At 73.9% G+C, this 113,728-nt stretch carries 98 protein-coding genes and 1 riboswitch (2 of these 99 cut by a window edge); of the genes, 58 read left to right on the top strand and 40 right to left on the bottom strand.

The window, feature by feature from the left end:
* Positions 1-466, top strand: the 3' end of a protein-coding gene (gene mmsB / locus ASD33_RS23485) for a multiple monosaccharide ABC transporter permease (RefSeq protein ID WP_056563923.1). 779 nt of this gene lie to the left of the window's left edge; only the last 466 of its 1,245 coding nucleotides appear in the window; its start codon lies beyond the left edge, outside the window; its stop codon occupies positions 464-466.
* A gap of 91 nt (positions 467-557) precedes the next feature.
* Here the strand turns inward: mmsB and ASD33_RS23480 are convergent, their stop codons facing one another.
* From ASD33_RS23480 to ASD33_RS23445, 8 genes are all read right to left on the bottom strand, one after another.
* The gene (locus ASD33_RS23480) at positions 558-1,625 is read right to left on the bottom strand and encodes an aldose epimerase family protein (RefSeq protein WP_079044965.1); all 1,068 of its coding nucleotides are present in this window, start codon (positions 1,623-1,625) and stop codon (positions 558-560) included.
* Between the two features lie 117 nt (positions 1,626-1,742).
* The gene (gene yjfF / locus ASD33_RS23475; RefSeq protein WP_079044964.1) at positions 1,743-2,750 is read right to left on the bottom strand and encodes a galactofuranose ABC transporter, permease protein YjfF; all 1,008 of its coding nucleotides are present in this window, start codon (positions 2,748-2,750) and stop codon (positions 1,743-1,745) included.
* Positions 2,747-3,880 carry an ABC transporter permease gene (locus ASD33_RS23470; protein ID WP_056563920.1) on the bottom strand — a complete coding sequence of 378 codons (1,134 nt, stop codon included), beginning with the start codon at positions 3,878-3,880 and terminating at the stop codon, positions 2,747-2,749. Before ASD33_RS23470 ends, yjfF begins: the two co-directional genes overlap by 4 nt.
* Positions 3,877-5,436, bottom strand: a complete 1,560-nt coding sequence (locus tag ASD33_RS23465; protein ID WP_056563915.1) for a sugar ABC transporter ATP-binding protein — start codon at positions 5,434-5,436, stop codon at positions 3,877-3,879. The genes ASD33_RS23470 and ASD33_RS23465 overlap by 4 nt, the downstream gene beginning before the upstream one ends.
* A 67-nt stretch (positions 5,437-5,503) precedes the next feature.
* Entirely contained in the window at positions 5,504-6,499 is a 996-nt protein-coding gene (locus ASD33_RS23460) for an ABC transporter substrate-binding protein (protein WP_056563911.1), read from the bottom strand.
* 389 nt (positions 6,500-6,888) lie between these two features.
* Positions 6,889-8,067: an acyl-CoA dehydrogenase family protein gene (locus ASD33_RS23455; protein WP_056563907.1), complete on the bottom strand. Its 1,179-nt coding sequence runs from the start codon at positions 8,065-8,067 to the stop codon at positions 6,889-6,891.
* Positions 8,068-8,649: 582 nt separating this feature from the next.
* Positions 8,650-8,850 (bottom strand): hypothetical protein, encoded by a 201-nt coding sequence (locus tag ASD33_RS23450; RefSeq protein WP_056563904.1) that lies wholly within the window; start codon positions 8,848-8,850, stop codon positions 8,650-8,652.
* A gap of 8 nt (positions 8,851-8,858) precedes the next feature.
* Complete coding sequence (locus ASD33_RS23445) at positions 8,859-12,449, bottom strand: BTAD domain-containing putative transcriptional regulator (protein WP_079044963.1); 3,591 nt, start codon at positions 12,447-12,449, stop codon at positions 8,859-8,861.
* A 150-nt stretch (positions 12,450-12,599) separates the two neighbouring features.
* Between ASD33_RS23445 and ASD33_RS23440 the strand changes: the two genes are divergently transcribed.
* Together ASD33_RS23440 and ASD33_RS23435 are read left to right on the top strand one after the other, a co-directional pair.
* Positions 12,600-14,684, top strand: coding sequence for a SpoIIE family protein phosphatase (locus tag ASD33_RS23440; protein ID WP_056563901.1), 2,085 nt, complete (start codon positions 12,600-12,602; stop codon positions 14,682-14,684).
* A 94-nt stretch (positions 14,685-14,778) separates the two neighbouring features.
* Positions 14,779-15,816: a PHP domain-containing protein gene (locus tag ASD33_RS23435; protein WP_056563898.1), complete on the top strand. Its 1,038-nt coding sequence runs from the start codon at positions 14,779-14,781 to the stop codon at positions 15,814-15,816.
* Positions 15,817-15,896: 80 nt separating this feature from the next.
* Here the strand turns inward: ASD33_RS23435 and ASD33_RS23430 are convergent, their stop codons facing one another.
* The gene (locus tag ASD33_RS23430; RefSeq protein WP_056563895.1) at positions 15,897-17,294 is read right to left on the bottom strand and encodes an NADP-dependent succinic semialdehyde dehydrogenase; all 1,398 of its coding nucleotides are present in this window, start codon (positions 17,292-17,294) and stop codon (positions 15,897-15,899) included.
* Between the two features lie 218 nt (positions 17,295-17,512).
* On the opposite strand from ASD33_RS23430, the gene ASD33_RS23425 reads away from it, so the two are divergent.
* The 3 genes from ASD33_RS23425 to ASD33_RS23415 all read left to right on the top strand — a co-directional run bounded on the left by ASD33_RS23425 (position 17,513) and on the right by ASD33_RS23415 (position 19,210).
* The gene (locus tag ASD33_RS23425; protein WP_056564553.1) at positions 17,513-17,896 is read left to right on the top strand and encodes a VOC family protein; all 384 of its coding nucleotides are present in this window, start codon (positions 17,513-17,515) and stop codon (positions 17,894-17,896) included.
* Between the two features lie 433 nt (positions 17,897-18,329).
* Entirely contained in the window at positions 18,330-18,749 is a 420-nt protein-coding gene (locus ASD33_RS35150; RefSeq protein ID WP_242427234.1) for a hypothetical protein, read from the top strand.
* Between the two features lie 20 nt (positions 18,750-18,769).
* Positions 18,770-19,210 carry a DUF6086 family protein gene (locus tag ASD33_RS23415; RefSeq protein WP_056563892.1) on the top strand — a complete coding sequence of 147 codons (441 nt, stop codon included), beginning with the start codon at positions 18,770-18,772 and terminating at the stop codon, positions 19,208-19,210.
* 87 nt (positions 19,211-19,297) lie between these two features.
* On the opposite strand, the gene ASD33_RS23410 is transcribed toward ASD33_RS23415, so the two are convergent.
* Positions 19,298-20,077 (bottom strand): class I SAM-dependent methyltransferase, encoded by a 780-nt coding sequence (locus tag ASD33_RS23410; protein ID WP_056563888.1) that lies wholly within the window; start codon positions 20,075-20,077, stop codon positions 19,298-19,300.
* A 126-nt stretch (positions 20,078-20,203) separates the two neighbouring features.
* On the opposite strand from ASD33_RS23410, the gene ASD33_RS23405 reads away from it, so the two are divergent.
* Complete coding sequence (locus tag ASD33_RS23405; RefSeq protein ID WP_056563885.1) at positions 20,204-20,953, top strand: DUF4839 domain-containing protein; 750 nt, start codon at positions 20,204-20,206, stop codon at positions 20,951-20,953.
* A 216-nt stretch (positions 20,954-21,169) separates the two neighbouring features.
* A complete protein-coding gene (locus ASD33_RS23400) occupies positions 21,170-21,943 on the top strand; it encodes a hypothetical protein (protein ID WP_056563882.1) in 774 nt (257 codons plus the stop codon).
* An 82-nt stretch (positions 21,944-22,025) separates the two neighbouring features.
* Here ASD33_RS23400 and ASD33_RS36505 read toward each other — a convergent pair whose 3' ends face one another.
* The 3 genes from ASD33_RS36505 to ASD33_RS23385 form a co-directional block, all read right to left on the bottom strand.
* Complete coding sequence (locus ASD33_RS36505; protein WP_242427232.1) at positions 22,026-22,421, bottom strand: hypothetical protein; 396 nt, start codon at positions 22,419-22,421, stop codon at positions 22,026-22,028.
* A gap of 119 nt (positions 22,422-22,540) precedes the next feature.
* Entirely contained in the window at positions 22,541-22,975 is a 435-nt protein-coding gene (locus tag ASD33_RS23390) for a hypothetical protein (protein WP_056563879.1), read from the bottom strand.
* Between the two features lie 275 nt (positions 22,976-23,250).
* Complete coding sequence (locus ASD33_RS23385) at positions 23,251-23,922, bottom strand: ThuA domain-containing protein (protein ID WP_056563876.1); 672 nt, start codon at positions 23,920-23,922, stop codon at positions 23,251-23,253.
* A gap of 132 nt (positions 23,923-24,054) precedes the next feature.
* Between ASD33_RS23385 and ASD33_RS23380 the strand changes: the two genes are divergently transcribed.
* Together ASD33_RS23380 and ASD33_RS23375 are read left to right on the top strand one after the other, a co-directional pair.
* Positions 24,055-24,906 carry a DUF3626 domain-containing protein gene (locus tag ASD33_RS23380; protein ID WP_056563874.1) on the top strand — a complete coding sequence of 284 codons (852 nt, stop codon included), beginning with the start codon at positions 24,055-24,057 and terminating at the stop codon, positions 24,904-24,906.
* A gap of 140 nt (positions 24,907-25,046) precedes the next feature.
* Entirely contained in the window at positions 25,047-25,853 is an 807-nt protein-coding gene (locus ASD33_RS23375) for a class II aldolase/adducin family protein (RefSeq protein ID WP_056563870.1), read from the top strand.
* Here the strand turns inward: ASD33_RS23375 and ASD33_RS23370 are convergent.
* Positions 25,817-26,551, bottom strand: a complete 735-nt coding sequence (locus ASD33_RS23370) for a TetR/AcrR family transcriptional regulator (protein WP_277922098.1) — start codon at positions 26,549-26,551, stop codon at positions 25,817-25,819. The genes ASD33_RS23375 and ASD33_RS23370 overlap by 37 nt on opposite strands.
* Positions 26,552-26,653: 102 nt before the next feature.
* On the opposite strand from ASD33_RS23370, the gene ASD33_RS23365 reads away from it, so the two are divergent.
* Genes ASD33_RS23365 through ASD33_RS23355 form a run of 3 tightly spaced genes read left to right on the top strand, consistent with a single transcriptional unit; the run spans position 26,654 to position 31,184 of the window.
* Positions 26,654-29,386: an FHA domain-containing protein gene (locus ASD33_RS23365; RefSeq protein ID WP_056563866.1), complete on the top strand. Its 2,733-nt coding sequence runs from the start codon at positions 26,654-26,656 to the stop codon at positions 29,384-29,386.
* 5 nt (positions 29,387-29,391) lie between these two features.
* The gene (locus ASD33_RS23360) at positions 29,392-30,198 is read left to right on the top strand and encodes a hypothetical protein (protein WP_056563863.1); all 807 of its coding nucleotides are present in this window, start codon (positions 29,392-29,394) and stop codon (positions 30,196-30,198) included.
* A complete protein-coding gene (locus ASD33_RS23355) occupies positions 30,198-31,184 on the top strand; it encodes a serine/threonine-protein kinase (RefSeq protein WP_056563860.1) in 987 nt (328 codons plus the stop codon). The genes ASD33_RS23360 and ASD33_RS23355 overlap by 1 nt, the downstream gene beginning before the upstream one ends.
* Before the next feature lie 70 nt (positions 31,185-31,254).
* Here ASD33_RS23355 and ASD33_RS23350 read toward each other — a convergent pair whose 3' ends face one another.
* On the bottom strand, positions 31,255-32,607 hold the full coding sequence (locus ASD33_RS23350) for a streptophobe family protein (protein WP_199863580.1): 1,353 nt from the start codon (positions 32,605-32,607) through the stop codon (positions 31,255-31,257).
* A gap of 184 nt (positions 32,608-32,791) precedes the next feature.
* Between ASD33_RS23350 and ASD33_RS34460 the strand changes: the two genes are divergently transcribed.
* On the top strand, positions 32,792-34,291 hold the full coding sequence (locus ASD33_RS34460; protein ID WP_347232305.1) for a DUF6777 domain-containing protein: 1,500 nt from the start codon (positions 32,792-32,794) through the stop codon (positions 34,289-34,291).
* A gap of 14 nt (positions 34,292-34,305) precedes the next feature.
* Here ASD33_RS34460 and ASD33_RS34455 read toward each other — a convergent pair whose 3' ends face one another.
* A complete protein-coding gene (locus ASD33_RS34455; protein ID WP_056563853.1) occupies positions 34,306-34,866 on the bottom strand; it encodes a universal stress protein in 561 nt (186 codons plus the stop codon).
* 29 nt (positions 34,867-34,895) lie between these two features.
* A complete protein-coding gene (locus ASD33_RS35550) occupies positions 34,896-35,078 on the bottom strand; it encodes a hypothetical protein (RefSeq protein WP_056563850.1) in 183 nt (60 codons plus the stop codon).
* A gap of 93 nt (positions 35,079-35,171) precedes the next feature.
* On the opposite strand from ASD33_RS35550, the gene ASD33_RS23330 reads away from it, so the two are divergent.
* Entirely contained in the window at positions 35,172-36,641 is a 1,470-nt protein-coding gene (locus ASD33_RS23330; protein ID WP_056563847.1) for a PLP-dependent aminotransferase family protein, read from the top strand.
* Between the two features lie 159 nt (positions 36,642-36,800).
* On the top strand, positions 36,801-37,304 hold the full coding sequence (locus tag ASD33_RS23325; protein WP_056563844.1) for an FBP domain-containing protein: 504 nt from the start codon (positions 36,801-36,803) through the stop codon (positions 37,302-37,304).
* A 45-nt stretch (positions 37,305-37,349) separates the two neighbouring features.
* On the opposite strand, the gene ASD33_RS23320 is transcribed toward ASD33_RS23325, so the two are convergent.
* Positions 37,350-38,549: an acyl-CoA dehydrogenase family protein gene (locus ASD33_RS23320; protein ID WP_056563840.1), complete on the bottom strand. Its 1,200-nt coding sequence runs from the start codon at positions 38,547-38,549 to the stop codon at positions 37,350-37,352.
* Between the two features lie 136 nt (positions 38,550-38,685).
* On the opposite strand from ASD33_RS23320, the gene ASD33_RS23315 reads away from it, so the two are divergent.
* From ASD33_RS23315 to ASD33_RS23295, 5 genes are all read left to right on the top strand, one after another.
* On the top strand, positions 38,686-39,879 hold the full coding sequence (locus ASD33_RS23315) for a CoA transferase (RefSeq protein ID WP_056563837.1): 1,194 nt from the start codon (positions 38,686-38,688) through the stop codon (positions 39,877-39,879).
* Positions 39,880-39,963: 84 nt separating this feature from the next.
* Positions 39,964-40,665 carry a GntR family transcriptional regulator gene (locus ASD33_RS36835; protein ID WP_056563833.1) on the top strand — a complete coding sequence of 234 codons (702 nt, stop codon included), beginning with the start codon at positions 39,964-39,966 and terminating at the stop codon, positions 40,663-40,665.
* A 42-nt stretch (positions 40,666-40,707) separates the two neighbouring features.
* Positions 40,708-41,286 (top strand): 3'-5' exonuclease, encoded by a 579-nt coding sequence (locus ASD33_RS23305; RefSeq protein ID WP_056563830.1) that lies wholly within the window; start codon positions 40,708-40,710, stop codon positions 41,284-41,286.
* A gap of 115 nt (positions 41,287-41,401) precedes the next feature.
* The gene (locus ASD33_RS23300; protein ID WP_056563828.1) at positions 41,402-41,995 is read left to right on the top strand and encodes a TetR/AcrR family transcriptional regulator; all 594 of its coding nucleotides are present in this window, start codon (positions 41,402-41,404) and stop codon (positions 41,993-41,995) included.
* A gap of 156 nt (positions 41,996-42,151) precedes the next feature.
* On the top strand, positions 42,152-44,221 hold the full coding sequence (locus ASD33_RS23295; protein WP_056563823.1) for a discoidin domain-containing protein: 2,070 nt from the start codon (positions 42,152-42,154) through the stop codon (positions 44,219-44,221).
* 59 nt (positions 44,222-44,280) lie between these two features.
* Here the strand turns inward: ASD33_RS23295 and ASD33_RS23290 are convergent, their stop codons facing one another.
* A complete protein-coding gene (locus ASD33_RS23290) occupies positions 44,281-45,567 on the bottom strand; it encodes a YncE family protein (protein WP_056563820.1) in 1,287 nt (428 codons plus the stop codon).
* Between the two features lie 244 nt (positions 45,568-45,811).
* On the opposite strand from ASD33_RS23290, the gene ASD33_RS23285 reads away from it, so the two are divergent.
* On the top strand, positions 45,812-46,414 hold the full coding sequence (locus ASD33_RS23285) for a CBS domain-containing protein (RefSeq protein WP_056563817.1): 603 nt from the start codon (positions 45,812-45,814) through the stop codon (positions 46,412-46,414).
* A gap of 114 nt (positions 46,415-46,528) precedes the next feature.
* Here ASD33_RS23285 and ASD33_RS23280 read toward each other — a convergent pair whose 3' ends face one another.
* The 3 genes from ASD33_RS23280 to ASD33_RS23270 form a co-directional block, all read right to left on the bottom strand.
* Positions 46,529-46,828 carry a DUF1876 domain-containing protein gene (locus tag ASD33_RS23280; protein WP_056563813.1) on the bottom strand — a complete coding sequence of 100 codons (300 nt, stop codon included), beginning with the start codon at positions 46,826-46,828 and terminating at the stop codon, positions 46,529-46,531.
* Between the two features lie 123 nt (positions 46,829-46,951).
* Positions 46,952-47,854 carry a maleylpyruvate isomerase family mycothiol-dependent enzyme gene (locus ASD33_RS23275; RefSeq protein WP_056563810.1) on the bottom strand — a complete coding sequence of 301 codons (903 nt, stop codon included), beginning with the start codon at positions 47,852-47,854 and terminating at the stop codon, positions 46,952-46,954.
* Positions 47,855-48,073: 219 nt separating this feature from the next.
* Positions 48,074-49,036 carry an NADP-dependent oxidoreductase gene (locus ASD33_RS23270; RefSeq protein WP_242427231.1) on the bottom strand — a complete coding sequence of 321 codons (963 nt, stop codon included), beginning with the start codon at positions 49,034-49,036 and terminating at the stop codon, positions 48,074-48,076.
* Positions 49,037-49,105: 69 nt separating this feature from the next.
* Between ASD33_RS23270 and ASD33_RS23265 the strand changes: the two genes are divergently transcribed.
* Positions 49,106-50,080 (top strand): helix-turn-helix domain-containing protein, encoded by a 975-nt coding sequence (locus ASD33_RS23265; protein WP_056563808.1) that lies wholly within the window; start codon positions 49,106-49,108, stop codon positions 50,078-50,080.
* A 195-nt stretch (positions 50,081-50,275) separates the two neighbouring features.
* Positions 50,276-50,974, top strand: coding sequence for a type 1 glutamine amidotransferase domain-containing protein (locus ASD33_RS23260; protein ID WP_056563804.1), 699 nt, complete (start codon positions 50,276-50,278; stop codon positions 50,972-50,974).
* Positions 50,975-51,080: 106 nt separating this feature from the next.
* Here ASD33_RS23260 and ASD33_RS23255 read toward each other — a convergent pair whose 3' ends face one another.
* The gene (locus ASD33_RS23255) at positions 51,081-53,048 is read right to left on the bottom strand and encodes a heavy metal translocating P-type ATPase (RefSeq protein ID WP_056563801.1); all 1,968 of its coding nucleotides are present in this window, start codon (positions 53,046-53,048) and stop codon (positions 51,081-51,083) included.
* A gap of 119 nt (positions 53,049-53,167) precedes the next feature.
* Between ASD33_RS23255 and ASD33_RS23250 the strand changes: the two genes are divergently transcribed.
* Complete coding sequence (locus ASD33_RS23250) at positions 53,168-53,545, top strand: metalloregulator ArsR/SmtB family transcription factor (protein ID WP_056563798.1); 378 nt, start codon at positions 53,168-53,170, stop codon at positions 53,543-53,545.
* A gap of 43 nt (positions 53,546-53,588) precedes the next feature.
* Here the strand turns inward: ASD33_RS23250 and ASD33_RS23245 are convergent, their stop codons facing one another.
* Both ASD33_RS23245 and ASD33_RS23240 read right to left on the bottom strand, forming a co-directional pair.
* Positions 53,589-54,155, bottom strand: coding sequence for an SRPBCC family protein (locus tag ASD33_RS23245; RefSeq protein ID WP_063992014.1), 567 nt, complete (start codon positions 54,153-54,155; stop codon positions 53,589-53,591).
* 124 nt (positions 54,156-54,279) lie between these two features.
* Entirely contained in the window at positions 54,280-54,951 is a 672-nt protein-coding gene (locus ASD33_RS23240; RefSeq protein ID WP_056563795.1) for an HAD family hydrolase, read from the bottom strand.
* A 252-nt stretch (positions 54,952-55,203) separates the two neighbouring features.
* Between ASD33_RS23240 and dhaK the strand changes: the two genes are divergently transcribed.
* The 10 genes from dhaK to ASD33_RS23190 all read left to right on the top strand — a co-directional run bounded on the left by dhaK (position 55,204) and on the right by ASD33_RS23190 (position 64,737).
* Positions 55,204-56,196: a dihydroxyacetone kinase subunit DhaK gene (gene dhaK, locus ASD33_RS23235; RefSeq protein ID WP_056563792.1), complete on the top strand. Its 993-nt coding sequence runs from the start codon at positions 55,204-55,206 to the stop codon at positions 56,194-56,196.
* Between the two features lie 53 nt (positions 56,197-56,249).
* A complete protein-coding gene (gene dhaL / locus ASD33_RS23230; RefSeq protein WP_079044994.1) occupies positions 56,250-56,978 on the top strand; it encodes a dihydroxyacetone kinase subunit DhaL in 729 nt (242 codons plus the stop codon).
* Complete coding sequence (locus ASD33_RS23225; protein ID WP_056563789.1) at positions 56,975-57,394, top strand: PTS fructose transporter subunit IIA; 420 nt, start codon at positions 56,975-56,977, stop codon at positions 57,392-57,394. Before dhaL ends, ASD33_RS23225 begins: the two co-directional genes overlap by 4 nt.
* Positions 57,395-57,459: 65 nt before the next feature.
* Positions 57,460-57,668, top strand: a riboswitch (cobalamin riboswitch).
* A gap of 28 nt (positions 57,669-57,696) precedes the next feature.
* On the top strand, positions 57,697-58,395 hold the full coding sequence (locus tag ASD33_RS23220) for an energy-coupling factor ABC transporter permease (RefSeq protein ID WP_056563785.1): 699 nt from the start codon (positions 57,697-57,699) through the stop codon (positions 58,393-58,395).
* Positions 58,392-58,826, top strand: a complete 435-nt coding sequence (locus ASD33_RS23215; RefSeq protein WP_107103813.1) for an energy-coupling factor ABC transporter substrate-binding protein — start codon at positions 58,392-58,394, stop codon at positions 58,824-58,826. Before ASD33_RS23220 ends, ASD33_RS23215 begins: the two co-directional genes overlap by 4 nt.
* Positions 58,827-58,832: 6 nt before the next feature.
* On the top strand, positions 58,833-59,582 hold the full coding sequence (cbiQ, locus tag ASD33_RS23210; protein ID WP_056563782.1) for a cobalt ECF transporter T component CbiQ: 750 nt from the start codon (positions 58,833-58,835) through the stop codon (positions 59,580-59,582).
* On the top strand, positions 59,579-60,445 hold the full coding sequence (locus ASD33_RS23205) for an ATP-binding cassette domain-containing protein (RefSeq protein WP_056563779.1): 867 nt from the start codon (positions 59,579-59,581) through the stop codon (positions 60,443-60,445). The genes cbiQ and ASD33_RS23205 overlap by 4 nt, the downstream gene beginning before the upstream one ends.
* Positions 60,446-60,540: 95 nt before the next feature.
* Positions 60,541-62,556: an NADPH-dependent 2,4-dienoyl-CoA reductase gene (locus tag ASD33_RS23200; RefSeq protein WP_056563777.1), complete on the top strand. Its 2,016-nt coding sequence runs from the start codon at positions 60,541-60,543 to the stop codon at positions 62,554-62,556.
* A 131-nt stretch (positions 62,557-62,687) separates the two neighbouring features.
* Positions 62,688-63,224, top strand: a complete 537-nt coding sequence (locus ASD33_RS23195) for a PadR family transcriptional regulator (RefSeq protein ID WP_056563774.1) — start codon at positions 62,688-62,690, stop codon at positions 63,222-63,224.
* A 124-nt stretch (positions 63,225-63,348) separates the two neighbouring features.
* Positions 63,349-64,737, top strand: coding sequence for an FAD-dependent monooxygenase (locus ASD33_RS23190; protein ID WP_056563771.1), 1,389 nt, complete (start codon positions 63,349-63,351; stop codon positions 64,735-64,737).
* Positions 64,738-64,800: 63 nt separating this feature from the next.
* On the opposite strand, the gene ASD33_RS23185 is transcribed toward ASD33_RS23190, so the two are convergent.
* Entirely contained in the window at positions 64,801-66,141 is a 1,341-nt protein-coding gene (locus tag ASD33_RS23185) for a DUF2252 domain-containing protein (protein ID WP_056563768.1), read from the bottom strand.
* Between the two features lie 184 nt (positions 66,142-66,325).
* On the opposite strand from ASD33_RS23185, the gene ASD33_RS23180 reads away from it, so the two are divergent.
* The gene (locus ASD33_RS23180) at positions 66,326-67,093 is read left to right on the top strand and encodes a winged helix-turn-helix domain-containing protein (protein ID WP_056563765.1); all 768 of its coding nucleotides are present in this window, start codon (positions 66,326-66,328) and stop codon (positions 67,091-67,093) included.
* 48 nt (positions 67,094-67,141) lie between these two features.
* On the opposite strand, the gene ASD33_RS23175 is transcribed toward ASD33_RS23180, so the two are convergent.
* Entirely contained in the window at positions 67,142-68,674 is a 1,533-nt protein-coding gene (locus ASD33_RS23175) for an amino acid permease (protein WP_056563760.1), read from the bottom strand.
* Between the two features lie 92 nt (positions 68,675-68,766).
* The gene (locus tag ASD33_RS23170) at positions 68,767-69,741 is read right to left on the bottom strand and encodes a hypothetical protein (RefSeq protein WP_056563758.1); all 975 of its coding nucleotides are present in this window, start codon (positions 69,739-69,741) and stop codon (positions 68,767-68,769) included.
* A 304-nt stretch (positions 69,742-70,045) separates the two neighbouring features.
* Here ASD33_RS23170 and ASD33_RS23165 point away from each other — a divergent pair, with 304 nt between their 5' ends.
* The 5 genes from ASD33_RS23165 to ASD33_RS23145 all read left to right on the top strand — a co-directional run bounded on the left by ASD33_RS23165 (position 70,046) and on the right by ASD33_RS23145 (position 75,125).
* Positions 70,046-71,542: an FGGY family carbohydrate kinase gene (locus ASD33_RS23165; protein ID WP_056563755.1), complete on the top strand. Its 1,497-nt coding sequence runs from the start codon at positions 70,046-70,048 to the stop codon at positions 71,540-71,542.
* Complete coding sequence (locus tag ASD33_RS23160) at positions 71,539-72,957, top strand: FAD-dependent oxidoreductase (RefSeq protein ID WP_056563752.1); 1,419 nt, start codon at positions 71,539-71,541, stop codon at positions 72,955-72,957. Before ASD33_RS23165 ends, ASD33_RS23160 begins: the two co-directional genes overlap by 4 nt.
* 40 nt (positions 72,958-72,997) lie before the next feature.
* Positions 72,998-74,203, top strand: coding sequence for an FAD-dependent oxidoreductase (locus ASD33_RS23155; protein ID WP_056563749.1), 1,206 nt, complete (start codon positions 72,998-73,000; stop codon positions 74,201-74,203).
* Positions 74,204-74,340: 137 nt separating this feature from the next.
* Positions 74,341-74,817, top strand: coding sequence for an NUDIX domain-containing protein (locus ASD33_RS23150; RefSeq protein ID WP_056564544.1), 477 nt, complete (start codon positions 74,341-74,343; stop codon positions 74,815-74,817).
* Positions 74,818-74,879: 62 nt separating this feature from the next.
* Positions 74,880-75,125: a hypothetical protein gene (locus tag ASD33_RS23145; protein ID WP_056563745.1), complete on the top strand. Its 246-nt coding sequence runs from the start codon at positions 74,880-74,882 to the stop codon at positions 75,123-75,125.
* Positions 75,126-75,148: 23 nt separating this feature from the next.
* Here ASD33_RS23145 and ASD33_RS23140 read toward each other — a convergent pair whose 3' ends face one another.
* Together ASD33_RS23140 and ASD33_RS23135 are read right to left on the bottom strand one after the other, a co-directional pair.
* On the bottom strand, positions 75,149-76,399 hold the full coding sequence (locus ASD33_RS23140; RefSeq protein WP_056563742.1) for a cytochrome P450: 1,251 nt from the start codon (positions 76,397-76,399) through the stop codon (positions 75,149-75,151).
* A 91-nt stretch (positions 76,400-76,490) separates the two neighbouring features.
* Positions 76,491-78,536, bottom strand: a complete 2,046-nt coding sequence (locus ASD33_RS23135; protein WP_056563739.1) for an NAD-binding protein — start codon at positions 78,534-78,536, stop codon at positions 76,491-76,493.
* Between the two features lie 462 nt (positions 78,537-78,998).
* Between ASD33_RS23135 and ASD33_RS23130 the strand changes: the two genes are divergently transcribed.
* Both ASD33_RS23130 and ASD33_RS23125 read left to right on the top strand, forming a co-directional pair.
* The gene (locus ASD33_RS23130) at positions 78,999-80,243 is read left to right on the top strand and encodes a serine hydrolase (RefSeq protein ID WP_056563736.1); all 1,245 of its coding nucleotides are present in this window, start codon (positions 78,999-79,001) and stop codon (positions 80,241-80,243) included.
* A 169-nt stretch (positions 80,244-80,412) separates the two neighbouring features.
* Positions 80,413-81,027, top strand: coding sequence for a DUF6058 family natural product biosynthesis protein (locus ASD33_RS23125; RefSeq protein ID WP_056563732.1), 615 nt, complete (start codon positions 80,413-80,415; stop codon positions 81,025-81,027).
* Between the two features lie 34 nt (positions 81,028-81,061).
* On the opposite strand, the gene ASD33_RS23120 is transcribed toward ASD33_RS23125, so the two are convergent.
* A complete protein-coding gene (locus ASD33_RS23120) occupies positions 81,062-83,443 on the bottom strand; it encodes an excinuclease ABC subunit UvrA (RefSeq protein WP_056563729.1) in 2,382 nt (793 codons plus the stop codon).
* Positions 83,444-83,627: 184 nt separating this feature from the next.
* Entirely contained in the window at positions 83,628-83,870 is a 243-nt protein-coding gene (locus ASD33_RS23115; RefSeq protein ID WP_056563726.1) for a DUF5133 domain-containing protein, read from the bottom strand.
* A gap of 143 nt (positions 83,871-84,013) precedes the next feature.
* On the opposite strand from ASD33_RS23115, the gene ASD33_RS23110 reads away from it, so the two are divergent.
* Entirely contained in the window at positions 84,014-85,051 is a 1,038-nt protein-coding gene (locus ASD33_RS23110; RefSeq protein ID WP_056563724.1) for an NAD-dependent epimerase/dehydratase family protein, read from the top strand.
* Between the two features lie 48 nt (positions 85,052-85,099).
* Here ASD33_RS23110 and ASD33_RS23105 read toward each other — a convergent pair whose 3' ends face one another.
* Positions 85,100-85,960, bottom strand: coding sequence for a glutathione S-transferase C-terminal domain-containing protein (locus ASD33_RS23105; protein ID WP_056563722.1), 861 nt, complete (start codon positions 85,958-85,960; stop codon positions 85,100-85,102).
* A gap of 732 nt (positions 85,961-86,692) precedes the next feature.
* On the opposite strand from ASD33_RS23105, the gene ASD33_RS23095 reads away from it, so the two are divergent.
* The 4 genes from ASD33_RS23095 to ASD33_RS23080 all read left to right on the top strand — a co-directional run bounded on the left by ASD33_RS23095 (position 86,693) and on the right by ASD33_RS23080 (position 90,786).
* A complete protein-coding gene (locus tag ASD33_RS23095) occupies positions 86,693-87,148 on the top strand; it encodes an Rrf2 family transcriptional regulator (protein ID WP_056563715.1) in 456 nt (151 codons plus the stop codon).
* 157 nt (positions 87,149-87,305) lie between these two features.
* Positions 87,306-88,619: an acyl-CoA dehydrogenase gene (locus ASD33_RS23090; RefSeq protein ID WP_056563712.1), complete on the top strand. Its 1,314-nt coding sequence runs from the start codon at positions 87,306-87,308 to the stop codon at positions 88,617-88,619.
* Between the two features lie 161 nt (positions 88,620-88,780).
* Complete coding sequence (locus ASD33_RS23085) at positions 88,781-89,653, top strand: universal stress protein (protein WP_056563709.1); 873 nt, start codon at positions 88,781-88,783, stop codon at positions 89,651-89,653.
* Between the two features lie 152 nt (positions 89,654-89,805).
* Entirely contained in the window at positions 89,806-90,786 is a 981-nt protein-coding gene (locus ASD33_RS23080; RefSeq protein ID WP_056563706.1) for a CAP domain-containing protein, read from the top strand.
* A gap of 31 nt (positions 90,787-90,817) precedes the next feature.
* Here ASD33_RS23080 and ASD33_RS23075 read toward each other — a convergent pair whose 3' ends face one another.
* The 4 genes from ASD33_RS23075 to ASD33_RS23060 all read right to left on the bottom strand — a co-directional run bounded on the left by ASD33_RS23075 (position 90,818) and on the right by ASD33_RS23060 (position 96,218).
* Positions 90,818-92,389, bottom strand: coding sequence for a sigma-70 family RNA polymerase sigma factor (locus tag ASD33_RS23075; protein WP_056563703.1), 1,572 nt, complete (start codon positions 92,387-92,389; stop codon positions 90,818-90,820).
* A 98-nt stretch (positions 92,390-92,487) separates the two neighbouring features.
* Positions 92,488-92,778, bottom strand: coding sequence for a hypothetical protein (locus tag ASD33_RS23070; RefSeq protein ID WP_056563701.1), 291 nt, complete (start codon positions 92,776-92,778; stop codon positions 92,488-92,490).
* Between the two features lie 95 nt (positions 92,779-92,873).
* Complete coding sequence (locus ASD33_RS23065; protein ID WP_056563698.1) at positions 92,874-95,099, bottom strand: NADP-dependent isocitrate dehydrogenase; 2,226 nt, start codon at positions 95,097-95,099, stop codon at positions 92,874-92,876.
* Positions 95,100-95,144: 45 nt separating this feature from the next.
* Positions 95,145-96,218 carry a phosphatase PAP2 family protein gene (locus ASD33_RS23060; protein WP_056563695.1) on the bottom strand — a complete coding sequence of 358 codons (1,074 nt, stop codon included), beginning with the start codon at positions 96,216-96,218 and terminating at the stop codon, positions 95,145-95,147.
* Positions 96,219-96,353: 135 nt separating this feature from the next.
* Here ASD33_RS23060 and ASD33_RS23055 point away from each other — a divergent pair, with 135 nt between their 5' ends.
* On the top strand, positions 96,354-96,602 hold the full coding sequence (locus ASD33_RS23055; RefSeq protein WP_056563693.1) for a hypothetical protein: 249 nt from the start codon (positions 96,354-96,356) through the stop codon (positions 96,600-96,602).
* A 79-nt stretch (positions 96,603-96,681) separates the two neighbouring features.
* Here the strand turns inward: ASD33_RS23055 and ASD33_RS23050 are convergent, their stop codons facing one another.
* Positions 96,682-98,523: a glycoside hydrolase family 15 protein gene (locus tag ASD33_RS23050; RefSeq protein WP_056563690.1), complete on the bottom strand. Its 1,842-nt coding sequence runs from the start codon at positions 98,521-98,523 to the stop codon at positions 96,682-96,684.
* A gap of 154 nt (positions 98,524-98,677) precedes the next feature.
* Here ASD33_RS23050 and ASD33_RS23045 point away from each other — a divergent pair, with 154 nt between their 5' ends.
* From ASD33_RS23045 to ASD33_RS23005, 9 genes are all read left to right on the top strand, one after another.
* Positions 98,678-99,484: a glycosyltransferase family 2 protein gene (locus tag ASD33_RS23045; protein WP_056563687.1), complete on the top strand. Its 807-nt coding sequence runs from the start codon at positions 98,678-98,680 to the stop codon at positions 99,482-99,484.
* A gap of 561 nt (positions 99,485-100,045) precedes the next feature.
* The gene (locus ASD33_RS23040) at positions 100,046-100,795 is read left to right on the top strand and encodes a glycosyltransferase (protein ID WP_056563684.1); all 750 of its coding nucleotides are present in this window, start codon (positions 100,046-100,048) and stop codon (positions 100,793-100,795) included.
* Between the two features lie 5 nt (positions 100,796-100,800).
* The gene (locus tag ASD33_RS23035; protein WP_056563681.1) at positions 100,801-102,267 is read left to right on the top strand and encodes a glycosyltransferase family 4 protein; all 1,467 of its coding nucleotides are present in this window, start codon (positions 100,801-100,803) and stop codon (positions 102,265-102,267) included.
* Complete coding sequence (locus ASD33_RS23030; RefSeq protein ID WP_056563678.1) at positions 102,264-104,744, top strand: hypothetical protein; 2,481 nt, start codon at positions 102,264-102,266, stop codon at positions 104,742-104,744. The genes ASD33_RS23035 and ASD33_RS23030 overlap by 4 nt, the downstream gene beginning before the upstream one ends.
* Positions 104,741-106,621, top strand: a complete 1,881-nt coding sequence (locus tag ASD33_RS23025; protein WP_056563675.1) for a glycosyltransferase family 4 protein — start codon at positions 104,741-104,743, stop codon at positions 106,619-106,621. Before ASD33_RS23030 ends, ASD33_RS23025 begins: the two co-directional genes overlap by 4 nt.
* The gene (locus ASD33_RS23020) at positions 106,603-107,475 is read left to right on the top strand and encodes a PIG-L family deacetylase (protein WP_056563673.1); all 873 of its coding nucleotides are present in this window, start codon (positions 106,603-106,605) and stop codon (positions 107,473-107,475) included. The genes ASD33_RS23025 and ASD33_RS23020 overlap by 19 nt, the downstream gene beginning before the upstream one ends.
* Positions 107,472-109,157, top strand: coding sequence for a phospholipid carrier-dependent glycosyltransferase (locus tag ASD33_RS23015; RefSeq protein WP_056563668.1), 1,686 nt, complete (start codon positions 107,472-107,474; stop codon positions 109,155-109,157). The genes ASD33_RS23020 and ASD33_RS23015 overlap by 4 nt, the downstream gene beginning before the upstream one ends.
* Positions 109,144-110,235, top strand: a complete 1,092-nt coding sequence (locus ASD33_RS23010) for a glycosyltransferase family 4 protein (protein WP_056563664.1) — start codon at positions 109,144-109,146, stop codon at positions 110,233-110,235. Before ASD33_RS23015 ends, ASD33_RS23010 begins: the two co-directional genes overlap by 14 nt.
* Positions 110,232-111,524 (top strand): beta-galactosidase, encoded by a 1,293-nt coding sequence (locus ASD33_RS23005; RefSeq protein ID WP_056563661.1) that lies wholly within the window; start codon positions 110,232-110,234, stop codon positions 111,522-111,524. The genes ASD33_RS23010 and ASD33_RS23005 overlap by 4 nt, the downstream gene beginning before the upstream one ends.
* A gap of 18 nt (positions 111,525-111,542) precedes the next feature.
* Here ASD33_RS23005 and ASD33_RS23000 read toward each other — a convergent pair whose 3' ends face one another.
* Positions 111,543-112,271: a hypothetical protein gene (locus tag ASD33_RS23000; protein WP_056564542.1), complete on the bottom strand. Its 729-nt coding sequence runs from the start codon at positions 112,269-112,271 to the stop codon at positions 111,543-111,545.
* A gap of 83 nt (positions 112,272-112,354) precedes the next feature.
* Positions 112,355-113,728, bottom strand: the 3' portion of a protein-coding gene (locus tag ASD33_RS22995; RefSeq protein ID WP_242427230.1) for an aminotransferase class I/II-fold pyridoxal phosphate-dependent enzyme. Its footprint extends 3,252 nt past the window's final position; the window shows 1,374 of its 4,626 coding nt (coding positions 3,253-4,626); the start codon falls outside the window, past its right edge; it ends in the stop codon at positions 112,355-112,357.

Genomic DNA, 113,728 nt, shown 5'->3' with positions numbered 1-113,728 from the left:
CCCGGTGGTCCTCCTGGTCCTGGCCGCTCTGCTCGTGGCCTTCGGATACGTGATGCGCAACGCGGTGATCGGCCGCCACGTGTACGCGATCGGGGGCAACCTGCCGGCGGCGAAGCTCTCCGGCGTCAAGGACAAGAAGGTGACCTTCGCCGTCTTCCTGAACATGGGAATGCTCGCGGCGCTCGCCGGACTCGTCTTCGCCGCCCGCTTCAACGCGGCCTCACCGAAGGCCGGCGTGAACTTCGAACTCGAGGCCATCGCCGCCGCGTTCATCGGCGGGGCGTCGATGAGCGGGGGCGTGGGGACCGTTCTGGGAGCCATCATCGGCGGCCTGGTCCTCGGCGTGCTCAACAACGGCATGAACCTCGTCGGGGTCGGCACCGACTGGCAGCAGGTCATCAAGGGGCTCGTGCTCCTCGCCGCGGTCGGCTTCGACGTGTGGAACAAGCGCAGGGCGGGCGCCTGACACCGCTCCGGACACGGCTGTGCCCGCCGGTACCTCCCCACCGGCGGGCACAGCCGTGTCGTCGTGTCCGTGTCCACGTGTCCGTAGGGGGTCAGGCGTGGGTACGGAACCGCAGGACCGTCCTCGACCGGTACGCGTCACCGGGGAACAGCACCGGGGACGGGTCGGCGGGGCGGTTCGGGGAGTCGGGGAAGTGCTGGGTCTCCAGGGCGATGCCCGCGCCCGCGCGGTACGGCGTCCCGCTCTTGCCGAGGACGGATCCGTCGAACTGCCCCGCGCTGTAGACCTGGAGGCCGGGCTCCGTGGTCAGCACCTCCATGCTGCGGCCGGTGGCGGGCGCGTACAGGACAGCGGCCCGGCGCGGTGTGCCGTCGCGGTGCGCGCTCAGGACGAAGTTGTGGTCGTAGCCGCCGTCCACGCCGGGGCGGGAGAGGGCCTCGGCGAGCCTGTACGGCCTGCGGAGGTCGAAGGCGGTGCCGGAGACGGGGCGGTGGTCGCCGGACGGGATGAGATCCGCGTCGACCGGTGTGTAGTGGGAGGCGCCGACGGTCAGTTCGTGGCCGAGGATGTCGCCGGCCCCCTCGCCCTCCAGGTTGAAGTAGGCGTGGTTGGTCAGGTTGACCGGGGTGGGGGCGTCGGTGACCGCCGCGTACGAGAAGGCGAGTTCGTCGTCTCGGCCGACGAGACAGCTGACGGTGACGTCCAGGTTTCCCGGGAAGCCCTGGTCGCCGTCGGGGCTGCGCAGGTGCAGGAGCACGCCGGTCCACTCGGGCGTGTGCACGCTCTCGGCTTTCCAGAGCCGGGTGTCGAAGCCGTCGGTCCCGCCGTGCAGGCAGTGTCCGTCCTCCTGTGTGGTCAGCTGGTACGCATCCGGGCCGAGCGAGAACCGGCCGCGGGCGATGCGGTTGGCGTACCGGCCGACAGTGGAACCGAAGTACCGGGCGGTGGTGGCCGTCAGCGCCGGGTCCCGGGGAGCGAGGACGACGTCGGCCGGGGTGCCGTGCCGGTCCGGCACCCACAGTGCGTGGAGGCGGGCGCCGCGGGTGTGCACCTCCGCCGTCGGTCCGCCGGGGAAGCCGAAGATCCAGCGTTCCCCCGCGTCCGGGCAGGGGTGACGGGCCGGCGGTCCTCCGGTGAAGGCGGACGGTGACGGGTTCATGGGAGTTCCTTGTCCGGAGCGGGGTGTCGCCCGGAACGGGGGCAGGGAGCCCCTGCCCCCGTTCCGGGCGCGGTCGTGGCTTGTTCGTGGGCGTTCAGCGACCGGTTCGCCGTGAGGTCATTGCGCCGGGCGGGCGCCGCCGAAGAGCCGCTGGAGGAGGATGAAGACGAACAGCAGGCCGCCGATGACGATGCGCGTCCACCAGGAGCTGAGCGTGCCCTGGAAGCTGATGACGGTCTGGATCAGGCCGAGGACCGTCACGCCCAGCGCGGTTCCGAGGACGAAGCCGGAGCCGCCGGTCAGCAGCGTCCCGCCGATCACGGCGGCCGCGATGGCGTCGAGTTCCATGCCGACGGCGTGCAGGGCGTAGCCGGACAGCATGTAGAACGTCAGCAGCAGGCCGCCGAGGGCGGAACAGAGACCGCTCACGGCGTACACCGCGACCTTGGTGCGTCCCACGGGCAGGCCCATGAGGCGGGCCGAGGACTCGCTGCCGCCGAGGGCGTAGACCGTACGGCCGAAGCGGGTGTGGTGCAGGACGACGAAGGCGAGCGCGAGGACGACCAGGGCGATGACGACGGCGGGCGAGACGAACAGGCCGCCGGGCAGGAGCACCCGGGTCTGGGCGATCCGCGTGGCCGTCGGGTCCGTGAGGGAGATGGACTCGGTGCTGATCATGTAGCAGAGGCCGCGGGCGAGGAACATGCCCGCGAGGGTGACGATGAAGGGCTGGATCTCGAAGGCGTGGATCACCCAGCCCATCAGGGCGCCGCCGCCGGCGCCCACGAGCAGCACCACGGGCACCGAGAGGGCGAGCGGCAGGCCGTTCTGTTCGACGAGCCAGGCCGTCAGCATGGTGGAGAGGGCCACCATCGAGCCGACGGACAGGTCTATCCCGCCGGTGAGGACGACGAAGGTCATGCCGACGGCCACGACGAGCAGGAAGCCGTTGTCGATGAGGACGTTGAGGAGCACCTGCGCGGAGAAGAAGCCCTCGTAGTTCAGGGAGCCGACCGTGAACATCGCGACGAGCAGCGTGGCCGTCACCATGAGCGGCAGCCGGGTGGCATGCCGTACGGAGAACCGGTGGAGGGGCTTGGCGAGGGAGCTGAGGGTGGTGCTCACGGGTGGACCTCCTGGCGGCGGGCCTGTACGTCCCCGGCGGCGGGGGCCGGATCCGGGGCGGCGGGCCCGCGGCCACGGCCGGGGCTGCCGCGGCGGGAGAGCCGGGCGCGGAACGCGGGCGACTGGACGAGACACACGACGATGACGACCAGTGCCTTGAAGACGAGGGTGGTCTCCGGCGGGACGCCGAGCGTGTAGATCGTGGTCGAGAGGGTCTGGATGACGAGTGCGCCCAGGACCGTACCGCCGAGGGAGAAGCGGCCGCCGGTGAGGGCGGTGCCGCCGATGACCACGGCGAGGATGGCGTCCAGTTCGATCCAGAGGCCCGCGTTGTTGCCGTCGGCGCTGGACACGTTGGAGCTGATCATCAGGCCGGCCACGGCAGCGCACACGGCGCTGACGACGTAGACGGTGACGAGCAGTCCGGCCGCCCGGATGCCGACGAGGCGGCTGGCCACCGGGTTGCCGCCGACCGATTCGATGAGCAGGCCGAGCGCGGTGCGCCGGGTGACGAGGGAGGTCACGGCGACGAGGGCGGCGGCGATCAGCACGGCGAAGGGGAGGGTGAGCCAGTAGCCGCCGCCGATCATCTTGTAGGCGGCGCTGGAGACGCTGATGATCTGGCCGTCGGTGATGAGCTGGGCCACGCCGCGCCCGGCGACCATGAGGACCAGTGTGGCGACGATGGGCTGGACGCCGAGCCGGGCGACGAGGAAGCCGTTGAGGAGTCCGATCGCGGCGGCCACGCCGAGCGCGGTCGCGATGGCCGTGAGAACGGTGGCCGGGCTCCCGGGGTCCTGTGCCGTGGCGATGTGCTCGCACGCCAGGGCGCCGGCGATGGCGACCGTGGAGCCGACCGAGAGGTCGATGCCCCGGGTCGCGATGACCAGCGTCATGCCGAGGGACACGAGGATCAGCGGGGCGCCGAACTGGAGGATGTCGACGAGGCTGCCGTACAGGTGCCCGTTCTGGACGCGGACGGCGAGGAAGTCGTGGGTGAGCGCGACGTTTCCGAGGAGCAGGGCGGCGAGGACGGCGGCGGGCCAGAACAGGGGGTGTCCGGCGAGCCGCCGGGGGCCGGGCACCCGGGGCGGGCGCGCCCCGGCACCGGTGTCGTCAGGTGGTGTCATGAGGTGGCTCCGGTGGCGATGGCGCCCAGGATCCGGTCGGGCGTCAGGGTCGTGTCGTTGGGGAGGGTGGCGACGAGGCGGCGGTCGCGCAGGACGCCGACCCGGTGGCTCAGCCGCAGGACTTCGTCGAGTTCGGCGGAGATGTAGAGGACCGCCGTGCCCTCGGCGGCGAGGCGGGTCACCAGTCGCTGGATCTCCGTCTTCGCGCCGATGTCGATGCCCCGGGTGGGTTCGTCGAGGATCAGCAGGTCCGGGTCGGTGAGCAGCCACCGGGCGAGGAGCACCTTCTGCTGGTTGCCGCCGCTGAGGTTGCGCACCTGCGCCTCGGGGGCGGCCGGGCGGATGTCGAGGACCTCGATCCAGCGGGCCGCGATCTCGTCCTGCCGGGCGCGGGAGAGGGGTCTCGTCCAGCCGCGTGCGGCTTGCAGGGCGAGCACGATGTTCTCGCGGACGGTGAGTTCGCCGATCAGCCCCTCCGCCTTGCGGTTCTCCGAGCAGAAGGCGATCTTGTGGGCGATCGCCGTGCGCGGCGAGCGCAGGACGGTGTGCTCGCCGTCGATCCGCAGTTCGCCCTCGTCGGCGTGGTCGGCGCCGAAGAGCAGCCGGACCGCTTCCGTACGTCCGGATCCGAGGAGCCCGGCGAGGCCGATGACCTCCCCGCGGTGGATGTCGAGGTCGTACGGCTCGACGGAACCGGTCCTGCCGAGTCCGCGGGCGCTCAGGAAGGGGACGTCCGCGGGGTGGTCGGTGGCGGTGCCTGACTGCGAGGTCTCGGCGAGTGCGTCGAGGCTGCGCAGTTCGCCGCCGACCATGCGGTGGACGAGGGTGACGGGCGTCAGCTCGTCGATCCTGTACTCGCCTTCGAGGCGGCCGTTGCGCAGCACGGTCACCCGGTCGCACAGGTCGAAGACCTGGTCGAGGAAGTGGGTCACGAAGAGGATCGCGACGCCCCGGTCGCGGAGCCGGCGTACCAGGGTGAAGAGCTGGGCGACCTCGTCCCGGTCGAGGCTCGAGGTGGGCTCGTCGAGGACGAGGACCTTCGCCCGGACGTCCACGGCACGGACGATCGCGACGAGCTGCTGGACGGCGATGGAGTGCGCGCTCAGCGGTGCGCGGACGTCGAGGTCGAGTTCCAGCTCGGTGATGAGCCGTTCCGCGCGCCGGTGGAGGGCCGACCAGTGGACGAGTCCCAGGCGCCGGGGTTCACGGCCGATGAGGATGTTCTCGGCGACGGAGAGGTTGGGGCAGAGGTTCACCTCCTGGTAGACCGTGCTGATCCCGGCGTGCTGGGCCTCCAGGGGTTCGGAGAACCGCCGGTCGGCTCCGTCGACGGTGACCGTTCCCGCGTCGGGCGGATGGACCCCGGTGAGCACTTTGATGAGGGTGGACTTGCCGGCGCCGTTCTCGCCCATCAACGCGTGGACCTCGCCGGGGAAGAGGCGCAGGTCCACGCCGTCGAGGGCGAGGACTCCCGGGAAGGCCCTGCGGATGCCACGGGCCTCCAGGACGGGCCGGTCGGTGCGGGTGGGTGTGCGGGGGGTGGGTGGGGCTGCCATCCGCCCTCCTCTCCTGAGGGGGCCGGGGGCGGTGCGAGGGCCGCCCCCGGTGCGTGCGGGCGGTGGGTCAGTACTGGCGGCCGGGCAGGGCGGCCGCGGCCCGGTCCTGCGTGAAGACGCCTTCCTCGGTCTCGACCCGGCGGGGGACGTCCTCGCCGGCCGCGACCTTCTTCGCGAGGTCCATCAGCTGGTCGCCGAGGAGCGGGTTGCACTCGACGACCACGTTGATCTTCTTGTCCTTCATGGCGACGAAGGCGTCCTTGATGCCGTCGATGGAGATCACCTTGATGTCGGTGCCCGGCTTCTTGCCCGCCTCCTCGATGGCCTGGATGGCGCCCAGGGCCATGTCGTCGTTGTGGGCGTAGAGCACGTCGATGTCCTCGTGGGCCTTGAGGAAGGCCTGCATGACCTCCTTGCCCTTGGCGCGGGTGAAGTCGCCGGTCTGGGAGGCGACGACCTCGAACTTGGGGTCGCCCTTGATCGCCTCGGCGAAGCCCGCCTTGCGGTCGTTGGCGGGGGCGGAGCCGGTGGTGCCCTGGAGCTCGACGATGTTGACCGGCTCGGAGGTTCCCTCGTACTCCTTCACGAGCCACTTGCCGGCCTCCTGCCCCTCCTTGACGAAGTCGGAGCCGAGGAAGGTCCGGTAGAGGGAGGTGTCCTGGGAGTCGACCGCCCGGTCGGTGAGGATCACGGGGATGCCGGCGTTCTTGGCCTCCTTCAGGACGGTGTCCCAGCCGGATTCCACGACGGGCGAGAAGGCGATGACGTCCACCTTCTGCTGGATGAAGGTGCGGATCGCCTTGATCTGGTTCTCCTGCTTCTGCTGCGCGTCGGAGAACTTCAGCGTGATGCCCGCCTTCTCGGCCGCGTCGCGCACGGACTTGGTGTTGGCGGTGCGCCAGCCGCTCTCCGCTCCCACCTGTGCGAACCCGAGCACGAGCTTGCCGTCGGAGGAACCCTTGCCGCCGGTCGTGGTGGCGGTCGACGCGGGCTCGGTGGTGCAGGCGGTCAGCACACTGCCGGCCAGGGCGGCGGCGAGGATGCGGAGGGTTCTGTGGGCCATGTCGTGGTTCCTCTCGGGGACGTGCGTCGTACCAGGCGGAGCCCTGAAGGTGACGGGCCCGGCGAAGGGATGGCCGCGCAGCGGTGGTTGAGCCGGGTGGAGACAGACGAGGCGTCGGCCCCGACGACCGGTCAGCTGGCGGACGCGACACATTGTGAGCGCTAACAGAGTCGTAACTCAAGGGCTCGTACGGCTGTTACTTGTTCTTGACACGTCAATCCTGGTCAGCCAGGAGTACGATCCCTGGGAATTGTGAGCGTTAACACTGTTGGCCGGAGTGGCATCACGGACGAAGACCCCGCAGAGCGAGGACCATTGACACTCCCCGCGCCCGCTCCGCACTCCCGCCGCCGCCCGAAGGACGGACGGCGGGAGTGCGACGACAGAACCTAGCGGCGGACCCTCGGCATGCCCAGGCCGATCCAGGAGATGATCTCGCGCTGGATCTCGTTGTTGCCGCCGCCGAAGGTGAAGATGACGGCCGAGCGGTAGCCGCGTTCGAGTTCGCCGTGGAGGACCGCGCCCGCCGAGCCCTCCTTGAGCGCGCCCGCGGCGGCCACCACCTCCATCAGGGCCGCGTACGCGTCGCGGCGGGCCTCGGAGCCGTAGACCTTGACGGCCGAGGCGTCCTGGGGGGTGAGGGTGCCGTTCTGGACGGCGTTCACCATCTGCCAGTTGAGGAGCTTCATCGCGTCGAGCCGGACGTGGGTGCGGGCCAGGGTGCGGCGGACCCAGGGGAGGTCGATCACGCGTCGGCCGTCGGCGAGCGGGGTCGCGGCGGCCCACCGCTGCACGTCGTGGAACGCGCGGATCGCCATCGTGCCGTGCGCCGCGAGGGTGACGCGCTCGTGGTTGAGCTGGTTGGTGATGAGCCGCCAGCCCTTGTTCTCCTCGCCCACCCGGTGGGACTCGGGGACCCGGACGTCGTCGTAGTAGCTCGCGGTGGTGTCGTGCGAGGCGAGCGTGTTGATGATGGTGCAGGAGTACCCGGGGTCGCTCGTGGGGACCAGGAGCATGGTGATTCCCTTGTGGGGTGCCGCGTCGGGGTCCGTACGGACGGCGAGCCAGACCCAGTCGGCGGTGTCGCCGTTCGTCGTCCAGATCTTCTGGCCGTTGACGACGTACGTGTCCCCGTGCCGCACCGCGCGGGTCTTCAGGGCGGCCAGGTCGGTGCCCGCGTCGGGCTCGCTGTACCCGATCGCGAAGTCGATCTCGCCGGAGAGGATGCGCGGCAGGAAGAACGACTTCTGCTCGTCGGTGCCGAACCGCATGATCGTCGGGCCGACCGTGTTCAGCGCCATGAGGGGCAGCGGTACGCCGGCCTGCGCCGCCTCGTCGAAGAAGATGAACTGCTCCATCGGGGTCAGCCCGCGCCCCCCGTACTCCGTGGGCCAGCCCACCCCCAGCCAGCCGTCCGAACCGAGCCGTCGCACGGTCTCGCGGTAGAAGCGCTTCTGCGCGGCCGGGTCCGCGTACCGGCTGTGGACGTCGTCCGGGACCAGCTCGGCGAAGTACGCCCGCAGCTCGGCGCGCAGGCTGTTCTGGGCGGGCGTGTACTCGAGGTGCATGGGGGCCTCCCGTGGCGGCGGTCCTACGGCGTCCTCGGTGCGGTGCGACGCGCGACGGCGGCCACGGTAGAACGTGTTCCACAAATGCGGAAGCCTCGGGGCAGGGCGGGACGGCGGATGCCGCCGCGGGGACGTGCCCGCGGGAGACCGCGGCGGGGACGTGCCGAAGCCCCTCCGGACACGCCGAAGCCCCGGTCCTGGCGTGCCGGACCGGGGCCCACGGCGCACCCGCCGGGCCGGCAGGCAGCGCCGAGCCGGTCCCGGCCCGTCCCGGGCAGGCGGGACGGGCAGGACCGGCGGGACGGGCCTAGGTCGTGTCCGGAAAGTAGCGCCGTCTGCCCGCAGGGCAGGGCCCGCGGCGTCTGGTGCGTGCGATCGCAAGGCGCCGGAAGGCCCTCGTAGCGGNCTAGGTCGTGTCCGGAAAGTAGCGCCGTCTGCCCGCAGGGCAGGGCCCGCGGCGTCTGGTGCGTGCGATCGCAAGGCGCCGGAAGGCCCTCGTAGCGGAGCTACTAGGGCCTTCCGGCAACGCGGCGAGCGTGCGTGCCAGGCGTCGCGGGCCAGACGGGACTTTCCGGACACGACCTAAGGCAGCAGCTCGTCCATGGAGGCGCGACCCTTCTCGGCCATACGGCGTTCCGCCCAGGCCAGATTCTTCGGATTCACGTCACGGCCGGAGGCGAGGACCAGGTCCTCCGCCGTGAACTCGCCCTCCGATCCGGCGTGCAGCAGCCGGTCGGGCGTCGGGAAGTCCCCCGGGGACGTCTTGTCGGGCTCAGCGTTCATGCCGCCTCCTACGTGTTCTTCCGGCACTCGCCATTCTCGTGTCCGGTCCCCGGCACCGCATCCGGTGGCGTGCCGGGGCCCTCGGACGGCGGGTACGGGCCCCCGGCCGCCGCCACGTCACGGAGGAGCGTCGCGGCGGACCTGAGGGTGAGCGCCGCCCCCTCGGCGTACCGGTGCGTGTACTCCCGCGGGGAGAGGGCCGCGCGCAGGCTCCGCTCGGCCCGGCCCCGGATCAGGGCCTCCGTCTGCGGGGCGAAGGGGCGGAACCCGCCGCCGGTGTCGTCCCCGGCGTGGGTGTCGTACGCCCCGAGGAGCCCGGCGCCCGTACCGGCGTCGCCCGGCCGGCCGTGCCCGCCGAGGGCCCACGCGGCCGTCGCGAACTGGACGACGACGAGGTGCGGGGCGACCAGGTGGGCGAGGGTCTCCACGTCGTCGACGGCCCGCCCGAGCCGCGCCACGGCCCGGTCGTACGCGCCGTCCAGACAGTCCAGCCAGGCCCACGCCCCGCCGACGAGACCCCAGAACAGTGCGGGAGTGACGTCCCCGAACTCACCCTCCAGGAGAGTGAGTTGCTTCCTCGCGAGGTCGGTCCGACCGGTGTGGCCGTAGTGCTGGGCGAGCAGCAGCCGGGCGGAGCCCGCCGACTCGGCGCCCCACTGCCCCGCTGCGTCGGCCGCCTCGACGAGGAGCCGTTCGGCGGCCTCGTCGCCGTCCGGGCGGAGCCGGAGCCGTACGGCGGCCAGGCGCGCCGTGAAGACGGGGACCTGGGAGCGCGCGCCGACCCGGGCGGCGGCGTCCGCGGCCCGCTCGAAGTCGGCGGCGGCCTCGGCGAGCCGGCCCGCGCGCTCGTAGGCCTCGCCCCGGGCGGCCAGGGCTTCGGCGATCCCCCACGAGTCGCCCGCGGCCTCGAAGAGGGCGAGCGCCTCGGCGGCGTCGGGGCCCCGACCGGCGAGTTTGGCCCGCATGAGGAGGGCGAAGGCCAGGTCCCAGCCGGGGGCGTGGTCGCGGCAGGCCCGGACGATCGCCGTGAGGGCCGCGTCGAGGGTGTCGAGTTCCCCCGTCATGAGGCGGGCGAAGTGCCACATGCTGCCCGGCTGGCGGCAGGTCTGCGGAAGTCCCGGACGGTACGCCGAGACGAGCGCGGCGAGCCGGGCGCGGGTCTCCGGGCGTTCGAGCGCGGTGGCACCGTCGCCGCCCTCGGTGGCGAGCGCGAACATGCGTCCGCCGCGGCGCGCCTCCCGGAGCCGTTCGCCGGTCCACGGCAGGGGCACGTCCGTGCACCGCCCGTCCAGGGGCCCGGCGGGACGGACGGGCTCCGCGAACGGGTCGGGGCCCAGCCGGCCCGCCTCGACCGCCCAGGTCCGGGCGTCGACCTGGTGGTTGCGCAGCTGCCAGAACCAGCTGAGCGAGTGGACGAGGCAGAGCACCTCCTGCTCGTCGCGGAGGGCGACGGCCGTCCGCAGGGCGCCGCGCAGATTGCCGTGCTCGCGCTCGAAGCGGGCGAGGGCGGCGATCTGTCCCCGGCCCCGCATCTCCGGCTCGGTCCGGCGCGCCAGCTCCCGGTAGTACGTGAGATGGCGCCGCTCCACCGCCGCGCGCTCCCCGGACTCCGCCAGCCGCTCCGCCGCGTACTCCGCGACGGTCTCCAGGAGACGGAAACGCGTGTCGCCCCCGTCCCGGCCGGGATCGGCCACCACCAACGACTTGTCGACAAGGGCACCGAGGAGGTCCAGCACGTCCAGCTCGCTCAGGACGTCCGGCGCCTCCGCGGACTCCAGGGGCCCGGGGAGGCACGCCCCGTCGACCGCACCCTCCGGTTCTGCCTCTCGCGCACCCCCCGCGCCCTCGCCCGCGCAGACGGCCTCCGCCCCCGCCAGGTCCGTACCCCCCGTGAACACCGCGAGCCGTCGCAGCACCGCCCGTTCCGACGCGTCAAGCAGCTCCCACGACCAGTCCACCACCGCCCGCAGGGTCTGCTGGCGCGGCAGCACGGTCCGCGCCCCCGTCGTCAGCAGCCGGAACCGGTCGTCGAGCCGGTCCGCGATCTGCCGCACCGACAGCACCCGCAGCCGCGCCGCAGCCAGCTCGATCGCCAGGGGCAAACCGTCCAGGCGGCGGCACACCTCCTCGGCCGCGCCCTCGTCCTCGCCCATGGCGAAGCCCGGCCGTGCCGCCGCACCCCGCTCCCCCAGCAGGCGCAAGGCCATCTCCATGGGCAAGGGGCCCAGGGGCCGCACCACCTCCCCCGGCACCCCCAGCGCCTCCCGGCTCGTCGCGAGCACGGTCACGCCCGGGCAGCGCGTCAGCAGCGCCTGGACGAGGGAGGCGGCCGCGTCGACCACGTGCTCGCAGTTGTCGAGGACGAGCAGCAGGCGCCGCCCCGCGCAGTGCTCCACCAGTTCGGCGAACGGGTCCCCGGATGCGCTGTCGGGGACGGGCGGGCTGCGCCAGAGCCGGGTGCCGCGCCCGCCGAGGGCGGTGAGGACGGCGGCGGCGACGGTGGACTCCTCGCGCACGGAGGCGAGTTCGGCGAGATGGACCCGCCCCTCGTACGTCTCCGCCGCCTCCAGGGCCAGCCGTGTCTTGCCCACGCCGCCGGGCCCGGTGAGGGTGACGAGCCGCCGCTCGCCCCACCCGGCGGCGAGCGCGTCCAGTTCGCCGCCGCGCCCGATGAACGAGGTCAGCCGGGCGGGGAGGACACCGGCCGGAGGGTACGAGGAGGGCCCGGACCCCCCGGGGGACGACCCGTCGGGGGCCGCCCCCACGGGAGCCGACCCGTCGGGAACCGGCCCCTCCGGAGCGATCCCCACAGGCGCGGGCCGCGATGTCGGCGCGGGCCGGCCGGCGGGAGCCGCCGCCAGGAGCTCCGCGTGCAGCGCCCGCAGTTCCGGCCCCGGGTCCGTGCCCAGGCGGTCCGCGAGGCTCGCGCGCACCTCCTCGTACGCCGCCAGGGCCTCCGCCGGACGCCCGGACGCCCGCAGCGCGCGGATCCGCAGGGCCTGGAGCGGTTCGTCGAGCGGCTGCCCGGCGGCGAGCGCGGCCAGCGGCGCGAGGACCTCGGTGGCCCGGCCCAGGGCGAGGTCGGCGGCGAGCCGGTCGCGTCGGGCCTGGCGGTGTCGTTGTTCGATCCGTACGACGAGGGGGTCGGTGTCCCTGCCGGGCAGGTCGGCGAGGGCGGGCCCGCGCCACAGGCCCAGGGCCTCGTCGAGGAGGACGGCCGCGCGGTCGGCATGCCCCTCGGCGAGGGCGGCGGCTCCCTCGGTGGCGAGCCGTTCGAACCGGTGGAGGTCGATGTCGTCCGGGCCGGCGGCCAGCCGGTAGCCGCCGGGCACGGAGACGACCGCCTCCCGGCCCACCGCCCGGCGCAGGCGTCCGACGAGCGCCTGGAGGGCTTCCGTACGGTCCTGGCCGGGGGCGTCGGCGGGGTCCGTGTCGGCCCACACCTGGTCGATCAACGCGCGCGTACCGACGGCCCCGCCGCCCGTCGCGGCGAGCGCGGTCAGGAGCGCGCGGAGCCGGGCACCGCCGAGACCCGCCTCCGTACCGTCGTCGGTACGGAAGGCCTGACAGGGACCGAGGACACGGTAGGACGGCTGCACCGGCCCATTCTGCCCCGTCGGCGCCGGGCCCCCGTCGTCGATACGGGCCGCCCCGCGCGTCCCCGGGCCGCGCGTCCCGCCGCGGCGAACCCGCGCCACGCCGTGTCACCGCCATGGCGTCGGAGGGGTACGGGTTCGACAATGGGGAGGATGACCGATGAAGACCGGCGTACGCGCAGTGGCGAGATCGGGCCCGCCGAGTGGCTCGCCATGAACCGGACCGGCAGCTTCGACTGGGATCTCGACACGGGCACCATCGATGTCGACAAGTCGGGGCTGCTGGTCTTCGGGCTGGCCCCGGACGCCTACGACGGCCGTCCGGCGTCGCTCGTCGCACGGCTCTCGCCCGAGGAGCGGGGCCGGCTCGAAGACGTCGTGCGCGAGGCGGTGACCAGCGGTGAGGTCTCGTACACGGCGCACTTCCCGATTCCGCAGAGCGACGGATCACCCCACTGGACGCATGTGCAGGCGCGGATCCTGCGCTCGCCGGACGGGCGGGCCCGGCGGATCGTCGGCGTCGTGCGGGACACCACCGCCGAGGTCACCCGCTTCGCGTTCGTCCAGGAGCTGGAGAAGCGGCGCGAGGTCCAGACGAGCATCGTCGAGCGGACGACGAACGCGCTGTCCCGGGCGGTCACGGTGGACGACGTGACGGCCGCCCTGACGGGCCCCGGCGGGCTCGCCCGGCTCGGCGCGGACGGACTCGCGCTGGGCCTCGTGGAGAACGGTTCCCTCAACATCATCGCGCTGAGCGGCGAATCCCTCGACGTGCTCGACGACCTGCGGATCCGACGGCTGGACCGGGGGCTGCCGCTGGCCGAGGCCGTACTGAGCGGCCGGCCCCGGTTCGTGTCCTCGTTCCCGTCACTGGGGCGGGACTTCCCCGAACTCGCGCCGTACGTGGCCCAGCTGGACTTCCGCGCTGCCTGCTACCTGCCGCTGGTGGCCCAGGCCCGGTCGCTCGGCGGCATGGCCCTGTTCTACCGGGGCCGCACCTCCTTCAACCCCGACGAGCGCAACCTCGCGCTGGGTCTCGCGGCGATCGTCGCCCAGTCGCTCCAGCGGGCGATCCTCTTCGACGAGGAGCGGGAGCTGGCGACCGGCCTCCAGGCGACGATGCTGCCGCGCCGCATCCCGGAGATCACCGGCGGGGAGATCGCGGTCCGCTACCACGCGGCGTGGAGCGGGCGGCAGGTCGGCGGCGACTGGTACGACGTGATCGCGCTCCCCCGCGGCCGGGTCGGGATCGTCGTCGGCGACGTCCAGGGCCACGACACCCACGCCGCCGCCATCATGGGGCAGCTGCGGATCGCCCTGCGCGCGTACGCGGGTGAGGGCCACGCCCCGTCGACGGTCCTGGCGCGCGCCTCCCGCTTCCTCGCCGAACTGGACACCAACCGTTTCGCGACCTGCACGTACGCGCAGGTGGACCTGGCGAGCGGCACCCTGCGCGCGGTACGGGCCGGGCATCTCGGGCCGCTGATCCGGCACACCGACGGCCGGGTCGGGCAGCCCAAGCTGCGGGGCGGGATGCCGCTGGGGCTCGCGACGGTGTTCGGGGACGAGGAGTTCCCGGAGACCCGGCTCGACCTGGTCCCCGGGGAGACCCTCGTGCTGTGCACGGACGGCCTCGTCGAGCAGCCGGGTTCGGACATCGAGTCCGGTCTCGCCGCGCTGTCGGAGGCGATCAGCAGCGGGCCGCCGCAGGCGGAGGCGCTGGCCGACCATCTCTCCGAGCGGCTGTGGGAACGCTGGGGTTCCGGTGACGACGTGGCGCTGCTCGTGCTGCGGCGCAGCCCGGACCCGGGCACGCACCGGGCGCCGCGGATCCACCAGTACATCCACCAGGCCGATCCGCAGGGCCTCTCCGACGCGCGTGCGGCGGTGGGGCAGGCGCTCCGCGACTGGGGCATGCCGGAACTGGCGGACGACGCCGAGCTGCTGACCGGGGAGCTGCTCGTCAACGTGCTGCTGCACACCGAGGGGGGCGCCGTACTGACCCTGGAGGTGCTGCCCGAGCCGGTGCGGCGGGTGCGGCTCTCGGTGCAGGACCGGTCGAGCGCCTGGCCCCGCCGGCGTACCCCTGGCGAGGCGGCGACCTCCGGCCGGGGGCTGTTGCTCCTGGACGCGCTGGCCTCGCGGTGGGGGGTGGAGCCGCGCGGCGAGGGCAAGGCGGTGTGGTGCGAGATCGGTCCGGCGCAGGTGCCGACCGGCGGGCCGGTGAGCGGCGGGTGAGGGCCCGTACGGGCGGTGCCCGACGGGGGTGGTTGCGTGTGGGGGTGGGGGACGTCCGACGTGGCCGGAGAGAGAACGTCCGAGGAGGTACGCCGTGGACCCCGTGGCCGCCCTGAACCGCATCGCGTTCCTGCTCGAACGTGCCCAGGCACCGACGTACCGGGCGCGGGCGTTCCGTACGGCCGCCGGGGCGGTCGCCGACCTGCCGGCGGGCGAGGTCGAGCGGCGCGCGGCGGCCGGCACCCTGGAGGCCGTGAAGGGCCTCGGGCCGAAGACGGCGGCGGTGGTGCGCGAGGCGCTCGACGGGCGGGTCCCGGAGTATCTGGCGGGGCTCGAGGCCGAGCTGGAGGAGTCCCTCGGCACGGGCGGACCCACGAGCGGGGGCGAGGCCCTGCGGGCGGCACTGCGCGGGGACTGCCATCTCCATTCGGACTGGTCGGACGGCGGGGCGTCGATCGAGGACATGGGCCGCGCGGCGGCGGCCGTCGGGCACGCGTGGGCGGTGCTCACCGACCATTCGCCCCGGCTGACCGTGGCACGGGGACTGTCGCCGGAGCGGCTCCGCGAGCAGCTGGACGTGGTGGCGCGGCTGAACGAGGAGTGGGCGCCGTTCCGGCTGCTGACCGGGATCGAGTGCGACGTCCTGGACGACGGCTCGCTCGACCAGGAGGCCGAACTGCTCGACCGTCTCGATCTGGTGGTCGGTTCGGTCCACTCGAAGCTCCGGATGGAGGCGGGCGCGATGACCCGCCGCCTCGAACGGGCGGTACGCAACCCCTTGATGGACGTGCTCGGGCACTGCACGGGACGGCTGGTGGCGGGCGGGAAGCTGCGGCCGGAGTCGGAGTTCGACGCGGAGCGGGTGTTCGCCGCGTGCGCGGAGTCGGGGACGGCCGTCGAGATCAACAGCCGCCCGGAACGGCTCGATCCGCCCCGGCGACTGCTCCGGCTGGCAGTGGCGGCGGGCGCGTACGTCGCGGTGGACACGGACGCACACGCACCCGGACAGCTGGAGTGGCAGATCCTGGGGTGCGCGCGGGCGGAGGAGTGCGGGGTGCCGGAGGAGCGGGTGATCAACACCTGGACGGCGGAGGGGCTGTTGGCGTGGACGCGGACTGGGACGCGGGGGTGAGGGGCACGGCGGATGGACTCGCGCCGGCCGGTGGAGGGCGGAGTCGTGGGGCTCGTGCCCGATGAGGGTGGCGGCCGGCGTCAGGCGCGCTGCCAGACCGTGGTCGCGTTGCAGAACTCGCGGATGCCGTGGCCCGAGAGCTCACGCCCGTACCCCGAACGCTTGATCCCGCCGAACGGGAGCGCGGGGTGCGAGGCGGTCATGCCGTTGACGAAGACGCCGCCGGCCTCCAGGTCGCGGACGAAGAAGGCCACGTCCTCGGCGGAGCGGGTCCACACGTTGGAACTGAGCCCGAACGGCGAGTCGTTGGCGACGACGACGGCCTCCTCGATGTCGCTCACCGGGTAGACGGTGGCGACCGGCCCGAAGGTCTCCTCCTGATGGATCCGCATCCGGGGCGTGATGCCGGTGAGGACGGTGGGCCGGTAGTACCAGCCGTGCCGGAGCTCGGCCTCCTCGGGCCGGTGGCCCCCGCACAGGACGGTGGCACCGAGGCGTACCGCGTCGTCGACGAGCTCCTCCAGGTCGGCCCGGCCCTGTTCGGTGGCGAGGGGGCCGACGTCGGTGGACTCGTCGAGGGGGTCGCCGACGGTGAGGGCGTTCATCGCGGCGGTGAAGCGCTCGGAGAAGTCGTCGTAGACGTCCTGGTGGACGATGAACCGCTTGGCGGCGATGCACGACTGCCCGTTGTTCTGGACGCGGGCGGTGACGGCGGTCTTCACGGCCGCGACGATGTCGGCGGAGGGCATGACGACGAACGGGTCGCTGCCGCCGAGTTCCAGGACGGTCTTCTTGACCTCGTCACCCGCGACGGCGGCGACGGCCCGGCCGGCGGGCTCGCTGCCGGTGAGGGTGGCGGCGACGACCCTGGGGTCGCGCAGCACGCCTTCGACGTCGCGGGAGCCGATCAGCAGGGCCTGGAAGCAGCCCTCGGGGTATCCGGCACGGCGGAAGAGGTCGCCGAGGTAGAGCGCGGTCCTCGGCACGTTGGAGGCGTGCTTGAGGAGGCCGGTGTTGCCGGCCATGAGCGCGGGCGCGGCGAAGCGGATCACCTGCCAGAGCGGGAAGTTCCAGGGCATGACGGCGAGGATCGGGCCGAGGGGCCGGTAGTGGACGCGGGCGATGTCCGCGCCGGAGTCCTGGACGTCGCTCTCGGCGGGGTGCTCGTCGGCGAGCAGCTCCTCGGCGTTACGGGCGTACCAGCGCATGGCCTTGGCGCACTTGGCGGCCTCGGCGCGGGCGGCGACGAGGGGCTTGCCCATTTCGACGGTCATCGTGCGGGCGATGTCCTCGGTGTCCTCGTCGAGGAGCGTGGCGGCGGCGCGCATGAGACGGGCGCGTTCGGCGAAGGAGGTCGTGCGGTACTGGCGGTACGCCTCGTGGGCGGCGGCGATCCGCCGCTCGACCTCCTCGGGCCCATGGGCCTCGTACGTACGCAGCGTCTCGCCGGTCGCGGGGTTCACGGTGGCGATGCCCATGACGTGTCTCCTCCTGCCATCGGCCCCCGAATGCAACTTCGCGCGAAGCGGGACGGGGCGCAACAGGGGCGGGGCGGTGGGGTGACGGGGCGGGGGGCCGACCGTGGCCGGGGGTGCAGCGGCCGGGGGTGCAGCGGCCGGGTGTCACCGTGGGCGGCTGGGACGCGATCGCGCCGACGACCCCCCGCGCGAGCCCTCACCTCCGTACACTCACGACCATGGCATGCCGTATCAGCGAGTTGATCATCGAAGCGGCCGACGCGGAGAAGCTGGCCGTGTTCTGGAGCGAGGTGCTCGGGTACGTCGAGCTCGGCCGGGAGGACGACGGGAGCATCGAGATCGGTCCGCCCGAGGTGGGTTTCGGCGGCCCGCAGCCGACGATCGTCCTCAGCCCGAACAGCGGTCCTCGCACCGGAAAGCTCGGGTTGCACATCGACGTGAACCCCACGGACCGCGATCAGGACGCCGAGTTGGAGCGGCTGCTCGCGCTCGGCGCGAGACCGGCGGACGTGGGCCAGACCGGCACGGAGAACTGGCATGTGCTGGCCGACCCGGAGGGCAATGAGTTCTGCCTCCTGCGTGCCCGGATCGAACCGGCCTGACGACGCCCGCGTTTCGAAGAAGGATCAAGCAGTGGAGTCGGCGAGAGCCGTAGGCTGCACTCGCATGAAGAATCTTGGTCGTCAGATCGCGTACTGGGACGGCGCCGGCGCGACGAAGACGTTCACCCATCCCGTGAACGTCGGTCGGCTGGCGGGGGTGAGGCTGGTCCGCAAGCGATAGCGCTCACAGGCACGCGTCGGAACTCACGCTCGGCGCCACGTCGAACCGACGCGGCACGGAGCCCGCCCGGACGGGCGGCAGCGAGAAGACGTCAGCCTTCACGGGAGCGGTGACAGCTCCCTCACCTCGGCAAACCCATGCGGTCGGAGTGGTGCGAATGCCCCCGCCGTCCGTAATCTCGCTCGACCGGAGTCGGCTCCTCAGGGAGGATCCACCTCGATACCCCCGACCCGCGACACCGAGGAGACCCCCGTGATCAGGCAAGGCGTACAGGTCGCAGGCCGTTGCGAGGTCTGTGGGGGCTCGGCTACGCGCGATGTCGGCCAGTTCTTCGATCGCGGTGTGCTCGGCTGGGGCACCGAAGGGCGATGCGCCGACTGTCCGCACGGGTGGTGCGAGGAGGACAGCGGTCCCGTCACCCCCGAGGACATTCGGCAGGCCCTCCTGCGAGCACACGGGCCCTCGCGGCTCCGTCTGCCCGGCGATCTGCCGAGCCTCGTTCCCGTTCAGCTGGCTCTCCGCAGTGCACGCGGACTCTCCCTGGGCGAAGCGCGGGCGCAGGCGACGGAACTCGCCGCGGCCGGTCTCCTCGGCACGCTCGTCGAAATGGAGGCCCTGGCCTTGCACCTTCGGGAACGCTGCATCGCGGCGATCGTCGAGCCGGCCACGTAACCGCATGAAAGGCGACCCACATGAGCCAGTACTTCGATCTCGGCGACAAGACCCTTTGGAACCCTTCCAACGGGGCCTCCCGCATGTTCCAGCGTCAAGTGGCGCTCTTCGAGGGTGAGTTGGGGATCCCTTCGGGCTTCGGCCCCATGGAGAACGACGAGTGTCAGATCGATCCGGCCGCCTTCGGGACTTTCGTCCATGCGCTGCTCGAAGGGCATCGGAGAACCAGCCATGCCATCCTGCTCGCCCTCTCCGAGGGGTTCATCGCCACCGTGGTGCTGCTCGCGCTGCGCGCCGGGATCCAGGTCGATTGGGCGCGGCTCGGGAATGCTCCGGACTCGCCGCTCACCGATGTGCAGGTTTCCGCCGTCACGGGAATGTCCGCTCCGGCGGAAGGCGACGACTGGAGTGAGGGGCTACGGGAGAGGGCGCGCGAGCTCGGGCGATTCATGCCCTGCTGACGGACCTCCGGGACGTCGGAGCGCACCGAACCGGCCGACTGTTCCCCTGCCGGGGCGTCCCGGCTGCGGTCGGCGGGATGTGAGGCCTCAGAGACGGCGTACGCGCAGCACGCCCGTCAGCATCGGGAGCGTGAACTCTCCCTGGGCCGTGGCTGGTTCGCCTGCGAGGTAGGTCCGGATGCGGTCGAGCGTCGCGTCTCGTTCCGGTTCCGGCATCACCAGCGTTCCCGCCCGCGTCGCGAGCGTCGCGACGAGGGATTCGGCGGTGCGGCGCTGCCCGTGCTCGCACTCGGCCCGCTCCGGTGAGCCGAACCGGGCGGGCCCGCCCGTCCTCGGCAGGTGCATCTCGGCCGTCGCGGCCCGCCAGGCCGCGGGCGTGTCACGCGGGCCGATCACCGCGCCGCCGCTGACCCTCGCGAGTCCGGCGACCCACTCGACCCGGTCGTCCAGGACGTTCCACAGGCCCGCCAGGACACCGCCGGGCGCCAGGACCCTGGCGATCTCGGGTCCGGCGACGGCCATGTCGAACCAGTGCATGGCGTTGCCGGCCAGTACGGCGTCGACGGACGCGTCCGGCAGCGGGATCTCCTCGGCGCTGCCGGCCAGGAACCGGACGGCCGGGAGCCCGTGCCGCAGCTCGGCCAGCATCGCCGGATCGGGCTCGACCGCGACCACCTCGGCACCCGCCGCGACCAGTGCGGCGGTGAGCTTACCGGTACCGGCGCCGAGGTCGAGCACCCGGGGGCCGGGCGCGGGATCGAGCGCCCAACTCACAGCGGCCTGAGCGTAGCCAGGCCGATGCTCGGCGTAGGCGACCGCCTCCGCGCCGAAGGACGAACTGAGACGTCGATGCTCCTCTTGGTCCATGGGGTGACGCTATCCGCGCCGGCGCCGGTCCGCCTCCTCCCTGGTCCGCCTCGGCGCCCTCGTGGAATCCCTTATGCTCGCCGGGCAGTTGGTACGAACAGTCCGTTTGGGTGGGGGCAGAGCCGCATGGCCGACGAGATCACGTACGAGCACAAGACCGTGCGGACAGTGCGTGGCAGCGACGGTCTGGTGATCTCGAAGATGCAGAAGGACGGCTGGGAGCTCGTCGACCGGTCCCAGAGCGCCCTTCGCTCGACGCTCGAATTCCGTCGGCCCAAGAAGCCGCAGCCGTGGCTCCTGATCGGCACGGCGACCGCCGCCCTCGTGGTTCTGGCCGTCGTCATCGGCGTCGCCTCCGCTCTCAGCGGCGGGGACGAGAAGAAGAACGAGTCGGCTGAATCGACAAACGTCACGACGGCGGCCACGACGGCCGCTGCGAGCGAGAAGCCTTCCGCGACGCCGTCTTCGACCGCGACCGCGTCGGCTCCAGCCGAGGTGATCACGCCTCAGAACAACCCGGAGTTCGCGGCGCTGCTGAAGGGGGACAGCTGCGACGACGCGAACCTGGACTTCGCGACCCGGCACGAGGGCCGGACGGTCGCGTTCGACGGATCGATCGTGAACATGGCGCCCCACGGTGCGTACGACACCCGCTACGACTTCCTCCTGGGCCCGGGCGACAAGGGCCCGAACACCACGGTCGGCCCGGCCTTCACTTACGAGGACGTCAACGTCTTCGACCTGAGGCCGACCGGCAAGAAGATCCCCGCCGCCGTCGGCGAGGGCGACACGTTCCGCTTCGTCGCCCGGGTGGGCACTTTCGACGCGGTCAAGTGCCTCTTCTTCCTCGACCCGGTCTCGACGGAGGTCCGGTAGCCGGCCCGGGCAGTCCGTCCTCGCGACTGCTCGTGCCCGGCCGAAATCCGTTTGGCCGGGCACGGCGACCGCTGCTACGTTTTCGGAGGCCGTGCGAGAGAACGAGGAGGTGGTACCCGTGAACGCAGTATCGACATGGGTGCTCCCCTCCGGGGTCACGGTCGGGCGATAGGTCGTCCGGGAGCGCCTGCATGAGCACTCCCGAAAGGCACGACCATGCGATTCACTTCCGAGCAGCGCCTCGACGACGGCGTCCTCGAACGCGAATTCACCTTCGGTGACATCCCCGGCATCCTGTGGACGCCCACGTCCGGATCCTCGTCCGCACCCGCATCCTCGCTCGCGTCCACACCGGCGCCCGCGCCACTGATCCTCATCGGCCTTCCCCCGCTCGGACTGCGCAGGATGTACCCCCGGCTGGCCGGCCGGGCGCGGTACTACGCGGCGGAGTTCGGCTTCGCCTCGGCCACCATCGAGCTTCCCGGGAGTGGTGACCGGCCCCGTTGGGCCGCCGCCGAGGAGGCCCGCGCCGACCTGCGCCGGGTGATGCAGGCCGGCGAGCCGGTCAGCGGCGAGATCATCGACGCGCTCGTCCTCCCGCTCGTCGAAAGGGCGGTCCCGGAATGGCGGGCCGCCCTGGACGCCCTTCTCACGCTGCCCGGACTGGGCGGCCCTGTCGGGTACGAGGGAGGGGTGATCTCCCTCGGTATCCGACTTGCCCTGGTCGAGCCGCGTATCAAGGCCGCCGGTCTCTTCGCCGGGAGCTTCGTACCCGCCTCCATGTTCGAGGAGGCCCGCCGGGTCACCATCCCGTTGCAGGTCCTGCTGCAGTGGGACGACGAGGGGAACGACCGGCAGGCCGCCCTGGACCTGTTCGACGCCTTCGGTTCGGCGGAGAAGACGCTGCACGCCAACATGGGCGGCCACACCGGGGTCCCGCAGTTCGAGCTCGAACCCGGGGCACGGTTCTTCGCGCGGCACCTGAGGTAGCGCGAGCCGGCACGGGGCACGCACGATCAGCAGGAAGGAGGTGCCTGCGGTCCTCGGGGCCGCAGGCACCTCGGCGCCGCAGCTAAGGCCTGTCTTCAACCCCCTTGACGGGAGTGCGTGCGCCGCCGAGGAAGGCCGCGAGGCCCGTGTCGAAGTCCATGGCGGACGGGACGAACAGCACGGTCCGGTCCGGTGCGACGTACACCTTGCCGCCACCACGCCCGGTCTGTACGACGCACACGCCCGCGCCGTCCGCCAGCTCGACGACGTTCACCCCCGCGCCCGGTGCGAGACCGAGGAACGCCTCGCCGACCTCGGTCAGTTCTTCCGTACCGGCCCTCGGCGGTGAGGGCGGAGGAGGCAGGTGCTTGATGGATGCCTTCAGGTCCCGGGCCTTGCAGCCGCACCCGCCGGGCGGCCAGGCGCGTGAGCTCGCCGCCCCCTGCTCCGGGAAGCAGGCCTCCTCGTTGCTGTGCACGTGGATCTGCCCCACGCAGGGCGGCCCGCCGAACGCCGGCTGCCGGCACACGACCTCACGCCGGCAGTACGCACACCGCATGACCTCTCCCTGTCCTCCGGTCGCTCCCACGCCGCCTCTCAGCTCGCCTCGATGCCGCGGACCGCGAAGGTCTCCCACTTGCGCGGTGCGACCAGCGTGCCGTCGTCCACGGCGGTGACGCGCTTCAGGTTCGGCAGCCGCGCGAGATCGTCGAGGGAGCGGATGTCGAAGAGGTCGCCCTCGCCGCCCCAGGCCGGGGCGCAGTGCCGGTAGACCGTCAGACCCGCGTCGAAGCAGAGCGTCTCGACCTCGGCGAGGAGCTCGTCGCCGATCTCCAGTTCCTCGAAGAAGGTGCGCGACTCGTCGAGGACCTCGTCGTCGATTTCGTTCTCCAGCACGTACACCGCGGGAATGTCGATGCCCCGCTCCCGCATGCGGGCATCGAGATCGAAGGCGGGCGTGAGGAGATCCTGCCGGTACATGAGCACCTCGATCACGACAAGCTTGAAGTTGAAGTCCTTGAATGCGGCCATGCGGCAGATCTATCACGCGGCTCCGACACCACCGACGGCACGACCGGGCGCCCGCCGTCCAGGAGTTCCGCAGCCGTCGAAGGAGAGTCGTCCCGTTCAGATCGCGGCTCGACGCGACCGGCCACGCAGCCGGCCTGCACGATCACTCATGCGTGGCCGCCACCGGGGCGTCACCGGTAAGGCTCCACAACAGGTCCACGAGGTACGACAAGCGCGCATACGTCGGCAACTCGGCGGGGCGACTCACAAGCCGAGCTGCTCGCGTGTGCGCCCCCCTACCCCCTCGTCAGCCACGTCAGAGCGCCCTTGAGGTGGGAGCGGAAGAGGGGGGTTCGGTAGGTTTCCGGGGCGTGGCCCAGGGCCGTGAAGAAGACGCGGCCTCGGTCCAGTTCCCGGCACCAGACCAGGGGGTGGTCTTCGCCGTGCGTGCCGCCTCGGTAGGTGGTCTCGTCGGCTCGGGCCAGGACCCGTACTCCCGGGACTTCGCCCTCCCGGGGGTCGGAGGTGAAGTTGTACCACTCGTCCGTCCAGTCCCAGCGTTCCGGCAGCGGGGCCGTCGCCGGGTGGTCGTGGGTGTCGACCAGTACCGTTCCCCGCTGGATCTCCGGGTGGCCGGCGAAGCGGGTGCCGAGGAGTCGGCCGTAGAAGGGCCAGTCCGGTTCGGCGTTGGCCGCCGCGTGGACGGCGAGCAGGCCGCCGCCGCCCCTCAGGTACGACTCGAACGCGGCACGCCCTTCGGCGGTCAGGACGTTTCCAGTCGTGGAGAGCAGCACCACGGCGGCGCACCCGGCCAGTCTCTCCGGCGTGAACACGCCCGGGTCCTCGGTGACCTCGGCCGGGCGTCCGAGCTCGCCCGCCAGCTCCGTGAGCGCGACGGCACCGTCCGGGATCGAGTCGTGGCGGTAGCCGGTGGTGCGGGTGTAGATCAGGACGTCTGCGGTGGGCACGCGGTGAACTCCAAGCTGGGGCCGGACGGAGCGGAGCAGTCGGACAGTAAGCGCTTGCCCTCCGGCCTCCGGGGGCGACCGTAGCCACCGAAATCGCTGGGCCGCAAGCCCCGCCGTCCGGCACACTGCCCCATGACCACGAACCCGCCCGGCGCGCCGGAACCCGGAACGCCGCACGCTCGCGCCCTCGCCCACGTCGCCGCGCGCGCCGACGGCGAACCGCTCGATCCGTCCCTGCGGGTCACCCTCAACTTCCACCCGCACTTCCTCCCCCTGCTCGCTGACGACGGGGTCTACCGCTCCCAGTTCGTCACCGGCACCAGCAACGGCGGCCTCACCGCCCACCCGGGCGGCGACCGCCACCGTTGGGAGAGCCGCATCTTCGGCGCGGCCTACGACCACGCCCCCGCCGACTCCCGCCCCGTCTACGGCGCCCTGAACTTCCGTCGTCGGCCCTTCGGCGCCGCTCCCCGCTTCGGCTCCGCCCATCTGCGGCTGTCGGCCGCCGGCCTCCAGCGGGCCACCTTCTGCTATCCGGACAGCTTCCTGGAGCCGACCGACTTCGGCGTCGCCTCCCGGATGAGCCTGATCGCGCTCGCCGAGGCCGACGAGCAGGACCCCCTCGACGACTACATCGAGGCGCAGATCCACGGCCCCGTCGTCATCGCGCGGGACGTGGAGGCCCTGGTGCTCGATCCGAGCCATCGGGGTACGGAGGTGGAGGCGGCCGCCCGGCGACTGCCCTGTGCCGTCGAGTGGCACGGCGGCTTCCGCCTGTCCGTCGACGTACTGCGGGAGCACCCCGACTTCCGGGGTGCGCAGTACGTGGAACTCGGCGCCCGTATCGCCGTCGACGGATGGCTCGACCCCAGGATCGTGCAGGACGCGGCCGGATCCGGGCGGTACGACCCCCAGGACGTGAAGAGGGTCTGGCACTACCTGGCCCGCTTCGGGGCGCCGGTCGCCGCGCCGGCCGTCGACTGACAGCCCACTCCTCACGTTCGCCCCGCCGTGCGCCCGTTCCTCGTCTCCTCGGTCCGTTGTCGTATCCGATACATCTCTGTATCTTTTTGCGCGCCGTACCCCTGCCGCCGTCGTGCACCACCCCTCATCGAGGAGCCGTCATGAGCACCGTGCCGCCCGCGCTCGCCGCCGCCGTCGGGCCGCTGCCCGAGGGGGCCGTCCTTCCGCTGCCTCCCACCTTCGAGTCCGTCGAGGAGGAGCGCACCTACCGCAAGGAACAACTCGCCGCCGGATTCCGTATCTTCGGCCGGTTCGGCTTCTCCGAGGGTGTCGCCGGGCACATCACCGTCCGCGATCCCGGCGATCCGAACGCCTTCTGGGTCAACCCGTTCGGGATGAGCTTCACGCAGATCAAGGCCTCCGACCTGATCCTGGTCGACCACGAGGGGACCGTCCTCGAAGGGCGCCGGCCCGTGAACCGGGCCGCGTTCGTCATCCACTCCCGCGTCCACGCCGCCCGGCCCGACGCCGTCGCCGCCGCGCACTCGCACTCCCTGCACGGCAAGGCGTTCTCCAGCCTCGGCATCCCCCTCGACCCGATCACCCAGGACGCCTGCGCGTTCTTCGAGGACCACGGCATCTACGACGACTACCGGGGCGTCGTGAACGAGACCGAGGAGGGCGAGCGCGTCGCCAAGGCCCTCGGTGACCACAAGGCGGTCATCCTCAAGAACCACGGGCTGCTGACGGTCGGGCACTCCGTCGCCGAGGCCGTCTGGTGGTTCGTCACCATGGAGCGTTCCTGCCAGGCACAGCTGCTCGCGATGGCCGCCGGTACGCCGCAGCTGATCGACCGTGAGACCGCGCTGCTCACCCGGGGGCAGATCGGCGGCCATCTGGCGGGCTGGTTCCAGGCACGCCCCCTGTGGGATCAGATCACCGCGTCGGACCCGGACCTGTTCGACTGACCCCCCGGTTGCCCCTTCGGCGCCGGGTCCGGCGACGGGTCCGAGGCCGGAGCCGGGTCCGCCGGAGCCGGAACCGAGGCCGCGGGGCCCGGGACCTCCCGCGTCGACACTTCGAGGAGCGGCGCGAGGAACTGCCGTTCCAGGCTGCCGGGCGGCAGCGCCGCCGGTTCCACATAGCTCTGCGCGAGTCCGCCCTCGCGCAGAGCGATGAGGAGCCGGGCGAACCGGTCGGCGTCCACGGTCAGTTCCCGCCCGGCCCGGCGCAGGACGAGGGTGAGGCCGCGGGCGATCTCGGCCCGCAGCCGTGCGTCGTGGCGCGCCAGCACCCACGCGGCCTGCGGGTCGCGGATGGCGTGCAGGGTGAACTCCGTGGTGACCAGGTACCAGTCCCGCTCGTCCGGCTCGACGCGGGCGGCGAGTTCCGCGAGCCGGGTCAGCGTGTACTCCTCCGCCGTCAGCGCGTCGATCGACTCCGCGAGCCGCCGCACCGTCCGGCCGCTGTGCTCGTCGAAGAGGGCGAGGAAGAGTTCTTCCTTGCTGGCGAAGTTCGAGTAGTACGCGCCCCGCGTGTATCCGGCGCGCTCGCAGATCTGCTCGATCGTCGTCGCGTGGAAGCCGTGCTCGGCGAAGGTCTCCAGGGCGGCCTTCAGGAGCGCCGCGCGGGTACGGGGCCGCCGCCTGGTGACACCTTTCGGCACGGGTGCCTCCTCCTTCGTCCGGGCCGCGTCACGCGGCGGACGCCCACCCTACCGGCGCTCCCATCCCGGGCAGGGACGAGCACCGGCGGATAAAATTCACGCATGGGAGAGCGGCCCGTCGCGCCCGCGGCGCCCGAACTGGTCCTCGAGATCGACGGGGACGCGACGCGCATGGACCCGAGCCGCGTCTATCGCATCGGGCGCGACCCCACCAGCGATGTCGTGCTGTCGGACGCACGGGCGTCCTGGCACCACGCGGTGCTCGGCGCCGTGAACGCCCACTGGACGCTGACCGACGAGGGCAGCACGAACGGCACCTTCACGGACGGTACGCGGGTGGCCGGGGCGCGGGAGGTCGGTCCCGGGACGGTCGTACGGTTCGGGCATCCGGTGGACGGCCCACGCGCCGTGCTTTCGGCGAGCGCGACGGCGGAACCCCAGGTCAGGGGGGCGACGGCGGAGCCGGAGGCCCGGCCGGCGCCTGCGGAGCCCGGGGCCGGCGGCGCCCCCGCGGCGGAGCCCGAGGCCCGGCCCGCGCCGGTGGAGCCCGAAGCCCGCTCCCAGCCGGAGCCGGAGTCGGCACCGGAGCCTGCGCCGGGGCCGGGGCCGGGGCCGGAATCGCAGCCGCAGCCGTCGCCGCCAGAAGCCCGTAGCACCCCGCCGGAACCCGAAGTCCGGCGCACCCCCGTAGCCCCGGTGGCCCCGATGGCCCCCGCAACGCCCGTACCCCCGGCCGAACCCCGAGCCCCACAGCCTCCGCAAGACCCCGCCCCGTCCTCCTCCGCCCCGCCCCCCTCCGTCTCCCACCCCGCCGCCACCGGGACCTTCCGGCGGCCGACCTCCGTGCGGCCGTTGCCGGCCCACAGCATCCGGATCGGGCGTGCGCCCGACAACGACCTCGTCGTCTCCGATCTCGTCGTCTCCCGGCGGCACGCCGAGCTCCGCGCGCACCCGGACGGCACGTACTGGATCCATGACCTCGGCAGTCACAACGGCACCTTCCTCAACGGCCTCCCCGTCGTCGACGCCCGTGTCACCGCGGACGACATCGTCGGCGTCGGGCGTTCCGCGTTCTGTCTGATCGGCGGACAGCTGGTCGAGTTCACCGACACCGGCGAGGTCTCCCTCGACGTGCGGTCGCTCGCCGTCACCGTCGACCACGGCCGGCGCACGCTCCTCGACGAGGTGTCGTTCCCGGTGGGCGAGAAGTGCCTGCTCGCGGTCGTCGGGCCGTCCGGCGCCGGAAAGTCGACCCTCCTCGGCGCACTCACCGGCCAGCGCCCCGCCGACCGGGGCAGCGTGCTCTACGACGGCCGTGACCTGTACCGGGACTACGCCGAGCTGCGCCAGCGCATCGGGCTGGTCCCGCAGGACGACATCCTCCACCTCCAGCTGACCGTGCGCCGCGCCCTCGGATACGCCGCCGAGCTGCGCTTCCCCGAGGACACCGAGCGTCCGGAGCGGCAGGCCCGCGTGGACGAGGTGATCCGCGAGCTGGGGCTCGTGGAGCGGGCGGAGCAGCCGATCCACAGTCTCTCCGGCGGGCAGCGCAAGCGGGTGAGCGTCGCGCTGGAACTGCTCACCAAGCCCTCGCTCCTCTTCCTCGACGAGCCGACCTCCGGCCTGGACCCGGGCATGGACCGCTCCGTGATGCACATGCTGCGCGGGCTCGCGGACGACGGGCGGACGGTCGTCGTGGTCACCCACAGCGTGCTCAGCCTGGACGTGTGCGACCGCCTTCTGGTGCTCGCCCCGGGCGGCCGGATCGCCTACTACGGGCCGCCGGCGGACTCCCTCGGCTTCTTCGGCTTCGAACAGTGGCCGGAGGCCTTCGAGGCCTTCGAGAACGACCGGGACCGCGACTGGGCCGGTCAGTTCCGTTCGTCGCGCTTCCACCGCCGGTACGTCACGGACGCGACGGCCCGGCCGGACGTCCCCGTACCCGCTGCCGCCGCCGCTGCCGCTGCCCCCGAAGCCCACGCCGTCCCCGCGGGCCGGGAACCCGGCCCCCCGCCCAAGGCGCAGAGCTGGTCCTCCCAGCTGCGGACCCTGGTACGGCGTTACGCGGCGGCGCTCTCCGCCGACCGCACCTTCCTCGCCATCATGATCGCGTTGCCGTTCGTGATGGGCGCGATGGCCAGGGCCCTGTCCGAGGGCAGTCTCAACCCCGAGTCGACGTTGAACGTCCTGCTCATCCTCTGTGTGGGCGGGGTCCTCACGGGCGCGGCGAACGCCGTGCGCGAGCTGGTCAAGGAACGCACGATCTACCGGCGCGAGAGAGCCGTCGGGCTGTCCCGCTCCGCGTACCTCGCCTCCAAGGTGGTCGTCCTCGGTCTGATCACGGTCGTGCAGTCCGTGGTCCTGACCCTGGTGGCGCTGATCGGCGTCCCGCTGAACGTGCCCGACGGCAAGGGCGTCCTGATGCCCCCGCTCGTCGAGATCACCCTCGCCGTCGCGCTGCTCGCCTTCACCGCGATGATGCTCGGCCTGTTCGTGTCGGCGCTCGTGCGCAAGGAGGAGGTGACGATGCCGCTGCTCGTCCTCCTCGCGATCGTGCAGGTGGTGTTCTGCGGCGCCCTCCTGACGGTACGGGGCACCCCCGTCCTGGAGCAGCTGGCCTGGCTGGTGCCCTCGCGCTGGGCGTTCGCGGCGATGGGCGCGACGATCGACATCGGGAAGGTCGCGCCGAGCGAGAAGACGGCGGATCCGCTGATGGATCACACGGCGCAGGCCTGGTTGTTCGACATGGGCATGCTGGTCGTGCTCTGTCTCGTCCTCGGTCTGGTCGTGGCCCGGCTGCTGCGCCGCCACGAGCCGGTCGTGATGCGGAGGTAGGCCCCGTGAGCGTCCCCGTACCCGAGTACGTGCCGGATTTCCGGCCCACCCACGTCGTGCCGCGCGACGGGCTCTCCGCGTGGGAGGCGCCTGATCCGGGGCTGCCGACGACGCCGCTCGACGGGTTCCTGCCGGTACGCCTGGAGGAGCGGGCCGGTGACTGGGGCCGGATCCAGTGCGCCAACGGGTGGACGGCGTGGGTGGACGCGCGGCTCCTGGTCTCCGTGCCCGAGGACCCGCCGGCGGCGGGCCGGCCGCTCACCAGGACCGCCGATCCTCGCCCGCTGATCGCCCGCGCCGAGGACGCGATCGGCCGCTACCGGCGCGCCGCGGAGGAACTCGGCGCCCAGCGGCTCGACGGCGAGCAGTTCCGGCTGCGGACCCGGGGCCTGCGGGTCGGCATGGTCGTCGACGGGGAGTCGGTGTGGCTGTACGACGCCGAGCACGAGCGCTGGGTGTACTGCGACGGCGTGGGGCTCAGTACGTACGTCGCCTCCTCCGTGCCCTCGATCAGCGCCGCGCCCTCACCCTCACCCTCAGGCTCACCCACGGACGCGGAGTCTCTTCCGGCCCCGGTCGCCGCCGGATTCGCCGGGACGGACGCCGACGCCGAGCCCGGATCCGACGCCGAAACCAGCCCCGGCACCGACGCCGAGGAGTCCGGGGAGGACGACGCGCACGAACGGACCCGTCCCGTCCCCGTGGCGCACGAGCCGACGCAGGTGGTCGCGCAGGTCGACGCCCAGGTGCCGGCCGGACCGCCGCCGACGCAGGTCGTCAAGGCACCGCCCGCTCCGGCCGGTGAGGAATGATGGCCGGCGGGCCGCGCGACGACGGCCCCGAGCTCCCGGCGGGCCGCGCCTCGGGCCTTCTCGGGAAGGAGATCGCGGGCTACCGCGTGGAGGGCGAGATCGGCCGCGGTGGCATGGCGGTCGTCTACCGGGCACGTGACCTGCGGCTCGACCGTACGGTGGCGCTCAAACTGCTCGCTCCCGAACTGGCCCGCAACGACACCTTCCGCAAGCGCTTCGCGCACGAGTCCCGCGTCGCCGCCTCCATCGACCACCCGCACATCGTGCCGGTCTTCGAGGCGGGCGAGACGGAGGGCGTGCTGTACATCGCGATGCGGTACGTGGCCGGGCAGGACCTCGTGGCCCTGCTGGACCGGGAGGGGCCGCTGCCCCCGGTGAAGGCCGGCCGGATCGCCGTACAGGTCGCGTCGGCGCTGGACGCGGCGCACGCGCACGACCTGGTGCACCGGGACGTGAAGCCCGGCAACATCCTGGTCGCCGAGGGCACCGACCGCGACCACCCCGAGCACGTCTACCTCACCGACTTCGGGCTGACGAAGAAGTCCCTCTCGCTGACCGGGTTCACGACCGTGGGCGAGTTCGTCGGGACGCTCGACTACGTGGCGCCCGAGCAGATCTCGGGCAAGCCGGTGGACGGCCGCTGCGATGTCTACGGGCTCGCGTGCGTGGTGTTCGAGACCCTGACGGGGGCGCCGCCGTTCCGCCGCGACACGGACTGGGCGGTGCTGTGGGCGCAGCAGTACGACCCTCCGCCGCCGCTCGCCGAGGTGCGGCCGGGGCTGCCCGCCGCCGCGGACGCCGTGTTCGCGAGGGCGCTGGCGAAGACGCCCGAGGAGCGGTACGGCACGTGTCTGGAATTCGTCGCGGAGCTGCGCGCCGCGCTCTCCTCGGGCGGCACGGAGTCGGTCGTACGGAAGCGGACCGAGCCGGTGGGGCCGCCGCGCGACCCGCCCGTGTGGGCGCGGCCGGTGTTCCGGGAGCTGTAGCCGACGGGACGGGCCGATCGGCGTGTCTCCGGGCTCCTGCCTTGTTTCATGCAGTACTGAGGCCTCTGCCTCACTTCTTTCCGTCCTGGCTCTCCACCTCGCCCTTGCGGTGCACCCGCGAGGCCAGCAGGGCGGCGACGAAGCCGAAGGCGAGGCCCCAGAGAAGGGCGAATCCGGCCGTCTTCCAGACGTGCGGGCGCAGCACCACTTCCCCGCCGAGCGATTCGAACTCGCCGATGCCGAGCACCGAGAGTCCGAAGTGCGCCTCCACCAGGGTGAGCGGGGCGACGACCAGCATGGTCAGCGCGAACGCGATGCCGAGGTGCAGGGCGTGCTGCCACGGCCGGACCCGGGCCGGGGAGCGTACGACCGCCACGAACGCCACGGCGAGGACGAGGACGGCGGCGACGGGGAGCAGCCACCAGGCCCGGCCGTCCTGCGCGGCCAGCGAGCCGAGGTCGACGGTGGAGAGGTCGGGGTTCTCGCGCGTGCCGCCCCCCTGCCGCAGGACGGCGTCGAGGACCTGGGGCATGGGCAGGCCGAAGGGTCCGTTGACCGTGCCCTCCCAGGAGCCACCGATGCCGACGCCGAGGGCGAGCCAGGTGACGTTGGGCAGACCGAGCAGCAGGACGGCGAAGGTCTCCGCGGCATGTCCCTTGGTGGCCGCGACGACCAGGCCGATGACCAGGCCCACGACCACGTACGCGAGGACCAGCAGGAGCATCGCGTGGGCGGCGGGCCGGACGGGTTCCTGGTAGCGGACGAGCCGGGGCGGCAGCGGGGTGCTGCGCGAGACGAGCAGGGCGACGACGAGGACGCCGAGGATCCACAGGAGGCCGTAGAACAGGGTGGGGCCGAGGTCGGTGCGGAAGCCGACGGTGGGATTCACGGCGTCGAGGAGCTCGCCGAACAGGTCCATCAGGGACCCTTGCGCGTCGCCGACGCCGGGCAGGGTGATCGGGAAGTCGTGCCGGGCGAACGCGGAGAGACCCGCGAGACCGGCCAGCCAGAGGACGACAATGCTCGCCGCGCGGAACCCGAGGTCGTGGGAGGTGGTGACGGCGTGGTGGCGCAGGGGGCGCAGGAAACAGAAGCCGGTGACCAGTGCGCCCACCAGGGTGACGGTGAGGGGCATGGCGGTCAGCGCGGCCTGGGTTCCGGCGAGGGACCCGGCGTCGCCGGAGAGTTCGACCTTGCCGCCGGAGGCCAGGACGACGACGGCGGCCAGGATCGCGGGGAAGCCGCCGGGCAGGTCACCGGCGCCCGCGGCCCAGAGGCCGAGGGCCGCGACGACGCCCATGGCGAGGTAGCCGGCGACCACCGCCGCCAGGGCCTGGAGGGCGATGCGCGCGAGGCGGCCGCCCGTGGTCACGGCGGGCGGCACGGAGCTGGGGGTGGAGAGCCGACTGCTCACCCTGCCCACGCTAGTACCGGTGGGGTCCGCCCGCTTGCGGACGGACGGGCGGGTGGGGGCGTCTGTGCACGCGTACGGAGGGTCCCGTGCACGCGTACGGGGTCGCCGGTGTACGGGCACGGAGTCGCCTCCGCTTGCGGAGGGGTGCCGTCCGGCGCACACAATGGGCCCGGTACGGAAGAAAGGGAAAAAAGTGACTTCCCACCCGCCGTCCGGCCCACCGTCGGTTCCGCCCACAGGTCCCCCCTCGGGCCCCCTCTCGGGCCCGAGTACACGCCCCGGGGCCGCCGGTCCCCCACCGCCGCCCGGACCGCCCCACGACGGTTCGGGGGGCGGTGGGGGCGGCGGATCGGGCGGCGGCTCGTCCGGTGGCGGCCCCGGAAGCGGCGGCGGCACCCCGGGCGGTCCCGGTGGCGCGGACGGCAAGGGCGGCCCCGGCAAGGGCCCCTGGTGGCGCTCCGTCCCGAAGGTCGCCTCGGTCACCGCCGTCCTGGTCGCGGCCGCCGCGCTCGCCGTCGTCCTCACCAACCGCCCCGACAATTCGGGCGACACGGCGGGAGGCTCCGGTGGCGGCGAGGTCTTCCTCCAGAACGCGGCGGCCTCCGGGCCCGACCCGTTCACCAGGTCGACGGCCCGCAATGACGGCGCCTCCGCCTCCCCGGCCTCGCTGCCGCCCCGTACCGCTTCGGCCGCGACCGAGGTCTCGGGGTCGACCCCCGGTCTCTACGGCGGGACGCAGTCGGTGAGCAGCTGCGACGTGGAGCAGCAGGTGCGCTACCTCTCGGGCGAACCCGCGAAGAACGCGGCCTTCGCCTCGGTCCTGGGCATCTCCGCCGCCGACGTGCCGGGCTATCTGCGCTCCCTGACCCCGCTTCAGCTCCGCGCCGACACCCGGGTGACGAACCACGGCTTCAAGGACGGCGCCGCCACCACGTTTCAGGCGGTTCTGCAGACCGGCACCGCGGTCATGGTCGACGGTCGCGGGGTGCCCCGGGTGCGCTGCGCCTGCGGCAATCCGCTGACCGGTCCGGTGGCGCAGAAGTCGCCCCGGACGACGGGCACGCCGTGGCAGGGCTACCAGTCCTCCCAGGTGGTCGTGGTGGCGCCGTCGGTGACGGTCGTGAACGTCTTCGTGGTGTACGACCCCCAGGACGACAGCTGGTTCGCACGGCAGCACGGCGACCACGGCAAGCACGACAAGCCGACCCCGCCGCCTCCCCCGCCGCCCACGGTCTCCCCGTCGACGTCGCCGTCCACCTCGGCCTCGACGTCCACATCGCCGTCCACCTCGCCGTCGTCCCCGGTGCCGTGTGTGACGGTGACGGGTACGGAGACGCCGACGCCCAGTGGTGGCGTCACGCCCTCGCCGTGTCCGTCCACGCTGTCCCCCACGGCGTCGCCGTCCTCGCCGTCGACCTCGCCGTCGGACACCTCGTCGCCGTCGAGCGTCCCTCCGCCGTCGACCGACTCGTCACCGTCGACGCAGTCGTCGGGTCCGGAGTCCGGGCCCGTGACGGACAGTTCGGCGGCGGACCTGACGACGACCGGCCAGTCGGCCGCGGTGAGTTCCGCGGCGACGTCCCCGTCGGGTTCCGTCTCGGGTTCCGTCTTCGCTTCGGGATCCACTTCGGGATCCGCTTCGGCGGCTGTCACCGTTCCGGCCGCCGGTCCGGGGCCCGCTCCCTGGGTCTGAGCGGCCCCGGCCCCTCAGCCCGCTCCCCCGTCGGCCCGCGCCCCGTCCACCCGTACCCCCGTTTCGGTCGGCCCGCGCCGACCTGAGACGGGGGTACGGGTGTTCCGGCGCAGTACCCGGGCCTCGCCGGGCAGCAGGGCCGGGCCCGGCACGGTCAGCACCGGGGACTCCGCCCGGCGTACGACCGCCCGCAGGACCGCGCGGCGGCGCAGCCGGCCCCGGCGGCCGCTTCCCGGCGCGGAGCCGAGAACCAGCAGGTCGCCGGGGCGGTCGGCCGTCGCGCACAGCACCGCCGCCGGGGCGCCCCTGACCACACGGCCCTCGAGGTCGACATCCGAGGGGACTCCGCCGAGCCCCTCGACGAAGGCGTCCTCCAGACGGTGGCGGGCGTCCTCGGCCCAGGTTCGGGCCCAGGCCCGGTCGGGCATCCGGGCGTACAGCGCCTCGCCCTCGGGGGGCTCCCACGCGAGGACCGCGAGGACGGGCACCTCGTCACGCCGGCCGAGGGCGGTCGCGTACCGCAGGGCGGCGAGCGAGGCGAGCGAACCGGTCACCCCGACGACGACCCGGGCCACGGGGCCGGCCGGATACCCCGCAGGCCCGTTCACGCCTGTTCGGCGGGTCGCGGGCGGGCGGAGGCGGACACCGGACGGACGGCCCGGGTCCCCCCGGGGCGCGGGACGCGCAGCGCCTTCAGCCAGGCGCCGATCGGCAGGGGTCGCGCCGCCGTCTCCTCGGCCCGCCGCTGCCACATCCGCTCGTCGCGGTCGGTGAAGTGTCCGGACATCGACTTGTCTCCTTTCGAGGTGGCCACCAGGCCACTCAAAGGAGTCTGTAACCTTATTGGCCCGGACAGCAGAGCCAATGAGGAGTGATTGGCATGGCAATGGCACACGTGGTCCGCACCGTGGACCGCACCCTTACGGGCCGCCAGCTCGCGTCGCTGCTCACCCCGCCCCCCGACGGCCGCTTCGGCTACCGGGAGCTCGCGCGGGCGGTGCGCGAGGCGCTGCTCGACGGGCGGGTGGCGCTGGGTCTCCGGCTGCCGGCCGAGCGGGAACTCGCCACCGTGCTCGCCGTCAGCAGGACGACGGTGACCGGTGCGTACGACCTGCTCAGGGAGAGCGGGTACGCGCACAGCCGGCGTGGCGCGGGCACCTGGACCGCGCTCCCCGACGGTCAGGCGCCGACCTCGCTCGGCGCCTTCCACGACGACACCGGGACCACGATCGACCTCGCCCTGGCCGCGCCCGAGGCACCGGCGGAGGAACTGGCCGCCGCGCTCACGGCCGCCGCGGCCGAGCTGCCCCGCTACGCGGGCACTCAGGGCTACCACCCGTACGGGCTGCCCGCGCTGCGCGCCGCCGTCGCCGAGCGCTACACCGCGCGCGGGCTGCCGACCCTGCCGGAACAGATACTCGTCACCACGGGTGCCCAGCAGGCGCTCTCGCTGGTCCTCACGCTGCTGGGCCGGCCCGGCGACCGGGTGCTCGCCGAGAACCCCTCGTACACCAACGCCCTCGACGCGATGCGCGGCCGTATGCTCCGTGTCACCCCGGTTCCGGTCACGGAGGCCGGCTGGGACACCGGGCTCGTCGACGCCGCGCTCCGGCAGACCGCGCCGCGCCTGGCCTATCTGATCCCGGACTTCCACAATCCGACCGGGCACCTGATGCCTCAGGAGCAGCGCCGGGACCTCGCGCGGGCCGCGCGGTCCACCGGGACCTGGCTGGTGGTGGACGAGACGCTGACGGACATCGCCCTGGACGTGCCCGCGCCGCTGCCGTTCGCGGCGACCGCCGCCGGCGGGGACGGCGAGCAGATCGTCTCGGTCGGCTCGCTGAGCAAGAGCTGCTGGGGCGGCCTCCGGGTCGGCTGGGTCCGGGCCGCTTCCCGGGTCGTGACCGAGCTGGCCAGGGTGCGGATCACCGCCGACCTGTCCGGTTCGGTACTCGACCAGTTGGTGGCCGTGGCCCTCCTGGACCGGCTCGACGTGATCCTGCCGCGCCGCGTCGAGGAGCTGCGGCTGCGCCGCGACGCGCTGACCTCGGCCCTGGCCCGCCATGTGCCCGAGTGGCGCTGGACGGTGCCGCCGGGCGGGATGTGCCTGTGGATCGACCTGGGCCGGCCGGTCGCCTCGGGCCTCGCCACGCGCGCCCTGCGACACGGGGTGCGGGTCGAGGGCGGCGCCCGGTTCGGAGTCGACCCCGGTACGCACGAGCACCGGCTGCGCATCCCGTTCACGCTGCCCGCGGAGGTGTACGAGCCGGCGGCGGAACGGCTCGCGGCGGCCCTCGACGGCGCCCCGGGCGGCTTCGCCACCCCCGCGCTCCCGGACTGGGTGGCCTGACGGGCGCGGGCGGGCGGGCGGGGCGCGCGTACCGGCGCGGGCATCCGACTGAGGCGCGTGCGTACGCGGGCGTCCGGAGGAGTGCGTACCGGCGCGGGCGTCCGGAGGCGGCGGGTATTTCGGATGCCCGTCCCAGGGGGTCCGTGTACGGTCCACCGAGTGGAACCTTTGACCGACAAGCAGATCCGCTCGTCCTTCGTGAACAGCACCAAGGGCGAGGCGGCCCGCCTCAAGCTGCCGCTCGACTTCGCCGAACTCCCCTGGGACGACCTGGACTTCCTCGGCTGGATCGACCCGGGCGCGCCGCTCCGCGCCCATCTGGTCGTCCCCCGTCCGGACGGGCCGGTCGGGGTGAGCCTGCGGGTCCCGGCGGCCGGCCGGACCAGCGCGGTGAAGTCGAGCATGTGCCAGGTGTGTCTGACCGCGCACGCCTCCTCCGGCGTCACCCTGCTCGTGGCACCGCTCGCCGGCCCCCGGGGCCGCGAGGGGAACACGGTCGGCATCTACCTCTGCGCCGACCTGGCGTGTTCCCTCTACGTCCGGGGCAAGCGGCAGCCCAAGCTGCGCCACCGCCGCCACGAGGAGTCCCTGACCCTCGACGAACAGGTCGCCCGCCTCACGGGCAACCTGGACGCCTTCCTCGGCCGGATCACGGCGGGCTGAACACCCGCCCGGCCCGGCACGCCCGAGGGGCCGTGCCGGGAAAGGTCAGCGGAAGGCCTGTTCCCCGGTGAGCGCCTTGCCGATGACCAGGGAGTGGACCTCGCTCGTGCCCTCGTAGGTGAGCACCGACTCCAGGTTGTTGGCGTGGCGCAGCACCGGGTACTCCAGGGTGATGCCGTTGGCGCCCAGGATGGTGCGGCACTCGCGGGCGATGGCGATGGCCTCGCGCACGTTGTTCAGCTTGCCCACGCTCACCTGCTCGGCGGTGAGCGTCCCCGCGTCCTTGAGACGGCCGAGGTGGAGCGCGAGCAGCATGCCCTTGCCCAGCTCGACGGACATGTCCGCGAGCTTCTGCTGGGTCAGCTGGTAGGAGGCGAGGGAGCGGGCGAAGACGATCCGGTCACGGGCGTACGAGATCGCCGTCTCCAGGCAGTCGCGGGCGGCGCCGAGCGCGCCGAAGACGATGCCGAACCGGGCCTCGTTGAGGCAGCCGAGCGGGCCGGAGAGGCCGCGGGCCTCGGGGAGCACGGCGTCGGCGGGGAGACGCACGTCCTCCAGGACCAGTTCGCTGGTGACGCTGGCCCGCAGGGACAGCTTCATCTTGATCTCCGGGGCGCTGAACCCGGGCGTGCCCGCCGGGACGAGGAATCCGCGCACGCCGTCCTCGGTGCGGGCCCAGACGACGGCGACGTCGGCCACGGAGCCGTTGGTGATCCACATCTTGGTGCCGTTGAGCACCCAGTCGGAGCCGTCGCGCTTGGCGTGGGTGCGCATGGCGCCGGGGTCCGAGCCGGCGTCGGGCTCGGTGAGGCCGAAGCAGCCGATGTACTCGCCCGCCGCCATCTTCGGCAGCCAGCGCTGCTTCTGCTCCTCCGAGCCGTACTTCCAGATCGCGTACATGGCCAGGGAGCCCTGTACGGAGACCAGGGAGCGCAGGCCGGAGTCGACGGCCTCCAGTTCCAGACAGGCGAGGCCGTACGCGACGGAGTTGGTGCCCGCGCAGCCGTAGCCCTCAAGGTGCATGCCGAGCACGCCGATGCCGCCGAGAGTTCGGGCGAGTTCGCGGGCGGGGATCTCGCCCTTCTCGAACCAGCCGGCGACGTGCGGCCGGAGCTCGCGGTCGGCGACGGCGCGGACGGTGCGGCGGATCTCGCGCTCCTCGTCGGTCAGCAGTCCGTCGACAGCGAGCAGGTCGAAGGGGTGGACGGGGGCGGAGCTGGACTGCGACGACGACTGCGACTTCACGGACGGCCTCCTGGCGGCTGTGGCGACTCGGCGAGCCGAAGCGTAGCCGTAGATCGGATATTGGATCCAGTATTGAAAATCCGATGTCCGAACCGTACGGTCCGATGGGATCCGATCGCCAGTGAGGGAGAACGGAATGCGCGCAGATCAGCCGGGTACGACGGAGGCGGGCGCCCTGTCGGGGATCGTCGTCGCCGACTTCGGCCGGGTGCTCGCCGGCCCCTACATGACGATGCTCCTCGCCGACCTGGGCGCGGACGTGATCAAGATCGAGCGGCCCGGTTCCGGCGACGACACGCGCGCGTGGGGCCCGCCGTTCGCCGACGGGGAGGCCACGTACTTCCTCGGGGTGAACCGGAACAAGCGTTCCGTCGCGCTCGACCTCGCGGACCCCGAGGACCTGGCGGCGGCGCGGGCGATCGTGGACCGCGCGGACGTGCTCGTGGAGAACTTCCGCCCCGGCACGATGGAGAAGCTCGGTCTCGGGTACGAGGACGTGCGGGCGGGCAATCCGGGGCTGGTCTACTGCTCGGTGACCGGCTTCGGCACCGAGGAGGGCGCCCGGCTGCCGGGCTACGACCTGCTCGTCCAGGCCATGGGCGGTCTGATGAGCGTGACCGGCGAACCGGACGGTCCCGGCACCAAGGCCGGGGTCGCCCTGGTCGACGTCATCACCGGGCTCCACGCGGGCCTCGGCGTCCTCGCCGCCCTCCGGCACCGGGAGCGCACCGGCGAGGGCCAGCGGGTCGAGGTCTCCCTGCTCTCCTCGCTGCTGTCGGCGCTCACCAACCAGGCGGCCGCCCATCTCGGGGCCGGTGTCGTCCCGCTCGCGATGGGCAACCGGCACCCGAGCATCGCCCCGTACGAGGTGTTCGAGGCGCAGGACCGGCCGCTGATCCTCGCCGTCGGCAACGACCGGCAGTTCCGGTCCCTGTGCGCGGGGCTCGGCCTGCCGGAGCTGGCCGACGACACCCGTTTCGCCACCAACTCCGCCCGGGTCGCCCACCGGGAGGAACTGGTCACGGCCCTCGCGGGGCCGCTGGGGACCCGTACCGCCGACCGCTGGTTCGAGGAGCTGACCGCCGCCGGGGTGCCCTGCGGGCCGATCAACGACCTGGCCGCCGCCTTCGACCTCGCCGACCGGCTGGGGCTCGCTCCCCGGGTGCCGGAGTCGGCGGCCGGACCCGGGCAGGTCGCCCATCCGGTCCGGCTGGGCGCCACCCCGCCCAGCTACCGCGCCGCTCCCCCGCGCCTGGGCGAGCACACGGAAGACCTGCTGTCCTCCCTGGGCCTGGGGCGGGCGCGGGCGGTCGGCGCGCGGAATCCTTAGACACGCGCGCGTAGGAAGATGGTCCTGACCGGTGGAGCGATCCACGGGTGGGCAGAGCGAGGAAGACGGAAGGTCACACAGGCGATGAGCAGCGCGGTGCAGAGGCGGCGGCCGCAGACCGCCCAGCAGTTCGTCCTCGGGGAGCTGCGGCGCGCCATCACCAGCGGGGAGCTGCGGCCCGGCGGGCAGATCCGGCAGGACGCCCTCGCGGCCCGGTTCGAGGTCAGCCGGGTGCCGCTGCGCGAGGCCCTGAAGGCCCTGGAGGCCGAGGGCCTGGTCGTCCATCACATCCACCGGGGCTACTTCGTCGCGGAGCTCTCGCTCGCCGACCTGGAGGAGATCTACCGGATCCGGGAACTCCTGGAGACCGAGGCGGTGCGGAGGGCCGTGGGGCTGCTGCCGGACGGCATCGTGGCCGCCCTCGAAGGCATCCAGCGCGAGGTGGAACGGGCCGCCGAGGAGGGGGACGTGACGGCGATGGCGGCCGCGAACCGGCGCTTCCACTTCACGCTGATCGAGGCGTCCGGGATGCCTCGGCTGGTCCGCCTCATCGCGACGCTGTGGGACTCCACCGACGCGTACCGGTCGCTGTACTACACCGAGGACCCGCACCGGAAGCAGGCCGTCCGCGAGCACCGGGCCGTCATCTCCGCACTCCGCCAGGGCGACGAGGAGGCCACCGTGCGCTGGCTCGACGAGCACCGGGCGCACGCGGTGGCGGCCCTGCGCGCGGTCCTGGAACGGGACCGGTCGGCGGACGGCGGCACCCCGGCGGGACCGGCGTAAACCGGATGCCGGGTGCTCCCCCGCCCGCCTAGGCTCCCGCGCATGGATCACAGGACTCTGGTCAACGTCGTCGACGTCGAGGCGACCTGCTGGGAGGGCGAGCGGCCGCCGGGAGAGGTCAGCGAGATCATCGAGATCGGGCTGACCGTCGTCGATCTGGACGCGCGGGAACGCGTCTCCCGCCACCGCGTGCTGGTGCGGCCGGCCCGTTCGCGGGTCAGCGCCTTCTGCACCGCGCTGACCGGGCTCACCCAGGCCGAGGTCGACGGCGGCCTGGACTTCGCGGCCGCCTGCCGGCTGCTCGCGACGACGTACGCGGCGGGCGTGCGGCCCTGGGCGAGCTGGGGCGACTACGACCGCAACCAGTTCACCCGCCAGTGCCGGGCCACCGGCACCCGGTACCCCTTCGGTCACCGGCACACCAACGCGAAGATCGCCTTCACCGAGGCGTACGGGCTGGCCAGGCGACCGGGGATGGCGCAGGCGCTGGAGGTCGCCGGGCTGCCCCTCGAAGGGCGTCACCACAGCGGCGAGGACGACGCGTGGAACATCGCGGCGCTCGTCCTGCGGCTCGCGGAGCGCGACGCCTGGCCGGATCCGCTCCCCCACCGGGCGGGCTGACCCCGCCGCCCCTGGGGGGTCAGCTGCCGTCGCCCGGACCGCCCGGACCGCCGCCCCGGGGTGGCGATTCCGCCGAGCGCTGCGGTTACCCTGACGCCGGACCCGAGGAGGAACCATGGGGCGGATGCCGTCGGCCGTACGGCGCAGGCAGTTGGTCGAGGCCGCGATCAGGGCGATGACCAGGGACGGTGTCGCCAGGACGACGACGCGGTCGATCTGCGCGGAGGCGGGTGTGTCGCTGAGCGTGTTCCACTACTGCTTCGATTCCAAGCAGGCCCTGCTTGAGGCCGCGATCGAGACGATCACCGGCAACTACGTGGTGCGGGTGATGTCGGCGGTCGAGCCGGGCTCGACCCTGCGGGAGACCGTACGGGGCGCGCTGCAGACGTACTGGGACCACGTCACGGCCCATCCGGGCGAGCACATGCTGACCTACGACCTCACCCAGTACGCGCTGCGGGAGCCTGGGTTCGAGCATCTGGCGCGTGCGCAGTACGACCAGTACGTGGCGTCGGCGGACGCCCTGCTCACTCAGGTCCGCGAGGTGCGGGGGGTGGAGTCCCGGATCCCGGCGGAGACGCTCGCGCACCATCTGGCGGCGGTGATCGACGGTCTGACGCTCCAGTATCTGGTCCTCGGTGACGAGAAGACCGCCTCTGACCAGCTGGATCTGACGGCGGATCAACTGGCGCTGCTGATCGAGGGCTGACGCCCGGTCCGCCGTACGCCCACGTGGAACACCACGCGTCCCACCGGACCCGCACATTCTTCAACAGGTCATCTGTCCCGGACTCTTGACTCACTCCGTCAACACCGCGATCCTCGGGGCGCCCGGTACACCCCACCGACCGGAGGCTTCGCACACATGACACGACCCATCACGCGCGGAACGGGCGGCAGATCCGCCCTTCTCGCGTTGTTCCTGGCCCTGGCCGCCGTCCTCTTCGGCTCCGGTCCCGTCCCCGCGGCCGCCGCGGGCGGTTCGTGGTGGGAGCCCACCTCCCGCCCCGCGGCCGACTCACAGATCAACGTCACGGGCGCCCCGTTCACCGGCACGGACGCCCAGGGGAAGGTGCGCGGCTTCGTCGACGCGCACAACCACCTGATGTCCAACGAGGGCTTCGGCGGCAGGATGATCTGCGGCCAGACGTTCTCCACCGCGGGCATCGCCGACGCGCTCAAGGACTGTCCGGAGCACTACCCGGACGGCACCGGCGCCCTCTTCGAGCACCTCACCGGAGGTGACAACGGCAAGCACGACCCCGTCGGCTGGCCCACGTTCAAGGACTGGCCCGCCAACAACTCCCTGAGCCACCAGCAGAACTACTACGCCTGGGTCGAGCGCGCCTGGCGCGGCGGCCAGCGCGTGCTGGTCAACGACCTCGTCAGCAACGGCCTGATCTGCTCGCTCCTGCCCCGCGACCGCGGCTGCGACGAGATGGACGCGATCCGGCTGGAGGCCCGTAAGACGTACGAGATGCAGGACTACATCGACGGGATGTTCGGCGGCCCCGGCAAGGGCTGGTTCCGGATCGTCACCAGCGCCGACCAGGCCCGTTCGGTGATCCAGCAGGGCAAGCTCGCGGTCGTCCTCGGCGTGGAGGCCTCGGAGCCCTTCGGCTGCAAGCAGATCCTCGACGTCGCCCAGTGCGGCCAGGCGGACATCGACAAGGGGCTCGACGAGCTGTACGCGCTCGGCGTGCGCAGCATGTTCCTCTGCCACAAGTTCGACAACGCGCTGTGCGGCGTCCGGTTCGACAGCGGGACGACGGGCGTGGCCGTCAACATCGGCCAGTTCCTGTCCACGGGCACCTTCTGGGCCACCGAGAAGTGCGCGGGCCCGCAGCACGACAACCCGATCGGGCTGGCCGCCGCACCTCCCGCGATGGCGGAGAAGCTGCCGGCGGGGGTGGGCGTTCCCTCGTACGCCTCCGACGCCCAGTGCAACACGCGGGGACTCACCCGGCTCGGAGAGTACGCCGTGAAGGGCATGATCCAGCGCGGCATGATGCTGGAGCTCGACCACATGAGCGTCAAGGCCGCGGGCCGTGCGCTCGACATGCTGGAGGCCGAGGAGTACCCGGGCGTGCTCTCCAGCCACAGCTGGATGGACCTGGACTGGACCGAGCGGCTGTACCGCCTGGGCGGGTTCCTCGGTCAGTACATGAGCGGTGCGCAGGGCTTCATCGGCGAGGCGGGCCAGAAGGCCGCGCTCCGCGCGAAGTACAAGGTCGGCCTGGGCTACGGCACCGACATGAACGGGGTCGGCGGCTGGCCGGCACCGGGCGGGGCCGACGCGCCGAACGCCGTGAAGTACCCCTTCCGCAGCTTCGACGGCGGTTCGGTGATCGACCGGCAGGTGACGGGCGAGCGCACCTGGGACTTCAACACCGACGGCGGTGCCCACAACGGCATGGTCCCGGACTGGATCGAGCAGATCCGGCTGTCCGGTGGCGGTCAGGGCGTCGTGGACGAGCTGTCCCGTGGCGCGGAGTCGTACCTGACCACGTGGAAGGCGACCGAGAACCACGAGGTGGGCGTCAACCTCGCCGCGGGCGTGCCGACGTCGGCGAGCTCGTCGGAGTGGAACCCGTTCACGAGCTTCGCCCCGGGCCGGGCGTTCGACGGTGACGTCAACACCCGCTGGGCCAGCGACTGGTCGGACGACCAGTGGCTGGGTGTGGACCTGGGCGCCGTCCGCAGGATCGGCCGGGTGAACCTCGACTGGGAGCGGGCGTACGCACGCCAGTACCGGATCGAGGTGTCCGAGAACGGCACGGACTGGCGCACGGTGTGGTCGACGCAGGCCGGGGACGGCGGGCTGGACACGGCCGAGTTCCCGTCGACGTCGGCCCGTTACGTCCGCGTCCACGGCGAGCAGCGGGCGACCCAGTGGGGCTACTCGCTCTACGAGGTCTCGGTCCGCAGAGCCTGAACGCGCGAAGGCGGGGCCTGCCGGATCGGTCGCGATCCGGCAGGCCCCGCCCGCGTTCCTCAACTCCCGTTCGGTCCCGTCCAGTCCGCGGGGACCCGGGCCGGCCGCACCCGCTGCGGATGGTCGCCGACGTCCACGGAGGCCACCGCCCGGCCGGTGGCGAAGTCGATGGCGGTCACGCGGTCGGCGCCGCTCTCGGAGACGACACAGGAGCGTCCGTCGCCGCTCACGGTGGCCCAGTAGGGCTTGGAGGCCGTGACGAGCGGGCCCTCCTGGAGCGTGGCGCGGTCGACGACGGTGGCGTAGTCGTCCATGGTTCCCGCGACGCAGAGCTTGGTGCCGTCGGGGCTCATCGAGAGGCCGTGGTGGCGCGAGTCGTTGACCCAGGTGGTGCGGTCGGTGTCGGTCGCCGGGTTGCCGGGGAGTTCCTTGGACCGGGTGATCCGGTCCGTGGCGATGTCGTACTCCAGGAAGCCCTTGAAGAAGGAGACCTGGAAGTAGAGCTTCTTCCCGTCCGGGGTGAGGACCAGGGGGCGGACGGCGTCGGAGAGGTCGCCGCGCCCGAAGGCGTCGAGGCGTTCGCGCATGTCGATGACGCGGACGGTCCGGAAGGTCTCGGTGTCGACGACGGTGATGCGGCGGTCACCCTTGGTCCAGTCGAGCCAGGGGGCGTCGAGCGCGGTGGTGACCTCGCCGATGGACATGTTCCAGAGCATGCCGTCGGAGGTGAAGACGTTCTCGTGGGGCTTGTCGCCCGTCGCGAAGGAGCCCAGTTGACGGCCGGTGGAGATGTCGAGGACGTGGACGGTGTTGGCGGTGGAGGCGGAGACCGCGACGCGGGTGCCGTCGGGGGACACGGCCATGTGGTCGGCGCGGTAACCGGCCACGGGGAAGCGCCAGTTGATCCGTCCGGTCCGCAGGTCGAGGGAGACGACGTCGGCGAAGCTCGGCCGGGAGACGACCATGGAGGCGCCGTCCGGGGTCGCGTACATGTCGTCGACGAACTGGTCGTGGCCCTCACCCGGTCCGGTGCGGACGCCGAGGAAGAACGCGAGCTTGACGGGGTTCAGATAGATCTCGCGGAGACGCTCCGCCTTGTCGGGGACGACGTTCAGCCGGCCGATGCGGTGGAAGTCGCCCCGCGAGGCGATCACGTCGGCCGTGCCGTCCCAGTTGTTGCCGACGAACATCACCTCGCGGAGCGCCGCGGGCTGCGGGTCCTCCGGGGCGGCGGCCGATCCGGTGCCGCCGGCGGTGGCGACGAGGGCCACGGCGGCGGCGAGGGCCGCCGCGAGACGCGAGGAACGGGCGCGGGGGCGGTGGCTCGGCGTACGGGCAGCGGGCATGCGGGGTCCTTCTTCCGGCTCTCGGGGGTGACTTACCCGAAGTAACCATGTGCATGACAAGCGGGGCAAGCCCTTGTCACAGCCCGATTCACCCCCGATTCGCACCCGCCCCGCGGCGCTTCTCGCTGTCCGCGTCCACCCCTGGGACCACCCCTGGGACCACCCCCGGGCCCGACCCCGCATCCCGTTCCCGCCCCCGGTGCGAGATCATGGAATCCGGAACCCAGAAGGGACGGAACGGACGATGAGGCACCGCAGTGTCGCCGACCTGATGACGCCGACCGCGGTGGCGGTGCAGCCGGGGACGTCCTTCAAGGAGATCGCACGGCTCCTCGACGAGTACGGCATCACCGCGGTCCCGGTGGTCGACGACGAGAACCGGCCGGTGGGCGTCGTGTCCGAGGCGGACCTGCTGCGGCGCCACACGGCCAAGGACGGGCCGAGCACCGCGGAGGCCATGATGTCGAGCCCCGTCGTGACCGCCCGCCCCTCGTGGACGGCGGTCGAGGCGGCCCGGCTCATGGAACGGCACCGGGTGAAGCGGCTCCCCGTGGTGGACCCGGACGGACGCCTGATCGGGGTGCTGAGCCGCAGCGACCTGCTCCAGCTGTTCCTGCGCAGGGACCGTTCGATCCAGGAGGAGATCCGGGAGGACGTGGTGGTCCGCATCCTGCGCCTCTCCCCCTCCGCCGTGCACATCGACGTCGACGAGGGCCGGGTGACGCTGAGCGGCACCCTGGACCGCCCGGGGCTCGGCCCGATCATCGTCCGGCTGTGCGAGACGGTGGACGGGGTGGTCGAGGTCGCCGACCGGCTGACGTACGAGGGGGACGGGGAGAACCCGTAGGGGCGCGGCGGTTCCGCCCCGCGGGGGACGTCGGCCCTCCGCGCGGCGGTCCTTCGGCGGGCGGGGCGCGGCCCGGTGGTCCCGTCGGGCGGCGCCCCCGGCTCGGCGGTTCCGTCAGGAGACCGCCTCCGGCCAGCCGTATCCGGGTCCGGTGTGCTGGGGTACGGTCCCCGCGCCCGCCGCCTCCATCTCCCGGTCGGCCTCTCGCATCAGCTTGCCCGCCAGGTCCTTCATCGCCCGGCTCGCGGCGAGCTCGTCGCCGATCGCCGGCACGTCCACGTCCGCCGGGTTGCAGCGGGCGGAGCCGTGGCCGGTGAGGGTGGAGTTGCCGGTGGTGAGCCGGGCCTCGGCCTTGGTCCTGCCTGCGTCCTCGACCAGTTCCACGCCGACCGTCCACTCCAGGGTGCGGGTCATGGTCTGCCTCCTCGCGCGCGGCACCGCGCGGAAGCGCGCGGCGCGGCCCCTTCCGATACCTCCAGGATCCATCGGCGGGGGCGCGGACGCACGGGGGGAGCCACGAGGGCGGCGGCCGGATACTCAGGGCGCCCGGAAGAGCCGGGGGAACCGCGGCGCCAGCCAGGGCTTGCGTCCCCAGCCGAGCGCCTTGCCCCGGGCGATCACGGGCCAGGGGTCGACCCGGCCGAGGCCGAGCAGCAGGAAGGCGACGGGGTCGGTGAGGATCGTGCAGTCCGGCCGGGCGGGCGGCTCGTGGGTCACCTCGACGGCGCCGTCCGTGACGACGACGCCGAAGCCGGCGCCGCCCCGGAGCCGTACGGCGAAGCGCGCGGTCAGGCCCGCGACGGCGGCCGGGTCGGTCACCCGCGGCATCGCCTGGAGCATGAACGGCAGGGTCAGTCCGACCCGGTGCGCGTCGAGCATGTGGGGTCGGCCGAGGGCGAGGGCCAGGTCGTATCCGTGCCCGAGCATGTGCGTCAGGAGGTACGAGCCGAGGACGGCCGGACGCATGGTGCCGAGCGGGGTGACGAGGAGGTCGTCCGGGTCGCGGTCCTCGACGGCGGCGAGGAAGGCGGCGGCCCGTTCGGTGATGAGGGCGGCGAGCGGGCCGGGGGCGCGCTCGGCGAATCCGGCGAGGGCGCGTTCGTTGGCCTCGGCGAGACTGCCGGGGGTGCCGTCGCCGTAGGGGCGCTCGTGGCCGGCGGCGAGGTCGGCCATCAGGGCGTTGGCCTGGGCCAGGTGCGCGGCGGCCTCTCCGACGGTCCAGGTGGAACGGGGCACGGGCAGACCTGAGACGTCCGGGGAGCCGCTCCGCCCTGCGGACCCGCGACCGGGCCCGACGCCGCCGGAACCGCCGGCGGGGACGGCTGGGGCGGCGTCCGCGCCCGGGGCCCCGCGCAGCACGGCGGCGATCTCCTCCGCCGTCGCCGATATCGCCTCGGCCAGCCCGCCGGGAAGCACCCCGCCCGCCTGTCGCACCACCATCGCCGCACCCCTCCCCTGCCTCCGGCGGCCCCAGGCGGAGCACCGGTCGGTGAGGGAACGTACCGGCCGGTCGCGCGGTGACAGCCCTCGGAACCGGGAGCCCGGCGCGGCTCGGGCCCCCACCGGCGACCGTGCCCTCGGGTCACTGCGCGCACGGGCGCCGTCCGCCCCTGAGCCGGGTGGCCGTGGCACACGCGCCACGACCGCCCGGAACCCCGGTCAGGCGTCCGCGCCGTCCACCACGAGGACGATCTTGCCCGTGGTGCGTTCGGTCTCGCCCAGCGCGTGGGCCTTCGCCGCGTCGGCCAGCGGGAAGACCGCCTCGACGTGGGCGCGCAGCGCGCCGGATTCCACGAGGGCCGCGATGGCCTTCATCCCGGCGTGGTCCGCCTCCACGAGCAGGTCCTCGACCCGCACGCCCCGGGCGGCGGCCTTCGCCGGCTCGTCGGGGTCGGTGCTCGGGAGCAGGGAGACCAGGGTGCCGCCGGGGCGCAGGACGTCGAGGGAGCGGACGCGGGTGTCCGCGGAGAGCGGGTCCAGGACCATGTCCACGTCCCGGACCACCTCGGCGAAGTCCACGGAGCGGTAGTCGACGACCTCGTCCGCGCCGAGGGAGCGCACGAAGTCGTGCTTGGGCGCGCTCGCGGTGCCGATGACGTACGCGCCTCGGGCCTTGGCGATCTGGACGGCGAGGTGGCCGACCCCGCCGGCGGCGGCGTGGACGAGAACCCGCTGCCCGGGACCGACGCCCGCCGTGTCGACGATCGCCTGGTACGCCGTGAGGGCGGCGAGCGGCAGGGCGCCGGCCTGGACGTGGTCGACGGCGGCGGGCTTGTGGGCGAAGGCGCGGGCGGGTCCGGTCACGTACTCGGCATGGGAGCCGACGCCGTGGGGGTAGGGCAGCATGCCGAAGACCTCGTCTCCGGGCTTGAACACGGTGACGCCGAATCCGACGGATTCGACGACGCCGGAGACGTCCCAGCCGAGGACGACCGGCAGTCGGTCGACGAAGAAGCCCGCGGAGCGGTGCTTCCAGTCGGTGGGGTTGACGCCGGCGGCGCGTACGGCGACGAGGATCTGGCTCGGGCCGGGTACGGGCCGCGGCACGGTGACCTCTCGGAGCACCTCGGGGGTGCCGTGGGTGTCCTGGCTGATGGCGCGCATGGTGGGGTGGTTCGTCATGGGTCAAGCGTCGCCGTCGGCCCGGACGCGTACCATGGCATGATTGCCATCTTTCGACGGGATCGTGCCATGGGAACTCCGCATCGGGTCGTCGTCCTCGCGCTGGACGGGGTGTACCCGTTCGAACTGGGCATCCCGAGCCGGGTGTTCGGGATGCTTCGCGGGCGGTACGAGGTCGTCACCTGCTCGGTGGACGGGCTGCCGGTCCGTACGAACGCCGATTTCTCGGTGACGGTCGAGCACGGTCCCGAGGCGCTGCGCACCGCCGACACCGTGATCCTTCCGCCCTTCGACACCTCGCTCCTCCCCCGTGACCTGCCTCCGGGTACGGCGGAGGCGCTGGCGTGCGTACGGCCGGGGGCACGCTTGGTGTCCATCTGCACCGGCGCCTTCGTGCTCGCCGCCGCCGGGCTCCTCGACGGGCGGCCGGCCACGACGCACTGGGGGCTCGTGGACACCTTCCGCTCGTGGTTCCCGCAGGTGGAGCTCGACCCGGATGTGCTGTTCGTCGACGACGGCGACGTGCTCACCTCGGCGGGCGCGGCCTCCGGGGTGGACGTCTGCCTGCATCTCGTCCGCAAGGACCACGGCGCCGCCCTCGCGAACCAGGTGGCCCGGGTGTGCGTCGCTCCGCCGTGGCGGGACGGCGGCCAGGCCCAGTACATCGAACGGCCGGTGCCGGTGAGCACGGCGAGCGGGACCTCGGCGACCCGGCAGTGGGCGCTGGAGAACCTGCGGGAGGCGCTCCCCCTGAGCGAGCTGGCCGGGCACGCCCGGATGAGCCTGCGGACCTTCGCGCGCCGCTTCCAGGAGGAGGTCGGCATGAGCCCGGGGCGGTGGCTGATCCAGCAGCGGGTGTCCCGGGCCCGGCAGCTTCTCGAAACCACCGATCTGGCTGTCGACGAGATCGCCGGGGAGGTCGGTTTCGCCACCGGGACCTCGTTGCGTGAGCATCTGCACGCCGCCATCGGGGTCACTCCGCTCGCCTATCGGCGTACCTTCCGGGGCACCGTCCCGACGGCGGCGGAGACCGCCGGCATCTGAGCTTTCCGCAGGCCGGGCGAGTGGAGTCGGCCGGGCGGACCCACCGGAACGCCCGCGCCGGGGAGGCGGACCAGCGCTGGTGGGGGCTTCGGGACAGGGTTACGTTCGAGGGCGTGCCACCCCGGAGCCCCGGAACGGGGTTTCCGGCCGCCCCCCTCGGGCCGGTCCCCGGCCCGCACCCCCGGGAGTACCCCCATGCCCAAGATCCTGTTCGTGATGACCGGCGCCGACGCGTGGACGCTCGCCGACGGGACGAAGCACCCGACCGGTTTCTGGGGCGAGGAGGCCGCGGCGCCGTACGAGGCGTTCACCGGCGCCGGGTACGAGGTCGTCGTCGCCACCCCCGGCGGTGTCGTGCCCACCCTCGACCGGGGCAGCCTCGCGCCCGAGTTCAACGGCGGGCAGGAGGGCTCGGACAGGGTCGCGGCCGTCCTCGCCTCGATGGACGAACTCCGGCACCCGATCGCTCTGGAGGACGTACGCCCGGACGACTACGCCGCCGTCTTCTATCCGGGCGGGCACGGCCCGATGGAGGACCTCGCCGTCGACGCGGCCTCCGGCAGGCTGCTGGCCGGGGCCCTGGCGTCCGGCAGGCCGCTGGCCGTCGTCTGCCACGGCCCGGCCGCGTTCCTCGCCGCCACGGACGAGGACGGCAAGAACGTCTTCGCGGGGTACCGGGTGACCGCGTTCAGCAACGCCGAGGAGACGCAGGCCGGCTTCGCCGACAGGGCGAAGTGGCTCCTGGAGAGTCGCCTCGTCGAAGCGGGCCTGGACGTCGGCGTGGGCGAGCCGTGGGTGCCGAACGTGGTCGTCGACCGCAATCTCGTCACCGGCCAGAACCCCGCGTCGGCCGCCCCGCTCGCGGCCGCGGTCCTCAAGGCCCTCGGCGACTGACACCCCGGGCCCCCGCCCGCGCACGCGCCCGCCCCGGCTTTCCGGCTTCCCTGCTTTCCGGCTGCCCGGCTGCCCGGCTGCCCGGCTGCCCGGGGCGTCGTACGCGTCAGGCGGTGGCGCGCCGCCAGGCCGCTTCGCGCAGCAGGCGCAGTCCGTTGAGGCCGACGAGGACGGTGGAGCCCTCGTGGCCGAGGACGCCGAGGGGCAGCGGCAGGGTGCCCGCGAGGTCCCAGACGACCAGTCCTGTGATGACCGTGCCCGCGATGACGAGGTTCTGCACGACCAGGCGCCGGGCGGTACGGGAGAGGGCGACGACCGTCGGGACGGTGGCGAGTTCGTCGCGGACGATCACCACGTCGGCGGTCTCCAGGGCGAGGTCCGAGCCCGCGCGGCCCATGGCGACGCCGGTGTGCGCCGCGGCGAGGGCGGGGGCGTCGTTGACGCCGTCCCCGACCACCATGACCCTGCGGCCCGCCCGCTCCCGTTCCCGGACGGCGGCGACCTTGTCCTGCGGCAGGAGTCCCGCGCGCACGTCCGTGATGCCGATGTCGGCGGCCAGCCGGGCGGCGGCGCGCGGGTTGTCGCCGGTGAGCAGCGCGGGCGGGGTGCCGGTGAGCGCGGTCAGGGCCGCCACGGTGGCGGCGGCGTCCGGGCGCAGCCGGTCGGCGATGCCGAGGACACCGGCCGGGACCCCGTTCACGACGACGAGCACGGCGGTCTGCCCTTCGGCCTCCAGTTCGCCCGACACGGCGGCGGCGCGGGCGGCGAGCGGGCCCTCGGCCCCGGCCAGGAGCCGGGCGGGCGCGCCGACCGCGAGGGTGTCGCCCGCCAGGGTGGCGGTCACTCCGGTGCCGGGGGTGGAGCGGAAGTCCTCGACGGGCGCGGGCCGGTGGCCCCGGGCCTCGGCGGCGACGACGACCGCGCGGGCCAGCGGGTGCTCGCTGGGGTGCTCGGCCGCGGCGGCGAGGGCGAGGATCGCGTCCTCGCCGGGGCCGGAGTCCGTCAGGGGGCGGACGGTGGTGACGCGTGGGGTGCCCTCGGTCAGGGTTCCCGTCTTGTCCAGGGCCACCGCGTCGACCTGGCCGAGGCGCTCCATCACCACGGCGGACTTGACCAGGACGCCGTGGCGGCCCGCGTTCGCGAGGGCGGAGAGCAGCGGGGGCATGGTGGCGAGGACGACCGCGCACGGCGAGGCGACGATCATGAAGGTCATCGCCCGGAGCAGTGCGGCGGTCAGGTCGGAGCCGAGGGCGAGCGGGACGAGGAAGACGGCCAGGGTGGCGGCGACCATGCCGAGCGAGTACCGCTGCTCGACCTTCTCGATGAACAGCTGGGTGGGGGCCTTGGTCGCGGAGGCCTCCTCCACCATGCGGACGATGCGGGCGATCACCGAGTCCGAGGCGTCCCGCTCGACCCGGACGCACAGTGCGCCGGTGCCGTTGAGGGTGCCGGCGAAGACCTCGTCGCCGGTTTCCTTGAGCACCGGCAGGGGCTCGCCGGTGATGGTGGCCTGGTCCACCTCGCTCGCGCCCGTCAGGACGCGGCCGTCCGCGCCGACCCGCTCGCCGGGGCGGATGACGACCGTGTCCCCGACGAGGAGCTCCCCGGTCGCCACGGTCTCCTCGGTGCCGTCGCGGAGGAGGCGGGTCGCGGTGGTCGGGGCGAGGTCGAGCAGTCCGCGCACCGAGTCGGCGGTACGGGCGGTGGCCACCGCTTCGAGAGCGCCGGAGGTCGCGAAGATGACGATGAGGAGGGCCCCGTCGAGGACCTGCCCGATGGCGGCGGCGCCGAGGGCGGCGACGACCATCAGCAGGTCGACGTCCAGGGTCCTGTCCCTGAGCGCCTTCAGCCCCTCCCTCGCGGGTTCCCAGCCGCCCGCGAGGTAGGTCGCCGCGTACAGGGGTCCCCAGGTCCACGCGGGCGCGCCGAGGAGGTGCAGGGGGAGGGCGGCGAGGAAGAGGAGCAGGGCGGCCAGCGCCCAGCGTGCCTCCGGCAGCGCGAGGACGCGGGTGCGGCGGCGCGGCGCCGCGGTCCCGGCGGAGGGCCGGGCGGGCTGGGTCAGGGTGGAGACCATGGCGGGAGGAGTCCTTCAGGGGAGGGGCGTACGCGCTCACCCACGGAGGGCCGTACCGTCCCACCGTACAGGAATACTTGAACATCCATTCATGTGTTCATTTCCGTAGGATGGCGCCCATGGGCCACGGAGCGAACACCACGGACGACGGCGCGACCGCGCGCACCCGCCTGACCCCCGAGAACGCGCAGCAGGTCGCCACCACCCTCCAGGCCCTCTCCACACCGTCGAGGCTGCTGATCCTGGCCCGGCTGCGCGAGGGGCCCTGCGCGGCGACCGAACTCGCGGACGCCGTCGGCATGGAGCAGTCCGCCTGTTCCCACCAGCTCCGTCTGCTGCGCAACCTCGGCCTCGTCACCGGCACCCGGCAGGGCCGCTCCGTGGTCTACGCCCTGCACGACGACCATGTCGCCGGCCTGCTCGACCAGGCGCTCCACCACGTGGAACACCTCCGCCTGGGCGTGACGGACCCGGCCGCCGGGGTACGCGGGACGTAGCCCGGACCGGCGGACCGCGTCCCGTACGTCCGGCCTCACGGGCTCACAGGTGCCCCGGGTCCACCGGCATGGGGTGGGACGGCGGGCCGGGCGGTGCCGTAGGGGCCGCGGCGTCCTCTCCCGTACCGGGTTCCCCGGCCCGCGGCGCGTCCGAGGCCTCGGCGGGCCGCAGTCGTCCGCGCCAGCCGCCGGTCGCCCCGTCGTGGTCCTCGACGAAGGCCTTGAAGCGGAGCAGATCGCCCGCGACCCGGCTCTCGACCACGCCGACGGCCGCAGCCGCCTTCTCGGCGGCGCCCTCCGGCGCGAAGTCCATCGACAGGGTCACCTCCGTGTTCCTGTCGTCCAGCCGCAGGAAGGTCACCACGCCCTTCTGCCGCACGTCGCCGCCGACGGTGCGCCAGGAGATCCGTTCGTCGGGGAGCTGGTCGACGATCTCGGTGTCGAACTCGCGGGTCACCCCCGCGATGCTCGTCCGCCAGTGGGCGTGCCGGTCGTCGATCTGCCGCACCTCCACCACGCCGTGCATGAAGCGGGGGAACTCCTCGAACTGCGTCCACTGGTCGTAGACCTCGCGCAGCGGGGCGTACACGGTGATCGTGTCGTGCACCATCGCGGGTCATCTCCCTCGGTCGACGGCGTACCCGCCCGGCTGCGCGACTACCCGGTCAGGCATCCCGTAACCCCGGTTCCAGGCCCGGGACCGGTACGCTCCCGGCCGCCGAGCACGGTCCGGCTCAGGCGGCCGGGACAGTCGCGAACGGGCTGTCGGGGAGCCGGGCGAGGAGGTCGCCCGCGTCCTCGTAGACCGCCGCGGCGCCCGCGTCGAGCAGATCGGCCCCCGGCACGCCGCCGCAGAGCAGCCCGGCGCAGACCACACCGGAGCGGCGTGCGGCCTTCATGTCCCACACGCTGTCACCGACGAACACGGCCCGGTCGGCGGTCACGCCCACCAGTGACAGGGCGTGCTCGACCGGGTCGGGCGCGGGCTTCCCCTCGTCGACGTCGTCGGCCGTGGCGGTGGCGGTGATCGCGTCGTCCGCGTCGACGGCCGCGCGCAGGGCCGTCAGCTCGCGGTCCTTGGCCGAGGTGACCAGGACGACCTTCCATCCCTCGCCCGCGAGGGTCCGCAGCAGCTCCGCCGCCGCGTCGAAGGCGCGGAGCCGTTCGAGGTACGTGCCGTAGAGGCTGTCGTGTGCGGCGCCGAGCCGGTCGTCCCGCGAGCGGTCGCGGGACGGGCCGAGGAGGTGCCCGAGGAGCTTGTCGGCGGGCAGGCCGATCGCCCGGTGGACGGCGTGCGTCGGCACGTGGTGGCCGTGCTGGCGCAGGGCCTCCCACCAGGAGACGACATGGAGGGGGTTGGAGTCGACGAGGGTTCCGTCGACGTCGAAGAGTGCGGCGCGGTCCATCTCGGGCTCCCCACGAGGGACGAAGGGCGGGCAGGGGCATCGTCGTGGTCGTGCGTCCGATGCTCGTACGTCCTGCGGCCCGCCGCATCAGGACTCCGGCCGACTTGCTCGCGACCACCGCCCCAAACCGGCGCCCCCTCACTAGAGTCTCCACGGACACGCACCTACGGGACCCCGCCACGTCCCGCGAAAGGACCTGAGCTGCTCCAGGGCAGGTCAGGGGCCCCTTGTCAGCCTCACCAGGAGGTACCGATGCGCATGCTCATCAACGTCCCCGAGACCGTCGTCGCCGATGCCCTGCGCGGAATGGCCGCCGCGCATCCCGAGCTCACCGTCGACGTGGAGCGGCGGGTCGTGACGCGGCGGGACGCGCCCGTCGCGGGGAAGGTCGCCCTGGTGTCCGGCGGAGGGTCCGGGCACGAGCCGCTCCACGCCGGGTTCGTGGGGCCGGGGATGCTCGACGCCGCGTGCCCCGGAGAGATTTTCACCTCCCCCGTGCCCGACCAGATGGTGCGGGCCGCGGCGGCGGTGGACAGCGGCGCCGGGGTGCTGTTCGTCGTCAAGAACTACACCGGGGACGTCCTCAACTTCGACATGGCCATGGAACTCGCCGAGGACGAGGGCATCCAGGTCGCCAAGGTCCTCGTCGACGACGACGTCGCCGTCACGGACAGCCTCTACACGGCGGGCCGCCGCGGGACCGGCGCCACCCTGTTCATCGAGAAGATAGCGGGCGCGGCGGCCGAGGAGGGCGCGCCGCTGGAGCGGGTGGAGTCGATCGCGCGCCGGGTGAACGAGCGCTCCCGGTCCTTCGGCGTGGCGCTCGCCGCGTGCACCACCCCGGCCAAGGGCAGCCCCACCTTCGACCTCCCGGAGGGCGAGCTGGAGCTCGGCGTCGGCATCCACGGCGAACCCGGACGCGAGCGGCGGCCGATGATGACCTCGCGGGAGATCGCGGACTTCGCCGTCGACGCCGTCCTCTCGGACCTGCGCCCGTCCGGGCCGGTGATCGCCCTGGTGAACGGGATGGGCGCGACCCCGCTCCTCGAACTGTACGGATACAACGCCGAGGTGCAGCGGGTGCTGGGCGAGCGCGGGGTGCCGGTGGCGCGGACCCTGGTCGGGAACTACGTGACCTCCCTGGACATGGCCGGCTGCTCGGTGACCCTGTGCGAGGTGGACGAGGAACTGCTGCGGCTCTGGGACGCGCCGGTGCGGACGCCCGCACTGCGCTGGGGCCGGTGATCCGGGGCATGGAACAGGCCGGAGAGTCGGGAGAGACACGAGAGGTGGACCGGATGGACGACGGTACGGAGACCTTCGGCGCGGACTTCCTGGTCCGCTGGCTGGCCCGCCTGGCGGAGGCCGTCGACCGCGAGGCGGACCGGCTCACCGAGCTGGACTCGGCCATCGGGGACGCCGACCACGGCGCCAACCTCAAACGGGGGTTCGCCGCCGTGACCGACACGCTCGCGAAGGAGCCGCCGGAGACGCCGGGCGCGGTGCTCACCACCGCCGGACGGCAGTTGATCTCCACGGTCGGCGGCGCGTCGGGACCGCTGTACGGCACGCTGCTGCGCCGGGCGGGCAAGACGCTGGGCGACGGCGAGCGGATCACCCGGGCCGAGCTGGCGGAGGCCCTCGGGGCCGGCGTGGCGGCCGTGTCCCAGCTGGGCGGGGCCCAGGTGGGCGACAAGACGATGCTGGACGCCCTCGTGCCGGCCGTGGAGGGGCTGCGGGATTCGTACGGCGCCGCTCGTACGGCCGCCGAGGCGGGGGCCCTCGCGACCGTACCCCTGAGGGCCCGCAAGGGCAGGGCCAGTTACCTCGGCGAGCGGTCGGTGGGCCACCAGGACCCGGGGGCGACGTCCTCTGCCCTGCTGTTCGCGGCACTCGACGAGACGGCGGGCGCGAACGCCTCGTACAGCGCGGACACCTCGCACAGCGCGAACGCCTCGCACAGCGCGGGGTCCACACGTACGGATTCGGCGGGCGCGGAGTCCTCTCCCGCCCAGGGGGCGGCATGAGCGCCGGGACCCCGGCCGGCCCCGTCGGCATCGTGCTCGTCTCGCACAGTGCCGCCGTCGCGACGGCGGTGGCCGAGCTGGCCAGGGGGCTCGCCGGCGGCGGTGACCTGGCGCCCCTGGCCCCCGCCGGCGGGACCCCGGACGGCGGCCTCGGGACGAGTTCCGAGCTCATCTGCGAGGCGGCGAAGGCCGTCGACCGGGGCGCCGGGGTGGCGGTCCTGGTCGATCTGGGCAGTGCCGTGCTCACCGTGAAGGCGCTGCTCGCCGAGGGCGACGAACTGCCCGAGGGCACCCGCCTGGTGGACGCGCCGTTCGTCGAGGGCGCGGTCGCCGCCCTGGTGACGGCGAGCGCCGGCGGCGACCTCGACGCGGTGGCGGCGGCGGCCTCGGAGGCGTACGCCTACCGCAAGGAGTGAGTGCGCGGAGTGACGGAGAGGCCGCACCGGGTGGCGACCGTGTTGTGATCCAGCAGGTCAACGCACTAATGTCGCAGGGCCTTGGTGTACGGGAAACCGGTGAAGTACCGGTGCGGCCCTCGCCACTGTGATCGGGAGGTCCGGCTCCACCCCCGCGGGGAACACCCTCGGGGAAGCCACTGGACCGCGTCGGGAGACCGTCGTGGTGTGGGAAGGCGGAGTCCGGGCGGCATGACCGTCAGCCAGGAGACCGGCCAGGGTGCGTTGTCCATCCACGAGGTGCTGGAGAGGGTCTCCCAACCATGCATATAGCCGAGGGGTATCTGCCCCCTGTGCACGCCGCCGCCTGGGGCGTCGCGTCCGCGCCGTTCGTCGTCCACGGGGTCCGCGCGCTGACCCGCGAGGTGCGGTCCAACCCCGAGTCCACCCTGCTGCTCGGCGCCTCCGGCGCCTTCACCTTCGTCCTGTCGGCGCTCAAGCTGCCGTCGGTGACGGGGAGTTGCTCGCATCCGACCGGTACGGGTCTGGGTGCCATCCTGTTCCGGCCGCCGATCATGGCGGTCCTGGGGACGATCACCCTGCTCTTCCAGGCGCTGCTGCTCGCCCACGGCGGCCTGACCACGCTCGGCGCGAACGCCTTCTCGATGGCGATCGTCGGCCCCTGGGCCGGTTACGGGACCTACCGGCTGGTGCGCCGGTTCGGGGCGCCGCTGATGGTCGCCGTCTTCTTCGGCGCGTTCGTCGCCGACCTGTCCACGTACTGCGTGACCAGCGTCCAGCTGGCCCTGGCCTTCCCCGACCCGGGCAGCGGTGTCCCGGGCGCGCTGGTCAAGTTCGGCGGGATCTTCGCCGTGACGCAGATTCCGCTCGCGGTGAGCGAGGGTCTGCTGACCGTCCTCGTGATGCGGCTGCTCACGCAGTCCAGCAAGGGCGAGCTGATCCGGCTCGGCGTGCTCGCCGGCCGCCGGGCGGACCGGCACGAGGAGGCGGCCGCGCGATGAGCAGGAACGCTAAGATCAACGCCCTGCTGCTCGTCGTGGTCGCCGCGCTCGCGGTGCTGCCGCTCGCACTGGGGCTCGGGGACCACAAGAAGGAGCCGTTCACCGGCTCGGACGCGGAGGCGGAGACCGCGATCACGGAGCTCCGGCCGGACTACGAGCCGTGGTTCAGCCCCTTGTACGAGCCTCCGTCCGGGGAGATCGAGTCCGCGCTGTTCGCCCTTCAGGCGGCGGTCGGCGCGGGCGTCCTGGCGTACTACTTCGGCCTGCGGCGGGGTCGCAGGCAGGGGGCGGAGCGTGCGGAGGCCGAGGCCGAGAACCGGGGGGCGGTGGAGGACGGAGCCGCCGAAGCCGTGGCCGAGCCCGGCGCCGCTCCCCCGCCCCCCTCCGCCGCCGCGCCCCCGCGCGGGGCCTCCGACGGGCGGGACGCGTAGCCGCCGATGCTGCCGATCGACGCGGTGGCGCACAGCAGTCGCTGGCGCCGCCGTCATCCCGCCGAGAAGGCGCTGCTCGGATTCGGTCTCACGTTGTGCGCCGTCGGTCTGCCGCCGTGGCCGGGCGCGGTGCTCGTCGCGGCGGCCACGCTCGCGGTCCTGCTCGGCCCGGCCGGTGTGCCGGGCCGGGCGCTGTGGCGGGCGTTCCGGGTGCCGCTCGCGTTCTGCGTCACGGGAGCCGTTCCGCTGCTCGTCGAGGTCGGCGGCGCGCGGGGGCTCGTCGCCTGGGCGCCCGGTGGGCCCGCGCAGGCGGGCGGGCTGCTGCTGCGGACGGCCTCGGCCTCGCTCGGGGTGCTGCTGTTCGCGTTCACGACACCGGTGTCGGACGTCTTGCCCCGGCTCGTCCGGGCCGGGGTGCCGGCGCCGGTGGTCGACGTGGCGCTCGTGATGTACCGGATCATCTTCCTGCTGCTCGACTCCCTGTCCAAGATCCGGCAGGCGCAGGCGGCCCGGCTCGGGCACACCACGCGGGCGGCGACCTGGCGGTCGCTCGCCGGGCTCGGCGCGACGACGTTCGTCCGGGCCTTCGACCGGGCGCAGCGCCTGCAGTCGGGGCTCGCCGGGCGGGGCTACGACGGGACGCTGCGGGTCCTGGTGCCCGCGTGCGCGGTGTCCCGCCGGTTCCTCGCCGCCTCGGGCGCGCTCCTCGCGGGGCTCGTGGCCCTCACCCTCGTACTCGAAAGGTTCCTTCCGTGACGTCTTCGACGCCGCTCACCCCCGTCGTGGAGCTGGTCCGCGCGGGTTTCGCCTACGAGGACGGCCCTGCGGTCCTCTCCGGTGTGGACTTCGCGGTGGCGGAGGGGCGGGCGGTCGCGCTGCTCGGCCGCAACGGCGGGGGCAAGACGACGCTGCTGCGGCTGCTCAGCGGTGGTCTGCGGTGCGGGAGCGGTTCGCTGCTCCTGGACGGGGCGGAGGTGGCGTACGACCGGAAGGGGCTGACCCGGCTGCGGACGACCGTCCAGCTGGTGGTGCAGGACCCGGACGACCAGCTGTTCGCCGCCTCGGTGGGCCAGGACGTGTCGTTCGGTCCGATGAACCTGGGGCTGCCGGAGGAGGAGGTACGGCTCCGGGTGCGCGAGGCGCTGGAGGCGCTGGACATCACGGCCCTGGAGGACCGGCCGACGCATCTGCTGTCGTACGGGCAGCGCAAGCGGGCGGCCATCGCGGGGGCGGTGGCGATGCGGCCGCGGGTGCTGATCATGGACGAGCCGACGGCGGGGCTGGACCCGGACGGCCAGGAGCGGCTGCTCGACACGCTCCAGCGGCTGCGCGCCTCGGGCACGACGGTGGTGATGGCGACGCACGACGTGGATCTGGCGTTGCGCTGGGCGGACGAGGCGGCGGTGCTGACCCCCGCGGGGCTGCGGACCGGCCCGGTCGCGGAGCTGCTCGCGGAGGACGCGCTGCTCGCCGAGGCCCGGCTGCGGCGGCCGTGGGGCACGTCGGTGGCCCGGCTGCTCCGCGCGCACGGGCTGCTGGCCCCCGGCGCGCCGGAGCCGCGCACCGCGGAGGAGCTGGAGGCGTGGTCGGGGGTGACCGCCCACTTCGCTACCGAGTAGTAGACATCACGCCTCTCCCCTTCTGCAACTAGTTGCATAACTGCTGCGGAGCCCCTAGAACTGGGGGCGACGATCCTGCGCGAGGAGGCGCCCGCATGACCCCGTACCCGCACCTGCTGAGCCCGCTCGACCTCGGGTTCACCACCCTGCCCAACCGGGTGATCATGGGATCGATGCACGTCGGTCTGGAGGAGACCGAGCACGGGTTCGAGCGCATGGCCGCGTTCTACGCCGAGCGGGCCCGCGGCGGTGTCGGCCTCATCGTCACCGGCGGCATCGCGCCCAACGAGGCCGGGCGCCCCTGGGACGGCGGCGCCAAGCTGACCACGGCGGAGGAGGCGGCCGAGCACCGGCTGATCACCGACGCCGTGCACGAGGCCGGCGGCCGGATCGCGATGCAGATCCTGCACTTCGGCCGGTACGCGTACCACCCCGGCCTCGTCGCGCCGAGCGCCCTCAAGGCGCCGATCAGCCCGTTCGTACCGAACGAGCTGACCGAGGCCGAAGTCGAGCAGACCGTCGAGGACTACGCGCGCTGCGCCGAACTCGCCAAGGAGGCCGGGTACGACGGCGTCGAGGTGATGGGCTCCGAGGGCTACCTCATCAACGAGTTCATCGCCGCCGCGACCAACCAGCGCACCGACCGCTGGGGCGGTTCCTACGAGAACCGCGTCCGCTTCCCGCTGGAGATCGTCCGCCGGATCCGCGAGCGGGTCGGCACGGACTTCATCGTCGTCTACCGCCTGTCCATGCTGGACCTCGTGCCCGGCGGCTCCACCCTGGAGGAGGTCGTCGAGCTCGCCAAGGAGATCGAGGCGGCCGGCGCCACCATCATCAACACCGGCATCGGCTGGCACGAGGCGCGCATCCCCACCATCGCGACCTCCGTACCGCGCGGGGCCTACACCTGGGTGACGAAGAAGCTGATGGGCGCGGTCTCCGTGCCGCTCGTCACCAGCAACCGCATCAACACCCCCGAGGTCGCCGAGGAGATCCTCGCCGACGGCCGCGCCGACCTGGTCTCGCTGGCCCGCCCGTTCCTCGCCGACCCGGACTTCGTCGCCAAGGCCACCGCCGACCGCGCTGACACGATCAACACCTGCATCGGCTGCAACCAGGCCTGCCTGGACCACACCTTCAACCTGAAGATCACGTCCTGCCTGGTCAACCCACGCGCCTGCCACGAGACCGAGCTGGTCCTCTCCCCCACCCGCCGCGCCAAGCGGATCGCCGTCGTCGGCGCGGGACCGGCCGGCCTGTCCTGCGCGGTCTCGGCGGCCGAGCGGGGCCACTCCGTGACGCTGTTCGACGCGGCGGCCGAGATCGGCGGCCAGCTGAACATCGCCAAGCGGGTGCCCGGCAAGGAGGAGTTCGACGAGACGCTGCGCTACTTCCGCGTACAGCTCGCCGAGCGCGGTGTCGACGTCCGGCTGGAGACGTACGTGTCCGCCGCCGACCTCGCGGAGTACGACGAGGTCGTCGTCGCCACCGGCGTCTCCCCCCGCACCCCCGGGATCGCGGGCGAGGACCACCCGAGCGTCCTCAGCTACCTGGACGTGCTGCGGGACGGCGCGCCCGTCGGCGAGCGGGTCGCGATCATCGGCGCGGGCGGCATCGGCTTCGACGTCGCGGAGTTCCTGACGGACGGCGGGGAGGGCGCGAGCCAGGACCCCGAGACGTACTTCCGCCAGTGGGGCGTGGACACCTCGTACGAGAACCGGGGCGGGCTCCGCACCCCCGAGCGCGGTGCGGCGCCGCGCCGGGTGCACCTGCTCCAGCGCAAGGAGACCAAGGTCGGCGCGGGCCTCGGCAAGACCACGGGGTGGATCCACCGCACCGAGCTCAAGCACCGGGGCGTGGCCATGGTCGCGGGCGTGTCGTACGACCGGATCGACGACGAGGGCCTGCACCTCACGATCGGCGGGGAGGCGCAGCTGCTCCCGGTCGACACGGTGGTGCTGTGCGCGGGCCAGGAGCCGCGCCGCGACCTGTACGAGGAGCTGGTGGCGGCGGGCCGCGTGGCGCACCTGATCGGCGGCGCGGACGTCGCCGCCGAGCTGGACGCCAAGCGGGCCATCGACCAGGGGACGCGGCTCGCGGCGACGCTGTGATCGCTGCGGCCGAGGGGGTCGCGGTGATCACCGCGACCCCCTCGGTCACTTCAACCCCTTCGGTCACTGCGACCACCTCGGTCACCGCAGTCACCTCGGTCACCGTCGTCGGCCGCTTCTAGGATGCGGGCATGTCCCTCCCGCACGCGATCCTCACGGCGCTGCTCGAAAAGCCGTCGTCCGGCCTCGAACTGACGCGCCGCTTCGACCGGTCGATCGGATACTTCTGGTCGGCCACGCACCAGCAGATCTACCGTGAGCTGGGCAGACTCGAGCAGGCGGGGCACATCCGCGCCCTGCCCGCCCCGGTGCCGGTACGGGGACAGCGCAAGGAGTACGAGGTGCTGCCCGCCGGCCGCGCCGAGCTGACCACCTGGGTGGCCGGCCAGGAGGACCCGAAGCCCCTGCGGGCCGCTCTGCTGCTCCGGATGCGGGCGGCGGCGATGGTCGGGACGACGGGGCTCCGCGCCGAACTGGCCCGCCATCTCGCCCTCCACCAGGACCAGTTGGACGAGTACCTGCTGATCGAGACCCGCGACTTCCCGGCCGCCCGACGTGAGACGGAGCCGGACCGGCTCCGTCATCTGGTCCTGCGGGGCGGGATCGACATGGAGCGGTTCTGGGTGGAGTGGCTGACGAGCGCGCTCTCGGAACTGGGGACGGAGTGACGTCCGCCCCCACCGCACGGCGGCCCTCTCGCCCCACGGCCGAAACCGTACGGCGGTGGCACCCCTCGGCCCCCGCCGGTGTGGATACTGGGCCGTCGGAGTTCCACTACACGAAAGGGCGGGTATGGCCGACGACTTGGGGCACCGCGCGACACGTCACGCGGTGGTCATCGGGGGAAGTCTCGCCGGGCTGCTGGCCGCCCGGGTGCTCGCCGAGCACGCGGAGAAGGTGACGGTCGTCGAGCGCGACCGCTTCCCCGAGGGACCGGAAGCACGGCCCGGCGTTCCGCAGGGGCGGCACCTGCACGTCCTCATCGCCGGCGGCCAGCAGGCCCTCGACGAGCTGCTTCCCGGGTTCACGGCGGAGCTGCGCGAGCTCGGCGCGCCCAAGGTGGGCGTTCCCGAGGACATGATCCAGTGGCAGAACGGCCAGTGGTTCCGGCGTACGGAAGCGACCGCGCACTTCTACACCGGCCCGCGCCCGCAGCTGGAGTGGCTGGTGCGGCAGCGGGTGCTCGCCGATCCCCGGATCGAGCTGATCGACGGCACCGAGACCGTGGGCCTGACCGGCGACTCCGCGCGCGTGCGGGGCGTACGCCTCCGGGAGCGCGGCACGGGCGCCGACAAGCAGACCCGCACCCTCGCCGCCGATCTGGTCGTGGACGCCTCCGGGCGGTCCACGAAGGCCCCCGACTGGCTGGCGGGCATCGGTGCCGAGGCCCCGCACGAGGAGACCCTCGACACCGGGCTGGCGTACGCCACCCGCGTCTACCGCACCGCCGCGGAGGCGGACACCGACGCGCACGGCTACTACATCGTCCCCAACCCGACCCAGGTGTACGGCGGTGTCGTCCTGCCCCTCGGCGACGGGCGGCACCTCGTCACCCTCTCCGGGCTGCGCGGCGACGAACCCCCCACGGAGGACGGCGCGTTCGAGGAGTACGCGAAGCGGCTGCCGCACCCGGTGATCAGCGACTGGATCGCGCGGGCCGAGCCGGAGTCCCCCGTCCACGGCTTCCGCCGGACCGCCAACATCCGCCGCCGGTACGACCGCCCGGGCCGCCGCCCGGCCGGCTTCCTCGCCACCGGTGACGCCCTGTGCGCCTTCAACCCGATCTACGGCCAGGGCATGGCCGTCGCCGCGCTCAGCGCGGTGGCGCTCCGCCGGGCGCTCGCCGACCCCCGGCGCACCCCGACCACCCGCACCGTGCAGCGCGCGCTGCTCGACGCCTCCAAGCAGGCCTGGGACATCTCGGCCGGCGCCGACAAGAAGATGCCGGGCGCGACCGGTGACGCGGTCCGGCCGGCCCCGATGGACAAGGTCGTCGGCTGGTACCTGCGCCGGGTGCAGGCGCGGTCCGCGGGCGATCCCGTCGTGGGCGCGCCGTTCCGTGCGGCGCTGAACCTGACCGCCCCGCTGACCGACATCTTCGCCCCCGCGGTGGCGAAGGCGGTGCTGTTCGGCCCGGTGGCCGAGACCCCGATGGAGCCGCCACTGCGGCGCGAGGAGTAGGGCGTACGGGTGGGGCGGGGCGGACCGTCGAGCGCGGTGCGGCCCCGCCCCCTCCGCCGCACCTCACGTCCCAGGCGCCGCCGTCACCATCCCCGCCGCTATCGCCGCGCCGAGCGCCGCGTAGTCGTCGGCGTTCTGGCCCGCGTAGGCCAGTGCGAAGTCGGCGACCGCCCGGTCGAAGACGTCGGAGCCACCGAGGTACGAGGCGATGGCGATGCGGTCGCCGGAGCGGGCGTGCGCGCGGGCCAGGGTCCGGCCGCAGAGCCGCGCGTACTCCCGCAGCAGCGCCGGGGACATGGTCTCGACCTCGGCCGAGCCCTTCATGTCGCGCAGCTGGCGCCAGTAGAAGTGCCGTTGCTCGGGTCCGGTCATCCAGCCGAGGAAGATGTCGCTGGCGGCCTGGGTGAGGCGCTGGCCGCAGACGACGCGCCGCCCCTGGTGGGAGTAGGCGCTCGGCACCAGGTACGGCTCCAGGACGGAGGGGACGGCCTCCTTGATCTGGAGGATCAGCGGGTCCCGCTCGTCGCGCCCTTCGAGCAGGAGGACGAAGCAGCGGGTGCCGACGCTGCCGACGCCGACGACCTTGCGGGCGGCGTCGCGGAAGCGGTAGCGGTCGAGGAGGACCCGGCGTTCCTCGGAGAGGGAGCTGCGGTAGTCGCTGAAGATCTTGCCGAGGGTGACCCGGTCGATGTCCGTGGTCCGTTCGAGGAGCGGCGGGTCGTCGACGATGTGCCGGGCGCCGCTCGCGTCGGCCTCGGTCAGCTTCCCGAGGGCCTGGAGGCTGGTGCGGCGGCGGGCGCGGGCGAGCCGGTCGGTGAACCGGGCACGGTCGCCGCGGCGGACGAGGGGGACGAGGTCGTCGGCGGCGATCCGCTCGTACCAGACGGCGAGTTCGCCGAGCCCGGCGAGGTGGCGCATCTGGGTGCGGTACGACTCGGTGGCGACGAGGGCGGCACGGTGGGCCTTCGCCTTGGTGCTGCCGTTCTGGAGGGCGGCGGCGGTGACGCTGGCGGCGAGCCGTTTCACGTCCCATTCGAAGGGCCCGGGGAGCGTCTCGTCGAAGTCGTTGACGTCGAAGAGGAGCGTCCGTTCGGGTGAGGCGTAGACCCCGAAGTTGAGGAGGTGGGCGTCGCCGCAGAGCTGGACGGTGAGTCCGGTGTGGCGCTGGGCGGCGAGATCGGCGGCCATGACGGCGGCGGCGCCGCGCAGGAAGGCGAAGGGGGAGGCGGCCATCCGGGCGTAGCGGAGGGGCACGAGGTCGGGGAGCCGGTCGAGGGACTGGCGTTCCAGGACGTCGAGGGGGTCGGGGCGCTGGGAGCTGGGTATCCAGCGGCCGTGGGAGGACCGGGGAACCCTCTTGCGTGCCGCCTTGCCCCGCGCGGCGCGCTCCGACGGTGTCGTCATCCGGCCTCACCCGCCTTTCCCGCCGACGCGGTCCGGTACCCGTCACCTGCTCCCTCATTACAAGCGGCCACGTCCGTTTCGGCCACTCTGCCGGACCGGCCTAGCTAAATGGTTTAGACCAATGATAGGAATTGATCACCCACCCGACCCATGCGGTCACGCTGAGCGAAGAGAGGGTTTGATCATGGCCGAGCCCGATCACGAGGCGGCGGCGGACGCGCCGCTCTATCTCCGGGTCGCCGCCGCACTGCGCGAGGACCTCGCCGGCCGGCGCATCTCCCCCGGCAGCCGGCTCCCTTCGGAACGATCCCTGTCCCAGCGCTACCACGTCAACCGGCAGACCGTGCGCAGCGCGCTCCAACTCCTGCGGGACGAACGGCTGGTGGTCACCGACCGCCGTGGCACGTTCGCCGCCGCCGGGGCCGAGGACGGAGCCGGGGGCGAGCCCGTCGCCCCGGTCCCGACGGCCCGTCGGCCGGTCTTCCCCGGCGGCCCGCGCGCTGCGGAAGCCCTGGTCAGGGCGTCCCTCCTGTGGGAGCCGCCGCCCGCTCCACTGGCTCCGCGGCTCCTGCTCGCGCCCGGCGAGCCGACCCTCGTCCACCGGCACGTGGTGCTCGGCCCGCAGGGCGCCGCGCTCCAGCGGGCGGTGTCGTGGTTCTCCCGGGCGGCGCTTGCCGAGATCCCGCAGCTGTCCCGCTACCGGCGGGGGCGGGACTGCCGTCAACAGCCGGACCTGCGGCTGCTCTACCACTGGATGCACCAGGCGGGGCTGCGGATCACCCACCGGGAGTCGGTCGGCGTGCCGCCGGGGCCGGCCGCGACGACGGCCGGCGGCGCGGCCCGGCTGGTCGTCCACCGGGTGGTGAGCGACCAGCACGGGCGCGCCCTGGAGATCACGGACATCGACTTCTCGGCCCGGTCGGCGGCCTGGACGTACGAGTTCAGCGCCTGAGCGCGTTCCGGCCCCTGTCCGGTAAGGGGACAGGGGCCGGGTCCCGCGTCAGACGATGCCCTCGGCGATCTCCGCCTCCTCGCGGGCGTTGCCGTAGGCCGTCGGAGTGCCGTACGAGCGGCGGGCGACGTACCACCACACGCTGGCCAGGACGAGGACGACGGCGAGCGCGATCACGGCGTAGTTCATGGTGTCGACCGTCACCGGGGACTTCTGCGGCAGGCAGAACAGCACGGTCACCAGCGCCACCCAGACGACGGCGGTCCAGCCGATCGGCTTGCTCCAGCGGCCCAGGCTCCACGGGCCGGGGGTGAACCGGTTCCCGGCACGCAGCCGCAGGTAGATCGGGATGGCGTAGGCGGGCGTGATGCCGATGACGTTGATCGCGGTGACGGCGCCGTAGGCGGTGGCCGAGTACAGCGAGGGGACGGCGAGCAGCGCGGCGATGCCCACCGCGAGCCAGACGGCGGGGACCGGGGTCTGGGTGCGCCCGCTGACCTTCCGCCAGATCGCCGAGCCGGGCAGGGCGTTGTCGCGGCTGAAGGCGAAGACCATCCGGCTGGCGGCGGCGACCTCGGCGTTGCCGCAGAAGAGCTGGGCGACGATCACGACGAGGAGCAGGGCGGTGGCGCCGCCGGAGCCGAGCGCGTCCAGGAGGATCTGGGCGGGCGGGACCCCGGTGGCGCTGTTCTGCGTGGCGGCGTAGTCCTGGATGGCGAAGCTCAGCCCGGCGAGCAGGGCGAATCCGGCGATCCAGGAGACCCAGATGGCCCGGACGATGCCCTTGGCGGCGGTGACGGAGGCGTTGGAGGTCTCCTCGGAGAGGTGGGCCGAGGCGTCGTAGCCGGAGAAGGTGTACTGGGCGAGGAGCAGACCGATGGCGGCGACGTAGAACGGGTTGGCCCATCCGGTGTCGTTGACGAACTCGGTGAAGACGAACTCGACGGACTGGTGCCGGTCGGGGACGAACGCGAGGGCGCCGACGATCAGCGCGACACCCGCCAGGTGCCACCAGACGCTGATCGAGTTGAGCACGCTGACCAGGCGGACGCCGAAGAGGTTCAGGACGGCGTGGAGCAGCAGGATCGCCAGGAAGATGAGGAAGGTGGATCCCGCGGTGGGCTCGAAGCCCCACTGGAGGTTGAGGAACGCTCCGGTGAAGAGGGCCGCGCCGTAGTCGATGCCGGCGATGGCGCCGAGCAGACCGAGCAGATTCAGCCAACCGGTGTACCAGCCCCAGCGGCGGCCGCCGAGCCGGTCGGCCATGTAGTAGAGGGCGCCGGAGGTCGGGTAGGCGCTGGTGACCTCGGCGAGGGCGAGACCGACGCACAGCACGAACAGTCCGACGCCGGCCCAGCCCCAGAGCATGACGGCGGGGCCGCCGGTGCCCATGCCGAAGCCGTAGAGGGTCATGCAGCCGGAGAGGACGGAGATGACCGAGAAGCTGATCGCGAAGTTGCCGAAGCCGCCCATGCGGCGGGCGAGGACGGGCTGGTAGCCCAGCTCTCTGAGTCTCGCCTCCTCGTCCTGGACGGGCGGTGGCGTGCGTATCGGGTCGACGGGGGCGTCGGTGCGGGACATGGGTGGGGTTCCTCCGGGGACGGGCGGGGCGGAGCGGGACGGGGGCGGGGGGTCAGGGGGAAGCGGGGCGTACGGAGCGGGGCGGCCGGGCGTCAGCCGCCGAGGCAGCGGGCGCGGGCGCGCAGGAACACCTCTTCGGCGAGGGCGCGGTCGTCCGGCTGGGGTGTCCGGTACGCCCACGGCAGGGTCGTGTAGTACGGGCCGAGTGCCTCGAAGACACGGGCGGCGTCGGCGAAGCGGAGGGCCCCGTAGAGCGCGTGCGCGAGGTGGTTGAGGTCGAGCAGCGAGGCGTCGTCGGTGGCGCAGAAGAGGAACCAGGTGTCGAGCGCGCGCCGGGCGTCGCGCACCGCGTCCTCGCCCACCCAGTGGAGGTCGAGGGCGCGTTCCTGGCCGCGTTCGCGCCGGTAGCGCTCGACCCGCACGTAGAGCGGGAGGGCGTGCAGGGCGGAGCCGACGGGCGCGGAGGAGGCCGCCCAGTGGGAGTAGTTGACGGCCTCGGAGAGCGGTCCGGGGCGCCGGGCGTAGACGAACTGGAGCATCCGGTGGTGCGCCTCGCGGTTGTGCGGGTCGCGCTTCTCCGCCTCCGCGAGCAGGCCCCAGGGTCCGGGCGGGAGCATCGGGGCGGGCGGGGTGAGCCGGTGCTCGGCCATGCGCTGGCGTCCGTCGAGGGCGGCGAGGGCGATCAGGCCCACCCACGGCACGGGGTCCTCGGGGGACCGGTCCGCGGCGTCGCGGCAGGCGGTCCAGGCCTCCTGCCAGAGCTCCCGGGTCCTGGGGTGGCCGGCGCGGTGGGCGCGTACGGCGCGTTCCACGGTGACGCGGCTGTGCATCACGGCGGCGGCCCGGCTGTCGGGCTGTTCGGCGCGCCAGATGTGGACGACGTCGGTGCCGGCGGCGACGGCGGCGAGGACCTGGGTCCGCCGGGTCCAGCCGTCCCAGTCCCCCGTCTCGTCGAGGAGCCGGGCCATGGCCACCCAGCGGCCGGTGCGTAAGTCCTGGACGGCGTTGCGCAGGGCGTGGTCGTGGCCCGCGGGATGGTAGACGGGGCGGAAGCCGTGTCCGGCCATCAGGAGGCGGGTGGTGGTGTGGATGACATGGGTCCTCGGTGGATGGAGGGGGTGGTCAGTCCCCCGGCGGGCGTCCCGGCCGTTGATCGGCGATCACTATAGAGGGCTCTGGACGCGACCGGTCCACTTTCTTTTGCGACAGTAACTATTAAGCCAACGACCGAATTTGACTTACCGTCAGGTAGCTCGCCGGGACCTGACGGGCTCCCGCGCCGGGGCTTGACGAAGACCCGTCACAACGGCACCCTGACCCTTTTCGGTGACCGGATGATCACCGAGCGATCCCAGGAACAGGAGCGCCACGATGACGGGCGGCCCGGTACTCGCCGTCGACCAGGGCACCTCGGGCACCAAGGCGCTCGTCCTCTGCCCCGAGCGCGGAGTCATCGGCAGCGGCACCGCCCCGGTGCGGCCCCGGTACCTGCCCGGCGGCCTGGTCGAGGTCGACCCGCGTGAGCTGTACGACTCCGTCGTCGCCGCCGGACGCGCGGCGCTCGCCGAGGCGGACACCCCGGTCGTGGCCGTCGGCCTCGCCAACCAGGGCGAGACCGTCCTCGCCTGGGACCCCGGCACCGGCGAACCCCTCACCGACGCGCTCGTCTGGCAGGACCGCAGAGCGGCCCCGCTCTGCGCCGAACTCGACGCCCACGCCGAGCGGTTGAGGCATCTCACCGGACTTCCGGTGGACCCGTACTTCGCCGCACCCAAGATGGCCTGGATCCGCCGCCACGCCACCGGGGCGGGCGTCGTCACCACCAGCGACTCCTGGCTCGTCCACCGGCTCACGGGCGCCTTCGTCACCGACGCGGCGACCGCGGGACGGACCGGACTCCTCGACCTGGACACGGTCGCGTGGTCGGACACCGCGCTCGATCTGTACGGGCTCGGCGGCGAACGGCTCCCCCGCGTCGTGGACTGCGACACCCGCGTCGGCACCACGCGCGCCTTCGGCCCGCCGCTCCCCCTCACCGGCCTCCTGGTGGACCAGCAGGCGGCCCTGCTCGCCCAGAGCGCCGACGCCCCCGCCGCCGCCAAGTGCACCTACGGCACCGGCGCCTTCCTCCTCGCGCGGACCGGCGCCGAGCCCCACCGGGCCGCCTCGGGACTCGTGGGCTGCGTCGCCTGGCGGCTGCGCGGCCGGGTCGCCCACTGTCTCGACGGGCAGGTGTACACGGTCGCCTCCGCCGTCCGGTGGCTCACCGACCTCGGCGTCATCGGCGGCGCGGAGGACATCGACGCGGTCGGCGGCGGGGTGCCCGACACCGGCGGGGTCACCTTCGTCCCGGCGCTCGCCGGACTCGCCGCGCCCTCCTGGCGGGGAGACGTCCGCGGCTCGATCAGCGGCCTCGGGCTCGACACCACCCGGGGCCATCTCGTCCGCGCCCTCTGCGAGGGCATCGCCGCCCAGGTCGTGGACCTCGCGGCGGCCGTCGCCGCCGACCGGGGCGCACCCCTCACCTCGCTGCGCGCCGACGGCGGACTCACCCGGTCGGCGCTGCTGATGCAGGCCCAGGCCGATCTGCTGCAACTCCCCGTCGAGGTCTCCTCCTCGCCCGACGCGACGGCGCTGGGGGTGGGCGCGGTGGCCCGGCTGGGCCACGAACCGGGGCTCACGCTCCGCGAGGCCGTACCCGAGTGGAGGCCCTCGGCCGTGTACGAACCCCGGATATCGGCCGACGAGGCGGAGGCACGCCTCGCCCGGTTCCGGCGGGAGGTGTCGGGGCTGGTGGAGCGGACGGGGGCGGAGACCGGGCCGAAGGCCGGGGTCGCGGGCGGCCCGGGTTCCGGCGGGGCCGGATGAGCGTCAGCCGCTCGGGTCCCCTCCCCGTGGGCGCCGCCGCCGAGTACGACGTGGTGGTCGTCGGCGCGGGCGTCGTCGGCTCCGCCATCGCCCGCACACTGGCCGGCCACCCGCTGAGGGTCGCGCTCGTGGAGGCCGCGAACGACGTCGGCGACGGCACGTCGAAGGCCAACACGGCCATCCTGCACACCGGCTTCGACGCCACCCCCGGCACCCTGGAGGCCCGCCTGGTCCGTGAGGGACACCGGCTGCTCTCCGCGTACGCGCGGGAGACCGGCATCCCCGTGGAACCGGTGGGCGCCCTGCTCGTCGCCTGGGACGAGCAGCAGCGCGCCGCCCTCCCCCGGCTCGCGGAGAAGGCCGCCCGCAACGGGCACCGCACCACCCGGATGCTGTCGGCCGGCGAACTCCGGCTGCGGGAGCCCCACTTGGGCCCCGACGCGCTCGCCGCGCTGGAGGTGCCCGGCGAGGCGGTGATCTGCCCGTGGACGACCACCCTCGCCTACGCCACCCAGGCCGTCCGCTCCGGGGTGGACCTCCATCTCGCCTGCCGGGTGGAGAAGGTCCGTCCGGGCGATCCGTACCACCGGCTCGTCACCCGGCGCGGGGTGCTGCGGGCGCGTCACCTCGTGAACGCCTGCGGCCTCCACGCCGACGCCTTCGACGCGCTGGTCGGCCGCGAGGACTTCACCGTGACCCCGCGCCGGGGCCAGCTCCTCGTCTTCGACAAGTTCGCCCGCGACCTCGTACGGCACGTCCTGCTGCCGGTCCCCGGCCCGCTCGGCAAGGGGGTCCTCGTCGCGCCGACGGTGTACGGCAACGTCATGCTCGGCCCCACCGCGGAGGACCTCACCGACAAGACCGCCACCGGCACCACGGCGGAGGGGCTGGCGGGCCTGCGCGAGCAGGGCGGCCGGATCCTGCCCGCCCTGCTCGACGAGGAGGTCACCGCCGTCTACGCGGGACTGCGGGCCGCCACCGGCCAGGAGGACTACCGGATCGCGGCCCACCCGGAGCTCCGGTACGTCACGGTGGGCGGCATCCGGTCCACCGGGCTCACCGCCTCCCTGGGCATCGCCGAGCACGTGCGCGGGCTGCTCGCCGACTGCGGACTCGACACGGGCCCCGAACGGCCGCGGGCCCGGGTCCGGATGCCGAACCTGGGCGAGGCCTTCCCCCGCCCGTACCGGGACGCCCGGCTCATCGCCCGCGACCCGGAGTTCGGGGAGATCGTCTGCCACTGCGAGCGGGTCACCCGGGGAGAGATCCGGGCCGCCCTCACCTCCACGATCCCGCCGGGCGGCCTCGACGGACTGCGCCGCAGGACGCGCGCGCGTGGCGGCCGCTGCCAGGGCCAGCACTGCGGCGCGGAGGTACGCGCGCTGTTCGAGGAGTACGGAGAGGGGGACCGGTGAACCGGGAACACGCGGGACCGGGAGTACGGGGAGGGTCCGCGTGAACCGGACGGTGGACGTGCTCGTCGTCGGCGCCGGACCCGCCGGTCTCGCGGCGGCCACCCGGCTTGCCGCCGCCGGTGCGGGACGCGTCGAGGTCCTGGAGCGGGAGCGGACCGCGGGCGGGGTCCCCCGGCACTGCGCCCGCCCCGGCTTCGGCGCCGACGCCCTGGGCCGCCCCCTGGACGGACCGGCCTACGCGCGGCGCGCCGTGCGGGCGGCGCTGCGGGCCGGGGTGACCGTACGCACCGGCGTGTCGGCCACCGGGTGGTGCGGGCCGCTCGGCCTGGACGTCACCGCGCCGAGCGGTCTCGAACGCGTCCGGGCGAGGGCGGTGGTCCTCGCGACCGGCGCCCGCGAACGCCCCCGCAGCGCCCGGCTGGCGCCGGGCTCGCGGCCCGCAGGGGTGCTGACCTCCGGCGAACTCCAGCGGCTGACCGTCCCGTCCCGGAGGTGGCGGGAGCCCGTCGGGAGGCGCGCGGTGGTCGTCGGCGGCGAACCCGTGGCCCGCAACGCCGTGCGGACGCTGCGCGCGGCGGGGATCGAGGTCGTGGCGGTCGTCGCCGAAGGCCGGGCGCGCCGGGCCGCGTTCGGGTCCGTCCCGGTGCTCGTCGGCACGGTCGTCGCGGAACTCCACGGCCGGGGGCGCCTCACCGGTGTCACGGTCCGGTCCGGTGACGGCCGCACGGCCACCCTGCGGTGCGACACCGTGGTCTTCACCGGCGACTGGATCCCCGACCACGAACTCGCCCGCGCCCGGGGACTGCCGCTCGTCCCCGGCACCCGGGGACCCGCGACGGACGGCGCCTTCCGGACGGCCGAGCCCGGGGTGTTCGCGGTCGGCAACCTGCTGCACGGCGGGGAACCGGCGCCGGTGGCCGCCGCCGAGGGACGGGCCGCGGCGGACGCCGTGCTCGCCCTGCTCGACGGACGGTCCTGGCCCGTCGGCGGCGTCCCGGTCGAGACGGCCGGTCCGCTGCGATGGGTGACCCCGGGGCTCCTCGGCCCGGTGGCCGCACCCCTCCTGCTGCGGCCCGGGAAGCGGCTCGTCCGCCCGCTCCTGACCGTCCGCCAGGACGGCACCGTGCTGCGGCGGGAGCGGCTCGACGGCACGCTCGTCCCCTGGCGGTCGGTACGGCTCGCACCCCGCTGGACGGACGGTGTGGACCTCGCGGGCGGCCCAGTGGCCGTCGGCGCGGAGGAGTAGAGCCTCTTCGCACTCTGCCGGATCGCCTGTTCTCCGCTGTGCGGACGAGCTGCGCCGACGCGCTGTGCGGACGAGCTGTGCGGACGAGCTGTGCCGACGCGCTGCGGCGGGTGGGCCGTTCGGTCAGACTGGGGGTCATGCCGGACAAACGCAGCGCGGGTCTCCTGGTCTTCCGTCGTACGGCGGACGGGGGCGTCGACGTGCTCATCGGTCACATGGGCGGGCCCTTCTGGGCCTCCCGCGAGCAGGCCGCCTGGTCCATTCCCAAGGGCGAGTACGCGGCGGACGAGACCCCGGAGGCCGCCGCCCGCCGGGAGTTCCAGGAGGAACTGGGCCTGCCGGCGCCCGAGGGCGCCTGGCTGGACCTCGGTGAGTCCCGTCAGCGCGGCGGGAAGCTCGTGACCGTCTGGGCCGTCGAGGGGACCCTCGACCCGGCCGCGATCGTGCCGGGCACCTTCACCATGGAGTGGCCGCCCCGGTCCGGCGTCCGGGGCGAGTTCCCGGAGATCGACCGGGTGGGCTGGTTCACCCCGGAGGCTGCCGCTCCGCTGCTCGTCGAGGGGCAGCGGGTGTTCCTGGAACGGCTGGTGGAACGGCTCGACAGCCGGGGCTGAGCCCGATTGTCAGACCCATACGAGAGGGTGGTGAGCGCCGAACTGTCGAGAGGGAGCCCGACATGACCACGATCACCGCCACCGAACGCAGGGCGGCCCAGGCGTACCTGCGGCTGCTCGAATCCACCCGGGCCGTGCTGACCGACCCCCAGCTGGCCCCGTACGCCGGGGTGATGCTCACCCGTCCGATGGCCGAGGCGGACGAGGCGCTCCGGGCGGCGGGCTTCGCGGGGAACGAGGACCGGCTGCTGCGGGTCGTCTCGTCCCTGCGGGACTCCCCCGCGACCGCGTGGGGCCGCACCGGCTGAGCCGGCGGGCCCCGCACGGTCCGTCAGCGGCCGGGCCGGACGGGGAGCGCGCGGACGCTGTTGCCCACGAAGCCGGAGTGGCGGGGCAGCTCGGACTCGGGGACGGCGAGGTCCAGGTCCGGGAAGCGGGTGAAGAGCGCCTCCAGAGCGACGGTCGCCTCCAGCCGGGCGAGCGGGGCGCCCAGGCAGTAGTGGGGGCCGTGGCCGAGCGAGAGGTGCTTCGCCGTCGTCGTACGGGTGAGGTCGAAGCGGTCGGCGTCCGGGCCGTGGGCCCCGGTGTCCCGGCCCGCCGCCGAGTATCCGGCCAGGACGGGGGTGCCCCGGGGGATCAGGGTGCCGTCGACCGTCAGGTCGCGGGTGGGGTAGCGGAAGGGGAAGTAGCTGACCGGGCTGTCCCAGCGGAGGGTCTCCTCGACCACGTCCGCCCAGCCGGCCCGGCCCTCCTGGACCAGGGCGAGCTGGTCGCGGTGGGCGCAGAGCGCCCGGACCGCGTTGGTGACCAGGTTCAGGGTGGTCTCGTGCCCGGCGATGATCATCAGCAGCAGGGTGCCGATCAGCTCGGGCTGGCTCAGCCGGACGCCGCCCTCGTCGCGGGCGACGAGCAGGGCGCTGGTGAGGTCGTCGCCGGGGGCGGCGGCCTTCTCGGCCGCGATGGCGGCGAGGAGTTCGACGAGCTCCCGGTTGGCGGCGACGGCGCGGGCGGGCTCGGTGTCGGTCGCGACGACCAGGCTGGAGAGGTGGTGCAGCCGGTCCTGGTGGGCCGGGTCGACGCCGAGGAGTTCGCAGATGACGCCGAGCGGCAGCGGAAGGGCGTAGTTCCGGCGCAGGTCCGCGACGCCGTCGCCGGCGTCGGCGGCCGCGGCGAGTCCGTCGAGCAGTCCGGCGGTGACGGCCTCGACGCGGGGGCGGAGTTCCTCGACGCGGCGGGCGGTGAAGGCGCTGCTGACCAGGGTCCGCAGCCGGCGGTGGTCGGCGCCGTCCGCCGTGGTCATGCCCGGCACGGTGGCGAAGGTGCGCAGGGGCCAGCCGTCGGGTATCCGGCCGTCGGTGAGGGCGGTGAAGTGCTGGGGGCCCTTGGCGACCTCGGGATGGGAGAGGAAGTCGCGCAGGGCGTCGTGGCCGAGTACCGCCATGCCCTCGATCCCGCCGGGGAGGACCACCGGGGCGACGGCGCCTTCGGCGAGCAGCCGGGCGTTGTCGGCGTGCGGGCAGCCGCCCGCCGGGTCCAGGCGGTACGGGGACCGGCCGGGGGCGGCGCTGTGCGGTGTGCTCACGGAGGGAACTCCTGACTGCGGGGCGGGTGGGGGCCGGGCCGGGGTGCGGGCGGCTGGGGGCCAGGCGTTCGAGCGGTCAGATCCTACGGTCTCAACCCCGCTCCGGCCGCGCCGAGTTGCCCGTGGCCCCCTCCTCGTCCCCGCGGCCGTCCGAAGCGCCTCTGCCGAGGAGTTCGGCCAGGCCCCGGCGGGTCGCGGCCACCACGACGCGGTCGTCCGGTCCGAGGACCCGCTCCGGGTCCAGACGCCAGCCCTGGCGCCGGTCCGAGCCGCCGGAGCGCGAGCCCGGCCCCGTACGGGCGGCGGTTGCGGCGCGCGACTCCGTACGCACCCCGGCTCCCGCGCGTGAGCCCGGTCCCGTACGCGCGACCGGGCCGGCCGGGGCTCCGGACGCCGGTCCGGTGCGGTCCAGGGCGATCACCCGCCACGAGCCCGCGCGGAAGGCGTCGGCCACGGTCAGGCCGTCGAGCAGCGGGTGGTCCGCCACGTCCACGGCGGCGAAGAGGAGGACCCTGCGCTCGACGGGGATGGCGCCGAGCACCCGGCGGCCCAGCATGGCGCCCGCGAAGGCGGGGGCGGCGAGGTGGGAGACGCTGCGGCTGCGGGTCAGGGCGGCGGGATGGGCGGTGCGCAGGGTGCGGAAGACGGCGGTCGCGAAGTCGTCGTCGTACAGCCGCAGGACCACCCGGAGGTCGGGGGTGACGGCGCGGGCGGAGAGCGCCGCCTCCAGGTTGGTGATGTCGACGCTGGTGAGGGCGAGCAGCGCGTGTGCCCGGTGGATGCGGGCGGCCTCCAGGACGCCCTCCTCCGTGACGTCGCCGATGACGGTGGGCACGCGCAGTCGGCGGGCGACCGCGATGCCCCGGGCCTCCGGGTCGGACTCGACGCACACCACGGGGATGTTCAGCTTGCGCAGCCGGGCGAGGACGCGTGTGCCGACCTTGCCGAGCCCGAGGAGGACGACATGGCCGGAGAGCCCGCGGGGCGGGCGGCGCAGGGTGGTCGCCGTACGGAAGGTGCCGAGGCCTTCGAGGAGGGCGGCGACGATCACCGGCAGCAGGAGCAGTCCGACGAACCCGGCGAGGATCTGGAGCACCTGACGGCTGGTCGGCTCCCCGACGGCCGGGTCCCCGATGGCGAAGATGTCCAGGAGCGTCAGATAGGCGGCGTGCAGCGGGTGGTCGCCGGTGGTGAACGTGGAGGCGAGGGCCAGCGCGAGGACGGCGGCGGCCGCTCCGCTCAGGGACCAGCGGAGCCGGCGGGAGAAGAGGGACGCGACGGGGAGCGCGGAGGCGGCGAGGCGGCCGGCGGGCACGGCGGGACCCGCCGGGGTGACCGCTTCGAGGGTGACGGCGGCGCGGCCGGTGGCGGCGGCGACCGTCCGGTCGTCGGGCAGCAGGCGCGGGCCTTCCTCGCCGCTGCGTTCGGAGCCCTCGCAGCCCGCCGGGTCCCCGGCCGTGGCGGAGAGCAGGGCGAGCGTGCAGAGGCCCGGGTCGGGGGCCTCGCCCGCGGCCGGCAGCCGCTCGACGGCGTGCAGGAGGAGACCGCCGGCCTGGACCACCTTGCTGGTGCCCGCGACGGCCGCCGCGGCGAGACCGGGGGCGGCGGTGTCGACATCGGAGAGGACGGTGGTGGCGGCGTCGAGCTTCTCGGGGTCGATGCCGGGTTCGGCGACGGCGGCGGCCTGGTCGAGGAGGGTTTCGAGATGCTGTCCGAGCTTGTGGTTGTAGAGCCGGATGACCAGCCGGAGCCCGGGGTTGAGGCGGCGGGCGGTGAGCGCCGCCCGGATGTTGGTCTCGTCGTCCTCGTGGACGAGGGCGAGCGCGGCGGCCCGCTCCACGCCCGCGTCCGTCAGGGCCCGGTCGTCGGCCTCGGCCGCCTCCACGACGCGCAGGGCGCCGGTGGGGTCGGCGCCGTCACCGCCTCCGGCGCCCGCGCCGGCCGTGGTGGGGACGGTGGTACGGGCGACGGCGGCGGTGACCCGCCCGAAGAGGGCGAGGGCCCGCCCCGCGCGGGCGACGGTCGTGCGGGGCGCGTCGGGCCGTGCCGGGACCAGGAGCGTGACCCGCTCCCCGTACACCTCGTGCAGTTCGCCCGCGAGGCGATGGGCGAGCGCGTCGTCCCCACAGACGATCATGTGCCCGGCGGGGGCACCTCGGAGCTGCCGCTCGGACCGGAAGGCGGGCGCGCCGAAGGGGCCGCCGCCGGGGGCGCCGGGGGACCTCGCGGGTCCGGGGACCGCCCGGGGGGCCGGCGCCGGCGGGGTCTCGGCCGGAACGGCGTTGCTCTGGTGGAGGTATGAGGGCACGTCACAAGGATGCCCTGCGCCACCGACAACGGGACGGCGGGCCGTTCCGGAGCGGTGGGGAACGGTACGGAGGCGGCCGGGAGCCGGCCGAGGCGCGGGGCTGGTGACGCGTCGGACGGCACGGGGTGGCGACGCGTCAGGCGACGCCGGGTGGTGGCACGTCAGGCGACGCCGGGTGGTGGCACGTCGAGCTGCGCGGGGCGCCCGGCGCCATACCCGTACGCCACACCCGCTACGCCGGTCGGCGCACTCCGATCTGCGCGTCCGACGAGCCGTTCCTACGGTGGCTGAATGATCGTCACGTCAGCTGTCCGTCATGCCGCCGCCGGTTCCGCGGCGCTGCTGTTCGTGCTGCCCGTTCCGGCGGCCGCGGCGTCCTCCGTCACCCCCGCCTCCTCGGTCACCTCCGCCTCCTCCGTCGGGGAGCCGACGCCGCCCGCGCGGCAGCACGTCGACCCGGCGCGGCTCGACCGGAAGGGCACGCAGGTGCAGCCGCTGCCGGGCGCGCCCGCCGTGCCCTCGGTCTCCGCCCTGTCGTGGGTGGTGGCCGACGCCTCGTCGGGCGAGGTGCTCGCCGCACGGGACGCACACCGGAAGCTGCCCCCGGCCAGCACGCTGAAGACGCTGTTCGCCCTCACCGCGCTCCCCCACCACGAGCCGTCCGAGCGGCACACCGTGGCCGATGCCGAGCTGACCGGGATCGGGGACGGCAGCAGCCTGGTCGGGGTGAAGGAGGGGTACACGTACAAGGTCTCCGACCTGTGGAACGGGGTGTTCCTCAGCTCGGGGAACGACGCCGTGCACGTCCTGGCCTCGATGAACGGCGGCTGGGAGTCGATGACCCGGCAGATGCAGGAGAAGGCCCGGTCCCTGGGCGCGCACGACACGCACGTGGTGTCGCCCGACGGGTACGACGCGCCGGGGCAGGTCTCCTCCGCGTACGACCTGGCCCTCTTCGGCCGGACGGGCCTCCAGGACCCGGCGTTCACCCGGTACTGCTCGACGCCCTACGCGGACTTCCCCGCGGGCACCTGGTCGTACGGCATCGCGAACACCAACCGGCTGCTCACGGGCGCGGACGGGGTGGCCCGCTACCCGGGGCTCCTCGGCATCAAGAACGGCTACACGAGCAACGCGGGCAACACCCTGGTCTCCGCCGCCCGTCGGGACGGCAGGACGCTGGTCGTCTCGGTGATGAACCCGCAGGACGGCGGCGGGTTCACGGTGTACGAGGAGGCCCGCGAGCTGCTCGACTGGGGCTTCGCGTCGGCCGGGCGCGTACGGCCGGTGGGCTCGCTCCTTCCGGAACGGGTGAAGGCCGCGGCCGAGGCGGGCACCCGCGCGGTGTCGGTGACCCGGGACGGCGGCGGGGGCGCGGACGGTTCGACGCCCCGGGCCGGAGCGGTGGCCGCCGCGGACGGGGAGGAGCCCTCGGGCGCGTCGGCCGGACTTCCGCTGGCCCTCGTCGGCTCGGCCTGCGCGGCCGCCCTGGCGCTGTGGGGCCTGCGGCGCAGGGCGGCCCGCCGGGCGGGCTGATCGCGCGGACGGACGGTCGTCCCACGGACCGCCGGTCGTGCGGTGCCACTGGAGGCATCGGACCGGGTCGTGTCGGCCACGGTTCGGCGGGCGCCGTACGGTCCGGCTTCTAGCCTGCAGGGACGCCGTCCGGGAGGGCCTCGGACGGCCTTCCCCGGGGAGTGGTGTGATGACGGACCGGACGCTGGTACGGCGGATCGCGGAGCGGTTCCGCGAGGTGAACGGCGACCATCCGATGACCGCGGCCGACGACGCGTACGTCACCGGACAGTTCGTCGCCCTGGAGGCGCTGTGCGCCTCGCGCTGCCGGGACGCCGACGAAGCCCGGCGGCTGATGCTGGCGGGGCTGCTTCCGCTGCCGGGCTATCTGCGCTCGGACGGCACGGAGATGGTGCCGTGTGACCTGTTCCGGCTCACCGAGGCGGCGGGCGGATCCGACCGGCTGCGTGCCTGGTTCACCGGGCACTGGGAGGACGGGGAGCGGGGCGAGGCGGAGTGGAGGGCGTATCTGAGCGGACAGTACGTCTGTCTGCACAGCGTCACTCCGGCGCACATCCGCAGGAAGGACGAGCTGGCGACCGGGATCGCCGGGACTCTGGAGAGCGCCCCTGCCGATCCCTCTCCGGAGTGGCGTGCCGCCCTCCACGCGCGGGTGGACGAGCTCGATGCCCTGGAACCGGCGTTCACGGCGTACGACCGGCTACGGTTCGGCGGCCCCACCTCGCGGGACACGTGCGTGGACAGGCCCCGGGTCCTGTTCCCGGCCGGCGGCCCGGGGGTGTGAACCACCGGGCCGCCGCTCAGGTCCGCCCTCCCGGTCACGCCCCCACGTACGCCGCCAGGTGTTCGCCGGTGAGGGTCGAACGGGCGGCCACGAGGTCCGCCGGGGTGCCCTCGAAGACGATGGTGCCGCCGTCGTGGCCGGCGCCGGGGCCCAGGTCGATGATCCAGTCGGCGTGGGCCATGACCGCCTGGTGGTGCTCGACGACGATGACCGACTTGCCGGAGTCCACGAGGCGGTCGAGCAGCCCGAGGAGCTGCTCGACGTCGGCGAGGTGCAGGCCGGTGGTCGGCTCGTCGAGGATGTAGACGCCGCCCTTGTCGCCCATGTGCGTGGCCAGCTTGAGGCGCTGCCGCTCGCCGCCGGACAGGGTGGTGAGCGGCTGTCCGAGGCTGAGGTAGCCGAGGCCGACGTCGGCGAGCCGGGCGAGGATGCGCTGCGCGGCCGGGGTCTTCGCCTCGCCGTCGGCGAAGTACTCCTCGGCCTCCGCGACGGACATCGCGAGGACCTCGCTGATGTCACGGCCGCCGAGGAGGTATTCGAGGACGGAGGCCTGGAACCGCTTGCCCTCGCAGTCCTCGCAGGTGGAGGAGACGCCGGCCATCATGCCGAGGTCGGTGTAGATGACGCCCGCGCCGTTGCAGGTGGGGCAGGCGCCCTCGGAGTTGGCGCTGAACAGCGCGGGCTTCACGCCGTTGGCCTTGGCGAAGGCCTTGCGGATCGGGTCGAGCAGTCCGGTGTACGTCGCGGGGTTGCTGCGGCGCGAACCGCGGATCGGGCTCTGGTCGATCGACACGACGTCGTCCCCCGCGGGCAGGGAGCCGTGCACGAGGGAGCTCTTGCCGGAGCCGGCGACGCCGGTGATGACGGTGAGCACCCCGAGCGGGACGTCCACGTCGACGTCGCGCAGGTTGTGGGTGCCCGCGCCCCGGATCTCCAGCTTTCCGGTCGCCTTCCGCACGCCGTCCTTGACGGAGGCCCGGTCGTCGATGTGGCGGCCGGTGACGGTGCCCGACGTCCGCAGCCCTTCGACGGTGCCCTCGAAGCAGACGCTGCCGCCCGCCGTGCCGGCGCCGGGGCCGAGGTCGACGACGTGGTCGGCGATGGCGATCGTCTCGGGCTTGTGCTCGACGACGAGCACGGTGTTGCCCTTGTCGCGGAGCTGGAGCAGCAGCTCGTTCATCCGCTGGATGTCGTGGGGGTGCAGGCCGACGGTGGGCTCGTCGAAGACGTAGGTGACGTCGGTGAGGGAGGAGCCGAGGTGCCGGATCATCTTGACGCGCTGCGCCTCGCCGCCGGAGAGCGTGCCGGCGGGCCGGTCGAGGGAGAGGTAGCCGAGGCCGATCTCGACGAAGGAGTCCAGGGTCAGCTGGAGCGCGGTGAGCAGCGGTGCCACCGAGGGCTCCGACAGGCCCCTGACCCATTCGGCGAGGTCGCTGATCTGCATCGCGCAGGCGTCGGCGATGCTGATCCGCTTGATCTTCGAGGCCCTGGCGCCCTCGGCGAGGCGGGTGCCTTCGCACTCGGGGCAGGTGGTGAAGGTGACGGCCCGCTCGACGAAGGCCCGGATGTGGGGCTGCATGCCCTCCTTGTCCTTGGCCAGGAACGACTTCTGGATCCGGGGGATGAGCCCTTCGTACGTCATGTTGATGCCCGCGATCTTCATGCGGGTCGGCTCGTGGTGGAGGAAGTCCTTCAGTTCCTTCTTGGTGTACTTGCCGATGGGCTTGCCCGGGTCGACGAAGCCGGACTCGCTGTAGAGGCGGTAGTTCCAGCCGCCCGGGGTGTAGCCGGGGATGGTGAGCGCGCCGTCGTCGAGGGACTTCGTCTCGTCGTAGAGCCGGCTGAGGTCGATGTCGGAGACCGTGCCCCGGCCCTCGCAGTTCGGGCACATGCCGCCGGTGCGGTTGAAGCTGGCCTTGACGGTCGTCTTGGCGCCGCGCTCGACGGTGATCGCGCCGCTCGCCTTCACCGAGGGGACGTTGAAGGCGTAGGCGCTGGGCGGGCCGATGTGCGGCTTGCCGAGGCGGCTGAAGAGGATGCGGAGCATCGCGTTGGCGTCGGTGGCGGTGCCCACCGTGGAGCGGGGGTCGGCTCCCATCCGCTGCTGGTCGACGATGATCGCGGTGGTGAGGCCGTCGAGGACGTCGACCTCGGGGCGGGAGAGCGTGGGCATGAAGCCCTGGACGAAGGCGCTGTACGTCTCGTTGATCAGCCGCTGTGACTCGGCGGCGATCGTGTCGAAGACCAGAGAGCTCTTGCCCGAGCCGGAGACGCCGGTGAACACCGTGAGCCGGCGCTTCGGGATCTCGATGCTGACGTCCTTGAGGTTGTTCTCCCGTGCGCCGTGCACACGGATCAGGTCGTGCCGGTCGGCCGGGTGCGCCGCCTGCTCGTCCACCCTGGGGGCCTTGCTCATCGTCTCTCCACCTGTCGCGAGGGGCCGCACACGGACCGGCGCCGTCCCGTCGTGTCCGACGACGGGCGTATCGCGGGTCCGTGGCAGCCACGCTATAGGGCGGCGGGACGGCGACGCTTCTCGAATCCTGATCGGCCTCGTGATCCGCAGCCCGGCGGCCGTGACCGGCCTCCCGGCGGGTGGCTCAGGCGCCGGGGAGCCCTTCGAGGGCCTGCCGGGAGGCGGGGTGGCTCCCGCCGAGGTGGCGTTCGGCGGCGTGGACGGCTTCGCGGGCGGTCCGCTCGCCCATGAGGACGCACAGCGTGTACGCGGTGTCCTCGAAGCGCCGGCGGGCCGACAGGTCGCACGGCCTGGCCAGTACGGTCCGCTCCTGGGCGCGGTACTGCCGGAGCAGCCGGTCGACCGTGTTCCTGTCGGGCAGCAGCATGGGGAACTCCTGTCTCCTGAGTCGCTCCATACTCCCGGTCGTCGGCCACGCCCGCGACCGACACGGACACGCTGCGTGACGGGGCCGGTGCGGGGGGCCGGCCCGGGGTGCGGTTCCGCCGCCCATGGCGGAGGGTCGGAGACATGAACCCGAGCACGCTCTCGCGGGTGGTCGTGACCGGCGCCACCGGCAATGTGGGGACCAGCCTGGTCCGGGTCCTGGCCGGCGAGCCGCGCGTCGGCTCGGTCCTGGGTCTCGCCCGGCGCCGGCCGGAACTCGACCTCCCCGGGGTCGAGTGGGCCGAGGTGGACCTCTCCCGGGAGGGGGACGAGCCACGGCTCGCCGCGTACGTGGCCGAGGCGGACGCGGTGGTGCATCTGGCCTGGCGGTTCGGCCCGACCCACGATCCGCTGGAGACCTGGCGGACGAACGTGCTCGGCGCGGTGCGGGTCTTCGACGCGGTCGCGGCGGCGCGGGTGCCGGTCCTGGTGCACGCTTCCTCGGTGGGGGCGTACTCCCCAGGCCCGAAGGGCGGCGCCCCGGTGTCCGAGGCATGGCCGACACACGGTTGGCCGGGGGCCGCGTACACCCGCGAGAAGGCGTATCTGGAGCGGGTCCTCGACACGTTCGAGCGGGATCACCCGCTGATCCGGGTGGTGCGGATGCGTCCGGCCTTCCTCTTCAAGGAGGAGTCGGCGAGCTCGCAGCGGCGGATCTTCGCGGGGCGGTTCTTCCCCGGCCAGCTGATGCGGCCCGATCTGCTGCCGCTGCTCCCCGAGTTCGAGGGGCTGCGCTTCCAGGTCCTGCACACCGAGGACGCGGCCGAGGCCTACCGCCGGGCGCTCCTGCGGGACGTCCGGGGCGCGTTCAATCTGGCCGCCGAGCCGGTGATCGACGCGGCGGCCCTGGGCGAACTGCTGAAGGCCCGGCCGGTGCGGGTGCCGGCGGGCGCCGTGCGGGGTGCCCTGTCCGCGGCGTGGCGGCTCCGGCTCGCCCCGGCCTCCCCGGGGCTCTTCGACGCGCTGCGGCAGATGCCGCTGCTGGCGACCGAGCGGGCCCGCAGGGAGCTGGAGTGGGAGCCGTCGCGGAGTTCGCTGGAGGCCCTCGACGCGTTCCTGCGCGGGGTCCGCGCGGGCGCGGGCGACGCCACGGGGCCCCTGGCGGGTCATCGGATCGGCTGAGCCGCGCCCGGCGCCGGACCGGCATCGTCCGCCCGGGCGCGGCGGGTGTCAGCGGGCGGTGGCGGGCCAGTCGACGAGGCGGATCGCGGCGCCCGCCGCCTCGCGGCCCCGGCAGTGGGCGCGGTGGCGGCGCAGGACGGCGTCGACGTCGAGACAGCGGCTGAACTCGGGGCGGGCGGCGAGCCGTCGGGCGTACGCCCACAGGGCCGGGTGTCCGGCGACGCGGTCCATCGCGGCGGCGTCCAGGTGCCAGCGGTGGACGGTGTCGAGCTGGACCAGGGTGGTCCAGACGTGGACGTCCGCGGCGGTCGGCGCGTCGCCGAGCACGTAGGGGGTGCGGGCGAGGCGGCGTTCCAGGGAGCCGAGGGCCGCGAAGAGGACGGTGAGCGGGTCGCGGTGGGCGGCCTCGCCGTCGATCCCGAGTTCGCCGGCGTGCTGGGCGGCCCGGTTGACGCTGCGTTCGCACAGGTCGGCGACGGCCTCGATGGCGTCCCGGTGTTCCTCGGGCAGCAGGTCGGGGCCTTCGCCGCGGAAGCGGAGGGCGAGGTCGCGCAGGATGTCGGGGGCGTGGGTGCTGACGATCCGTCCGGTCCAGCGGTCGCTGAGGACGGGCGCGGCGGCGGGTCCGGTGTAGAGGTGGGCGCTCGCCTCGTACAGCGGGCGGAGCGCGGCGTATCCGCCGTCGGGCGTGCCGGGGGTCTCGGGGAGGGCGGTGAGGGGGAGCGTGTCGTCGAGTCCGAGGAGGCTGTGGGTGAGGGCGATCCTCAGACAGTCGGGGGCGGAGGGCGCGACGTGGAGGCGATAGCGGTGCGGTGCGGCGTAGTGGCCGCTGCGCACGTCGCGGCCGATGCGGCCGCGGAAGGCGGGGACGGCGGAGGCGGGCAGCAGCGAGGACGGGACGACGGACATGCTTCTCCCTTGAGGGTGCTCGGTGCTGGGCCGGGCGGCGTGCGAGGGCGCCGGTCGCGGACGGGCGACGGTGGCGCGGGCGGCACGGGGTCCGGGGGCAGCAGGGGTACGGGAAGGAGGAGGCGCGGGCCTGATCGGCGGGGCGGGATCGGCGGGGCGTTCCGGCCGGACGGGGACCTCGCACGGCGCGGGTGTCCCCTACGGCGGACGGGGACCTCGCACGGTGTGTGTCCCCTACGGCGGACGGGGACCTCGCCCAGCGCGTGCACCTCGTGACGGCGGACGGGCGTCTCAGCCTGTGGGACGGACACCCCGGCGGGACCGGGCCGGGGACCCGAAGCGGGCCTCGAACCGGGACCGACCGCGCGCGACGGGCCGGTGCGCCCCGGGGCCGCGGAGCCGACACGCCGGGAGGTGCCCCTCGCGCGGCGGACTCGCCGCGCTGCAGACCCGCAGCAGGTCGATGTGGCGGCGCGAGGTGAGGTGGGGCAGGGAGCGCGGGAGGTGCGCGGCGGTCGCGGTGTCCCGCCGGCCGGTGCGTCCCATGGTTCCCTACCTGTTCGCTCGGGTTTCCCGCCCCTTGAGTGTCGGACCGGCCGGGTGCGGCGTCAAGGGTGCGGAACGCGCCGCCGCACCAGGGGCGTCGGTACGGTCTCCGCGGGCACGCCCGACCGGACCCCCTGCCCCGCCCGGTCGCACCACCCCGTCCCGCCCGTGCGGAATAATGCGCGCATGCGCATTTCAGCCAGGGCCGACTACGCGGTACGGGCCGCCCTCCAGCTCGCCGCGGCCCAGGACGCGGGGCCGCTGAAGGCCGAGGCCATCGCCGACGGCCAGGGCATCTCGCACAAGTTCCTGGAGAGCATCCTCGGCGACATGCGCAAGGGCGGCCTCGTACGGAGCCAGCGCGGCGGCAACGGCGGGTACTGGCTGGCGGCGCCCGCCGAGACGATCTCGGTCGCGGACGTCATCCGCTGCGTGGACGGCCCCCTGGTCTCCGTACGCGGGGAACGGCCGCCGGACCTGTCCTACACCGGACCCGCCGAGTCGCTGCTGCCCCTGTGGATCGCCCTGCGGGCCGGTGTCCGCCAGGTGCTCGGCGTCTCGCTCGCGGAGGTGGCGGCGGCCCGGCTGCCGGAGGGGATCGTGGAGCTCACGGAGGACCCGGAGGCCTGGACCAACCCCTGACCGTCGGGGCCAACTCTCCACCACCTGCGGCGACTTGCCACCGTCTCGCGGATCAGGACGACCTTGTCCAGCCCATGGACGCCCCTTGGGGCGGAGGGACCACCTCTGCCACTATCCCTACTGGTCCACTGGGGATTCATGAATCAGGTGAGGTGACGTGAGTACGCCGAGGAAATCGCCGAAGAGACCAGCGGCACGCACCCCTTCCGCACCTGTCCACCGGCTCGCTGACGACGACTTCTGGCCCCGCGTCACCCGTGAGCTCGCCGACGACCTCGCCGTCGACGCGCTCGCCAGGGACAGGGCGGGCAAGGCGCCGTTCGACGAGGTCGCCCGGCTCCAGGAGGCCGGGCTGCCCGCCCTGCTCACGGCCCCCGGGCCGGACCGCCGGGGCGCCGACTGGCGGGCCGCCTGCGCGGTCGTACGGGAGATCTCCGCCGCCGACAGCTCCGTGGGCGAACTCCTCGCCCACCACTACGCGCTCTCCTGGACCAGCCGCTTCCTCGACCCGGTCCACGGGTCCGGGAGCCCGCTCGACGCCCGCACCGCCGAGGAGCACTGGCTGCTCGCCGGGGGCGTCGAACCGCCCCGCTCCGAGACCGGCCCCGGTCTCGCGCTCACCCCGGCGGGCGACGGAGGGGGCGGCTGGATCCTCGACGGAAGCCGTACGTTCGCCTCCGCCGTCGCCGTGGCCGACCGGCTGGTCGTCGGGGCGCGCCCCGACGGAGCCGGCGACCTGCTCGTCGTCCTGGTGGACCCCGCCGCGCCCGGGGTGTTCACCGAGCCCGGGGCGGAGCGGGTCGGCCAACGGCTCGCCGGGGCGGGCACCGTGACCTTCGACCGGGTGCCCGTCGCACCCGGGCAGGTCCTCGGGACGCTCCCCCACGACGAGCACGCCGTCGCCCCCTTCTCCACCCTCGCCCCGCTCGCCCTGCGGCTCCTCCTGGTCCATGTCGGCCTCGGGATCGCCGAGGGAGCACTCGCCGAGGCCCGGGACATCAGCCGGGCCGGACAGGCGGGGCCGCCCCCGTCCGGCGGGGCGGACCGCCCCGCCTCGGGCGGCTCCGTACCGGCCGGCGCCGGGGACGATCCGTATCTACTGCTCGCCTACGGGGAACTGGCGACGGCCGCGCACGCCGCCGCCGCGGTGGTGGAACGGGCGACGGACGCCCTGACGCGCGGCCTGCTCGCCGCGTGGACGCTCGGGGTTGAGGAACGGGCCGACATCGCGGTCCTGGTGGCCGCCGCCGAGACGGTCGCGGGCCGGGCGGCCGTCCACATCACCACCCGCGTCCTGGAACTCGTCGACGGGACGGCGGGCGCCGAACCCCGGACCGGCGGCCCCGGCTTCGACCGCTTCTGGCGCAACGCCCGTACCCTCACCGCCCCCACCCAGGCGGCCCACCGGCTGCGGGACATCGGCGACCACTACCTCAACGGGACCCACGCCCGGCTCACCCTGCTCGCCTGACGGCGGGGCCGGACCGCGGGGCCGCCAGAGGTACGAAGGGCCGGACGGACCGGCATGTCGGGACGTCCGGCCCTCTCGCCGGGCGGCCGATGGGCCCAAGCTGGAGGGAGGAGGGCCCGACCACCGGGCGGGCCCGTCACCGCACCGACGGAGGCAGCCTGATGAGTCGTGAGATCGTCGCAGGAGTGGACGGTTCCCCGGAGAGTCTCGCCGCGGCCGACTGGGCCGCCCGCGAGGCCCTCCACCGGGGGCTCCCGCTACGGCTCGCCCACGCCTGGCGCTGGGGACCGCTCGACCTCCCACTGGTCCAGGACCGTGCCACCCAGGAGCGGGCCGCGGAAGCGGTGCTGCGCGAGGCGGAGGCCACCGTCGCCGGGCGGCACCCCGGCCTCGCGCTCTCCGCCGAGGTCCTTCCCGACACGCCGGTCGCCGCGCTGCTCGGCGCCGAGAAGCACGCCGAGATGCTCGTCATCGGCTCGCGCGGGCACGGCGCCGTCGCCGGCTTCCTGCTCGGCTCGTACGGCCAGCAGGTCATCGCCGGCGCCACCCGCCCCGTCGTGGCCGTCCGCACCCGCGACGGCGAGCCGGCCGAACCGCCCACCGGACACGTGCTCGTCGGCCAGCTCGGCAGCCCCGAGGACAGCGCCGCCGCCCTCGGCTTCGCCTTCGCGACCGCCGCCGCGCGCGGAGCGTCCGTCCGGGCCGTCCGGGCGTGGAGCCTGCCGCCGCTCTACGCGTACAGCCCTGCCTCCATGCGGCTCGCCGACGAGGCGGGCGGGCTCGTCCCGTACGAGGAGAAGGCCCTGCGCGAGGCCCTCGCGCCCTGGTGCGAACGGTACCCGGACGTCCCCGTGACCGAGCACGTCGAGCTCGGCAGCGCCGGCCAGGTGCTGCTCTCCGGCTCCGGGGCCGCGCAGCTCCTCGTGGTCGGCCGGCGCGCCGAGCGGGGGGCCGTCGGACCTCGGATCGGTTCCGTGGCGCACGCGGCGCTGCACCTCGCCCCGTGTCCGGTGGCGGTGGTTCCGCAGGGCTGAAAGGGTGCCGGAAGGACGGACGCGTCGGGTTGACGCGTCAGGTTGACGAGGTGTGTCGGGGCGGCCGGGTCCGGAAAGTGTTATCGCCGTCGCCCCGGTGGCTCTCCCCAGCGCCGGACCGTCCGGCGACCACGGCGAGAGAGCGGAGCTCCATGCGGCACCACGACCACCACGACGACCCCGGCCACCCCCGGATCCCCGAACACGGCCCGCACCCCGACTCCTTCGCGTGGGGCGTCCCCCCGCGGGACTCCGCACCGGATGCCGTCGCGGAGGAGGGGTCGGCGGCGCCGGCGGGCCGGCACCGCAAGGGCGGCGGTGCGCGGCGGCGTCCGGCACGCCGGACGCCGTTCCGTACCGGCGTGACCGTCGCCGGGGCCGCGGCGGCCGTGCTGACGGTCGCGACGGGGGTGTACGTGGCCTCCGGTGACTCCGGTCCCCCGGTCGCCGGGCCCTCCGCCGTCGCGCCGGTCGCGCCGTCCGGGGCCGCCGGCGCCGGGGATCTGTCCGCCGCTTCGGAGACCGTACGGGAGGCGACCCCCTCCCCCCGGCCCCCGGCCGCGACCGCGACCGCCCCGACGCCCGCTCCCCACCGGGCCGGTACCACGCCGCCGCGCACGGATCCGGCGTCGCGCCCGAAGGCCGACTCGAAGGGACAGCGGGAGGAACGGGCGCCCGTACGGCCCCCGGAGCGGCAGCCGGAGCAACAGGCTCCGGCCACCGGGGCGGAGGCGCCCGCGGGGAAGGCGGACCGATTCGTCCAGGACGTCGTCGCCCTCGCCAACGCCGAGCGCGAGAAGGCCGGCTGCGGGCCGCTCCGCGCCGAGAACCATCTGCGGACCGCCGCGCAGGCGCACGCCGACGACATGGCGGCCAGGGACTACTACGAGCACGACACTCCGGAGGGGCGGGACGCCGGTGACCGGATGAGCGGTGCCGGATACGCGTGGTCGACCTGGGGCGAGAACATCCACCGCGGGCCGAAGACCCCGGAGCTGGCGATGGAGGACTGGATGGAGAGCCCCGGCCACCGGGCGAACATCCTCAACTGCTCCTTCAAGGACATCGGCGTCGGGGTGACCCTGACCGCCAACGGCCCCTGGTGGGTGCAGGACTTCGGGGCCAAGCGGTAGCGGACGGCGCCCCGCCGGCGGTCCCCGCGCCTCAGTGCGCGGGGGCCGCCAGCTTCTGCACCCAGATCGTGCCGCGGGGACCGGGGACCGACGCCACCCCGGTGTCGCGGTAGCGGCAGTCGAGCATGTTCTCCTCGTGCGCCGCGCCGTCCGTCCAGTCGTCGACGACCGAGGCGGGGTCGGTGGTCCCCCGGTCCAGGTTCTCCGCCCAGGCGCTCCAGTCGTATCCGGCGGCGGTGATCCGCGCGTCCGCGAAGTCGCCCTCGGGACTGGCGTGTCCGTAGTAGCCCCGGGCGGCCATGTCACGGGCGTGGGCGCGGGCCGCGCCGGAGAGCCGGGAGTCGACGCGGAGCGGCGCGCAGCCCGCCGCGGCCCGCAGTCTGTTCACGAGTCCGGTCACCTGCTCCTCGGCGCTCGGCGCGGGAGGTACCGGGCTCGGGGACGCGGGAGGCGCGGAGGTGGGGGCGGGCCGGTGGGCGGTGACCGTCGGCCGCGGAGCCGGGGCCGGTGCCGGGGCGGACCAGGTCGGGACCGGCGTTCGGGTCGCCGGGGGCGCGGCGGGCGCCACGCGCGCGTGGGGCTCCGGGGGTACGAGCAGGGCGACGGCCCCGAGCACGGCGACGGCCGCCGCGCCGGCGAGGACGGAGCGCCGGACCGGCGTCCACCGACCACCGGGGCCGGTGGGCGGCTCCGGCGGCACGCCCCGCGTGAGGGACCCGAGCGGTACGGGCTCCACCGGCCTCCCCTGCCCCGCCGGCCCCACCGGCACGGCGTGCCCGGCGGACTCCCACGCCACCGCCCCCGCCGACTCGCCGTGCGTGAACGTCAGCGCCAGCGGCGGGACGAGGCCGATGCCGACGAGGAGGCCCTCCACCGGGGCCAGGCCGCCGCGTCCGGCCGACGGTCCCGCGCACGCGGCGCAGGTCCGCAGGTGGCGGGCGACGCGTTTGCGCCAGAGCGGGGACGGCCGGCCGTCCCAGGCCGTGAGCGTCTCGGCGAGGTCCGGACACACCGGTGCGGCGTCCAGGGCGCGGACGACGGCCCGGCCGGTCTCCAGTCGCTCCTTCATCCGCTGGACGCGGACGGCGGCGTGCTGCGGGGAGATCCCGCCGAGCCCCTCCGCGAGTTCGGCGCGGGTCAGCTCGCCGGCGGCCTCCAGCCACCACAGCGCGAGGAGTTCCCGGTCGTCCCCGTCGAGCCAGCGGGTCGCGCGCGCGACCTCGCGGCGCTGCCCGGAGAGGCCGAGCCTGAGGATGGTGAGTTCGGTGAAGTCGCCGGCCGGATCGGCGAGGTCGGCGGCCCGGTCGAGGCCGGGCACGGGGTCCTGGCGCTGTTCGCGCCAGCGGCGGCGTATCCCGTTCATGGCGATGGCGACGAGCCAGGACCTGAAGCGGGCCGGGTCGCGGAGACCGGTCAGACCGTCCAGGGCGCGGACCATCGTCTCCTGGACGATGTCGTCCGTGTCGGCGTGGCCGTCGAGGGCCCGCCCGACGATGTTGTGGACGAGGGGCAGGTACGCGCGCACCAGCGCGTCCCTGGCGTGCGCGTCACCGGCCCTCGCCGCCTCCACCAGTGCGGTGGTGCGGCGCTCGTCGCTGTGCATGGATCTGCTCCCTCATCCCTGGTCCGAGTCCCCCGTCGTTCGGAGACCCGTGGGCGCGGGAGGGATAACACTTCTCTGGGTGCCGGTCGCCTCGGCGGTCACAGCGGCGGGACGGGCAGGCTCGGGACCGTGGCCCCGTTCCCCTCCCGGACGGCTGCCACGACGGCGTCGTGGAGATCGCGGCTCTCCTCCTCCGATGCGCACGGAACGGGACTGCCCGACATGGTGAACCAGTCGGATGCGCCGCTGTACTGCACGGCCACGCGTGCTTCCCGGTCGGCCCAGGTCGTGTGCACGGTCAGATCTCCCGTGACCACGCCCGCCTCGTCGGTCAGCACCCCACCTCGCCCGGTGTAGACACCGGCGGTCGTCCAAGATGCCCAGCTCATCCATCCAGGTTCACACCCGGACGGCGGATGCGCCACCGACGGGACCGCCCCGGCCGGAAGGATTCCGGCCGGGGCGGTACGGGTCGTGCGCCGGATCAGACGAGGGACGCGACGGCCTCGTTGAAGGTGGCGGACGGGCGCATCACGGCCGCGGCCTTGGCCGGGTCGGGCTGGTAGTAGCCACCGATCTCGGCCGGGGAGCCCTGGACGGCGACGAGCTCGTCGACGATCTTCCGCTCGTTCGAGGCGAGGGTCTCGGCCAGCGGCGCGAAGGCCTTGGCCAGCTCCGCGTCCTCGGTCTGGGCGGCCAGCTCCTGGGCCCAGTACAGGGCCAGGTAGAAGTGGCTGCCGCGGTTGTCGATGCCACCGAGGCGACGGGTCGGCGACTTGTCCTCGTTGAGGAAGGTGCCGGTGGCGCGGTCGAGGGTGTCGGCGAGGACCTGGGCACGGGCGTTGCCCGTGGTGGTCGCGAGGTGCTCGAAGCTGGCGGCCAGGGCGAAGAACTCGCCGAGGCTGTCCCAGCGGAGGTAGTTCTCCTTGACGAGCTGCTGGACGTGCTTCGGGGCGGAGCCGCCGGCGCCGGTCTCGAAGAGGCCGCCGCCCGCCATCAGCGGGACGACCGACAGCATCTTGGCGCTGGTGCCCAGCTCCAGGATGGGGAAGAGGTCGGTCAGGTAGTCACGGAGGACGTTGCCGGTGACGGAGATGGTGTCCTCGCCGCGGCGGATGCGCTCCAGGGAGAACGTGGTCGCGTCGACCGGGGACAGGATCTTGATGTCCAGGCCCTCGGTGTCGTGCTCCGGCAGGTACTGCTTCACCTTGGCGATCAGCTGCGCGTCGTGGGCGCGGGCCTCGTCCAGCCAGAACACGGCCGGGGAGCCGGTGGCACGGGCGCGGGTGACGGCGAGCTTGACCCAGTCCTGGATGGGCAGGTCCTTGGTCTGGCAGGCGCGGAAGATGTCGCCCTCGGCGACCTCCTGCTCCAGGACGACGTTGCCCTCGGAGTCGACGAGGCGGACGGTGCCGGCCTGCGCGATCTCGAAGGTCTTGTCGTGGGAGCCGTACTCCTCGGCCTTCTGCGCCATGAGGCCGACGTTCGGGACGGAGCCCATGGTCGACGGGTCGAAGGCGCCGTGGGCGCGGCAGTCCTCGATGACCGCCTGGTACACGCCGGAGTAGCTGTGGTCCGGCAGGACGGCGAGGGTGTCGGCCTCCTGGCCGTCCGGGCCCCACATGTGGCCGGAGGTGCGGATCATGGCCGGCATCGAGGCGTCGACGATGACGTCGGACGGCACGTGCAGGTTGGTGATGCCCTTGTCGGAGTCGACCATCGCCAGGGCGGGGCCGTCCGCGATCTCGGCCTCGAAGGAAGCCTTGATCTCGGCGCCGAGGCCGTGCGGGATGGCGTCCAGGCCGCCCAGAACGGTGCCGAGGCCGTCGTTCGGGGACAGGCCGGCGGCGGTGAGCACCTCGCCGTACTTGGCGAAGGTGGCCGGGAAGAAGGCGCGCACGACGTGGCCGAAGACGATCGGGTCGGAGACCTTCATCATCGTGGCCTTGAGGTGCACGGAGAAGAGCACGTCCTCGGCCTTGGCGCGGGCGACCTGCTCGCTGAGGAAGGTGCGCAGGGCGGCGGCGCGCATGACGGCGGCGTCGACGACCTCGCCGGCGATGACCTTCAGCGGCTCGCGGAGCTCGCTGACGGTGCCGTCGGCGGCGGTGAACTCGAACCGGAGGGTGTCGTCCTTCGCGATGACGGCGGACTTCTCCGTGGCGGCGAAGTCGTCCTCGCTCATCGTGGCGACGTTGGTCTTGGACTCGGAGGTCCAGGCGCCCATGCGGTGCGGGTGGGTCTTGGCGTAGTTCTTGACCGAGCCCGGGGCGCGGCGGTCGGAGTTGCCCTCGCGCAGGACCGGGTTGACGGCCGAGCCCTTGATCTTGTCGTAGCGGGCGCGGACGTCCTTGTCCTGGTCCGTCTGCGGGTCGTCCGGGTAGTCCGGGAGGGCGTAGCCCTGCGCCTGGAGCTCGGTGATCGCGGCCTTGAGCTGCGGGATCGACGCCGAGACGTTCGGCAGCTTGATGATGTTGGCGCCGGGCGTCTTGGCCAGGTCACCGAGCTCGGAGAGGGCGTCGGCGATGCGCTGGCCCTCCTCCAGGAACTCGGGGAAGACGGCGATGATGCGGCCCGCGAGGGAGATGTCCCGCGTCTCGACCGTGACGCCGGCCTGCGAGGCATACGCCTGGATCACGGGCAGGAACGAGTACGTCGCCAGGGCGGGCGCCTCGTCAGTGTGGGTGTAGATGATGGTCGAGTCAGTCACCAGGGTTCTCCAGCTCCACGTCTGCGTATGCGAGATTGCTCGACATCAAGATATCTCGTGATCGAGGTCCTCGGTAAAGGGCCCCACGAGCTCTCCGTCCTTCGGGACTCCGGCGGCCTCCACGAAGGGGCCGCCGAGACGGTACGGGGCCGCGGCGCCGTCGAGGTCGACACGGCGCAGCAGGGCGAGGGTGATCAGTCCCGAGGCCGCGACGACACCGGCGGCGAGCGCCTGTCCGCAGCGGTGGGCGAGGCGCAGCTCGGCGGGGTCGTAGGGGGCGGTGGCCGGGAGCGCGAGGGTGTCGCCGAGGAGCCAGAGGCCGATGCCGAGCCCGGCGGCGGCGAGCAGGGCGAGCGGCACGGTCACCGGGAGGCCGGGCAGGGCGGGTCCCCGGCGGGCGCCGCGGCGCACCTTGCCCTTGCGGGCGAGGACGGCGAGCAGTCCGCAGAAGACGGCGAGGACGACCAGGGCGGCGGCGATGACGTCGCCGGGCCGGTGCTGGCCGGCGGCGACGGTGTACGCGCCGACGGCGACGGCCCAGAGCGTCGCGGTGCCGACGGCGAGGCTGCGCAGCCGGTAGGGGACGACGAGGAGCAGGCCGAGGGCGACGCCCAGGGCGAGGGTGGTCTGCGCGCTGGGGAAGCCGCTGGGGACGAGGGCCCCGCCGGTGTCGACGAGCCGGGGGCGGGGTGCGTACCGCTGGAGGAGTCCGGTGACGGCGAGGGCGGTGACGACCGCACCGGCGGCGAGCCCGGTGGGGACGTACCGCTTGCGTATGAGGCCGATGGCGACCAGGAGGACGCAGCCGACGACGAGGGACAGGGTGGTGAGTCCGGCGAGGGAGGGGTGTTCGCGGAGCAGGGTGGCGGCGGTGGTGTCGGCGCGCCGGCCGGTCATGGCGGCGTCGCCCCAGCGGCGGCCGGTCGCGGTGAGCACGAGGCCGGCGTAGACGACGGTGAGGAGGAGGACGGCCCCGAGGCAGGCGCGCCGGGTCCGGGTGCGGACCCTGGCGCTGAACGATCCCGCGGCCTCGCCTGCCACGGCGGCGTACCACCAGGTGTCACCGGTCTCCAGCGGCCTCGGGGTGCCGCCCGCGCGGGGCCTGTCGTAGGAAGCCATGTCCCGATTCGAACCCAGGCGCGGCGGCCCCGCCCGCTGGACTCACCCGAACGACACGCCGAGGGCGGGAACCGGCCGGGCGGTGTGTGCGTCTGCTCGGAAGACCGCAGGCATTCTCCGGGGGGAGAGCTTCACATGTCGCTGCCGCGCAAGATCGGCATCGGGCTGGTCGTCCTGATCGCGTTCGGGTTCCTGGCGCCGAACGGCTGGTACGTCCTGGGCGCGATCGTGATCGTGCTGGTGATCGCCGCGTTCGTGGCCTTCGAGGCGATGAGCGAGTCGCACGACTCGCGCCGCCGGTACGAGGGCCGCCGCTTCCGTCCGGGCCGGGGCGGCGACGGGCGCTGGACCCTGCCGGACGAGGACCGGGGCCCCCGTCCGTGAGGTGACCCCCGGGTCGCTCCGGCGGCGTGTCCGTCGAGCGCCGTGCCCGTGGAGCGAGCCGCGGCGGTACGCCGCGCGGTCATGCCACGGCGAGGGGGCGGGCGGGGGTACGGTCCCGGCGCCGTGTGCCGTAGAGGGTGAACGCGGTGTTCACCAGCGCCACGTGACTGAGCGCCTGGGGGGTGTTGCCGAGCTGGCGGCCGGCCACCGGGTCCCATTCCTCGGCGAGCAGCCCGACGTCGTTGCGGATGTCGAGGACCCGCTCGAAGACCGCCCTGGCCTCCGCGGGCCTGCCGGTGAGGGCGAGGGCGTCGGCGTACCAGAACGTGCAGGCGACGAAGGCCCCTTCGGTTCCGACGAGGCCGTCGAGTTCGTGGGTGCCGCCGTCGCGGGTGTCGCCGTAGCGGCGCAGGAAGCCGTGGTCGTCGAGGCGTTCCATGGCCCGCACGGTGCCGAGGACCCGGGGGTCGTCGGCGGGGAGGAAGCCGAGCCGGGGGATCAGCAGGGCGGTGGCGTCGATCTGACGGCCGCCGTAGTACTGGGTGAAGGACTGCTGTTCCTCGCTCCAGCCCCGGGCGCAGATCTCCGCGCGCATGTCGCGGCGCAGGGACTGCCAGCGGCCGAGGGAGCCGCGCAGTCCGGCGACGCGGGCCAGCCGGACGGCCCGGTCGGCCGCGACCCAGGCCATCACCTTGGAGTGGACGAAGTGGCGGCGTGGGCCCCGGACTTCCCAGATCCCCTCGTCGGGTTCCTGCCAGCGTTCGCCGAGGTACTCCAGGAGCGAGGCGACCAGCGCCCAGGCGGGGGCGTCGAGGGCGACACCGGAGCGGACGGCCGAGTAGACGGTGCTGAGGACCTCGCCGTAGATGTCGAGCTGGAACTGCCCGACGGCCGCGTTGCCGAATCTGACGGGCTGTGAGCCCTCGTAGCCGGGCAGCCAGTCGGCGTGCGTCTCGGGCAGCCGCCGCTGGCCCTCGACCCCGTAGAGCGGCTGGAGATCGGCGGGGTCGCCCGCGACGGCGCGGACCAGCCAGTCCTTCCAGGCGAGCGCCTCCCGGCGGTAGCCGCCGCGCAGGAGGCAGGAGAGGGTGAAGGTGGAGTCGCGGAGCCAGCAGAAGCGGTAGTCCCAGTTGCGCGGCCCGCCGACGGACTCGGGGAGCGAGGCGGTGGCCGCGGCGACGACGCCGCCGGTGGGGGCGTACGTGAGGGCCTTGAGGGTGAGCAAGGAGCGGATGACGGCTTCGCGCGCGGGCCCTTCGTAGCGCAGGGCGGCGGCCCAGTCGTTCCAGAAGGCGAGGGTACGGGTGAGGGCGGCGTCGAGGCCGGCGGGCGGCGCGGCCGGGGGCGCGGGCAGGTGCGAGGGGCGCCAGCCGAGGACGAAGGCGACCCGCCGGCCGGCCGTGACGGTGAACTCGACGGTGGTGCGGTCCGGGGTGACGACCGGTTCCACGCCGGGCCCGCAGGAGAAGTAGGCGGCGTCCGGTCCGGCGACGGACGCGACGGTGCGGCGGTCCACCGAGCGGGTCCACGGCACGATGCTGCCGTGGTGGAACCTCACCCTCAACTCGCCCCGCATGTCCACCCGTCCGGCGATCCCCTCCACCAGCCGGACGATGCGCGGGGCGTCCTCGCGCGGTGAGCGCGGGGGCATGAAGTCCGTGACGCGGACGGTTCCGGAGCAGGATTCCCAGAAGGTGTCGAGGACGAGCGTGTCGCCCCGGTAACTCCTGCGCGAGCAGCGGGCGTCGCCGGCCGGGGCGAGCAGCCAGCGGCCGTGCCCGGGATCGCCGAGGAGGGAGGCGAGACAGGCGGGCGAGTCGAAGCGGGGGGCGCACCACCAGTCGACGGACCCGTCGGTCCCGACGAGCGCCGCCGTCTCCAGGTCACCGACGAGGGCGTAGTCTTCAATTCGCCCTGCCATGACCGGATTGTATGCCCATGGGGAGGCGCGCGCAGAAGCCACGGCGTTCCGGGGGGCGGGCGGAAGCGTCGCTCCGGCGGCGGCGCCTTGACGGCGTCACCCCCGGCGCAGGACGCTGGACGGGCGCGGGTTCGTCGCGCGGAAGGCCGTACCGATGAGTAGCGATTCGCATCCCCTGCGCCGGTCGACCGACCGGTCACCCGATCCCGGCACGCGGACGGTGAGCCTCGTACTGACGGTCCGACCCGAGGTCAGGGACCCCGGAGCGGTGCTGGCTCCGCTCCTCGGCCAACTTCCGTCGAGTGTCGGGGACGTGGTCCTGGTCGGTGCGCCGGCCGGTGACGGCGGGGGGCGCGGGGGGTTCCGCGAAGGGCTCACCGTGCGCGGGCTCGGTCCCTGGGACGCCGGCCGGGGCGACATCCCGCACGCGGGGCTGCGCGCGGCCACCGGGGAGTTCGTCGTCCTGATGGACGCCGACGGCAGCATGTCCCCGCACGAGATCCCGCACTTCCTGCACTACCTGGAGAGCGGTTACGACTTCGTCAAGGGATCGCGGTTCATCGCGGGCGGCGACTTCGCCGACTACCCGCTCTCGCGGCGGCTCGGGCACCGGGCCCTGCTGCGGGTCGCACGGCAGTTGTACGGGCAGCACCTGACGGATCTCTGGTACGGGTTCTGCGCGTTCCGGCGCACCTTCGTGGACCTGCTGGACCTGCGCGAGGACGGTGTCGAGCTCGGGGCGGAACTCGTCGCGCACGCGCTCCACTACGGGCTGCGCGTGGCCGAGGTCCCGAGCCTCGAACTGCCGCACCGCCACGGCCCGTCACACCCCCGCACGGTCCGTGACGGCGCGCGCATCCTCGGCACCCTGCTCGACGAACGGCCGCACAACGCGCTGTCCCGGCTCGCACACCGGCGACCCGGGCGCGCCGCCCGTGGTCCCGGCACCTCCTCCGGTTGACGAAGCGCTCGTAAGGGTGCTAACGGTGGAAACAGCACTATTTCTGGACAGACCCTCGGTAGGGTCGGTTGTCGGAAGAGGCTCGTCGTGACCTCCCTCTGCATCAGCCGAGCGCCGGTGGCATCCGCACCGCATCCCCTGCGGCGGATGACCGACTGGCCCCTCGCCGATGCCCGGCGCCGCTCGCCCCGCCGCTCCGCCCACCGCTCGGACACCCACCCGGCACGCCGGGCGTCCGACCGGGTCCGCGCCGCCGCCGTGCCCGCCCTCGACCGGACGCGCCGGCCGCACGTCGCCGGGCGCCGGCACCGGGGCCGTACGGCACGCACGCGCACCGCGCGACGCGACCGCGCCTCCGGAGAACCAGCCGAACCGGGCGAACCCGCCGAACCAGGCGAACCTGCCGCACCTGCCGCACCTGCCGCGCCTGCCGGATCCTCCGGGACCCTGACGTCCGCCGGACCGGCCGCGTCGCAGCGCCCCACCCGCCCCACCCCCACCGATCCCCCGCGCGCCCGTGCGCCCCGCGCCCCGCGCCTTGTCCCCAGGAGGCGAGGCGTGATGGCCGCCACCCACGCGCACGTACCGCTCCCCCGCCCGCTCGTCCGCCCGCCGGTGGAACTCGAACTGCTGATACCGGCCTTCAACGAGCAGCGCCGGCTGCCCTCCACCGTGGCCGCCACCCTCGACTACCTCGCCGGACGGCCCTGGTCCTCGGCGGTCGTCGTGGTCGACAACAACAGCGCCGACGGCACCCTCGACGTCCTGGAGCGCTTCGCCGGCTCCCCCGTCCCGGTCCACGCCATCGGGTGCAGCGACCAGGGCAAGGGCGCGGCGGTGCGGCGCGGGATCGAGACCTCCTCCGCCCGGTTCATCGGCTTCGCCGACGCCGACAACGCCACCCCCGTCGAGACCCTCGACCGGGTCATGGGGCTGCTGCGCGCCGGGCACGGCGCGGTCATCGCCTCACGGCACGCCCCCGGCGCGCGCCTCGCCGTCGAGCAGTCGGCGCTCCGGCGCGGCGGCGGCCTGATGTTCCGTACGCTCGCGCGGCTCTCGCTGCCCGGGGTGGCCGACACCCAGTGCGGGTTCAAGTTCTTCTCCGGTCCCCTCGCCCGCGCCGTCGCCCGCGACTGCCACGTCGACGGCTTCGCCTTCGACGTGGAACTGCTCGCCCACGTCGTGCGGGCCGGGCGGGACGTCGTGGAGGTGCCGGTGGTCTGGCACGACGTCCCCGGTTCGACGTTCTCGGCACGGCGCGACGGACTGCGCTCGATGGCCGATCTCCTGCGGATCTCGCTGGCCAGGTGATTCCCGTGACCGCACTCGACCGGCTCGCCCGTACCGACCTCGCCTTCCTCAACTGGCGCGACCCCGCGCACCCCGACGCGGGCGGAGCCGAGGCGTACTGCTGGGAGATCGCCCGGCGGTTCGCGGCGGCCGGAGCCCACGTCACCCTCGTCTCGTCGCGGTACCCCGGCTCGCGTGCCCGTGAGTACCGCGACGGGATCCTCGTCGTACGCGCCGGCGGGACCTTCGGCGTGTACGCGACGGCCGCGGCGCACCTGCTGCGGAACCGTCACGCGTACGACGCCGTGGTCGACTTCCAGAACGGGATCCCGTTCTTCTCGCCGCTGTTCACGCCCCGGTGGACCGCCGACATCTGCGTCATCCACCACGTCCACCAGCACCAGTTCGACACCCGGTTCCGGTGGCCGATGAACACGGTGGGTCGGGTCCTGGAGAAGCAGGTCAGCCGGCGGGTCTACCGGGGGCGGCCGGTGGTCGTCGTGTCGCCGTCCACCCGGGAGGGCGCCCGGCGCGAACTCGGCTTCGGCAACCCGATCCACATCGTGCCCAACGGGCGCCCCGACCCCACGCTCACCACGCCCTCCGGACGCCGCTCCGCGACCCCGGCGCTGACCGTGGTCAGCCGGCTCGTGCCGCAGAAGCGGGTCGACCTGATCCTCCGGGCCGTGCCCGGACTGCTGCGGCGGACGCCGGAGCTGCGCGTCGACCTCTGCGGGGACGGGCCGGAGGGCGAGTCGCTGCGGAAGCTCGCCGCCGGGCTCGGCATCGGGTCCGCCGTCGTCTTCCACGGTCATGTCTCCGAGGAGCGCAAGCAGGAGCTGTTCCACCGGGCGTGGCTGACGGTCGTGCCCTCGGTGGCCGAGGGCTGGGGACTCGCCGTCATCGAGGCGAACGCCGTCGGCACTCCCGCGCTCGCCTTCGACGTGCCGGGGCTGCGGGACGCGATCCGGCCGGGCGTCAACGGCTGGCTCCTCGCCCCCGGGACGGACCTGGCGGCCGGGATCGCCGAGGCCCTGGACGCCCTGGCGACGCCGGAGGCGCGGGACCTCACGGCGGCCCGCTGCCGCGCCTGGGCGGCGGCCTTCTCCTGGGACGCCAGCGCCGAACGGCTCGCCCAGGTCGTCCTGGAGGACCTCCAGCGCATCCACCGCCACCGGCGCTCCCGCCGCTGTGCGAGCGACCTGTCCGTCGTCACCCGCTTCACCTCGCCGGACCCCGACGCCACCGAACGGGCGGTGCGGAGTTCGCTGCGCGAGACCGATGTCTGGCACCGGGAGGGCGATGCCTTCCGGCTGCTGCTCCACGGCTGCGACGAGGTACGGGCGTGGAACGCGCTGAGCCGCCTCGACGTGGCCGAGGCCGCCGTCGCGAGGGCCCGCATCACCCTGGCCAACGGCCACGACGTGCTGCTCGGCGCGGCCGGATCCGACGAGGGCGCCACGCCGGGCCCCTCGGGCGGACGGCCGTCATGACCGCCGCCGCCGAGCGCCTCGCTCCCCTGCCGCGCACCGCTCACCCGGACGAGGTCACGGCGGTCCACGGCGCGCGCTGGATCGCGACCGCGGTGGTCCTGGTCGGCGCCCTCAACTACGCGTACACCCTGGTCCTCACCCGGCTGCTGGACGTCGGCGAGTACGCCACCTTCGCGGCAGGACAGGGGCTCGTCGTGTGCGCCTCGGCCGTGGCCGTGGTCACCGTGCCCTGGATGCTGGCGCAGGCCCTCGCACGGGCCCGTTCGGACGCCGAACGCGGCGACGCCGTGCGGTTCGCCTTCGTCACCGCCGTCGCGGGCGGCTCCGTCGCCGCGGTCGTGGTGGGCTGTGTCGCGGCGGGCTTCGCGGGCGCGGCGACCACGCTGGTGGTCGCGGGCAGCACCCTCGCCGTCTATGTCACCCGGGTCAGCGCGGGCTGGCTCCAGGGCACCGAGCGGCTGCGGACGCTGGCGGTGCTCACCGCCGTGGAGGCCGGGCTCAAGTTCGCCGTCGGACTGTTCCTCGTCACCACCCTCGGACTCGGCGAGACGGGCGCCCTCGCGGCCTTCGGGATCGCCGTCCTGCCGTACGTCCTCTTCCGGCCGCGCCGGTTCCCCGGCGTGCCCCGCCGCCCCTGGCGGACCCTGACCGCCGACCGCGAGCTGTGGCGCCGCGCGGCGGGCGTCGCCTCGCTCCAGGGCGTGGTGGCGCTGCTCGCGGCCGTGGACATCGTGCTCGTCGCGATCCTGCCCACCGACCGTGCGGCGGCGGCCAGTTACCAGGCGGCGGTGATGCTGGGACGGGTGCCGCTCTTCCTGGCCGGCGCCGTGTCGATCGCCTTCCTGCCCGCGCTGTCGCGGCGGCGGGCGGGCGATCCGCTGACGGCGAGCGCGCTGCGGATGTACCTGACGGTGGCACTGCCGCTGACCGTGGTGGCCGCGACCGTGCCCGGCGATCTGATCACCCGGGTCTTCCCGGCCGGCTACACGATGGTCTCCACCCTGATGGCCTGCACGGCGACGTCGGGGCTCGCGCTCGGCGCGCTCGCCCTGCTCGTGACCTTCGCGCAGGCGGTCAACGACTACGCGTGCCTGCGGACGCTGCTCGCCGGACTCGCCCTGTACGTCACGGGCCTGGCCTGCGGCTGGACCGCGGCCGGAGTGCTCGGAATGGCGGTCGGCGGGCTGTGCGGAACGGTCGGGGCCCTGGTCCTGCTCGCCGTACGGCACGGCCGACAGCACGGATTCGGCGTGGCGGACCGGCCGTTCGGCCGGGTCGTCCTGCCGCTCCTCGCCCTCGCCGGCGGCCTCGCGCTGCTCCGCCCGTACACCGTCGCCTGGTTCGCCGCCGCGGTGACGATCACGGTGGTCGCGCTGTGGCGCTTCTTCGGCCGGCGGCGCGGTCCGGCCCCCGGGCCGGAACCCGAGGGCGGCGAAGGAAAGGAGACCGACGTGAACGGCGACGACACGATCCCGCCGGGCGACGGCACGGAGCCCGCGGCGGCCCCGTGGCCGGCGCCGTCCGGGACACCAGGGGCTCGGGCCGCGGCCCACGACGAGCGTTCCGTGCCGCTTCTCGTCGACGCCGTGTGGCGGGGCCGGGTCCGGCCCGCCGGTGACGAGGAGCTGCTCGGAGCGCTGGCCGCGGCCCGGCGCAATCAGGTGGAGGGCCGACTGGCCCGCGCGTACCCCCGTCAGCTGGGCGCCGCCCTCACCGAGGTGGAGCGCGCGACGGCCCTGTTCCGGCGGAACCTCGTCGAGTCCACGCGGCTGCTGCGGGCGGCGGGCATCCCGACCGTCCTGATCAAGGCGGACCTGGCCGGGGACTACGTGTACGGCAACTTCGACCTGGTGGTGCCGCCGGGCCGGCTGGGCGCGGCACAGGCCGCCCTGACCGGCTGGTACACGCACCGGGAGACGTACTGGCTGGAGCGGACGAGCAAGGTCCTCCTGGAACCCCCGACCGGCCCGGCGGCGCATCTGCACGGTTCGGTGTCGTGGTTCGGGGTGCAGGTGGTGCCGACCGAGAAGCTGTTCGCCCGCGCGGGACGGCCCGAGGACGCGAACGGCCGGACGAACGGCTGTGCCTGGCTGATGCCGTGTCCCTCCGACCGGCTGCGGATCTGGCTCGCGCACGCGCTCTTCCAGAACCTCACCCTCGACCTGTCCGAACTCCTCGCCCTGCGGGCCCTCCTGCGCCCCGACATCCTGGCGGAGGCCAGCCGGGAGGCCGCCCGCGAGGGCTGGAGCACGGGCGGGCACGAGGCGCTCGCCACCGCCGTGGAGGCGATGGCGCGCCTGGACCGGGGCGAGCCCGTCCCGCTCCCCGTACCGCTGCGCGTACGGACCTCCCTGCGGGTGGGCGCCGAACACACCGGCCACCTGCTGGGCGAGCGACGGCTGCGGGCCGCGACCCGTGAGGCGTCCCTCCGGGTGCCGCTCGTGGTGACGAAGAGACTGCGGAGGCGGGTGCCATGACCACCAGGGGTGCCGGACGCACCACCACGGGCACCGGGAACGGGCCGCGGCGGCCCCTGCTCGTCGCCGTCTCCGGACCCGACGGCTCGGGCAAGTCCTCGCTGGTCGGCCGGCTGACGACGCTGCTCGACGCACGCGGTCTGACCGTCGTCAGCACCCACTGCTACGGCTGCTTCCTGTGCCGCCGGTTCGTCGTTCCGCCTCGGCTGGGAGAAGCGGGGGAACCGGCGGGGGGCGGGTGGGCACGGCGCGCCGGGGATCCCGAGCGCCGGGGATCCCGGCTGCGCCGCGCCCACGCGTTCCTCGACGCGGGCGAACTCGCCGCCCGGATCGCGGCCGCCGAGCTGCTCGCCCGTACGCGCGCGCGTGCCCGCGGCCGGCGGGCGGTGGTCGTGACGGACCGGGGCCCGCTGGACGGCCTGGTGAAGTTCGACCTGCCCGAGACCTCGCGGGCGGCGCACGTCTACCGCCGGATCGCCGCACGCTACCGGCTGACCCTGCTCGTGCAGACCGGCCCCGACACCCTCCGCGGCCGGGGCTGGGAGGAGGTCGCCGGGCCCCCGACGGCCTGGTGGAGCCGGTACCGGAACTGGTCGCGACGGCTCTCGCGGATCGTGCGGATCGACGGCGAGCGGCCCCCGTCCCTGGTGGCGGCGACGGCCCTCGACCGGATCCTGGAAGCGGAACGGGACCGGGACCGGACCCCCGAGGAGTCCGGGAGTCCCGCCCGGCGGCACGTGGTGCTGTCCAGTTACGACGACGCGGAGAACCCCGCCTACCGAGGCGGCGGCGCCCTGGTGATCTGCAAGGTGGCCCGGCGGCTCGCCGAGGACTACCGGGTGACCGTGGTGACGGCGGGCCGCAGCGGCGGCTCGGGGGAACGCGACGGCATCCGGTACGTCCGGCTGCCGGTGGGCCGCGCCGGACCGCGCGCCGGGCAGGTGCTGTTCCTCGCGATGCTGCCGTTCGTGGCCCGCCGCATCCCGCACGACCTGTGGCTGGAGAGCTTCACTCCCCCGTTCTCGACGAGCTTCCTGCCGCTGACCGGCGGCGCCCCCGTCGTCGGCATCGACCAGGGCCGCAGCGCGGAGGCCCTGTGGCGCCGCTACCACATCCCGTTCTTCCTGGTCGAACGGCTGGGACTGCGCTGCTACCGGCACATCGTGGTGATGAACACGGCCGACGGCGCGGTGGTCCGCCGCCTCAGCCCCCGCGCCGACGTCCAGGTCATCGCCAACGGCGTGGAGCCGCGCGAGCTCGACGAGACCGACCTCGGCTCCGGGCAGTTCATCCTCTTCCTGGGCCGGATCGACACCTGGACCAAGGGCCTCGACCTGCTGCTCGACGCGTACGGGCGCGCCGCGCCACCGCTCGACCTGCTCATCGCGGGCAGTGGCACCCCGGCGGAGGAACGCCGGCTGGCCGCGCTCCTCGCCGCCCGCCGGCACGGGCCCCGGCCCCGGATCCACTGGGTGGGGTACGTCGAGGAGGACCGCAAGCGGCAACTCCTGCGCGACAGCGCGTTCCTGGCCATGCCGTCCCGGCACGAGACCTTCGGCCTGGTGGCCCTCGAAGCCATGTCGTACGGCAAGCCGGTCCTCCACTTCGACCTGCCCGCGCTGCGCTGGATGCGCGACGGCGGCGACGTCGCCGTACCGCCCTTCGACGTCGCGGCGCTCGCGGAACGGATGAACGAGCTGGCCACCGACGCGGCGCTCCGCCGCCGGCTCGGCCGGCGCTCCGGGCTCGCCGCCCGGCGGTACACCTGGGACGAGATGACGGGCCGCTACCTGGCCCTGGCCCACCGGCTTCTGGACACTCCGGCCGGCCCTCGCCGGCCGAGGAAGAGGGGTGCGTCATGGCAGACGACCCGCTGACCGGATTCGTACGGACCGTCATCGGATCGGGCGTCCCGGTCCTGGTGCTCTCGCCGCACCTCGACGACGCCGTGCTGTCCTGCGGCGGGCTGCTCGGCTGGGCGGGGCGGCGGGCGCCCGTGACCGTCGCCACGCTGTTCACCCGGGCCGCGCCACCGCCGTACACCCTCTCCGCCCGCCAGTACCTCAAGCAGACCGGCGCCGAGGACGCGGAGTGCCTCTTCGCCGAGCGGCGGGCGGAGGACCGGCGGGTCCTGGAGCGGCTGGACGTCCGCTGGCGTCACGTCGGCCTGGTCGACGGTCTCTTCCGGCGGATGCCCCGGCCCCGGCCGGGCACGGAGCGCCTCTCGCGGCTGCTGCCCGAGCTGACGCACGTCTACCCGACGTACCGCCTGCACCTCGCCCGCGGCCGGGTCTCCGGGCACGACGACGGAACCCTGCGCGCGGTCGGGGCGACCGTCGACGCCCTGCTGCCGGGCACCACCGGCGGGCTCGTCCTCGCGCCGCTCGGCGTGGGCGGGCACGCCGACCACGTCCTGGTGCGCACCGCCGCCGAGCGCTGCGGGCGCCGGGTCGTGTACTACAGCGACTTCCCGTACGACCAGCACGCGCACCCCGACCCGGGGTTCACCGGCCGGCACCGGCTCGTGGCCCACACCTGGGAGCGGGGCCTCGACCGCAAGGCGGAGCTGATCCGCGGCTACCGGACGCAGGCGGACGCCCTGTTCCCCGGGGGCCGCATCCCGCGCGCGCCCGAGGTGTACCTGCTGCCCGAGTCCGGTCCCTGGACCGCGGATCCGGGCCGCGCGCGGGCCCCCGGCCGCGGGCTCCACACCGCCGGAGGTGTGTCATGACCGTCGAGCGCACCGCACCCGTGGCCGTCGGGGCCGGGCCGGCGGCGCCGGAACCCACCCCGCGTCCGCGCCGGCGCGTCCGGCGCGGCCCCCTCCCCACGTACGTCTACGCGGTCCTGGCCGCCGTGCTCACCACGGTCCTGCGCCTCCTGGAGATCAGCCGCGCCGGGGACCTGTTCGTCGACGAGCCGATCTACCGCAGGCTCGGGGAGAGTGCCGCCGCGGGCGGCTTCCCCGGGAACGACGAGGGGCTGTTCTTCCTCCACCCGCCCGGCTACTTCTATCTGGAGGCCGGCTGGACGAAGGTGGTCGGGGAGCACGCCGACGTCATCGCGGGCGTGCACTCCTCCCGGGTGCTCAACGCCCTGCTCGCCGGGGTCACCGCCGCCCTGCTGGTCTTCCTGGTGGCGCGCGTCCGCTCGCGCGGCGCGGGCGCCGTCGCCGCCCTGGTCTTCGCCCTGGACCAGTTCTGCATCCGCCAGAACGACCGGGTGCTGCTCGAAACGGCCACGATGATGTGGGTCCTCGCGGGCATGCTGGTCCTGGTGGGGCTCACCCGCCCCGACCCGCCCACCCGGCCCCGGGCGCGGGCCGTGCTCGCCGGACTGTTCTTCGGACTCGCGATCCTGACGAAGGACCACGCGGTGCTGATCGCCGTGCTGCCGCTGCTCGCCGCCCTCGCCCTCGGCTGGGGTCCACCCCGCCGGCTGGTCGCCCTGACCGCCTCGGTGACCGTCGCCGCATACGCCGTGTACGTGGCCCTGGTGGCCGGGTTCGGGCACATGGACGCCTTCTGGGAGGCGAAGACCTCCGGTGTGCGGCGGCTCCTCGGGATCGTGCAGGAGACCGGGTTCAACGCCGCGGGCACGCCCTCCCTCTCGGGCCGGCTCGTCGCCGAACTCCCCGGCTACGCGAGCACGTACCTGCTGCTCGCGCTCACCCCGGTGGCCCTCGTGCTGCTGCTGCGCCACCGGGAACCGGTGTACCGGCTGCTGACCCTCTTCCACATCGCGGCGATCCTCACCCTCGGGTACGCGCTCGCCATCGGCACCCTGGAGGAGCAGGCGCTCTATCTGCTGTTCGTGCCGAACCTGGTGGCGCTCGCCGTCACCCTGCCGGTGCCGTCCCGCCACCGGCGCGGGCTGCGCCTGGTGGCGTGCGGCGCCCTCGTCGCGCTGCTCGCCGCCCCCGCCGCGGTCTACGCCCACGACCGCTGGACGCCCGACGACGGCTTCGCCCGGCTCCGGGCGTATCTGCTCACCCACGTGCCGGCGGGCAGCGGCATCGTCACCGTGGACGGCGAGCGGACCCGGGGCGTGACCACCTGGGCGCTGGAGGACACCTACCGCCTAGGCCACTGGGTCACTCCCGCGGAGCGGACGGCGAACGACGCCGGGTACCTCATCGTGCCCTGGCGGGTCATCCAGCAGGGGTACGGGCGTTCCTCGGTCGCGGAGGTGCGCGGGCTGACGGACGGGCTGCGGCCGCTGTTCGTGTTCCACGGGCCCACGTACGGCACCCTCGCCCTGTACCGGCTCCCCGCGCCGCTGCCGGGACCGGACCTGACGGAACTCGCCGTGCCGGGCTCCGCCGTGACGGGGCCGCTGCTCCCGGCGCCCGGTCCGACGGCGGGGCCGCTGCCGGCGCCGCCGGTGACGGAGGCGGGCGATGCGTCGCGCTGACCGGCCCCGTGTCCTGCTCCTGACCAGCAGTCCGCTGGACGGGGCGGAGGGCTGTGACGTGCGGCTCGCCTCCGACGTCCTCGGCGCCCTGCCGGACGTGGACTTCGTCTGGTTCTCCCAGTGGCCGCGCCGCCGCCAGGCGCCGCCGACGCGCGGGCGGCCGGTCCGGCTGCTCTCCCGCGACGGCGTGCCGCACGTGCCCGAGCGGGTGCAGTCCGCGCTCCTCGGGGCCGTGTTCGCCCGCCGGGTCGACCTGGTGCACGCCTTCCTGACGATCGGCCGCACCTTCCCCGCGTTCTCGTGGCTGCGCCCGCTGCTGCTCGGCGGGCGGCCGGTGGTCCACACGGTGCCCGGGGTGATGGACAACCGCTTCCTGGCCCGCACCCGGCCGCTGGGGACCACGATCGCCCTCTCCGAATCCATGGCACGACGGCTGCGGGCAGCGGACTTCGGGGACGTGCGCGTCGTGCCGCCGATGATCGGCCTCGACGCGTGGCCGTATCTGCCGCGCCCCGAGGGCTTCCCGACGGTCCTGTTCGCCGGGCACCACGACCCGGACGGCGGGGCGGAGATCGCGATCGACGCGGCGGCGGAGGCCGTACGGGCCGGGGCGCGGTTCCGGCTGGTCCTCGCGATGCGCGGACGGCCCGGCCAGGACCCCGGCGCGCTCGACGAGGCACTGCGCGAGCGGGCCGGGGCCTCGGGCCTCACGGACTTCGAGGTACTCGGCTACGTCGACGACATGCACGCGCTCCTCGCCTCCGTCCATGTGCTGCTGTTCCCGCCCGCGGTGCTCGGCGGCAAGGCGGACATCCCGCTCACCGTGCTCCAGGCGCTCGCCTCGGGGCGGCCCGCGATCCTCAGCGACCTCCCGCAGTTCGCGGACTTCGGCCACGCGGTGCTGCGGGCTCCGGCCGGTGACGCCCGGCGCACGGGGCAGCAGCTGGCCTGGCTGCTCGACCAGCCGAGGTCCTGGGACGTGCTCGCGGAGCGGGGCCGCTCCCTCGTCGAGGAGCACTTCGGCCCCGAACGGTTCGCGGCCCGCTACGCGGCGCTCTACCGGGAGCTGCTGTCATGACGGGACGCAGGTGGTCGGGGCGCCGGGGCGGGGCGGCCGCTCTGGCGGTCCTCGCGGTCCTCCTGCTGCTCGTGGGGGCCTTCGGTGTGCTGCGGCACGGGAACCCGGGGCGGGAACCGGCCCCGGCGCCGGGCCCGTACTGGTACGGCACCCTCCAGACCGATCCCGACCGGGCGCGCACCGAGTTCGCGCACGGCATCCGGGTGGCGCACCTGCAGATCGACTGGGGGCGGCTCGAACCGGAGCAGGGCGTGTACGACGAGGGCTACGCGCGCGAGTTGCGGGCCCGGCTCGACTCCTTCCGGGCGGCGGGGCTGCGCGTCGAGGCGGGGCTCGGCCTCAACCATCCGCCGTCCTGGCTGCCGAACGCCTACCCCGAGTCGGTCTTCGTGAACCAGTTCGGCGAGCGGTCCACCGGCACCCCGAACATCGTGTTCAGCGAACCCGTGCGGGGGCAGGTCGCCGACTACGCGCGCGCGGTGGACCGGCTCATCGGGCTCGGCCACTTCTGGGCGATCCGGATCGGCGTCAACGAGAGCGGCGAGTTCGCCTATCCGTCGCCGCTGTCGGAGGGCGGCGGCCCCGGCGAGTTCTGGGCGTACGACAGTCACGCCCAGGAGAGCAGCCCGTATCCGGGATGGCGGCCCGGGGAGGCGATGTACCACGGGAAGCCGTTCACCCGTGAGCAGGTGACGCGCTGGTACGACTGGTACGCGGGGGCGCTGGCCGGGGGCGTGAACTGGCAGCTCGACCTGTACACCTCCCTCGGGTACACGGGGGAGCTCAAGGTCCTCGTGCCGGGGGCCGGTTTCTACCCCTCGGACCTGCGGGCGGCCGTCGACGGGCGGCTCACCGACGTGCCGTCGGTCCGGCTCGTGGCGCGGGGCGCCGGCTTCTTCCTGACGCTCCCCCTGATCGAGCACCGGGACACGGTGCGGATCGTCACGACGGCGCTCGTGGACGGCACGGGCGACCCCGTCGACAACGGCTGCTCGCCCGGCGACGCGCGCACGGACGTGACCGCGCCGGACGACGCGGCGGTGCGCGACTGGTCCTCGGCGCGGTGGGTGGCGGCGGTGGCCAGGAGCGCGGGCTTCACCCGGCTGGCCGGGGAGAGCGCGGGGCCGCAGGTGTCCCCGTACCGGCCGGGGGTGACGGAGACGGCGTTCCGGCAGATGGCGTCCTGCGGGCTCGAAGGCATGATGTGGGCCTTCGACCGGCAGCTGTACGACGGGACGCCGGGGTCCTCGCTGGCGGAGTACGCGGCCACGATCCGGCGCCACGCCTGAGGTGCGCCGGGGGCGGGATCACACGGGCCGTTCCGCGGCGAGGAGCAGGATGCCGGTGTCCCCGTACTCGGGCAGCGTCAGGTCCTTCGCCACCCGGGCGATCCGCAGCCCGGTCGTCCGGGGCGCGAACACGGCGCGCAGGTCGGCCTCGTCGACGGGGCAGGCGGGCCAGACCGGACCGGTGCCGATGCGGTAGCTCGGCATGCGTTCCATGAAGGCGGCGATCAGCCGGCCGCCCGGCCGGACCGCGCCGACGAACGCGGCGCAGAGGGCGGCGAACTCCTCGACGTCCTCGGTGACGCTCTCGGCGACGAAGTTCATCGAGGCCAGGTCGTAGGTGCCGGGGACGAGGTCGGCGGCGGTGCCGGGCACCACCCGCACCGGGCGGAGCGCCTCCGCGAGGGTGGCCGGGAGCGTGGGGACCAGGGAGCGGCACAGGGCGTAGAAGGGCTGCCAGCTCTCGTCGGGCCCCCGGTCGAGCTGGCGGCGGAGGTAGTCGGCGCCGGCGGCGCCCGGTTCGAGGGCGTCGACGCGGCGGCTCGCGGCGCCCGCGAGCATCAGCGGGTAGAGGTTCGGGCCCGCGCCGAGTTCGAGGGTGCGGTCCAGGCTGCCGGGGGCGTGGCGCCGGTAGACGGCGGCGTGGTGGCGGATGACGGCGATGTCGCAGGGGTGGAGCCGCCGGTAGTTCTCGGCGAGGTAGTCGGCGACGGGCCAGGCGTCCCAGTCGGCGTCGCGGTTGCGGCGCACCCGGGTCGCGGCCGCCGGGGGCGACGCACGGCGACCCCTCGCGTCACCGCCGTTCACGTCTCCGGCGTTCGCCTCGCCGCCGTTCACTTCTCCGCCGTCCGGCCGGCGGCGACGGGGCGGGCGGGGCGGAGCCGGAAGCGTCCGGCGAGTTCCGTGAGGACCTCGCAGAGCCGGTCGATCTCGGCGTCGGTGTTGGCCGCGGTGACCTGGATGCGGAAGCCCACGCGGTCGCGCGGGACGAGCGGGTAGGCGGCGAGCGTGACGTAGATGCCGTGCTTCCAGAGGAAGGCGGCGACGGCGTCGAGGTCGGCGGCGTCCGCGAGGGGGATCTCGACGATCGGCAGCCCGTCCGTGTTGGGGGTGGCGGCCCCGAGGCCCCGGACGTGGGCGAGGAGGCGGGCCGTCATGGCGTACAGCCGGGCCCTGATCTCGTCGCCGCGTTCCTCGTTGACGTCGAGTCCGGCAAGCGCGGTGGCGAGCGAGGCGGTCGGCGAGGGCCCCGAGTAGAGGTACGGGGCGGCCGCCACCTTCAGATGGTCCTTGAGCCACTTCGGGACGGCGAGGAAGGCGAGGAGCGAGGAGTACGCCTTGGAGAAGCCGCCGACGAGGACCAGGTCCTCGTAGGTCTCGCCGAGGTGGCGGACGATGCTGTTGCCTCGGGTGCCGTAGGGGCTGCTCTCTCCGGGGCTGCGCTCACCGATGACGCCGAAGCCGTGGGCGTCGTCGACGTACAGGAGGGCGCCGTTCTCCCGGCAGACGCGGGCCAGGCCGGGCAGGTCGGGGAAGTTGCCGGTCATGCTGTTGACGCCGTCCATGCAGACCAGCCGGCCGGCGTCGGCGGGCGCGCCGCGCAGCAGCGACGCCAGTTCCCCGGGCCGTTCCGCGTGGAAGCGGTGGATCTCGGCGCCCTGCCCCCGGGCGACGACGCAGCCGTCGTACACGGTGCGGTGGGCCTGCGCCTCGACGAAGACCTGCCCGGTGCCCGCGAGAACCGGGATCACCGACTGGTGGATGAGGGTGATGGTGGGCAGCAGCAGGGTGTCGGGGGCGCCGAGGAGTTCCGAGAGCCGCTCCTCGATCCGGGGGTAGAGCCGGGGGCTGCCGAGGAGACGGGACCAGCTGGGATGGGTGCCCCACCGTCTGACCTGCGGTTCGATCGAGGCGATGACCGTCGGGTCGAGGTCGAGGCCCAGGTAGTTGCAGGAGGCGAAGTCGACGAGCCAGTCGTCGCCGACCCGGATGCGGCGGCCGTCGATCTCGTCGATGACGGCGTCGCACATCCGGCTGGTGTGCTGGAGGTGCTCCAGGTCGCGCCAGCGGGAGGAGCGCGGAGGGTGCCGTACGGTGCCGGACGGGCGGACGGCGGCGCCGGCCGACGGGCGGGCGGGGCCCCTCGCCGACAGCCGGACGGAGGGCCGGACGGAGCCACCGACGCCGGCCGGGGGACGGACCGCGAG

It is taken from the genome of Streptomyces sp. Root1304 (assembly GCF_001426405.1).
Classification (GTDB): Bacteria; Actinomycetota; Actinomycetes; order Streptomycetales; family Streptomycetaceae; genus Streptomyces.
The sequence above is the reverse complement of the archived record's forward strand: the minus strand, read 5'-3'. Positions and strand labels throughout refer to the sequence as shown.

Bases quoted from the DNA above. Each gene is read 5' to 3' on its own strand.
- ASD33_RS23480 (WP_079044965.1), bottom strand. From the start codon at position 1,625: ATGAACCCGTCACCGTCCGCCTTCACCGGAGGACCGCCGGCCCGTCAC.
- ASD33_RS23470 (WP_056563920.1), bottom strand. From the start codon at position 3,880: ATGACACCACCTGACGACACCGGTGCCGGGGCGCGCCCGCCCCGGGTG.
- ASD33_RS23465 (WP_056563915.1), bottom strand. From the start codon at position 5,436: ATGGCAGCCCCACCCACCCCCCGCACACCCACCCGCACCGACCGGCCC.
- ASD33_RS23460 (WP_056563911.1), bottom strand. From the start codon at position 6,499: ATGGCCCACAGAACCCTCCGCATCCTCGCCGCCGCCCTGGCCGGCAGT.
- ASD33_RS23455 (WP_056563907.1), bottom strand. From the start codon at position 8,067: ATGCACCTCGAGTACACGCCCGCCCAGAACAGCCTGCGCGCCGAGCTG.
- ASD33_RS23450 (WP_056563904.1), bottom strand. From the start codon at position 8,850: ATGAACGCTGAGCCCGACAAGACGTCCCCGGGGGACTTCCCGACGCCC.
- ASD33_RS23440 (WP_056563901.1), top strand. From the start codon at position 12,600: ATGACCGATGAAGACCGGCGTACGCGCAGTGGCGAGATCGGGCCCGCC.
- ASD33_RS23430 (WP_056563895.1), bottom strand. From the start codon at position 17,294: ATGGGCATCGCCACCGTGAACCCCGCGACCGGCGAGACGCTGCGTACG.
- ASD33_RS23425 (WP_056564553.1), top strand. From the start codon at position 17,513: ATGGCATGCCGTATCAGCGAGTTGATCATCGAAGCGGCCGACGCGGAG.
- ASD33_RS23415 (WP_056563892.1), top strand. From the start codon at position 18,770: ATGAGCCAGTACTTCGATCTCGGCGACAAGACCCTTTGGAACCCTTCC.
- ASD33_RS23410 (WP_056563888.1), bottom strand. From the start codon at position 20,077: ATGGACCAAGAGGAGCATCGACGTCTCAGTTCGTCCTTCGGCGCGGAG.
- ASD33_RS23405 (WP_056563885.1), top strand. From the start codon at position 20,204: ATGGCCGACGAGATCACGTACGAGCACAAGACCGTGCGGACAGTGCGT.
- ASD33_RS23400 (WP_056563882.1), top strand. From the start codon at position 21,170: ATGCGATTCACTTCCGAGCAGCGCCTCGACGACGGCGTCCTCGAACGC.
- ASD33_RS23390 (WP_056563879.1), bottom strand. From the start codon at position 22,975: ATGGCCGCATTCAAGGACTTCAACTTCAAGCTTGTCGTGATCGAGGTG.
- ASD33_RS23380 (WP_056563874.1), top strand. From the start codon at position 24,055: ATGACCACGAACCCGCCCGGCGCGCCGGAACCCGGAACGCCGCACGCT.
- ASD33_RS23375 (WP_056563870.1), top strand. From the start codon at position 25,047: ATGAGCACCGTGCCGCCCGCGCTCGCCGCCGCCGTCGGGCCGCTGCCC.
- ASD33_RS23365 (WP_056563866.1), top strand. From the start codon at position 26,654: ATGGGAGAGCGGCCCGTCGCGCCCGCGGCGCCCGAACTGGTCCTCGAG.
- ASD33_RS23355 (WP_056563860.1), top strand. From the start codon at position 30,198: ATGGCCGGCGGGCCGCGCGACGACGGCCCCGAGCTCCCGGCGGGCCGC.
- ASD33_RS35550 (WP_056563850.1), bottom strand. From the start codon at position 35,078: ATGTCCGGACACTTCACCGACCGCGACGAGCGGATGTGGCAGCGGCGG.
- ASD33_RS23330 (WP_056563847.1), top strand. From the start codon at position 35,172: ATGGCAATGGCACACGTGGTCCGCACCGTGGACCGCACCCTTACGGGC.
- ASD33_RS23315 (WP_056563837.1), top strand. From the start codon at position 38,686: ATGCGCGCAGATCAGCCGGGTACGACGGAGGCGGGCGCCCTGTCGGGG.
- ASD33_RS36835 (WP_056563833.1), top strand. From the start codon at position 39,964: ATGAGCAGCGCGGTGCAGAGGCGGCGGCCGCAGACCGCCCAGCAGTTC.
- ASD33_RS23305 (WP_056563830.1), top strand. From the start codon at position 40,708: ATGGATCACAGGACTCTGGTCAACGTCGTCGACGTCGAGGCGACCTGC.
- ASD33_RS23300 (WP_056563828.1), top strand. From the start codon at position 41,402: ATGGGGCGGATGCCGTCGGCCGTACGGCGCAGGCAGTTGGTCGAGGCC.
- ASD33_RS23295 (WP_056563823.1), top strand. From the start codon at position 42,152: ATGACACGACCCATCACGCGCGGAACGGGCGGCAGATCCGCCCTTCTC.
- ASD33_RS23290 (WP_056563820.1), bottom strand. From the start codon at position 45,567: ATGCCCGCTGCCCGTACGCCGAGCCACCGCCCCCGCGCCCGTTCCTCG.
- ASD33_RS23285 (WP_056563817.1), top strand. From the start codon at position 45,812: ATGAGGCACCGCAGTGTCGCCGACCTGATGACGCCGACCGCGGTGGCG.
- ASD33_RS23280 (WP_056563813.1), bottom strand. From the start codon at position 46,828: ATGACCCGCACCCTGGAGTGGACGGTCGGCGTGGAACTGGTCGAGGAC.
- ASD33_RS23275 (WP_056563810.1), bottom strand. From the start codon at position 47,854: ATGGTGGTGCGACAGGCGGGCGGGGTGCTTCCCGGCGGGCTGGCCGAG.
- ASD33_RS23270 (WP_242427231.1), bottom strand. From the start codon at position 49,036: ATGACGAACCACCCCACCATGCGCGCCATCAGCCAGGACACCCACGGC.
- ASD33_RS23265 (WP_056563808.1), top strand. From the start codon at position 49,106: ATGGGAACTCCGCATCGGGTCGTCGTCCTCGCGCTGGACGGGGTGTAC.
- ASD33_RS23260 (WP_056563804.1), top strand. From the start codon at position 50,276: ATGCCCAAGATCCTGTTCGTGATGACCGGCGCCGACGCGTGGACGCTC.
- ASD33_RS23255 (WP_056563801.1), bottom strand. From the start codon at position 53,048: ATGGTCTCCACCCTGACCCAGCCCGCCCGGCCCTCCGCCGGGACCGCG.
- ASD33_RS23250 (WP_056563798.1), top strand. From the start codon at position 53,168: ATGGGCCACGGAGCGAACACCACGGACGACGGCGCGACCGCGCGCACC.
- ASD33_RS23245 (WP_063992014.1), bottom strand. From the start codon at position 54,155: ATGGTGCACGACACGATCACCGTGTACGCCCCGCTGCGCGAGGTCTAC.
- ASD33_RS23240 (WP_056563795.1), bottom strand. From the start codon at position 54,951: ATGGACCGCGCCGCACTCTTCGACGTCGACGGAACCCTCGTCGACTCC.
- dhaK (WP_056563792.1), top strand. From the start codon at position 55,204: ATGCGCATGCTCATCAACGTCCCCGAGACCGTCGTCGCCGATGCCCTG.
- dhaL (WP_079044994.1), top strand. From the start codon at position 56,250: ATGGACGACGGTACGGAGACCTTCGGCGCGGACTTCCTGGTCCGCTGG.
- ASD33_RS23225 (WP_056563789.1), top strand. From the start codon at position 56,975: ATGAGCGCCGGGACCCCGGCCGGCCCCGTCGGCATCGTGCTCGTCTCG.
- ASD33_RS23220 (WP_056563785.1), top strand. From the start codon at position 57,697: ATGCATATAGCCGAGGGGTATCTGCCCCCTGTGCACGCCGCCGCCTGG.
- ASD33_RS23215 (WP_107103813.1), top strand. From the start codon at position 58,392: ATGAGCAGGAACGCTAAGATCAACGCCCTGCTGCTCGTCGTGGTCGCC.
- cbiQ (WP_056563782.1), top strand. From the start codon at position 58,833: ATGCTGCCGATCGACGCGGTGGCGCACAGCAGTCGCTGGCGCCGCCGT.
- ASD33_RS23200 (WP_056563777.1), top strand. From the start codon at position 60,541: ATGACCCCGTACCCGCACCTGCTGAGCCCGCTCGACCTCGGGTTCACC.
- ASD33_RS23195 (WP_056563774.1), top strand. From the start codon at position 62,688: ATGTCCCTCCCGCACGCGATCCTCACGGCGCTGCTCGAAAAGCCGTCG.
- ASD33_RS23190 (WP_056563771.1), top strand. From the start codon at position 63,349: ATGGCCGACGACTTGGGGCACCGCGCGACACGTCACGCGGTGGTCATC.
- ASD33_RS23185 (WP_056563768.1), bottom strand. From the start codon at position 66,141: ATGACGACACCGTCGGAGCGCGCCGCGCGGGGCAAGGCGGCACGCAAG.
- ASD33_RS23180 (WP_056563765.1), top strand. From the start codon at position 66,326: ATGGCCGAGCCCGATCACGAGGCGGCGGCGGACGCGCCGCTCTATCTC.
- ASD33_RS23175 (WP_056563760.1), bottom strand. From the start codon at position 68,674: ATGTCCCGCACCGACGCCCCCGTCGACCCGATACGCACGCCACCGCCC.
- ASD33_RS23170 (WP_056563758.1), bottom strand. From the start codon at position 69,741: ATGGCCGGACACGGCTTCCGCCCCGTCTACCATCCCGCGGGCCACGAC.
- ASD33_RS23165 (WP_056563755.1), top strand. From the start codon at position 70,046: ATGACGGGCGGCCCGGTACTCGCCGTCGACCAGGGCACCTCGGGCACC.
- ASD33_RS23160 (WP_056563752.1), top strand. From the start codon at position 71,539: ATGAGCGTCAGCCGCTCGGGTCCCCTCCCCGTGGGCGCCGCCGCCGAG.
- ASD33_RS23150 (WP_056564544.1), top strand. From the start codon at position 74,341: ATGCCGGACAAACGCAGCGCGGGTCTCCTGGTCTTCCGTCGTACGGCG.
- ASD33_RS23145 (WP_056563745.1), top strand. From the start codon at position 74,880: ATGACCACGATCACCGCCACCGAACGCAGGGCGGCCCAGGCGTACCTG.
- ASD33_RS23135 (WP_056563739.1), bottom strand. From the start codon at position 78,536: ATGATCGTCTGTGGGGACGACGCGCTCGCCCATCGCCTCGCGGGCGAA.
- ASD33_RS23130 (WP_056563736.1), top strand. From the start codon at position 78,999: ATGATCGTCACGTCAGCTGTCCGTCATGCCGCCGCCGGTTCCGCGGCG.
- ASD33_RS23125 (WP_056563732.1), top strand. From the start codon at position 80,413: ATGACGGACCGGACGCTGGTACGGCGGATCGCGGAGCGGTTCCGCGAG.
- ASD33_RS23120 (WP_056563729.1), bottom strand. From the start codon at position 83,443: ATGAGCAAGGCCCCCAGGGTGGACGAGCAGGCGGCGCACCCGGCCGAC.
- ASD33_RS23115 (WP_056563726.1), bottom strand. From the start codon at position 83,870: ATGCTGCTGCCCGACAGGAACACGGTCGACCGGCTGCTCCGGCAGTAC.
- ASD33_RS23110 (WP_056563724.1), top strand. From the start codon at position 84,014: ATGAACCCGAGCACGCTCTCGCGGGTGGTCGTGACCGGCGCCACCGGC.
- ASD33_RS23105 (WP_056563722.1), bottom strand. From the start codon at position 85,960: ATGTCCGTCGTCCCGTCCTCGCTGCTGCCCGCCTCCGCCGTCCCCGCC.
- ASD33_RS23095 (WP_056563715.1), top strand. From the start codon at position 86,693: ATGCGCATTTCAGCCAGGGCCGACTACGCGGTACGGGCCGCCCTCCAG.
- ASD33_RS23085 (WP_056563709.1), top strand. From the start codon at position 88,781: ATGAGTCGTGAGATCGTCGCAGGAGTGGACGGTTCCCCGGAGAGTCTC.
- ASD33_RS23080 (WP_056563706.1), top strand. From the start codon at position 89,806: ATGCGGCACCACGACCACCACGACGACCCCGGCCACCCCCGGATCCCC.
- ASD33_RS23075 (WP_056563703.1), bottom strand. From the start codon at position 92,389: ATGCACAGCGACGAGCGCCGCACCACCGCACTGGTGGAGGCGGCGAGG.
- ASD33_RS23070 (WP_056563701.1), bottom strand. From the start codon at position 92,778: ATGAGCTGGGCATCTTGGACGACCGCCGGTGTCTACACCGGGCGAGGT.
- ASD33_RS23060 (WP_056563695.1), bottom strand. From the start codon at position 96,218: ATGGCTTCCTACGACAGGCCCCGCGCGGGCGGCACCCCGAGGCCGCTG.
- ASD33_RS23055 (WP_056563693.1), top strand. From the start codon at position 96,354: ATGTCGCTGCCGCGCAAGATCGGCATCGGGCTGGTCGTCCTGATCGCG.
- ASD33_RS23050 (WP_056563690.1), bottom strand. From the start codon at position 98,523: ATGGCAGGGCGAATTGAAGACTACGCCCTCGTCGGTGACCTGGAGACG.
- ASD33_RS23045 (WP_056563687.1), top strand. From the start codon at position 98,678: ATGAGTAGCGATTCGCATCCCCTGCGCCGGTCGACCGACCGGTCACCC.
- ASD33_RS23040 (WP_056563684.1), top strand. From the start codon at position 100,046: ATGGCCGCCACCCACGCGCACGTACCGCTCCCCCGCCCGCTCGTCCGC.
- ASD33_RS23030 (WP_056563678.1), top strand. From the start codon at position 102,264: ATGACCGCCGCCGCCGAGCGCCTCGCTCCCCTGCCGCGCACCGCTCAC.
- ASD33_RS23025 (WP_056563675.1), top strand. From the start codon at position 104,741: ATGACCACCAGGGGTGCCGGACGCACCACCACGGGCACCGGGAACGGG.
- ASD33_RS23020 (WP_056563673.1), top strand. From the start codon at position 106,603: ATGGCAGACGACCCGCTGACCGGATTCGTACGGACCGTCATCGGATCG.
- ASD33_RS23015 (WP_056563668.1), top strand. From the start codon at position 107,472: ATGACCGTCGAGCGCACCGCACCCGTGGCCGTCGGGGCCGGGCCGGCG.
- ASD33_RS23010 (WP_056563664.1), top strand. From the start codon at position 109,144: ATGCGTCGCGCTGACCGGCCCCGTGTCCTGCTCCTGACCAGCAGTCCG.
- ASD33_RS23005 (WP_056563661.1), top strand. From the start codon at position 110,232: ATGACGGGACGCAGGTGGTCGGGGCGCCGGGGCGGGGCGGCCGCTCTG.